109 protein-coding genes and 6 pseudogenes (2 of these 115 cut by a window edge) are annotated in these 110,152 nt (G+C 71.0%); 60 read left to right on the plus strand and 55 right to left on the minus strand.

Annotated features, from left to right (window positions below):
* The 5 genes from LIV37_RS07985 to LIV37_RS08005 form a co-directional block, all read left to right on the plus strand.
* Positions 1 to 83, plus strand: partial view of an ABC transporter ATP-binding protein gene (locus tag LIV37_RS07985; protein ID WP_020866593.1) — the 3' portion only. It extends 736 nt beyond the left edge of the window; the window shows 83 of its 819 coding nt (coding positions 737–819); its start codon lies off the left edge, out of view; it ends in the stop codon at positions 81 to 83.
* Between the two features lie 112 nt (positions 84 to 195).
* Positions 196 to 1,113, plus strand: a complete 918-nt coding sequence (locus tag LIV37_RS07990; RefSeq protein WP_020866594.1) for an LLM class F420-dependent oxidoreductase — start codon at positions 196 to 198, stop codon at positions 1,111 to 1,113.
* Positions 1,114 to 1,164: 51 nt separating this feature from the next.
* Complete coding sequence (locus LIV37_RS07995) at positions 1,165 to 1,590, plus strand: GNAT family N-acetyltransferase (RefSeq protein WP_020866595.1); 426 nt, start codon at positions 1,165 to 1,167, stop codon at positions 1,588 to 1,590.
* Between the two features lie 115 nt (positions 1,591 to 1,705).
* Complete coding sequence (locus LIV37_RS08000; protein ID WP_020866596.1) at positions 1,706 to 3,070, plus strand: hemolysin family protein; 1,365 nt, start codon at positions 1,706 to 1,708, stop codon at positions 3,068 to 3,070.
* Positions 3,067 to 4,071: a hemolysin family protein gene (locus tag LIV37_RS08005; RefSeq protein WP_020866597.1), complete on the plus strand. Its 1,005-nt coding sequence runs from the start codon at positions 3,067 to 3,069 to the stop codon at positions 4,069 to 4,071. The genes LIV37_RS08000 and LIV37_RS08005 overlap by 4 nt, the downstream gene beginning before the upstream one ends.
* Positions 4,072 to 4,095: 24 nt before the next feature.
* Here the strand turns inward: LIV37_RS08005 and LIV37_RS08010 are convergent, their stop codons facing one another.
* Positions 4,096 to 4,350, minus strand: coding sequence for a hypothetical protein (locus LIV37_RS08010; RefSeq protein ID WP_373920599.1), 255 nt, complete (start codon positions 4,348 to 4,350; stop codon positions 4,096 to 4,098).
* Between the two features lie 101 nt (positions 4,351 to 4,451).
* The gene (locus LIV37_RS08015; protein WP_020866599.1) at positions 4,452 to 4,676 is read right to left on the minus strand and encodes a hypothetical protein; all 225 of its coding nucleotides are present in this window, start codon (positions 4,674 to 4,676) and stop codon (positions 4,452 to 4,454) included.
* 66 nt (positions 4,677 to 4,742) lie between these two features.
* Between LIV37_RS08015 and LIV37_RS08020 the strand changes: the two genes are divergently transcribed.
* The 3 genes from LIV37_RS08020 (at position 4,743) to mug (ending at position 7,583) form a co-directional block, all read left to right on the plus strand.
* Positions 4,743 to 5,513, plus strand: coding sequence for an SGNH/GDSL hydrolase family protein (locus LIV37_RS08020; RefSeq protein WP_020866600.1), 771 nt, complete (start codon positions 4,743 to 4,745; stop codon positions 5,511 to 5,513).
* An 85-nt stretch (positions 5,514 to 5,598) separates the two neighbouring features.
* Complete coding sequence (gene purB, locus LIV37_RS08025; RefSeq protein WP_020866601.1) at positions 5,599 to 7,032, plus strand: adenylosuccinate lyase; 1,434 nt, start codon at positions 5,599 to 5,601, stop codon at positions 7,030 to 7,032.
* Between the two features lie 8 nt (positions 7,033 to 7,040).
* Positions 7,041 to 7,583 carry a G/U mismatch-specific DNA glycosylase gene (gene mug, locus LIV37_RS08030; RefSeq protein WP_020866602.1) on the plus strand — a complete coding sequence of 181 codons (543 nt, stop codon included), beginning with the start codon at positions 7,041 to 7,043 and terminating at the stop codon, positions 7,581 to 7,583.
* Here the strand turns inward: mug and LIV37_RS08035 are convergent.
* Positions 7,580 to 8,218, minus strand: a complete 639-nt coding sequence (locus tag LIV37_RS08035) for an L-threonylcarbamoyladenylate synthase (protein ID WP_020866603.1) — start codon at positions 8,216 to 8,218, stop codon at positions 7,580 to 7,582. The genes mug and LIV37_RS08035 overlap by 4 nt on opposite strands.
* A 68-nt stretch (positions 8,219 to 8,286) precedes the next feature.
* The gene (locus LIV37_RS08040) at positions 8,287 to 8,727 is read right to left on the minus strand and encodes a hypothetical protein (protein ID WP_020866604.1); all 441 of its coding nucleotides are present in this window, start codon (positions 8,725 to 8,727) and stop codon (positions 8,287 to 8,289) included.
* A 149-nt stretch (positions 8,728 to 8,876) separates the two neighbouring features.
* Here LIV37_RS08040 and LIV37_RS08045 point away from each other — a divergent pair, with 149 nt between their 5' ends.
* Entirely contained in the window at positions 8,877 to 10,097 is a 1,221-nt protein-coding gene (locus LIV37_RS08045; protein WP_020866605.1) for an ROK family protein, read from the plus strand.
* A 204-nt stretch (positions 10,098 to 10,301) separates the two neighbouring features.
* Here the strand turns inward: LIV37_RS08045 and LIV37_RS08050 are convergent, their stop codons facing one another.
* Positions 10,302 to 11,045: a GntR family transcriptional regulator gene (locus LIV37_RS08050; protein ID WP_020866606.1), complete on the minus strand. Its 744-nt coding sequence runs from the start codon at positions 11,043 to 11,045 to the stop codon at positions 10,302 to 10,304.
* Between the two features lie 200 nt (positions 11,046 to 11,245).
* Between LIV37_RS08050 and LIV37_RS08055 the strand changes: the two genes are divergently transcribed.
* The 5 genes from LIV37_RS08055 to LIV37_RS08075 all read left to right on the plus strand — a co-directional run bounded on the left by LIV37_RS08055 (position 11,246) and on the right by LIV37_RS08075 (position 16,791).
* Positions 11,246 to 11,992 (plus strand): SDR family oxidoreductase, encoded by a 747-nt coding sequence (locus LIV37_RS08055; RefSeq protein ID WP_121826172.1) that lies wholly within the window; start codon positions 11,246 to 11,248, stop codon positions 11,990 to 11,992.
* 171 nt (positions 11,993 to 12,163) lie between these two features.
* Positions 12,164 to 12,994: an alpha/beta fold hydrolase gene (locus LIV37_RS08060; RefSeq protein WP_020866608.1), complete on the plus strand. Its 831-nt coding sequence runs from the start codon at positions 12,164 to 12,166 to the stop codon at positions 12,992 to 12,994.
* 160 nt (positions 12,995 to 13,154) lie between these two features.
* A complete protein-coding gene (locus LIV37_RS08065) occupies positions 13,155 to 14,750 on the plus strand; it encodes an alkaline phosphatase D family protein (RefSeq protein WP_020866609.1) in 1,596 nt (531 codons plus the stop codon).
* A 106-nt stretch (positions 14,751 to 14,856) separates the two neighbouring features.
* On the plus strand, positions 14,857 to 15,390 hold the full coding sequence (locus LIV37_RS08070; RefSeq protein ID WP_020866610.1) for a DUF1990 family protein: 534 nt from the start codon (positions 14,857 to 14,859) through the stop codon (positions 15,388 to 15,390).
* A 123-nt stretch (positions 15,391 to 15,513) separates the two neighbouring features.
* Positions 15,514 to 16,791 carry a GNAT family N-acetyltransferase gene (locus tag LIV37_RS08075; RefSeq protein ID WP_121825704.1) on the plus strand — a complete coding sequence of 426 codons (1,278 nt, stop codon included), beginning with the start codon at positions 15,514 to 15,516 and terminating at the stop codon, positions 16,789 to 16,791.
* A 71-nt stretch (positions 16,792 to 16,862) separates the two neighbouring features.
* Here the strand turns inward: LIV37_RS08075 and LIV37_RS08080 are convergent, their stop codons facing one another.
* Positions 16,863 to 18,083, minus strand: a complete 1,221-nt coding sequence (locus LIV37_RS08080; RefSeq protein WP_121825703.1) for a trans-sulfuration enzyme family protein — start codon at positions 18,081 to 18,083, stop codon at positions 16,863 to 16,865.
* A gap of 59 nt (positions 18,084 to 18,142) precedes the next feature.
* Here LIV37_RS08080 and LIV37_RS08085 point away from each other — a divergent pair, with 59 nt between their 5' ends.
* Both LIV37_RS08085 and LIV37_RS08090 read left to right on the plus strand, forming a co-directional pair.
* Positions 18,143 to 18,637, plus strand: coding sequence for an Lrp/AsnC family transcriptional regulator (locus LIV37_RS08085; protein ID WP_020866614.1), 495 nt, complete (start codon positions 18,143 to 18,145; stop codon positions 18,635 to 18,637).
* 73 nt (positions 18,638 to 18,710) lie between these two features.
* A complete protein-coding gene (locus LIV37_RS08090; protein ID WP_020866615.1) occupies positions 18,711 to 20,393 on the plus strand; it encodes a DUF885 domain-containing protein in 1,683 nt (560 codons plus the stop codon).
* A gap of 214 nt (positions 20,394 to 20,607) precedes the next feature.
* On the opposite strand, the gene LIV37_RS08095 is transcribed toward LIV37_RS08090, so the two are convergent.
* The 3 genes from LIV37_RS08095 to LIV37_RS08105 all read right to left on the minus strand — a co-directional run bounded on the left by LIV37_RS08095 (position 20,608) and on the right by LIV37_RS08105 (position 27,186).
* On the minus strand, positions 20,608 to 23,943 hold the full coding sequence (locus LIV37_RS08095; RefSeq protein WP_121825702.1) for an AAA family ATPase: 3,336 nt from the start codon (positions 23,941 to 23,943) through the stop codon (positions 20,608 to 20,610).
* Positions 23,940 to 25,151 (minus strand): exonuclease SbcCD subunit D, encoded by a 1,212-nt coding sequence (locus tag LIV37_RS08100; RefSeq protein WP_020866616.1) that lies wholly within the window; start codon positions 25,149 to 25,151, stop codon positions 23,940 to 23,942. The genes LIV37_RS08095 and LIV37_RS08100 overlap by 4 nt, the downstream gene beginning before the upstream one ends.
* 172 nt (positions 25,152 to 25,323) lie before the next feature.
* Positions 25,324 to 27,186, minus strand: a complete 1,863-nt coding sequence (locus LIV37_RS08105; protein ID WP_020866617.1) for a SulP family inorganic anion transporter — start codon at positions 27,184 to 27,186, stop codon at positions 25,324 to 25,326.
* 404 nt (positions 27,187 to 27,590) lie between these two features.
* Between LIV37_RS08105 and LIV37_RS08110 the strand changes: the two genes are divergently transcribed.
* Both LIV37_RS08110 and LIV37_RS08115 read left to right on the plus strand, forming a co-directional pair.
* Entirely contained in the window at positions 27,591 to 28,427 is an 837-nt protein-coding gene (locus tag LIV37_RS08110) for a response regulator transcription factor (RefSeq protein ID WP_121825700.1), read from the plus strand.
* The gene (locus tag LIV37_RS08115) at positions 28,424 to 29,938 is read left to right on the plus strand and encodes a sensor histidine kinase (protein WP_020866618.1); all 1,515 of its coding nucleotides are present in this window, start codon (positions 28,424 to 28,426) and stop codon (positions 29,936 to 29,938) included. The genes LIV37_RS08110 and LIV37_RS08115 overlap by 4 nt, the downstream gene beginning before the upstream one ends.
* Positions 29,939 to 29,987: 49 nt before the next feature.
* On the opposite strand, the gene LIV37_RS08120 is transcribed toward LIV37_RS08115, so the two are convergent.
* The 3 genes from LIV37_RS08120 to LIV37_RS08130 form a co-directional block, all read right to left on the minus strand.
* Positions 29,988 to 30,614, minus strand: a complete 627-nt coding sequence (locus tag LIV37_RS08120; RefSeq protein WP_020866619.1) for a YigZ family protein — start codon at positions 30,612 to 30,614, stop codon at positions 29,988 to 29,990.
* Positions 30,615 to 30,753: 139 nt separating this feature from the next.
* Entirely contained in the window at positions 30,754 to 31,239 is a 486-nt protein-coding gene (locus LIV37_RS08125) for a DUF6098 family protein (protein WP_020866620.1), read from the minus strand.
* 130 nt (positions 31,240 to 31,369) lie between these two features.
* The gene (locus tag LIV37_RS08130) at positions 31,370 to 31,702 is read right to left on the minus strand and encodes a hypothetical protein (RefSeq protein ID WP_020866621.1); all 333 of its coding nucleotides are present in this window, start codon (positions 31,700 to 31,702) and stop codon (positions 31,370 to 31,372) included.
* Positions 31,703 to 31,939: 237 nt separating this feature from the next.
* Between LIV37_RS08130 and LIV37_RS51705 the strand changes: the two genes are divergently transcribed.
* Together LIV37_RS51705 and LIV37_RS08140 are read left to right on the plus strand one after the other, a co-directional pair.
* Entirely contained in the window at positions 31,940 to 33,058 is a 1,119-nt protein-coding gene (locus tag LIV37_RS51705) for a sensor histidine kinase (protein WP_309471137.1), read from the plus strand.
* 314 nt (positions 33,059 to 33,372) lie between these two features.
* Complete coding sequence (locus LIV37_RS08140; RefSeq protein WP_020866622.1) at positions 33,373 to 34,056, plus strand: response regulator transcription factor; 684 nt, start codon at positions 33,373 to 33,375, stop codon at positions 34,054 to 34,056.
* 90 nt (positions 34,057 to 34,146) lie between these two features.
* Here LIV37_RS08140 and LIV37_RS52040 read toward each other — a convergent pair.
* The 3 genes and pseudogenes from LIV37_RS52040 to LIV37_RS52045 all read right to left on the minus strand — a co-directional run.
* Positions 34,147 to 34,497, minus strand: a pseudogene (locus LIV37_RS52040) (phosphatase PAP2 family protein); the annotation flags it as partial.
* Positions 34,498 to 34,547: 50 nt separating this feature from the next.
* Positions 34,548 to 34,916 (minus strand): annotated as a pseudogene (locus LIV37_RS08155) (arsenate reductase ArsC); the annotation flags it as partial.
* A 13-nt stretch (positions 34,917 to 34,929) separates the two neighbouring features.
* Entirely contained in the window at positions 34,930 to 35,259 is a 330-nt protein-coding gene (locus tag LIV37_RS52045) for a hypothetical protein (protein WP_338060259.1), read from the minus strand.
* On the opposite strand from LIV37_RS52045, the gene LIV37_RS08160 reads away from it, so the two are divergent.
* Together LIV37_RS08160 and LIV37_RS08165 are read left to right on the plus strand one after the other, a co-directional pair.
* Entirely contained in the window at positions 35,161 to 35,376 is a 216-nt protein-coding gene (locus LIV37_RS08160; protein WP_020866627.1) for a hypothetical protein, read from the plus strand. The genes LIV37_RS52045 and LIV37_RS08160 overlap by 99 nt on opposite strands.
* Positions 35,377 to 35,670: 294 nt before the next feature.
* Positions 35,671 to 36,429 carry a hypothetical protein gene (locus LIV37_RS08165; RefSeq protein WP_148717866.1) on the plus strand — a complete coding sequence of 253 codons (759 nt, stop codon included), beginning with the start codon at positions 35,671 to 35,673 and terminating at the stop codon, positions 36,427 to 36,429.
* Between the two features lie 376 nt (positions 36,430 to 36,805).
* On the opposite strand, the gene LIV37_RS08170 is transcribed toward LIV37_RS08165, so the two are convergent.
* Positions 36,806 to 37,366, minus strand: a complete 561-nt coding sequence (locus LIV37_RS08170) for a TetR/AcrR family transcriptional regulator (protein WP_020866629.1) — start codon at positions 37,364 to 37,366, stop codon at positions 36,806 to 36,808.
* Positions 37,367 to 37,477: 111 nt separating this feature from the next.
* Here LIV37_RS08170 and LIV37_RS08175 point away from each other — a divergent pair, with 111 nt between their 5' ends.
* Entirely contained in the window at positions 37,478 to 38,164 is a 687-nt protein-coding gene (locus tag LIV37_RS08175; protein ID WP_020866630.1) for an SDR family oxidoreductase, read from the plus strand.
* A 394-nt stretch (positions 38,165 to 38,558) separates the two neighbouring features.
* Here LIV37_RS08175 and LIV37_RS08180 read toward each other — a convergent pair whose 3' ends face one another.
* Positions 38,559 to 39,083 carry a DUF5994 family protein gene (locus LIV37_RS08180; RefSeq protein WP_020866631.1) on the minus strand — a complete coding sequence of 175 codons (525 nt, stop codon included), beginning with the start codon at positions 39,081 to 39,083 and terminating at the stop codon, positions 38,559 to 38,561.
* A gap of 263 nt (positions 39,084 to 39,346) precedes the next feature.
* On the opposite strand from LIV37_RS08180, the gene LIV37_RS08185 reads away from it, so the two are divergent.
* From LIV37_RS08185 to LIV37_RS08205, 5 genes are all read left to right on the plus strand, one after another.
* A complete protein-coding gene (locus tag LIV37_RS08185) occupies positions 39,347 to 39,874 on the plus strand; it encodes a DUF5994 family protein (protein WP_020866632.1) in 528 nt (175 codons plus the stop codon).
* Positions 39,875 to 40,145: 271 nt separating this feature from the next.
* Positions 40,146 to 40,403 (plus strand): hypothetical protein, encoded by a 258-nt coding sequence (locus tag LIV37_RS08190; protein ID WP_121826171.1) that lies wholly within the window; start codon positions 40,146 to 40,148, stop codon positions 40,401 to 40,403.
* Between the two features lie 404 nt (positions 40,404 to 40,807).
* Positions 40,808 to 42,052 (plus strand): PP2C family protein-serine/threonine phosphatase, encoded by a 1,245-nt coding sequence (locus tag LIV37_RS08195; RefSeq protein ID WP_020866634.1) that lies wholly within the window; start codon positions 40,808 to 40,810, stop codon positions 42,050 to 42,052.
* Positions 42,053 to 42,169: 117 nt separating this feature from the next.
* Complete coding sequence (locus LIV37_RS08200; protein WP_309471138.1) at positions 42,170 to 43,171, plus strand: integrase core domain-containing protein; 1,002 nt, start codon at positions 42,170 to 42,172, stop codon at positions 43,169 to 43,171.
* Between the two features lie 680 nt (positions 43,172 to 43,851).
* Positions 43,852 to 44,259, plus strand: coding sequence for a CoA-binding protein (locus tag LIV37_RS08205; protein WP_020866635.1), 408 nt, complete (start codon positions 43,852 to 43,854; stop codon positions 44,257 to 44,259).
* Between the two features lie 169 nt (positions 44,260 to 44,428).
* On the opposite strand, the gene LIV37_RS08210 is transcribed toward LIV37_RS08205, so the two are convergent.
* The gene (locus LIV37_RS08210) at positions 44,429 to 44,890 is read right to left on the minus strand and encodes a glycine-rich domain-containing protein (protein ID WP_121825697.1); all 462 of its coding nucleotides are present in this window, start codon (positions 44,888 to 44,890) and stop codon (positions 44,429 to 44,431) included.
* A gap of 411 nt (positions 44,891 to 45,301) precedes the next feature.
* On the minus strand, positions 45,302 to 45,748 hold the full coding sequence (locus tag LIV37_RS08215; protein WP_020866638.1) for a recombinase family protein: 447 nt from the start codon (positions 45,746 to 45,748) through the stop codon (positions 45,302 to 45,304).
* A 142-nt stretch (positions 45,749 to 45,890) separates the two neighbouring features.
* Between LIV37_RS08215 and LIV37_RS08220 the strand changes: the two genes are divergently transcribed.
* Complete coding sequence (locus tag LIV37_RS08220) at positions 45,891 to 47,072, plus strand: helix-turn-helix domain-containing protein (RefSeq protein WP_158634937.1); 1,182 nt, start codon at positions 45,891 to 45,893, stop codon at positions 47,070 to 47,072.
* 515 nt (positions 47,073 to 47,587) lie between these two features.
* Here the strand turns inward: LIV37_RS08220 and LIV37_RS08225 are convergent.
* The 3 genes from LIV37_RS08225 to LIV37_RS08235 all read right to left on the minus strand — a co-directional run bounded on the left by LIV37_RS08225 (position 47,588) and on the right by LIV37_RS08235 (position 49,921).
* Positions 47,588 to 48,112 (minus strand): hypothetical protein, encoded by a 525-nt coding sequence (locus LIV37_RS08225; RefSeq protein ID WP_158634936.1) that lies wholly within the window; start codon positions 48,110 to 48,112, stop codon positions 47,588 to 47,590.
* Positions 48,113 to 48,745: 633 nt separating this feature from the next.
* Positions 48,746 to 49,300: a YbaK/EbsC family protein gene (locus tag LIV37_RS08230; RefSeq protein ID WP_121825695.1), complete on the minus strand. Its 555-nt coding sequence runs from the start codon at positions 49,298 to 49,300 to the stop codon at positions 48,746 to 48,748.
* Positions 49,301 to 49,348: 48 nt separating this feature from the next.
* On the minus strand, positions 49,349 to 49,921 hold the full coding sequence (locus LIV37_RS08235; protein WP_020866643.1) for a helix-turn-helix domain-containing protein: 573 nt from the start codon (positions 49,919 to 49,921) through the stop codon (positions 49,349 to 49,351).
* Positions 49,922 to 50,028: 107 nt separating this feature from the next.
* Here LIV37_RS08235 and LIV37_RS08240 point away from each other — a divergent pair, with 107 nt between their 5' ends.
* The 5 genes from LIV37_RS08240 (at position 50,029) to LIV37_RS08260 (ending at position 54,690) form a co-directional block, all read left to right on the plus strand.
* Complete coding sequence (locus tag LIV37_RS08240) at positions 50,029 to 50,895, plus strand: EamA family transporter (RefSeq protein WP_020866644.1); 867 nt, start codon at positions 50,029 to 50,031, stop codon at positions 50,893 to 50,895.
* Positions 50,896 to 50,961: 66 nt separating this feature from the next.
* Entirely contained in the window at positions 50,962 to 52,167 is a 1,206-nt protein-coding gene (locus LIV37_RS08245; protein WP_020866645.1) for an FUSC family protein, read from the plus strand.
* A gap of 73 nt (positions 52,168 to 52,240) precedes the next feature.
* Positions 52,241 to 53,017, plus strand: coding sequence for a VOC family protein (locus LIV37_RS08250; protein ID WP_020866646.1), 777 nt, complete (start codon positions 52,241 to 52,243; stop codon positions 53,015 to 53,017).
* Between the two features lie 237 nt (positions 53,018 to 53,254).
* Positions 53,255 to 53,809, plus strand: coding sequence for a DUF2243 domain-containing protein (locus LIV37_RS08255; RefSeq protein WP_020866647.1), 555 nt, complete (start codon positions 53,255 to 53,257; stop codon positions 53,807 to 53,809).
* Complete coding sequence (locus tag LIV37_RS08260; RefSeq protein WP_020866648.1) at positions 53,809 to 54,690, plus strand: cytochrome c oxidase assembly protein; 882 nt, start codon at positions 53,809 to 53,811, stop codon at positions 54,688 to 54,690. The genes LIV37_RS08255 and LIV37_RS08260 overlap by 1 nt, the downstream gene beginning before the upstream one ends.
* Positions 54,691 to 54,837: 147 nt before the next feature.
* On the opposite strand, the gene LIV37_RS08265 is transcribed toward LIV37_RS08260, so the two are convergent.
* The 4 genes from LIV37_RS08265 to LIV37_RS08280 form a co-directional block, all read right to left on the minus strand.
* The gene (locus tag LIV37_RS08265; protein ID WP_121826170.1) at positions 54,838 to 55,530 is read right to left on the minus strand and encodes a GAF and ANTAR domain-containing protein; all 693 of its coding nucleotides are present in this window, start codon (positions 55,528 to 55,530) and stop codon (positions 54,838 to 54,840) included.
* A gap of 23 nt (positions 55,531 to 55,553) precedes the next feature.
* A complete protein-coding gene (locus LIV37_RS08270) occupies positions 55,554 to 56,096 on the minus strand; it encodes a gamma carbonic anhydrase family protein (RefSeq protein ID WP_020866650.1) in 543 nt (180 codons plus the stop codon).
* Positions 56,097 to 56,208: 112 nt separating this feature from the next.
* The gene (locus LIV37_RS08275) at positions 56,209 to 56,877 is read right to left on the minus strand and encodes a DedA family protein (protein WP_020866651.1); all 669 of its coding nucleotides are present in this window, start codon (positions 56,875 to 56,877) and stop codon (positions 56,209 to 56,211) included.
* A gap of 193 nt (positions 56,878 to 57,070) precedes the next feature.
* The gene (locus tag LIV37_RS08280; RefSeq protein ID WP_020866652.1) at positions 57,071 to 57,523 is read right to left on the minus strand and encodes a DUF4442 domain-containing protein; all 453 of its coding nucleotides are present in this window, start codon (positions 57,521 to 57,523) and stop codon (positions 57,071 to 57,073) included.
* A 95-nt stretch (positions 57,524 to 57,618) separates the two neighbouring features.
* Here LIV37_RS08280 and LIV37_RS08285 point away from each other — a divergent pair, with 95 nt between their 5' ends.
* On the plus strand, positions 57,619 to 58,725 hold the full coding sequence (locus tag LIV37_RS08285; RefSeq protein WP_020866653.1) for a DUF8017 domain-containing protein: 1,107 nt from the start codon (positions 57,619 to 57,621) through the stop codon (positions 58,723 to 58,725).
* A 74-nt stretch (positions 58,726 to 58,799) separates the two neighbouring features.
* Positions 58,800 to 60,104 carry an MFS transporter gene (locus LIV37_RS08290; RefSeq protein ID WP_020866654.1) on the plus strand — a complete coding sequence of 435 codons (1,305 nt, stop codon included), beginning with the start codon at positions 58,800 to 58,802 and terminating at the stop codon, positions 60,102 to 60,104.
* On the opposite strand, the gene LIV37_RS08295 is transcribed toward LIV37_RS08290, so the two are convergent.
* The 3 genes from LIV37_RS08295 to LIV37_RS08305 form a co-directional block, all read right to left on the minus strand.
* Positions 60,091 to 60,936, minus strand: a complete 846-nt coding sequence (locus LIV37_RS08295; RefSeq protein WP_020866655.1) for a spermidine synthase — start codon at positions 60,934 to 60,936, stop codon at positions 60,091 to 60,093. The genes LIV37_RS08290 and LIV37_RS08295 overlap by 14 nt on opposite strands.
* An 89-nt stretch (positions 60,937 to 61,025) precedes the next feature.
* Positions 61,026 to 62,201, minus strand: a complete 1,176-nt coding sequence (gene tuf / locus LIV37_RS08300) for an elongation factor Tu (protein ID WP_020866656.1) — start codon at positions 62,199 to 62,201, stop codon at positions 61,026 to 61,028.
* 97 nt (positions 62,202 to 62,298) lie between these two features.
* Entirely contained in the window at positions 62,299 to 62,451 is a 153-nt protein-coding gene (locus LIV37_RS08305; protein ID WP_020866657.1) for a hypothetical protein, read from the minus strand.
* 206 nt (positions 62,452 to 62,657) lie between these two features.
* Between LIV37_RS08305 and LIV37_RS08310 the strand changes: the two genes are divergently transcribed.
* A complete protein-coding gene (locus tag LIV37_RS08310; RefSeq protein WP_020866658.1) occupies positions 62,658 to 63,425 on the plus strand; it encodes a TVP38/TMEM64 family protein in 768 nt (255 codons plus the stop codon).
* A 59-nt stretch (positions 63,426 to 63,484) separates the two neighbouring features.
* On the opposite strand, the gene LIV37_RS08315 is transcribed toward LIV37_RS08310, so the two are convergent.
* The gene (locus tag LIV37_RS08315) at positions 63,485 to 65,029 is read right to left on the minus strand and encodes an MFS transporter (protein ID WP_020866659.1); all 1,545 of its coding nucleotides are present in this window, start codon (positions 65,027 to 65,029) and stop codon (positions 63,485 to 63,487) included.
* Between the two features lie 283 nt (positions 65,030 to 65,312).
* Between LIV37_RS08315 and LIV37_RS08320 the strand changes: the two genes are divergently transcribed.
* On the plus strand, positions 65,313 to 66,185 hold the full coding sequence (locus LIV37_RS08320; RefSeq protein WP_020866660.1) for an undecaprenyl-diphosphate phosphatase: 873 nt from the start codon (positions 65,313 to 65,315) through the stop codon (positions 66,183 to 66,185).
* Positions 66,186 to 66,449: 264 nt separating this feature from the next.
* On the opposite strand, the gene LIV37_RS08325 is transcribed toward LIV37_RS08320, so the two are convergent.
* From LIV37_RS08325 to LIV37_RS08360, 8 genes are all read right to left on the minus strand, one after another.
* A complete protein-coding gene (locus LIV37_RS08325) occupies positions 66,450 to 67,112 on the minus strand; it encodes an HAD family hydrolase (RefSeq protein WP_121826168.1) in 663 nt (220 codons plus the stop codon).
* Positions 67,113 to 67,139: 27 nt separating this feature from the next.
* Positions 67,140 to 67,760, minus strand: a complete 621-nt coding sequence (locus tag LIV37_RS08330) for a flavin reductase family protein (protein ID WP_020866662.1) — start codon at positions 67,758 to 67,760, stop codon at positions 67,140 to 67,142.
* A gap of 114 nt (positions 67,761 to 67,874) precedes the next feature.
* Positions 67,875 to 68,096 (minus strand): helix-turn-helix domain-containing protein, encoded by a 222-nt coding sequence (locus LIV37_RS08335; protein WP_020866663.1) that lies wholly within the window; start codon positions 68,094 to 68,096, stop codon positions 67,875 to 67,877.
* Positions 68,096 to 68,587 carry a DUF2975 domain-containing protein gene (locus LIV37_RS08340; RefSeq protein WP_121826167.1) on the minus strand — a complete coding sequence of 164 codons (492 nt, stop codon included), beginning with the start codon at positions 68,585 to 68,587 and terminating at the stop codon, positions 68,096 to 68,098. The genes LIV37_RS08335 and LIV37_RS08340 overlap by 1 nt, the downstream gene beginning before the upstream one ends.
* 308 nt (positions 68,588 to 68,895) lie before the next feature.
* Positions 68,896 to 70,134: an amidohydrolase family protein gene (locus tag LIV37_RS08345; protein WP_020866665.1), complete on the minus strand. Its 1,239-nt coding sequence runs from the start codon at positions 70,132 to 70,134 to the stop codon at positions 68,896 to 68,898.
* 75 nt (positions 70,135 to 70,209) lie between these two features.
* Positions 70,210 to 70,665, minus strand: coding sequence for a cupin domain-containing protein (locus tag LIV37_RS08350; protein WP_121825694.1), 456 nt, complete (start codon positions 70,663 to 70,665; stop codon positions 70,210 to 70,212).
* Positions 70,666 to 70,688: 23 nt separating this feature from the next.
* Positions 70,689 to 71,609, minus strand: a complete 921-nt coding sequence (locus tag LIV37_RS08355; protein ID WP_020866667.1) for an NADP-dependent oxidoreductase — start codon at positions 71,607 to 71,609, stop codon at positions 70,689 to 70,691.
* A gap of 207 nt (positions 71,610 to 71,816) precedes the next feature.
* On the minus strand, positions 71,817 to 72,107 hold the full coding sequence (locus LIV37_RS08360) for a hypothetical protein (protein WP_020866668.1): 291 nt from the start codon (positions 72,105 to 72,107) through the stop codon (positions 71,817 to 71,819).
* Positions 72,108 to 72,591: 484 nt separating this feature from the next.
* Between LIV37_RS08360 and LIV37_RS08365 the strand changes: the two genes are divergently transcribed.
* The 3 genes from LIV37_RS08365 (at position 72,592) to LIV37_RS08375 (ending at position 76,565) form a co-directional block, all read left to right on the plus strand.
* A complete protein-coding gene (locus tag LIV37_RS08365; protein ID WP_020866670.1) occupies positions 72,592 to 73,701 on the plus strand; it encodes a serine hydrolase domain-containing protein in 1,110 nt (369 codons plus the stop codon).
* Between the two features lie 422 nt (positions 73,702 to 74,123).
* Positions 74,124 to 74,618 (plus strand): MarR family winged helix-turn-helix transcriptional regulator, encoded by a 495-nt coding sequence (locus tag LIV37_RS08370; protein WP_121825693.1) that lies wholly within the window; start codon positions 74,124 to 74,126, stop codon positions 74,616 to 74,618.
* Between the two features lie 207 nt (positions 74,619 to 74,825).
* Positions 74,826 to 76,565, plus strand: coding sequence for a chloride channel protein (locus LIV37_RS08375; RefSeq protein WP_202979674.1), 1,740 nt, complete (start codon positions 74,826 to 74,828; stop codon positions 76,563 to 76,565).
* A gap of 46 nt (positions 76,566 to 76,611) precedes the next feature.
* On the opposite strand, the gene LIV37_RS08380 is transcribed toward LIV37_RS08375, so the two are convergent.
* Positions 76,612 to 77,061 (minus strand): nitroreductase family deazaflavin-dependent oxidoreductase, encoded by a 450-nt coding sequence (locus tag LIV37_RS08380; protein WP_020866673.1) that lies wholly within the window; start codon positions 77,059 to 77,061, stop codon positions 76,612 to 76,614.
* Positions 77,062 to 77,401: 340 nt separating this feature from the next.
* Between LIV37_RS08380 and LIV37_RS08385 the strand changes: the two genes are divergently transcribed.
* Positions 77,402 to 78,067: a DUF4142 domain-containing protein gene (locus tag LIV37_RS08385; RefSeq protein WP_121825691.1), complete on the plus strand. Its 666-nt coding sequence runs from the start codon at positions 77,402 to 77,404 to the stop codon at positions 78,065 to 78,067.
* Between the two features lie 90 nt (positions 78,068 to 78,157).
* On the opposite strand, the gene LIV37_RS08390 is transcribed toward LIV37_RS08385, so the two are convergent.
* The 5 genes and pseudogenes from LIV37_RS08390 to LIV37_RS08410 form a co-directional block, all read right to left on the minus strand.
* Positions 78,158 to 79,159, minus strand: coding sequence for a PP2C family protein-serine/threonine phosphatase (locus LIV37_RS08390; RefSeq protein ID WP_121826162.1), 1,002 nt, complete (start codon positions 79,157 to 79,159; stop codon positions 78,158 to 78,160).
* Between the two features lie 188 nt (positions 79,160 to 79,347).
* Entirely contained in the window at positions 79,348 to 80,646 is a 1,299-nt protein-coding gene (locus LIV37_RS08395) for an ArsB/NhaD family transporter (protein ID WP_020866675.1), read from the minus strand.
* Complete coding sequence (locus LIV37_RS08400) at positions 80,639 to 81,109, minus strand: CBS domain-containing protein (protein ID WP_020866676.1); 471 nt, start codon at positions 81,107 to 81,109, stop codon at positions 80,639 to 80,641. Before LIV37_RS08400 ends, LIV37_RS08395 begins: the two co-directional genes overlap by 8 nt.
* Positions 81,096 to 81,542 (minus strand): annotated as a pseudogene (locus tag LIV37_RS08405) (cation:proton antiporter); the annotation flags it as partial. The pseudogene LIV37_RS08405 and the gene LIV37_RS08400, both read right to left, overlap by 14 nt.
* Before the next feature lie 12 nt (positions 81,543 to 81,554).
* On the minus strand, positions 81,555 to 82,151 hold the full coding sequence (locus LIV37_RS08410; RefSeq protein WP_121825690.1) for a TetR/AcrR family transcriptional regulator: 597 nt from the start codon (positions 82,149 to 82,151) through the stop codon (positions 81,555 to 81,557).
* Between the two features lie 102 nt (positions 82,152 to 82,253).
* Here LIV37_RS08410 and budC point away from each other — a divergent pair, with 102 nt between their 5' ends.
* Together budC and LIV37_RS08420 are read left to right on the plus strand one after the other, a co-directional pair.
* The gene (gene budC / locus LIV37_RS08415) at positions 82,254 to 83,021 is read left to right on the plus strand and encodes a meso-2,3-butanediol dehydrogenase (protein WP_020866679.1); all 768 of its coding nucleotides are present in this window, start codon (positions 82,254 to 82,256) and stop codon (positions 83,019 to 83,021) included.
* Between the two features lie 20 nt (positions 83,022 to 83,041).
* Positions 83,042 to 84,007: an alpha/beta hydrolase gene (locus LIV37_RS08420; protein WP_020866680.1), complete on the plus strand. Its 966-nt coding sequence runs from the start codon at positions 83,042 to 83,044 to the stop codon at positions 84,005 to 84,007.
* 98 nt (positions 84,008 to 84,105) lie between these two features.
* Here the strand turns inward: LIV37_RS08420 and LIV37_RS08425 are convergent, their stop codons facing one another.
* Positions 84,106 to 85,611, minus strand: a complete 1,506-nt coding sequence (locus LIV37_RS08425; RefSeq protein WP_020866681.1) for a SulP family inorganic anion transporter — start codon at positions 85,609 to 85,611, stop codon at positions 84,106 to 84,108.
* A gap of 400 nt (positions 85,612 to 86,011) precedes the next feature.
* Here LIV37_RS08425 and LIV37_RS08430 point away from each other — a divergent pair, with 400 nt between their 5' ends.
* Complete coding sequence (locus tag LIV37_RS08430) at positions 86,012 to 86,416, plus strand: MerR family transcriptional regulator (protein ID WP_020866683.1); 405 nt, start codon at positions 86,012 to 86,014, stop codon at positions 86,414 to 86,416.
* Positions 86,417 to 86,553: 137 nt separating this feature from the next.
* Here the strand turns inward: LIV37_RS08430 and LIV37_RS08435 are convergent, their stop codons facing one another.
* Positions 86,554 to 87,849 carry an HAD family hydrolase gene (locus tag LIV37_RS08435; protein ID WP_121825689.1) on the minus strand — a complete coding sequence of 432 codons (1,296 nt, stop codon included), beginning with the start codon at positions 87,847 to 87,849 and terminating at the stop codon, positions 86,554 to 86,556.
* Positions 87,850 to 88,265: 416 nt separating this feature from the next.
* Here LIV37_RS08435 and LIV37_RS08440 point away from each other — a divergent pair, with 416 nt between their 5' ends.
* The 5 genes from LIV37_RS08440 to LIV37_RS08460 all read left to right on the plus strand — a co-directional run bounded on the left by LIV37_RS08440 (position 88,266) and on the right by LIV37_RS08460 (position 92,985).
* Entirely contained in the window at positions 88,266 to 88,730 is a 465-nt protein-coding gene (locus LIV37_RS08440; protein ID WP_020866685.1) for a mycothiol transferase, read from the plus strand.
* Positions 88,727 to 89,950, plus strand: coding sequence for a MalY/PatB family protein (locus LIV37_RS08445; protein WP_020866686.1), 1,224 nt, complete (start codon positions 88,727 to 88,729; stop codon positions 89,948 to 89,950). Before LIV37_RS08440 ends, LIV37_RS08445 begins: the two co-directional genes overlap by 4 nt.
* Positions 89,951 to 90,062: 112 nt before the next feature.
* The gene (locus LIV37_RS08450) at positions 90,063 to 90,476 is read left to right on the plus strand and encodes a RidA family protein (protein ID WP_020866687.1); all 414 of its coding nucleotides are present in this window, start codon (positions 90,063 to 90,065) and stop codon (positions 90,474 to 90,476) included.
* 248 nt (positions 90,477 to 90,724) lie between these two features.
* Positions 90,725 to 92,131: an MFS transporter gene (locus LIV37_RS08455; RefSeq protein ID WP_121825688.1), complete on the plus strand. Its 1,407-nt coding sequence runs from the start codon at positions 90,725 to 90,727 to the stop codon at positions 92,129 to 92,131.
* Between the two features lie 164 nt (positions 92,132 to 92,295).
* Positions 92,296 to 92,985, plus strand: coding sequence for a hypothetical protein (locus LIV37_RS08460; RefSeq protein WP_020866689.1), 690 nt, complete (start codon positions 92,296 to 92,298; stop codon positions 92,983 to 92,985).
* Here LIV37_RS08460 and LIV37_RS08465 read toward each other — a convergent pair.
* The gene (locus LIV37_RS08465; protein ID WP_158634935.1) at positions 92,953 to 93,366 is read right to left on the minus strand and encodes an ATP-binding protein; all 414 of its coding nucleotides are present in this window, start codon (positions 93,364 to 93,366) and stop codon (positions 92,953 to 92,955) included. The two genes, LIV37_RS08460 and LIV37_RS08465, sit on opposite strands and share 33 nt — an antisense overlap.
* Before the next feature lie 349 nt (positions 93,367 to 93,715).
* Here LIV37_RS08465 and LIV37_RS08470 point away from each other — a divergent pair, with 349 nt between their 5' ends.
* From LIV37_RS08470 to LIV37_RS08480, 3 genes and pseudogenes are all read left to right on the plus strand, one after another.
* Complete coding sequence (locus LIV37_RS08470) at positions 93,716 to 94,288, plus strand: CGNR zinc finger domain-containing protein (protein WP_020866691.1); 573 nt, start codon at positions 93,716 to 93,718, stop codon at positions 94,286 to 94,288.
* A 354-nt stretch (positions 94,289 to 94,642) separates the two neighbouring features.
* Positions 94,643 to 95,470 (plus strand): annotated as a pseudogene (locus tag LIV37_RS51710) (AAA family ATPase); the annotation flags it as partial.
* A 208-nt stretch (positions 95,471 to 95,678) separates the two neighbouring features.
* A pseudogene (locus LIV37_RS08480) lies at positions 95,679 to 95,999 on the plus strand (hypothetical protein); the annotation flags it as partial.
* Positions 96,000 to 96,098: 99 nt separating this feature from the next.
* Here LIV37_RS08480 and ilvD read toward each other — a convergent pair.
* Entirely contained in the window at positions 96,099 to 97,754 is a 1,656-nt protein-coding gene (ilvD, locus tag LIV37_RS08485) for a dihydroxy-acid dehydratase (RefSeq protein ID WP_020866693.1), read from the minus strand.
* Between the two features lie 231 nt (positions 97,755 to 97,985).
* Between ilvD and LIV37_RS08490 the strand changes: the two are divergent.
* A pseudogene (locus tag LIV37_RS08490) lies at positions 97,986 to 99,181 on the plus strand (IS110 family RNA-guided transposase).
* A gap of 76 nt (positions 99,182 to 99,257) precedes the next feature.
* Here the strand turns inward: LIV37_RS08490 and LIV37_RS08495 are convergent.
* Positions 99,258 to 100,634, minus strand: coding sequence for an MFS transporter (locus LIV37_RS08495; protein ID WP_158634933.1), 1,377 nt, complete (start codon positions 100,632 to 100,634; stop codon positions 99,258 to 99,260).
* A gap of 266 nt (positions 100,635 to 100,900) precedes the next feature.
* On the opposite strand from LIV37_RS08495, the gene LIV37_RS08500 reads away from it, so the two are divergent.
* Positions 100,901 to 101,551 (plus strand): GntR family transcriptional regulator, encoded by a 651-nt coding sequence (locus LIV37_RS08500; RefSeq protein WP_020866695.1) that lies wholly within the window; start codon positions 100,901 to 100,903, stop codon positions 101,549 to 101,551.
* A gap of 53 nt (positions 101,552 to 101,604) precedes the next feature.
* Here LIV37_RS08500 and LIV37_RS08505 read toward each other — a convergent pair whose 3' ends face one another.
* From LIV37_RS08505 to LIV37_RS08520, 4 genes are all read right to left on the minus strand, one after another.
* A complete protein-coding gene (locus LIV37_RS08505) occupies positions 101,605 to 102,276 on the minus strand; it encodes a DUF5134 domain-containing protein (protein ID WP_020866696.1) in 672 nt (223 codons plus the stop codon).
* On the minus strand, positions 102,273 to 102,425 hold the full coding sequence (locus LIV37_RS08510; RefSeq protein ID WP_020866697.1) for a hypothetical protein: 153 nt from the start codon (positions 102,423 to 102,425) through the stop codon (positions 102,273 to 102,275). The genes LIV37_RS08505 and LIV37_RS08510 overlap by 4 nt, the downstream gene beginning before the upstream one ends.
* A 92-nt stretch (positions 102,426 to 102,517) precedes the next feature.
* Positions 102,518 to 102,733: a heavy-metal-associated domain-containing protein gene (locus LIV37_RS08515; protein ID WP_020866698.1), complete on the minus strand. Its 216-nt coding sequence runs from the start codon at positions 102,731 to 102,733 to the stop codon at positions 102,518 to 102,520.
* A gap of 88 nt (positions 102,734 to 102,821) precedes the next feature.
* Positions 102,822 to 104,303 carry a PepSY-associated TM helix domain-containing protein gene (locus tag LIV37_RS08520; protein ID WP_020866699.1) on the minus strand — a complete coding sequence of 494 codons (1,482 nt, stop codon included), beginning with the start codon at positions 104,301 to 104,303 and terminating at the stop codon, positions 102,822 to 102,824.
* 192 nt (positions 104,304 to 104,495) lie between these two features.
* Here LIV37_RS08520 and LIV37_RS08525 point away from each other — a divergent pair, with 192 nt between their 5' ends.
* A complete protein-coding gene (locus LIV37_RS08525; RefSeq protein WP_121825684.1) occupies positions 104,496 to 105,278 on the plus strand; it encodes a PE-PGRS family protein in 783 nt (260 codons plus the stop codon).
* 297 nt (positions 105,279 to 105,575) lie between these two features.
* On the opposite strand, the gene LIV37_RS08530 is transcribed toward LIV37_RS08525, so the two are convergent.
* On the minus strand, positions 105,576 to 105,806 hold the full coding sequence (locus tag LIV37_RS08530; RefSeq protein WP_121826160.1) for a zf-HC2 domain-containing protein: 231 nt from the start codon (positions 105,804 to 105,806) through the stop codon (positions 105,576 to 105,578).
* Positions 105,807 to 105,855: 49 nt separating this feature from the next.
* Between LIV37_RS08530 and LIV37_RS08535 the strand changes: the two genes are divergently transcribed.
* The 4 genes from LIV37_RS08535 (at position 105,856) to LIV37_RS08550 (ending at position 110,008) form a co-directional block, all read left to right on the plus strand.
* Complete coding sequence (locus LIV37_RS08535; RefSeq protein ID WP_020866702.1) at positions 105,856 to 106,482, plus strand: sigma-70 family RNA polymerase sigma factor; 627 nt, start codon at positions 105,856 to 105,858, stop codon at positions 106,480 to 106,482.
* Between the two features lie 352 nt (positions 106,483 to 106,834).
* A complete protein-coding gene (locus LIV37_RS08540) occupies positions 106,835 to 107,110 on the plus strand; it encodes a hypothetical protein (protein WP_243146380.1) in 276 nt (91 codons plus the stop codon).
* The gene (locus LIV37_RS08545) at positions 107,107 to 109,506 is read left to right on the plus strand and encodes a heavy metal translocating P-type ATPase (RefSeq protein WP_020866703.1); all 2,400 of its coding nucleotides are present in this window, start codon (positions 107,107 to 107,109) and stop codon (positions 109,504 to 109,506) included. The genes LIV37_RS08540 and LIV37_RS08545 overlap by 4 nt, the downstream gene beginning before the upstream one ends.
* A 37-nt stretch (positions 109,507 to 109,543) precedes the next feature.
* Positions 109,544 to 110,008, plus strand: coding sequence for a copper chaperone PCu(A)C (locus LIV37_RS08550; protein ID WP_020866704.1), 465 nt, complete (start codon positions 109,544 to 109,546; stop codon positions 110,006 to 110,008).
* Positions 110,009 to 110,061: 53 nt separating this feature from the next.
* Here LIV37_RS08550 and LIV37_RS08555 read toward each other — a convergent pair whose 3' ends face one another.
* Positions 110,062 to 110,152, minus strand: the final stretch of a protein-coding gene (locus LIV37_RS08555) for an EF-hand domain-containing protein (protein ID WP_020866705.1). The gene runs 128 nt beyond the window's last position; 91 of the gene's 219 nt are visible here — the last part of the coding sequence; the start codon falls outside the window, past its right edge; the stop codon is at positions 110,062 to 110,064.

The raw sequence follows: 110,152 nt of genomic DNA on the forward strand, positions 1-110,152 counted from the left end.
AGGCGGTGCTGGAGCGGATGCACATCTTCGCGGCCGCCGCCGCGCCGCCCGGGGCCGCCCCGGACCCCGATCCGCTGAACTGAGCGCCGGGCCCCGGCCCGGTGCCCGATCGGCGCGGCCGCCTAATGAGGGCGAGCCGCCCCGAACGGAGCCGATCTCGGATACGTTCGCGGTATCCGCGATCAAGGAGGGCTCATGGCAAGGCCGTTCCGTTTCGGAGTCAATCTGCTCACCCTTGAATCGGCCGAGGCATGGCGGGCCAAGTGCCGCCACGCCGAGCAGCTCGGCTATGACGTGCTGCTGGCCCCCGACCACCTCGGCAACCCCGCCCCGTTCCCGGCACTGGCCACCGCCGCCGAGGCGACCGAGCGCCCCCGGCTGGGCACCTTCGTGCTCAACGCCGGCTTCTGGAACCCCGCGCTGCTCGCCCGGGAGGTGGCCACCTGCGACGCGCTCACCGACGGCCGGCTGGAGCTCGGTCTGGGCGCCGGCTATGTCAAGGCCGAGCACGACAGCGCCGGGCTGCCGTTCGGTTCGCCACGGGAGCGGGTCGACCATCTGGTGCACACCGTGGCCGAGTTGGAGCGGCTGCTGACCGATTCCGAGCACCGGCCGCGGTCCACCCAGTCCCCGCGCCCGCCGCTGCTGCTCGGCGGCAACGGCGACCGACTGCTGCGGCTGGCCGCGCGCCACGCGGACATCGCGGCCTTCACCGGCGCAGTGCAGCCCGCTGGCAAGCCCCAGGGCACCCTGCAGCTGATCAGCCCCGAGGCGCTGGAGGGCCGGATCGCCACCTTCCGCCGCTTCGCCGCCGAGGCGGGGAGGACCAAGGGGGCCGATGAGAACGATGACACCATCGAGCTGAACTACCTCATCCAGATGGTCGGCCCCACCGACGACCGGCGCGCCAAGGCGCGCGAGCTGGGCCCGTACGCACCGGACCTCACCGTGGACCAGCTGCTGGCGCACCCGGCGCTGCTGCTGGGCGGCGCCAAGGAGATGGCGGAGCAGCTGCGGGCCCACCGCGAGCGGTTCGGCTTCTCGTACTTCAGCGTGCTGGAGCACAACATGGAGGCGTTCGCGCCAGTGATCGAGGAGCTGCGGGGCAGCTGACCCGGCGGAAATCCGTCGACGCCGCGGTCCGCCCGATGGTGGGATACGGGCATGAACGATCTCCGGATACGGACCGCGGCCCCCGCCGACCTCGACACCGTGCTCACCTTCTGGAAGGAGGCGGCGGAGGGCACCAGCATCAGCGACGACCGGGACGGGGTGGCCCGGCTGCTCGACCGCGACCCGGAGTCGCTGCTGCTGGCCGAGCGGGACGGTGAGCTCGCCGGGACCGTGATCGCCGGTTTCGACGGCTGGCGCTGCCATCTGTACCGGCTGGCCGTCCACCCCGGGCACCGCCGCCGCGGCGTGGCGACGGCCCTCCTGGCGGCGGCCGAGGAGCGGTTCGCGGCCCTGGGCGGACGGCGCGGCGACGCGATGGTGCTCAAGGAGAACGAGCTCGCCCACCACGCGTGGAGCGCGGCGGGCTATGCGCCGCAGCCGCAGTGGAGCCGCTGGGTCAAGCCGCTGCGCCCCTGACCCCGGCGGCCCGCCGCGCCCCGACCCCGGTGGCCGTCCCGGGCGCGGCGCCGCCGTGCGGTGCCTTTTAGCATGGGGGGTGCCTTTCAGCATGGGGACGGACGGAGGTGAACCGATGACCGAAGTCCTCCTCCTGGCCGTGGCGCTCCTCCTGGCGGTGGCCTGTGGCGCCTTCGTCGCGGCGGAGTTCTCGCTGACCACGGTCGAGCGCAGCGAGCTGGAGCTCGCGGCCGGGCGCCGGGAGCGCGGTGCGGCCGGGGCGCTGAAGGCCGTACGGAGCCTCACCTACCAGCTCTCCGGCGCGCAGCTGGGCATCACCGTGACCAACCTGGTCGTCGGCATGCTGGCCGAACCGTCCGTCGCGGCCCTGCTGGCCGGGCCGCTCACCGCGATCGGCGTACCCCAGTCGGCCGTCCCCTCGACCGCGCTGGTGCTCGGCACCTTCCTGTCGACCGTCGTGCTGATGGTCGTCGGCGAGCTGGTGCCCAAGAACTGGGCGATCTCCCGGCCGCTGCCGGTCGCCAAGGCCGTGGCCACCCCGCAGCGCGTCTTCAGCTCCGTCTTCCGCCCGCTGATCAGCCATCTCAACAACACCGCCAACCGCACCGTGCGCCGGATGGGCCTGGAGCCCGCCGAGGAGCTGGCCTCCGCGCGCGGTCCCCAGGAGCTGATCGCCCTCGCCCGGCACTCGGCCAAGGAGGGCGCGCTGGAGAAGGGCACCGCCGAACTGTTCGTCCGCACCCTCAACCTCGCCGGGCTCACCGCGGAGAACGTGATGACCCCGAGGGTGCGGGTGGTGGCGCTGGACGTACGGGCCACCGCCGAGGACGTGGCCAACGCGACCCGGGCCACCGGGCTGTCCCGCTTCCCCGTCTACCGGGGCAGCCTGGACACCGTCGCCGGGCTCGTCCACATCAAGGACGTGCTGGCGGTCCCAGCCGAGGAGCGGCCCCGCCGCCCGGTGTCGGAGGTGATGCGCGACGCGGTGTTCGTCCCGGAGCCGCTCACCGTGGACCGGCTGCTGGACCGGCTCTCGGCCCAGCGCAGCATGGCCGTGGTGATCGACGAGTACGGCGGTACGGCCGGGGTCGTCACCCTGGAGGACATCGTCGAGGAGGTGGTCGGCGAGGTCCGCGACGAGCACGATCCGCATGAGACCGCCCAGCTGATCCCGATGGGCCGGGACCCGGAGGGCCATACGCTGTACGACGCTGACGGCGCGGCCCGCGTCGACCAGCTGGAGCGCATCGGGCTGCGGGTGCCCCCGGGCCCGTACGAGACGCTGGCCGGGCTGATCGCCACCGAGCTGGGCCGGATCCCGGCCGTCGGCGACACCGTCGAGCCGGCGGGCTGGTCGGTGGAGGTGCGGAAGGTGACGAGCCACCGGGCGGCCCGGGTCCGGCTGCGGGCGCCGCTGCGCGGCGCCGGGGGCGACGGGACCGGCGGAGTGCGGGGGGCCGAGGGGGCGACGGGCCGATGACCGTTCTCCAGCTGCTGATCGGCCTGTTGACGCTGGTCCTCAACGCCTTCTTCGTGGGCGCGGAGTTCGCCCTGATCTCGGTGCGCCGCAGCCAGATCGAACCGCATGCCCAGCAGGGCGACCGGCGGGCCCGGGCCGTGCTGTGGGGCCTGGAGCACCTCTCCGCGCTGCTGGCCGCCGCCCAGCTCGGGATCACCCTGTGCACGCTGGTGCTGGGCGCCGTGGCGGAACCGGCCATCGCGCATCTGCTGGAGCCCTTCTTCCATGTGGTGGGTCTGCCGCTGGGTCTGGTGCACCCGATCTCGTTCGTGATCGCGCTGAGCCTGGCCACGTATCTGCACATGCTGTTCGGCGAGATGGTGCCGAAGAACGTGGCGTTGGCCGAGCCGGTGCGCACCGTGCTGGTGCTCGGCCCGCCCCTGGTCGCCCTCGCCCGCGCCCTGCGCCCGGTGATCTTCGGCGTGAACGCCCTGGCGAACGGGGTGCTGAAGCTGTTGCGCGTGGAGCCCAAGGGCGAGGTCTCGGCCACCTTCTCCGACGATGAGCTGGCCCGGATGGTCTCGGACTCGAGCGAGGCCGGGCTGCTGGACGACCGCGCCACCGAGCGGCTGCGGGACGCGCTGGAGCTGAGTCGGCGACGGGTGCGGGACGTGGTGCTGCCCATGCGCCGGGTGGTCAGGGCGCGGCTCGGGGTGACCCCCGATGAGCTGGAACGGCTGTCGGCGCGGACCGGCTTCTCACGGTTCCCGGTGGTGGACGCCTCCGGGCGGATCCTGGGCTATCTGCATGTGAAGGACGCGCTGGACGCACGGCCCCGGGATGTGCCGTTCCGCCCCGATCAGCTGCGCCCGATCCCCCGGGTGCGGTCCCTCACGCCGCTGGACGACGTGCTCACCGCGATGCGCGACAGCCGTACGCATCTCGCGGCGGTCATCGCCGCGGACGGACGGCTGGAGGGGCTGGTGACCATGGAGGACGTGCTGCGCGAACTGGTCGCCTGAGGGCTCCCGTCCGCCCGTGTCCGGTCATTCCTCGGGCTGTCTGGACTCATGGGCGATGATGCACGCCTGCCAGTGGGCCAGCGCCTCCTCCCGGCCGCCGCCGCCCTCCTCGGCCACCGCCACCAGCGCGTGGGCGGCCATCGCGGCGAGCCGCACCGCGACCCGGCACACATCGCGCGTCTCCAGCGGCTCCAGGAGGGCGGCGGCGCCCTCCCCGTCGTCGGCGAGCGCGGCGGCGACGATGGCCATGGTCGTACGGTCGCATTCGAAGGCATCCACGCCGACCAGACTGCCCCGCCGCACGGCGCGCGGAACCCCGGGCGGTCCAACCGGTCCAACCGGTCCAACCGCGGCTCCGGCCGGGGACGGCCGCGCGAGGCTCAGCGGCGGGGGCCGGGACCGGGGCCGGGACGGGTGCCCATCGGGTCGTAGCGGAAGATCACGTACTCGACGCGTCCGATGACCTTGGTGCGGTTCGTCCGCCGGTACAGCTCCGGCGGCCGGAAGATGTTGTCGTCGTAGATGTCCGCGCCGGGCTCCACATTCCAGCTGGCGGTCGTCCCGTTCCGCGCCCCGCCCTCGAAGTAGATGTGGGTCATCGCCATGCGGCTCATCATGCTCGCGCTCGGCGGTCCACGCAGCCCACTCACCCGGATAGAATCGCCCGAGCCATGCAGACGAACATCACCTACAGCAGCTTTGTCGCGGTCGGCGACTCCTTCACCGAGGGCATGTCGGACGCGCTGCCCGACGGCACCTACCGAGGCTGGGCGGATCTGCTCGCCGGGCGGCTCGCGGCCCGCGGCCCCGGGTTCCGCTACGCCAACCTCGCGGTGCGCGGGAAGCTCATCGGGCAGATCGTCGAGGAGCAGACGGGCCCGGCGGCGGCCATGGGCGCCGACCTGGTGACCCTGGTCGGCGGGCTGAACGACGTACTGCGGCCGAAATGCGACGTGGACCAGGTGTGCGGACTGCTGGAGGAGGCCGTCGAACGGCTGGCGCCCAGCTGCAAGCGGCTGGTGCTGATGCGCAGCCCGGGGCGGCGCGGACCGGTGCTGGAGCGGTTCCTGCCCCGGATGGAGCGGCTGTTCGCGTTCATCGACGAACTCGGCGCACGGCATGACGCGACCGTCGTGGACCTGTACGCCTCCGAGACCGTCGGGGACCCCCGGATGTGGCACGAGGACCGGCTGCATCTGAACGCCGAGGGGCACCGGCGGGTCGCCGAGGCCGTATGGCAGGCGCTGGGCCTCGAGCCGGAGGACGACTGGAACGCGCCCCTGCCGCCCGCGGTGCCCGTCGGGTGGCTGGCCCGCCGCACCTCGGATGTGCGGTTCGCCCGCCAGCACCTCGGACCGTGGATCGGCAGGCGGCTGACCGGCCGCTCCTCGGGCGACGGGCGGGCCCCCAAGCGCGCCGAACTGCTGCCGTACGAGGGCTGATCCGTAAGGCCGGCTTCCGTGCCCTGCGGCAGGGTCCCTCGGCCACCGGTCTGGCCTGCGAGGACGGCCAGTAGACTCTGTGCACGTGACTGGTAAGCCGCGCATTCCGAACGTCCTGGCCAACCGCTACGCCTCCACGGAGCTGGCCGTCCTGTGGTCCCCCGAGTACAAGGTGACGCTGGAGCGGCGGCTGTGGCTCGCCGTGCTCCGCGCCCAGAAGGACCTCGGAATCGAGGTGCCGGACGCCGCCCTCGCCGATTACGAGCGGGTCCTGGAGACCGTCGACCTGGCCTCGATCGCCGAGCGCGAGAAGGTCACCCGCCACGATGTGAAGGCCCGCATCGAGGAGTTCAACGCCCTCGCCGGGCATGAGCACGTCCACAAGGGCATGACCTCCCGCGACCTCACCGAGAACGTGGAGCAGCTCCAGATCCGGCTCTCCCTGGAGCTGGTGCGGGACCGTACGGTCGCGGCGCTGGCCCGGCTCGGCAAGCTGGCCGCCGACCACGCCGAGCTGGTGATGGCGGGCCGGTCGCACAATGTCGCGGCGCAGGCCACCACGCTCGGCAAGCGGTTCGCCACCGCGGCGGACGAGCTGCTGGTGGCGTACGAGCGGCTGGAGAACCTGCTGGGCCGCTATCCGCTGCGGGGCATCAAGGGCCCGGTCGGCACCGCGCAGGACATGCTGGACCTGCTCGGCGGCGACGCGGCGAAGCTGGCCGAGCTGGAGCGGCGGATCGCCACCCACCTCGGCTTCGGGCAGGCGTTCACCTCCGTCGGCCAGGTCTATCCGCGCTCGCTGGACTACGACGTCGTCACCGCGCTGGTGCAGCTGGCCGCGGCCCCGTCCTCACTGGCCAAGACCATCCGGCTGATGGCCGGACACGAGCTGGTGACCGAGGGCTTCAAGCCCGGCCAGGTCGGCTCGTCCGCGATGCCGCACAAGATGAACACCCGCTCCTGCGAGCGCGTGAACGGCCTCGCGGTGATCCTGCGCGGCTACGCCTCGATGACCGGCGAGCTGGCGGGCGACCAGTGGAACGAGGGCGATGTCTCCTGCTCGGTGGTGCGCCGGGTCGCGCTGCCGGACGCGTTCTTCGCCTTCGACGGGCTGCTGGAGACCTTCCTGACCGTGCTGGACGAGTTCGGCGCCTTCCCCGCCGTCATCGCCCGTGAGCTGGACCGCTACCTCCCCTTCCTCGCCACCACGAAGGTGCTGATGGGCGCCGTACGGGCCGGGGTGGGCCGCGAGGTCGCCCATGAGGCGATCAAGGAGCACGCGGTGGGCGCGGCGCTGGCGATGCGCGAGCGGGGCGCCGAGCGCAATGAGCTGCTCGACTCGCTCGCCTCCGATGAGCGGATCCCGCTGGACCGGGCCGCGTTGGGCGCGCTGATGGACGACAAGCTCTCCTTCACGGGCGCGGCCGCGGACCAGGTGGGCGCGGTGGTCGCCCGGATCGAGGAGATCGTCAAGGAGCGGCCGGAGGCCGCCGCGTACGCTCCCGGCTCGATCCTCTGACGCGGGCGATGACCCCCGCCGAACTGGAGGCCGCCCGCGACCGCCTCGTCCCCGACGTGGTCGCGGACGGTCTGCGCGTCCTCTTCTGCGGTATCAACCCGGGGCTGATGACGGCCGCCACCGGCCACCACTTCGCCCGCCCCGGTAACCGGTTCTGGCCCGCCCTGCACGCCTCGGGGTTCACCCCGCGACGGCTCGATCCGTCCGAGCAGTCGGAGCTGGTGCGCTATGGGCTGGGCATCACCAATGTGGTGGCGCGCGCCAGCGCCCGGGCCGATGAGCTGAGCGACGAGGAGTACCGGGAGGGCGGCCGGATCCTGGAGGAGAAGGTGCTCCGGCTGCGGCCGCGCTGGCTGGCGGTGGCGGGGGTCACCGCCTACCGGGTGGCGTTCGGCGACAAGAAGGCGAAGATCGGGCCGCAGCCGAGGACCATGGGCGCGACCCGGATCTGGGCCCTGCCGAATCCGAGCGGCCTCAACGCGCACTGGACGCTGCCCGCCATGGCGGAGGAGTACGGCCGGCTGCGCGCCGCCGCCGAGGCCGGCGGCTAGGCGGACGCCGGGCCGGCCTCGAACCGTGCCGTGTCGCCCGCCCCGCGACGTACGATCTCGGCTTCGCCGCCGGACAAGTCGATGACCGTGGTCGGCTCGGTGCCGCAGTCACCCGAGTCCACCACGGCGTCCACCACGTGGTCGAGCCGTTCTTTGATCTCCCAGCCCTGTGTCATCGGCTCGTCCTCACCGGGCAGGAGCAGGGTGCTGGAGAGCAGCGGCTCACCGAGGTCGGCCAGCAAGGCCTGAGTGGCGGTATGGTCAGGAATCCGGACTCCGACCGTCTTTTTCTTCGGGTGCAGCAGCTGCCGCGGCACCTCCTTCGTCGCCGGGAGGATGAAGGTGTAACTGCCGGGCGTCGCTGCCTTGATCAAGCGGAACACGTCTTTGTCTACGTGCACGAACTGGCCCAGCTGCGCGAAGTTCTGGCACACCAGCGTGAAATGGTGACGCTCGTCGAGGTTCCGGATCGACCGGATCCTGCCGATGCCGTCACGATTGCCCAGTCGGCATCCCAATGCGAAGCAGGAGTCCGTCGGGTAGGCGATGAGCGCGCCGGAGCGGATCATGTCAGCCACATTGCTGATGGTGCGCTGCTGTGGGTTCTCGGGGTGCACATCGAAATACTTCGCCATCCACCGAGCCTATGCGATCAGGACACCCCGGCCGTTTCGTGCCCCGGACGCGGCCGAGCCCGACGATGTCATATCGTGCCCTCCTCCCCTATCGCCACCAGCAGCTGGAACGGCAGCTCGCGGTCGCCCTGTCCGATCCCCAGCCCGACCCAGCGGCCGTCGACGCGCCAGACGCGCAGCTCGGGTACGTAACCGCACAGGGTGTCCAGCGGGGGCGGGACCGGCTCGCCCATCGCCGAGCGCTCCAGGGAGTCGGTGAGGTCGAGGATGTCGGGGACGCCCCACCGTAAGGTCAGCACCTGGCCCAGCGCGCCCAGCTCGGCCTCGAACTCCTCCAGCACCTCCTCGACCCGGCTCAGATCCGCGTCCCAGAAGTCCTCGCTGACGCGGAGGCCGGCGACATGGAAGCCGGGGCCGCTCTCCACCCGTCCGTCGGCGGTCCGCTGCGCGGGGAAGTCCCGCACGCACAGCTGATCGATCGTGGTCAGATGGTCCGCCGTACTGGTCATGGGGTCAGTAAACCGTGTAGGTCGGACATCTGGCCGCCCGTCAGGTGAGCCGCGCGACGGCCGAGCGGCCCGAGCAGGCAGGAGGCACTCGCCGCCTCCGCGCCCAGCGGATACGATCCGGCAGATACGCACTGGGAGGGAGGCCGACGTTGGGGCGGCTCACCGGCGGGGATCCGTCTCTGCTGCGACGCATCAACTCCGCCGTGGTCCTGCACGCGCTGCGCGCGGCGACCGCGTCCGACACCGCCACCGGGGGTGGCCAGGACGACGCGGGCGGCTGCGCCGGGAGCGCGAGCCTCACCGATCTGACCCGGGTGACCGGGCTGTCGCGGCCCACCGTCGAGGGGGTGATCGACGGGCTGGCCGACAGCGGTCTGGTGGTCGAGGTGCCCGCCGAGGAGGGCGGCGTACGCCGCCAGGGACGCCCCGCGCGCCGCTTCCGCTTCCGGGCCGAGGCCGGGCATCTGCTGGGCATAGAGATAGGGCCGCACCGGGTGGCCGCGCTCCTGTCGGACCTCGACGGACACGCGCTCGGCTCGATCGTGCGCGAGGTGTCGGAGAAGGCGTCCGCGGACGAGCGGCTGGAGCGGGTGCGCACCACCGTCGCGGATCTGCTGCGGCGCGCCGGGGTGGCCCGGTTCTCGCTGCGCGCGGTCGGGGTGGGCAGCCCCGGCGTCGTCGAGGCCGACGGCACCGTCCATCTGTGCACCGCGCTCCCCGGCTGGACCGGACTGCCCCTGGGCGAGCGGCTGCGGCGGTCCTTCCGCTGTCCGGTGCTGGTGGAGAACGACGCGAACACGGCCGCGGTGGCCGAGCACTGGAAGGGCGCGGCGGCCGGGTCGGACGATGTGGTCTTCGTGCTGGCCGGATTGAGCCCGGGGGCCGGGTCGTTGATCGGCGGGCGGCTGCACCGGGGCTTCGGCGGCGCCGCCGGGGAGATCGGGGCGCTGCATCTGCTGGGCCGGGAGGCCGCCCCTGAAGAGGTGCTCTCCACGACCGGGGAGCCGCTGAACCCGCTGGACGAGGCGCAGGTGGCGCATGTCTTCGCGCTGGCCCGGGACGGCGACGTACGGGCGCGCGCGGCCGTGGACCGCTTCGTCCGCAGGCTGGTGCACGACACGGCGGCCCTGGTGCTGGCGCTGGACCCCGAGGTCGTGGTGGTGGGCGGCTGGGCCGCCGGTCTCGACGGGGTGCTGGCCCCGCTGCGCGATGAGCTGTCGCGCTACTGTCTGCGGCCCCCGCAGGTCGCGCTCTCGCTGCTCGGCGAGGCGGCGGTGACCACGGGGGCGCTGCGGCTGGCCCTGGACCATGTGGAGCAGGAGCTCTTCGCGGTCGACAGCACGGTGACGACCCGCCGCGCGAGCCGCTGACGCGGGAGGCGGGGCGGGGCGGGCATCTCGGGTTTCGGCGTGCGTACGCGGCGGCGAGGCGACACGGGCCGGACCTACGGCATAGGCCGAACCCGCGTCGCGGCCGGGCCCACGACATGGGACGGGCCTACGACACGCGGCGGCGAGGCGACGCGGGCCGGGCCCACGACATGCGCCGGGCCCACGACGCGGGGCGGGCCCGGATCAGCCCGCCAGCAGCTCCTCGCCCGCGTCGCCGAAGGTGAGCCGGCAGGTGTCGGCCCGGTAGGTGGCCACGGCGACGGCCGCGGTGCGGCCCTCGGCCGCATAGCGGGTGGTCACGAGGAGGACGGGGGCACCGGGCAGCCGGTCGAGCTCCTTGGCGTCGTCCGCGCGGGCCGAGCCGAGCTCCACGGTCTGCTCACGGCCCTCCAGCTCCAGCCGGCGCAGCTCGCGCAGCACGGCGCGGGCGCGGGCCAGCCCGCTGGGGGTGTCGATGGCGGCGAGGCCGGGGACCGACTCGGACGGTACGTACAGCAGCTCGGCGGCGAGCGGCTGGCCGTGGCTCATCCGGGTGCGGCGCACCCGGTGGACCGGGGTGTCGGGGTCGATCTCCAGCAGCCGGGCGACCTCGGCGGGCGGGGCGGCCTCGGTGCTGTCGACGGTCTGCCAGGTGTTCTCGCCGGAGGTGTCGGTCCAGCCGTGGGCGTAGTCCCCGACGGCCACGCCGACGCGGGGCGGGGCGACGGTGGTGCCGACGCCGCGGCGGCGCTGCAGCCTGCCCTCCAGCTCGAGCTGCTCGAGGGCCTGTCGGAGGGTGGCGCGGGCGACGCCGAAGCGGGCGGCCAGCTCGCGCTCGTTGGGCAGGATCTCGCCGACCGCGAACTCCGAGTCGAGTGCGTCGCTGAGCACGGTCTTCAGATGCCAGTACTTGGGCTCTGGCACCGATTCCAGCTGCGTGGTCCCCACCCTGTCCCCCTTGATTCCGATGGCCGACGGTCCCGCGCGCCTTCACAGTTATGCGCGCTTCTTTATTAAAGGTTGTTGCAGTATCAATGCGACCATAAGGCGGTGTGCGTACTTGGTCAAGACCAATCCCTGACCGGTTATCGTCGGTGACCGTCGGAGCAGGATGCGTCACGGGGCGGGAGCTGAGCAGGCTGATGGGCATAGACCAGGTCACGTTGGTCACGGGGGGCAGTCGCGGCATCGGCGCGGCGGTGGCGGTGCGGCTCGCGCGCGCCGGGCACGGCGTCGCGATCGGCTACGAGCAGGCCCGGGACGCGGCGGAGCGGTGGGCGGCGGCGGTGCGCGCGGAGGGTGTGCGGTCGATGACCGTCCAGGCCGACACCAGCGACGCGGAGCAGGTCGAGGCGATGTTCGACCGGGTGCGGGAGGAGCTGGGCCCGATCACCGGCCTGGTCAACAACGCCGGGATCACGGGGCCGTTGGGGCGTTTCACCGAGACCTCACCTGAGGTGATGCGGCGCGTCGTGGACGTCAATGTGACCGGGGCCCTGCTGTGTGCCCGGCGCGCGGCGCGCGAGATGTCCACGCGCCACGGCGGGCAGGGCGGCGCCATCGTCAACATCTCCTCGGGCGCGGCGACGACCGGCAGCCCCGGGGAGTATGTGCACTACGCGGCCAGCAAGGCGGCGGTCGACGCGATGACCGTCGGGCTGTCGAAGGAGCTGGCGGCGGAGGGTATCCGGGTCAACTCGGTCCAGCCAGGGATGACGCTGACCGACATCCACGAGCGGATGGGCGACCCCGAGCGGCCGTGGCGCTTCCAGGGGCGGGTGCCGATGGGACGCCCGGGCGAGCCGGAGGAGATCGCGGGCGCGGTGGCGTGGCTGCTGTCGCCGGAGGCGTCGTACACGACGGGGGCGGTGCTGCGGGTCGCGGGCGGGCTGTAACGGCGGCCGCGCTCACTCACGGTCGGCGGCGTGCGGGGTCCGGGCCGTCGGTTACCGGTATCGGCCATTACCGGTATCGGCCATCGGGTCTACCCTCCGGTAACTCTTGCTGACATGCTGTCTCATACGCCGCGTGCGCCTGCTGGAACGCCGATCGTGAGGAGCCACCCGATGCCCGCGTCCCTCTCCTTCTCCGTCGCCACCCCCGGCGGCCCCCGCACCGCCCGGGTCGTCCACGAACGGCGCGGCGCGGGACGGCCGTTGGTGCTGCTGCACGGCATCGGCCACCACTGGCAGGCATGGGAGCCGGTGCTGGACATCCTCGCCGTCGACCGCGATGTGATCGCCGTGGACCTGCCCGGCTTCGGGGCGTCGGACGGGCTGCCCGACGGCATCCCGTACGACCTCGACGGCGTCATACCCGTACTCGGCGCGCTCTTCGAGGGCCTCGGCGTCAAGCGCCCCGACGTGGCCGGGAACTCGCTCGGCGGGCTGATCGCCCTGGAGCTGGGCCGGCTCGGACTCGTACGGTCCGTCACCGCGCTGTCCCCCGCCCGGTTCTGGACCGAGGCCGAGCGCCGCTACGCCTTCGGCGTGCTGGCCGCGATGCGGGCCGGGGCGCGGGCGCTGCCGCCGCCCATGGTGGCGTGGCTGGCCCGCGGCGCCGCCGGACGGGCCGCGCTGACCGGCGCCATCTACGCCCGGCCCGCGCGGCGTTCACCGGACGCCGTCGTCGCCGAGACGCGGGCGATGCGCGAGGCGGTCGGCTTCGGCGCCACGCTGGCCGCCGGAAGCTCCGGGCTGTTCACACACGACATCCCCGATGTCCCGGTCACCATCGCCTGGGGCTCGCGCGACCGGGTGATGCCGCGCCGCCAGGGCGTCCGTGCCAAGCGGGTGATCCCCGGCGCCCGGCTGGTCCGCCTCCCCGGCTGCGGCCACGTGCCCATGAACGACGATCCCGCGCTGGTCGCCCGCGTCATCCTGGACGGCAGCCGCTGACCGCCCCGCCCGACTCCGTACATCACCCTCCGTACCGCACACCGCCGGGGTCTTTACTCCGGGTGGTCGCGCCGTTGTTCACTGGGCGTTCGTAAGAGCGGCATCTTGCACCGATAGCAAACACAGGAGCACAGCGGTTCTACGAGCGACGGAGGGCATCATGGGGCGGGAATCGGGCAGAGGGATCGGACGGCGCACGGTACTGCAGGGATCGGCGGCCGCCTCGGCGGCACTCACGGTGCCCACCGTGGCATCGGCCGCCGCGTCGGCCGCGTCCGGCGGCGCGCCCGCTCAGGCGCTGTCGGGGCGTCCGAGCGCCCAGTGGGGCGTTCAGGTGGGCGATGTGACGACGTCGTCGGGGCTGGTGTGGGTCCGCTCCGACCGTCCGGCCCGGATGATCGTGGAGACGTCCGCGACGGAGTCCTTCGCGCGGGCCAAGCGCTGGCACGGCCCGCTGGTCGGCCCCGGCACCGACTTCACCGGGCGCACCGCGCTGCACGGCCTGCCCGCCGGGAGCCAGGTGCACTACCGGGTGCTGCTGGCCGACCCGGAGGACCCGCGCCGCACCGGTGAACCGGTGCACGGCACGTTCCGCACGGTTCCCGAGCGCCGTAAGGGCGTGCGTTTCGTCTGGTCGGGCGATCTGGCGGGCCAGGGCTGGGGCATCAACCCGGACCACGGCGGCTACCGCGTCTTCGAGGAGATGCGCCGCCGCGAGCCGGACTTCTTCCTGTGCAGCGGCGACAACATCTACGCGGACGGCCCGATGACGGAGAGCGTCAAGCTGCCCGACGGCTCCACCTGGCGCAACCTCATCACCCCGGCGAAGACCAAGGTCGCCGAGACGCTGGACGAGTACCGCGGCAACTTCCGGTACAACCTGCTCGACCCCGCCCTGCGCCGGTTCCACGCCGAGGTGCCGACCATCACCCAGTGGGACGACCACGAGGTGCTCAACAACTGGTACCCGGGCGAGATCCTGGTCGACGACCGCTACACCGAGAAGAACGTCAACGTGCTGGCGGCCCGCGCGCGCCGGGCGTTCGCCGAGTACTTCCCGATCAGCACGCTGCGCCCGGACGCGAGCGGCCGGGTCTACCGGGTCCAGCACCAGGGCCCGCTGCTGGACGTCTTCGTGCTGGACTGCCGTACGTACCGCGACCCCAACTCGCCGAACCGCCAGCCGGAGGACGCCCAGGGCATCCTCGGCGCGGAGCAGCTGGCGTGGCTCAAGCGCGAGCTGTCGCGGTCGCGCGCGGTGTGGAAGGTCATCGCCTGCGACATGCCGCTGGGCCTGGTGGTCCCGGACGGGAACACCGACTTCGAGGCCGTCGCGCAGGGCGACCCGGGCGCCCCGCTCGGCCGTGAGCTCCAGATGGCCGAGCTGCTGCGGCACATCAAGCACCGGAAGATCACCGGCACGGTGTGGCTGACGGCGGACGTCCACTACACCTCGGCGCAGCACTACGACCCGTCGCGGGCGGCGTTCAAGGACTTCGCGCCGTTCTGGGAGTTCGTCTCCGGTCCGCTGAACGCGGGGGCCTTCCCGGCGGTCAAGCTGGACGGCACGTTCGGCCCCGAGCAGCCCTTCGTCAAGGCGCCGACGGTGGCGAACGTCTCGCCCGCCGAGGGCTTCCAGTTCTACGGCGAGGTGGACATCGACGGCGACAGCGCCGAGATGACGGTCCGACTGCGCGAGGACGGCGGCAAGGTGCTGTTCACCAAGGTGCTGCGGCCGGGTCTGGTCGGCCAGTAGCCGCGCTGTGCGGTACGCGGCCCCGTACGGTACGCCGACGGGGCCGCCCGTAAGGCCGCCGCGTTCCCGTGCCGCGCGCCGTAGGGCCGCCGCGTACCGTACGGGCATGGGATCCAGCGACGCCCCCGGCCCGGCCTCCCGGCTCACCTATCCGGAGGTGGGCGCCACCCGGCGGTGGCCGCTGCCGTCCGGCTATCGCCATCTGCGGGTGCGGACCCGTGTCGGCCAGGGGCGGGCCGCGTTCGAGGCGGCCGGTCGGGCGGTCATGGACTGGCGGATGCTCCGCGCGGTGGGGGTGTCGATCCGCGCCGCGGATCCGGTCGCCACCCCGGGGCGGCCGGTCGTGGTGGGCCTGGGGGTCGGGCGGCTGCGGCTGCGCGCGCCGTGCGAGGTGGTGTGGACGGTCGCGGAGGGGCCGCGGACCGGCTTCGCTTACGGCACGCTGCCCGGCCATCCGGAGCGGGGCGAGGAGGCGTTCGTGGTGGAGCTGGAGCCGGATGGCTCGGTGGTACTGACGGTGACGGCGTTCAGCCGTTCGATGTCCTGGTTCGGCCGGGCCGCAGGGCCGCTGGTGCCGCTCTTCCAGCGGGCGTACGCACGGCGGTGCGGCAGAGTACTGCGCAGGTGGGCGGTAGGGTGACGGAACCTCAGACTTCAACCTTTTGATTTCGGACAAAATAAGCTTCTATTACCAGATGCGCCCTTAACCCTTAGGTCACAGTCTGTTCGTGATCACGCAACACCTTTGCGCAAGGGTGTTTGCATGACATTTCGAGCGACCCCCGAGCCCCCTCACCGGCACCGCCCCCGCTGGCGGCACGATCTGGTCGCATGGTGGTCACGGCGCCAGGGCCACGCGCCGCCGGACAGCTCACGCTCGCCCGCGGCCGACGCCCGCCCCGCCCACGCCGCGGGCGCCCCGGAGACCACGGCCCCCGAGGCCACCACGCTGTGGCGGATGCGCACGACCGTACGGGACGAGCCGGGCACCCTCGCCGCGCTGTGCGCGGCACTGGCCGGGCACCGGGTCGACATCCTGGCCCTGCAGACGCATCCGCTGACGGACGGCACGGTGGACGAGTTCCTGCTGCGCGCGCCCGAGGCCCTGCCGTCCGACGGGCTGACCGACGCCGTCGCCGCCGCGGGCGGCAGTGACACCTGGGTCGAGCGGGCCGACACCCACGACCTGGTGGACGCGCCGACCCGGGCGGTGACCCTGGCCACCCGCACCGCCCTGGACGCCGCCGAACTCCCGCTCGCCCTGCGCCAGTTGTTCGGCCGCTGCACCATCCACTCGGTACCCGCCAAGTCCCTCAGCGGGCGGTCGCTGGACAGCACTCCGCCCGCCGAAGGTGTCCTGGAGGAGACCGTGATGCGGCTGCGCGACCCGTCCGGCGGCGCGATCATCATCGAGCGGCCGTATCTGCCGTTCACCCCCACCGAGTTCGCCCGGGCCCGCGCGCTGGTCGAGCTGGACGCCCGGCTCGGCCCGCGGATCCCGCACGACGGCGATGTGCTGACGCTGCCCGAGGGCAACGCCATCACCGTGCGCCGCGCCGACACCGGCGACCTGGCCGCCGCCCGCGAGATGCACGCCCGCTGCTCCTCCACCACGCTCGGACAGCGCTACCACGGGCCGGTCGGCGACGCCGACCGCTACCTCGCCCATCTGCTGAGCCCCCGCTTCGGCCGCACCCTGGCCGCGTACACCGCCTCCGGGCGGCTGGTGGCCCTCGGCCATCTGCTGTGGGACGGGGACGAGACCGAGGTCGCGCTGATCGTCGAGGACGAGTGGCAGCGCCGCGGCGTCGGCGGGGAGCTGCTGCGGCGGCTGGTGGCGATGGCCGCCGAGACCGGCTGCGGATGCGTCTACGCCGTCACCCAGTCGGCCAACACCGGCATGGTCGCCGCGATGCGCGCCCTCGAACTGCCGCTGGACTACCAGATCGAGCAGGGCACGCTGGTGATCAGCGCCCGCCTCGACCCGGCACCGGCACCCGAACCGGCCCTTCCGCTGCCGGTCCCGCCGCACGCGCGCTGAGCCCGGCCGGGGCCGCGTGCCCCGCCCGGCGGGCGTCGCGCCCCGCCGGGCCGCCGGACCCCGGGCCGCCGTCAGAAGGGCCCCAGCGCCCGGTCCAGATCGCGCCAGAGGTCCGTCACGTCCTCGAGCCCGATCGACATCCGCAGCAGCCGGTCGCCGATCCCCGAGGAGCGGCGGTCCCCCTCGGCCACGATCCGGTGGCTGATGGAGGCCGGGTGCTGGATGAGGGTGTCCACACTGCCCAGGCTCACCGCCGGGGTGATCAGCCGCACCCCGCCGATCACCGCGTGCGGATCGCCGTGGGGTTCGAAGGCCACCATCGCCCCGCCGATCCGGGGATAGTGGACGCGGGCCACCCGTGGGTCGCCGGCCAGCCGCCGGGCCAGCTCGGCAGCGGTCGCCGACGCGGCCCGCATCCGTACCGGCAGCGTGGCCAGCCCGCGCAGCAGCAGATACCCGGCGAGCGGATGCAGCACCCCGCCGGTGGCGAACCGCACCTGGCGCAGCACCCGGGCGAACTCCTCGTCGCAGGCGACGACGCCGCCCATCACATCGCCGTGGCCGCCGAGGTACTTGGTGGCGCTGTGCAGGACGAGGCGCGCGCCCCGCTCGGCCGGGCGCTGCAGCACCGGGGTGGCGAAGGTGTTGTCCGCGAGCAGCGGGACCGTGCCGCAGGAGTGGGCGACGGCCCGCAGATCGAGTTCGGCGAGCGTCGGATTGGCCGGGGTCTCCACCATGACCAGCCCGGTGTCGGGGCGGATCGCGTCCGCGATCCCCGCCGGGTCCACCCAGGTGACCTCGGTGCCCAGCAGCCCGGTGTCCAACAGATGGTCGCTGCATCCGTACAGCGGGCGGACCGCCACCACATGCCGCAGCCCTTGGGCCCCGCGCGCCAGCAGACACGCGCTGAGCGCCGCCATGCCACTGGCGAACGCGACCGCGCTCTCGGTGCCCTCCAGCCGGGCCAGGGCGGTCTCGAAGCGGGCCACGGTGGGGTTGTCCAGGCGGGCGTAGACCGGCGGGCCGTCCGGCCGTGCGCCGGTGGCGGCGAACGCGTCGATCCTGGCGGCCTCCTGCCTGCTGTCGTACGAGGGGTACGTCGTCGACAGGTCCAGGGGTACGGCGTGCAGACCCATGGCCGGGAGATCCTCGCGCCCGGCGTGGACGGCCTCGGTGGCGAAGGCGTGCCGTGCGGTGGCGTCGCCGTGCGGGCCCGGTGCGCCCGGCGCGGGCCCCGTGCTCCGTATGGTCCCCGTGCTCCCTGTGCTCTCCGTGCTCTGCCTGATGTCCATGCGTGAAGGGTGAACAACCACCGGACTCTCGCGGTCGATGTCCGTGCTACGTTCGGCCGATGGCCGAAACCGTCGCTTTCGATCCGGTAGATCTTCAGATTCTGCGGCTGCTGCAGAACGACGCCCGGACCACCTACCGCGATCTGGCCGCCCAGGTCGGCGTGGCGCCCTCGACCTGTCTGGACCGGGTGGCCCGGCTGCGCCGCTCCGGGGTGATTCTCGGCCGTGAACTCCGTCTGGACCCCGCCAAGCTGGGGCGCGGTCTCGAGGCCCTGCTCTCGGTGCAGCTGCGGCCCCACCGCCGGGAGCTGGTCGGCCCGTTCGTGGAGCGGATCCGGGCGCTGTCCGAGTCCCGGGCGCTGTTCCACCTGGCCGGGCCGGACGACTATCTGGTGCATGTGGCGGTGGCCGACACCGCCGATCTCCAGCGGCTGGTGCTGGACGAGTTCACCTCGCGCCGTGAGGTGGCCCGGGTCGAGACCCGGCTGATCTTCCAGCAGTGGAGCTGCGGCCCGCTGCTGCCGCCCGCCCGGGACGGCTCGGCGGCCTCGTAGCACACCCCTGTTCCCATGCGTCACACCACCGTGGTGCTGACGCCGCACCCCGGAACGTACGAGGATGGGCCGCATGTCCGATACCAAGAACGCTCCGCTGCCCCGGCAGGTCGCCGACAGCTATGTCGACGCCCTCATCGAACTCGACCCGATCACCGGCACCTACCTGGGCGTTCCCGAGAGCTCCCGGCGTCTGCCGGACTTCTCCCCCGAGGGGGCGAAGGCCATCGCCGACCTGGACCGCACCACCTTGGACCGGCTGGCCGAGGCCGAGGCGCGCCCCGGCGCGGACAGTGACGCCGAACGCCGCTGCGCCCGGCTGCTGCGGGAGCGGCTGACCGCCGAACTCGATGTGCACGAGGCCGATGAGCACCTGCGCGCGGTCAGCAATCTGAGCTCCCCGCTGCACTCGGTGCGCGGCATCTTCACCGTGATGCCCACCGAGACCGAGGAGGACTGGTCGGCGGTCGCGGCCCGGCTGCGCGCCGTACCGGCCGCGCTGGAGGGGTACCGCGCCTCGCTCGCCGAGGGGCTGCGGCGGAACCTGCCGGCCGGGCCCCGCCAGGTGGCCACGGTCCTCGAGCAGCTGACGGAGTGGATCGGCACGGACGGCGGCTGGTTCGCGGACTTCACCGCCGAGGGCCCCGACGCGCTGCGCGGTGAGCTGGACGAGGCGGCCGCGGCGGCCACGGGCGCGCTGGCCGCGCTCCGCGACTGGCTGCACGACACCTACGCCCCGGCCATCGAGGGCGCGCCCGATGTGGTGGGGCGTGAGCGCTACCGCCGCTGGGCCCGGATGTGGAACGGCACGGACCTCGACCTGGACGAGGCGTACGCGTACGGCTGGTCGGAATTCCACCGGATCCACGCCGAGATGCGCACCGAGGCCGAGAAGATCCTGCCCGGGGCCGGCCCGTGGGAGGCGCTGCGCCACCTCGACGCCCACGGCGCCCATATCGAGGGGGTCGAGGAGACCCGGGTGTGGCTGCAGAAGCTGATGGACGAGGCCATCGAGCAGCTGGACGGCACCCATTTCGACCTGGCCGAACGGGTCAAGCGGGTCGAGTCGATGATCGCCCCGCCGGGCAGCGCGGCGGCGCCGTACTACACCCAGCCGTCGGTGGACTTCTCCCGCCCCGGCCGGACCTGGCTGCCCACGATGGGCGAGACCCGCTTCCCCGTCTACGACCTGGTCTCCACCTGGTACCACGAGGGCGTACCCGGCCACCATCTGCAGCTCGCCCAGTGGGCGCACGTCTCCGACCAGCTCTCCCGCTACCAGGCCACGGTCGGCATGGTCAGCGCCAACGCGGAGGGCTGGGCGCTGTACGCGGAGCGGCTCATGGACGAGCTGGGGTATCTGTCGGACCCGGAGCGGCGGCTGGGCTATCTGGACGCGCAGATGATGCGGGCGCTGCGGGTGATCGTGGACATCGGGATGCACCTGGAGCTGGAGATCCCCGCCGATTCGCCCTTCCACCCCGGCGAGCGGTGGACTCCGGAGCTGGCGCGCGAGTTCTTCGGGCTGCACTGCGGCCGTCCGGCGGAGTTCCTCGACAGTGAGCTGGTGCGCTATCTGGGCATGCCGGGCCAGGCCATCGGCTACAAGCTGGGCGAGCGGGCCTGGCTGACGGGGCGGGAGGCGGCCCGTAAGGCGCACGGCGACGCCTTCGACGCCAAGAAGTGGCACATGGCGGCGCTGTCGCAGGGGTCGCTGGGCCTTGATGACCTGGTGGAGGAGCTGTCGGCGCTCTGAGCTCGGTGCACTCCCTGAGCTCGTCCGCTACAGGGTGTACGGCGGACCGCGCGGGGGCCTCGCCCCTGGACCCCGGGGCCTGGGGCCTGGGGCACAGCCCCGGTCCCGGGTCTGGGGCGAAGCCCCCCCACGGCGGAGCCGCATATCGTCAGGTGCCGGGAAGGGGCGGGGAGGGGAACAGCCCGCCGCAGGCGTGCGCGTACCGCCGGACCCCCTAGTGCGCGGCGGCCATCCGATGCCGTACGGCCGAGCCCTGGCGGCCCTTGACGACCTCCAGCTGGGCCGGGATCCGCCGGCGCAGATCGGCGACATGGCTGACGATGCCGACCGTACGGTCGCGTTCGCGCAGCGAGTCCAGTACGTCCATGACCTCGTCCAGCGTCTGCTCGTCGAGGCTGCCGAACCCCTCGTCGATGAAGAGGGTGTCCAGGCGGACCCCGCCCGCCTCGTCGGTGACCACATCGGCCAGGCCCAGGGCGAGGGCGAGCGAGGCGGAGAAGGTCTCGCCGCCGGAGAGGGTGGCGGTGTCGCGTTCGCTGCCCGTCCAGGCGTCGACGACATGCAGTCCGAGACCGGAGCGGCCGCGCCCGCCGGAGCGGGCGTCGGAGTGCACCAGGGTGTAGCGCCCGGAGGACATGTGGCGCAGCCGTACGCTCGCCGCCGCCGCGACCTGCTCCAGGCGGGCCGCCAGCACATACGCCTCCAGCCGCATCCTGCGCTCGTTGTCCGCGGAGGTGCCCGCCGCGAGCGAGGCGAGCCGGGCGATCCGGTCGTGCTCCGCGCGCAGCGGGGCGAGTCGGCGGGCGTCGGCGACCGCCTGGGCGGAGAGCGCGTCGAGCTCCGCGCAGCGGGTGCGGGCCGCGGCGTCGGCTGCTGAGACCTCGCGCAGCGCGCGGGTGGCCGCGTCGGCCGCCGACTGCGCCGTCGCGGGGTCGGCGGGCGGCGCTTGGGCGGCCGCGAGCACCCTGGCGTCGGACAGCTCGGCCGCGACCGCCGCCGACTCCGACTGCAAGGCGTCGAGACGGCGGCGCGCCTCGCGCTGCCGGTCCGGGTGCAGCACGGCCTCGGCGGCCCGCTCCGGGGTCTCGAACCCGGCCCGGTAGGCGGCGTCGGCGAGCCGGGCGTCGGCCTCCTTCAGCCGGTTCGCGGCCGCGTCGGCGGCCCGCGCCGCCTCGGCGGCGTGGGCCAGCAGCCCCGCCTGCCGCTCGAGCCGCGCCGCGCGCCGCGCGACGGTGGCGTCCGCGCCGCGCGCCTGCTCCAGCTCGGCCAGCAGCGCGGCCCGCTCCCGGGCCAGGGCCTCGCGGTGCGAGGTGCGGGCGGCCGCCCGCCGCTCGGCCGCCTGCCGCTGTTCCGTACGGCGGGTGTGCTCGCCCTGGGCCCGGTCCAGGGCCTCGCGGGCGGCGTGCGCGTCGGCCGCCGCGCTTCGGGCCTCGGCGTACGCGGTGCGCAACTCGGCCAGGGCCCGGTCGAGTTCGGCCGCGTCCTCGCCCTCCGCCGTGGCCTCGGCGCCCGCGCGGGCCTCCCGCAGCGCGTTCCGCGCCCGCTCGGCCTCCTCGCGGGCCTCCTCGGCCCGCTGGTGGTCCGCCAGCGCGGCCTCCTCCGCCGTACGGTCCACATGCCCGGCGCCGGGCCGGGCCGGGCTCGGGTGCTCGGTCGCCCCGCACACCGCGCAGGGGTCTCCGGCGCGCAGCCCGGCCGCGAGCTCGGCGGCGATACCGCGCAGCCGGGCCTCTTTGAGGTCGAGCCAGTTCTGCCGCGCGGCGGCGGTCCCTTCCCGCGCCCGCAACAGCTCTTCCCGCGCCTGCTCCTCCTGCCCGGCGAGCCGGTCCCGCCGCCGGGCGGCCGCCAGCCGCCGCTCGGCGGGCTCGATCCGCCCGCCGAGCTGCTCGGCCCGGGTGACAGCCTCCTGCGCCGCCTCGACCCGACGCTGATGCGCCCGGTGGGTCTCCTCCCACCCGGCGAGCCACTCGGTGGCCTCCTCGACCGCCTCGTCGTCGGCGCGAGCCTCCCGTTCGAGCGCGGCGATCTCGCGGACGACGGCCTCCGCACGGGCCTCCCCCCGCCGCGCGGCCCCCAACGCCCCGAGCTCCTCGCGCAGCCGCCGCTCAACCTGTCCCAGCCACTCGGCATCGGCCTCGGCCAGCACCACGGCCACACCCGCGCCCCGCGAACCGGCCCCACGGCCCGGCACGCCGTACGCGGCGTCGGACAACGCACCGCCGCCCTCCCCCACCGCATCCGGGTGCGGCCCGCCCTGGCCGTGTCCGCCACGCTCGACCGTGGCGTCCATCATGATGGCGGCGCCCGTGGGCGGGGTGGTCTCGTCCGGGGACGCGAGACCCTGCGCGGGCAGGGAAGCGACGGGTGAGGTACCCGGGCCGGGAGGTGTGCGTGGGTCGGGGATGTCCGGGATCGGCGCGCGGGTCACGGCCGCCAGGTCGGGCTCGGCGGACAGGCGGGTGCGGGCCTGGCGTTCGGTGGTTTCCGCGGTGTGGTGGTCGCGGGCGGCGGCGGTGCGGAGGTCGAGTGCGGGGACCACCGCGTCGGCGGCGCGGGCGCGTTCCAGCAGTTCGCGCAGGCGGTCGTGGTCGGGCCGTCGCCGTTCGAGGTCGTCCGCCCGGCGGCGGGCCTCGGCGTGGCGGCGCTGGAGTTCCGCTCGTTCGCGGGTCGCGTCGGCGGTCCGCTGGGCACCGTCGTGGGCCGCCTCCGCGGCCCGTACGGCGGACAGCGCGATGTCCTGCCGCTCGCGCGCGCCCGCGCGCGCGATGGCGGCCCACTCCAGGACGGCGTCGGCCAGCCCCGGCTCACCGGGCGTCAGCCCGGGCAGCGGATGCCTGTCCGGCTCCGTGGTGCGGCCCGCCGCCTGCGCCATGCGGTGGGCGAGCGCGAGCAGCCGCTCGTCCCCGGCCGCGACCCGCTTCTCCGCGGCCCGCCGCTGCTCCGCCAGCCGTTCCTCGACGGCGGCGAAGCGGCCGGTGTCGAACAGCTTGCCCAGCAGCTTGCCGCGCGCCAGTTCATCGGCGCGCAGAAAGCGGGCGAAGTCGCCCTGCGGCAACAGCACCACCTGGCAGAACTGCTCCCGGCTCATGCCGAGCAGCTGCGCCAGCTCCTCGCCGATCTCCTGGTGCGAACGGCTGAGGGCCTTCCACTTCCCCGCCCCCGCGCCGGCCGAGGATTCCGGCGGGGCGTACTCGCGGAGCAGGGTCTGCGCCTTCTCGCGCGTCATCCCCGTGCCCCGCTTCTTGGGGCGCGGCTGCTCGGGGCGCCGGGTGATCTCCAGGCGCCGCTCCCCGACGGTGAATTCGAGCACGACCTCGGTCGGGGTCAGCGGCTCGGCGTGGTCGCTGCGCAGCGAGAGGCCGCTCCCCTGGCGGGCGCCGGGCACCTGGCCGTACAGCGCGTAGCAGACCGCGTCCAGGACGGACGTCTTACCGGCGCCGGTCGGCCCGTGCAGCAGGAAGAGTCCGGCCGCGGACAGCTCATCGAAGTCGATCTCCTGGGTGGCGCCGAACGGGCCGAAGGCCGTGACGGCGAGCCGGTGCAGCCTCATCGTGCCGCCTCTCCGGCAGTGGCCCCCACGGTCGCCGTCGTCGCCCCCGCGCCGTTCTCGTGCGCCTCGCTCCGTACCGTCTCCAGCGCGTCGCCGAGCAGCGCGCGCTCCGCCTCGTCCGGGCCGCGGCCGCCCCGCACATGGGCCACGAAGTCCTCGGCGATCTGCCGGTCCGAGCGGCCGCGCAGCCGCTGTGCGTACGAGGCGAGCGGATCCTCGGGGGGCCGCTCGGGGTCGAAGACCAGCGTGAGCACATGGGGGAAGCGCCGCGCCAGCCGGGCCATCGGCTCATGCGGCCGCACCGCGTCGGTCAGTGTGGCCTCGACCCACGCCTCCTCATGGCGCTCGAGGTCCGGATCGGCCAGCAACTCCTCGATCCGGCCACGGATCCGGGCCAGCGGACGCGGCACCGGGCACTCCACCCGTTCGCACGACGGTGCCTCACCCGCCGCCGCCGGCTCGACCACCCACATGGACTTGCGGTGCGCCGCCTCGGAGAAGGAGTACGCGAGCGGGGAGCCCGAGTAGCGGACGCGCTCGGTGATGGTCTGACAGCCGTGCAGATGGCCGAGTGCGGCGTAGTCGACGCCGTCGAAGACCTCGGCGGGTACGGAGGCGACCCCGCCGACCGTGATGTCCCGCTCGCTGTCGCTGACCGCGCCACCGGTGACGAAGGCGTGCGCGAGGACGACGGACCGGGTGCCGGACGGCCGGGTGGCGAGGTCGGCGCGCACCCGGTCCATGGCGGCGCCCAGCACCGCCGTATGACCGGCCGCCGAGGCGCCCAGCTCCTCCCGCACCAGACCCGGTTCGAGATACGGCAGACCGTAGAAGGCCACCTCGCCGTGGTCGTCGGAGAGGACGACGGGCGTGGCGCATCCGGCGGGGTCGGTACGCAGATGGATTCCGGCCCGGTCGATCAGCCCGGCGCCGACGCCCAGACGGCGGGCCGAGTCATGGTTGCCGGAGATCATGACCGTCGGCACCCCGAGGTCCGCGAGCCGGTGCAGGGCGTCGTCGAAGAGCTCGACGGCGGCGAGCGGTGGCACGGCGCGGTCGTAGATGTCACCCGCGACGACCACCGCGTCGATGTGCCGCTCGCGCACGGTGGTGACGAGGTGGTCGATGAACTCCCGCTGCGCGGCAAGGAGGCTGACCCGGTGAAAGGACCGCCCGAGGTGCCAGTCGGAGGTGTGCAGAATTCTCACAAGTATTCTCCGACCTGCACTTCTGTCCTTCCTCCCACCCCAGTGGCCAGCATCACGCCCGCGGCCTGTACGCGGTGCGGGCACCGACCACGTTAGCCGCGGTCGGTGCCCGGTCTCTCACGGACCTCGTATTTCCCGCCCGTGTCGCCCGTGCGGCGGCCCGATTCCCCGCCTAGCCGTGCTGGTCCCTCCACCGCGCGTCCTCGGAGTCCTGGAGACCTTCGAAGGGGCGGGTGTCGAGGTAGTACCACTCCGCGGACGGACCCGGCTGTGACGGGCCGTAGAACGCGTCGTACAGCGCACCGGACGACGACCGCTCATGCGGCTGTGGCGGCGGCCACGACGGGGACACGGGCGAGGGCGAGGCCGCGGACACCGGCGGGGATTCGGGCGAGGACTCGGGGCCGTACTTTCGCTTCGGCTTGGGCTTGGGCCTCGGCCTCAGCCCCGGCCCGGGCCCCGGCCCCGGAAGGTCGGGCAGCAGCAATTCCACCCGTACGGTGCCCGACGCCCGCTTCTGCTCCACGAACTCCTCGATCTGGCTGCGGCAGGCGTGGTCCAGATGGGTCACCCCCATCAGGTCCAGCCGGATCCGCGGCGTCCCCGCCGACCCCACGGCCTCCAGTGCGTCGATCACCTTGGGCAGCCGCAGAAACGTGGCGTTGCCGGTCATGACCAGCTTGGCGGTGTCGCCCTCCACCCGGTGCTCGACGGAGGTCCGCGACATCCGCAGCGCCGCCAGTACGATCCCGGCCGCGAGCCCGACCAGCACCCCCTCCAGCAGCGCGGTGGCGACGATCGTGCCCGTGGTGATGGCCATCACCACGGACTCGCCGCGGTCCTGGCGCCACATCTTCGGGAACTGCTCGGGCGCGAGCAGCTTCCAGCCGCTGTGCACCAGCACACCCGCCAGCACCGAGATCGGGATCAGGGCGAGGACGCTCGGCAGCAGCAGCGCGAAGGCCAGCAGCCACAGGCCGTGCAGGGTGCGGGAGAGCCGGGTCCTGGCCCCGGCCTGCACATTGGCCGAGCTGCGGGCGACGACGGCGGTCATGGGCAGCGCGCCGAGGATGCCGCAGACGGTGTTGCCCGCGCCCTGGGCGATCAGCTCGGTGTTGTAGCGGGTGCGCGGGCCGTCGTGCATCCGGTCCACCGCGGCGGCCGTGAACAGGCTCTCCGCCGAGGCGATGACGGTGAAGGTGACGACGGCGGTGAGCACCGCCGGATCGGCCAGCCCCGCGAACTGCTCCGGCCCGGGCACCTGGACGGCCGACAGCAGATCGCCGACCTGAAGGGTCTTCACCTCCACACCGGGCAGCGCGGCGATCCCGACGCCGATGGCGACGGCGACCAGCGCGGCGGGGACCTTGCTGACCGGCCCCGGCATCTTCTTCCAGACGAAGCTCAGGACGACCGTGGCGATGCCGAGCAGCGCGGCGATGGCCGTCTGCGCGTCCGCGAAGGTGTCGAGGACATGCGCGGGGAAGCCGAGGATATTCTCGACGGCCGTACCGGGGGCCGTGGCATCGGCCAGCGGATAGGACTGGCTGAACATCAGCGGCAGCCCGATCCCGGCGAGCATGCCCTGGACGACAGCGATGGAAATGGCCTGGAACATACGGCCCAGCCGGATCATCCCCAGGCCGATCTGGAGCAGCCCGGACATCAGCACGATGACCCCGAGCATGGCGATGCCATGGGCCTCGACGGTCTCCGCGACAAGTGCGGTGAGCCCGGCGGCGGGCCCGCTGACCTGGAGGGTGCTGCCCCGGGTCATACCGACCACCAACCCGCCGACGACACCGGTGATGATGCCGAGTTCGGCCGGGGTGCCGGAGGCTACGGCGACACCGATGCACAGGGGCAGGGCCACGAGGAAGACGACCAGGGAGGCGGTGATCTCGGTACCGAGGTCGGCCCCCTGGACGGTCCCGCCGAGCTTTCCGCCGGCCTTGGCCTTTCTGCCGGCCTTATGGAGGCCAGGGGCCTCGGCTGTTTCTCTTACGGTTCCAGCGGCGGGCGCATATGCGGGCATCGGCTGCGTCGACCGGGCGTCGCGCGCATCTTCCGGCGGGAACACCTCGTCGATGTCGTACGACGGCGATGAAACCGGCTGAATCCGGCCACGGGCATGTCGTCCGCTCGTCATGAGTACGCCCGGACGTCACCGTCGCTATCGAGATCGAGTTCCTCGCCCGTGTCGCACGGCTGGAATTCGGTAAATTTCCCGTCGGCCAGTTTCCGGTATTCGCATGGAGTCCTCATCATGCCTCCCTGACGGGTGGTTGGACCAGATGCGAATCACCGTAGGGAGGGCCGTACCAGGCGAAGGCTAAACGAACACTAGAGCATGACAAGTTCTTCTCCAATATTCGGTTCCGCGCTCGCAACATTACAAAAACCAGGAAGCCATTCCGGTACTGCGGTACACAGGTCCCCATGACCGTACGAGCGCTGCTCATCGAGGATGACGAGACGATCGCCGAACCCCTCGTCGAGGGACTGGGGCGGTATGGACTGACGGTAGGTCATGTCAGCACGGGGACAGCCGGGCTGGAGGGGCCGTACGGGGACATCGTTCTGCTCGATCTGGGACTGCCGGACATGGACGGCATCGACGTCTGCCGAGGTATCCGGCAGGTGTCCGATGTGCCGATCATCATGCTCACCGCGCGGGGCGAGGAGGCCGACCGGGTCCTGGGGCTGGAGCTGGGCGCGGACGACTACTTGGCGAAGCCGTTCAGCATGCGGGAGCTGATCGCCCGGATCCGCGCGGTGACAAGGCGTTCTCAACGCACCGCCACCGCCACGGGGCCCACCGCTCCGGCCGCCCCCGCCGCCACCGCCACGGGGCCCACCGTGACGGCCGCCCCCGCCGCCGCCCCGGTTCCCGCCGTCACCCCACCGGCCGCCGCGCAGCCGCCGCCCCGGGAGCAGGCGCCGCTGGTCGTGGACCGCCGGACGCGTCAGGTGTGGGTGGGCGGCGTGCCCGTCAGCCTCACTCCCAAGGAGTTCGAGCTGCTGGCCCTGCTCACCGAGGACCCCGGCGCCGTCTACTCGCGCCAGCAGATCCTCGACCGCGTCTGGGACCCCCACTTCCACGGGCCGACCAAGACCCTGGACGTGCACATCGCCACCCTGCGCCGCAAACTGGGCGATCCGGCCTGGATCCAGACCCTGCGCGGGGTCGGCTTCCGTCTCGCCGTCCACTCGGGGGTCCCGTCGGGGGCCCCGTCGGGGGCCCCTTCGGGAATCCCGGAGGCCGCCCGGCCGTGACCCGACGTCTGCTGCTGGGGTATCTGAGCCTCGCCGTACTGACCCTGCTGAGCCTCGGCATACCGCTCGGCTATGTCTACGGCAGAGCCGAGCGGGAGCAGATCATCTCCGCGGCGGAGGACGAGGCCGAGTCGGTGTCCGCGTTCGCCTCGCTGTCCATCATGGCGGGACGGGAGCAGCGCGAGCTGCCGCACCGGGCGCGGCACTGTGCCGAGCGCATCCGGGGCAGGGTGGTCATCGTCGGCGACGACGGCCGGCTGCTGGCGACCTCGCATCGGCTGTCCGCCACGGAGTCCCGGAACCTGGTGTCGCGCCCCGAGATCGCCGCCGCGCTGCGCGGCCGGGACGCGATCGACGTCCGGACCTCCACCATCGGCGGCGTCCGCTATCTCTCGGTCGCCGCACCCGTGGTCCACGGCGACGAGCTGCAGGGCGCGGTGCGGCTCACCGTGCCCACCGACGCGGTGGAGGCCCGGGTCCACCGGATCTGGCTGCTGCTGGCCGTGGGCGGGCTCGCGATCCTCACGGCCGTCGCCGCCGTGGGGCTGGTCTTCGCCCGCTGGGCCAGCCGTCCCATTCTGGAGCTGGAGCGGTTCGCGCACCGCCTGGCCGACGGCCGGTTCACCACGCCCGCGCCCGTGACCTACGGGCCGCCCGAGGTGCGCAGCCTCGCCGCCACCTTCAACCAGACCGCCGCCCGGCTGGAGCATCTGCTGGCCTCCCAGCGCGCGTTCGCCGCCGAGGCGTCCCACCAGCTCAAGACGCCGCTGGCGGCGCTGCGGCTGCGGCTGGACAACCTGGAGGCGGAGATGACGGGGCACGCCCGGGACAGTCTCGGCGCGGCGATAACCGAGACCGACCGGCTGGCCCGGATGGTCGAGGGACTACTGGCGATGGCGCGGCTGGAGGAGAGCGCCGTCACCCCCGAACCGGTCGACCTGGACCGGGTGTGCGCCGAGCGGCTGCTCACCTGGAGCCCGCTCTTCGACCGGCACGAGGCCCAGCTCGCTCTGCTCGGCGACCGGGTCGGCCAGGCGCTCGCGGTGCCCGGAGCCATCGAGCAGATCCTGGACAATCTGCTCTCCAACGCGCTGCGCGCCACGCCCCCGGGCTCCACCGTCACCATGGTGCTGCGCTGTTCGGCCGCCGACCGCCGCCATCTCCCCGCGCGGCCCGCCTGGATCGAGCTGCATGTCATCGACGAGGGTCCCGGCATGACCGCCGATCAGCGGCGCCGCGCCTTCGACCGCTTCTGGCGCGCCCCCGACGCCCCGAAGGGCGGCACCGGTCTGGGTCTGTCGCTGGTGCAGCGGCTCGCCCATGCGAGCGGAGGGGAGGCCATCCTGGCCCGGGCGCCCGGCGGCGGCCTCGACGCCGCGATCCGGCTGCGGCCCGCGCCCCGCGCGACCCAGGGCCGCCCGGCCAGACTCGGCCTGCCCCGGAGAGTCCGGAGCGACCGGAGCACACCGGAGTCCGCTCCGGCCCCGCCCTCGGTGCGCTCACCGGCGTAGGCCCGGGCCGTCCTCACGCGACTTGGTGACGGGTAAGGACGGGCCGTCCCTACGCGTCCTGGTACGCCTCGCCGCCCAGCTCCAGCGCGGCGGTGCCCGCGGTGGTGTCCGCCAGCCACTCGCGGAAGGCGTCCACGTCCGCGTCGGGCAGCCCGAGTTCGATCGTCACGGCCTCGGCGTAGCGCACCTCGCGGACCGCCCGGCCCGTCGCCCGCAGGTCGTTCTCCAGCTTTCCGGCCCGCTGGTGGTCCACGGTGACGGTCACCAGCCGGAACCGCTGCCGGGTGACGGTGCCCAGCGCGTCGAGCGCCTCGCCGACCGCGCCGCCGTAGGCCCGGATCAGACCGCCCGCGCCGAGCTTCACGCCCCCGTAGTAGCGGGTGACGACGGCCACCGCGTACCGGATCTCGCGGCGCAGCAGCATCTGCAGCATCGGCACCCCGGCCGTGCCGCCCGGCTCCCCGTCGTCGCTCGCCTTCTGCACACCGCCGTCCGCGCCGATGACATAGGCGAAGCAGTTGTGGGTGGCGGTGGAGTGCTCCTTCCTGACCCGCTGGATGACGTCCTGCGCCTCCTGCTCGGTCGCGGCGGGCGCGAGCCTGCAGAGGAAGCGCGATCTGTTGATCTCGATCTCGTGCACGCCCTCGCGCGCGACCGTCCGGTACCGCTCCTGCATCAGGCCACCTTATGTCCCGGCTCTCGCGCGGTGGTCACGCGTACGCGACGTAGGTGGCCACGCGCGTGCGGCCGCGGTGGTCACGCGTACGCGACGGCCGCTTGGGCGGAAACCCACGGCGTTGAGGGGACGCGCCCGCTCATCCCTCTCCGCCGCTGCCGCCACGGCCGAACCGGGACGGCCTGCACAAGGGCCCCCACGCGCCCCGCTGGCGTGCCACCACGTCCTCGGCTTCGGCGATCACGCTCTCGGCGATCCAGGCGACCGGCTCCACCTCGCGGACCAGGGGTTCGTTGTCCGGCCCCCGGCCGGTCTCCTCCCCCTTGAGCACCCAGGGGCGGACATCGGCGGAGCCCTGGTCGTCGTCCCGGAGGTGGATGTAGTCGCACAGCCTGCGGGCGACCCAGACGGTCGTGGGCAGGTCCTTCGCCCACTCCTCGAAGACCAGGGGGTTGGCCGACAGGCCCGGCATCTGCGTGCCGGTGAGCCCGTCCCGGCTGACCGCACTGCCTTCCAGGTCCGCCTCGGGCCCTCGGGACCAGCGGACGAAGACCGGAGGCCCCTGCTCGATCAACTCCACGAGCTGGTGCAGAGCGGTGTAGGTGGGGAGTGTCGTGCCTGCCATGATCGCCCTTGAGTACCCGTGGCCGACGCCGCCAATCCACCACCCCTCCCCCGATCACACGGACGCCGCCCGGCCCCGCTGCTCGGCGGGGAGGGCGGCGTCCCGCCAGGGAAGTGCCGCGGCGTCCGGGTCAGCGGCCCAGGGCCTTGGCCAGCTGGTCCTTGGTCATGTTGGAGCGGCCCTCGATACCGCGCTGCTTGGCCTCGTTGTACAGCTGGTCCCGCGTCGGGCCCTTGGGACCCGTCCGGCTGCCGGAGCGCTGGCCGCCGCGCTGCGGCGCGGACTTCGGGTCCCGGGTCGAGGTCTTGCTGGCGGACCTGGACTCGCCCGAGCGCGCGCGCTCCTTGTTGACCGTACGGGCGGCCATTTCCTTCGCCCGGCCGGTGGACGCGCCGCGCTGTTCGGCGCCTTCCTTGATGTGCTCGTACTGCCGTTCACGCTTACGGCTGGATCCTGCGGGCATGGTGTCTTCCTCTCCTTCCGCCCCCTCGGTCGGTCGCGGCCGACAGCTGGTGATCGCCGACCGTATGAGTCGGGTTCCCCCCGTTCGCTCCCCCATAACCAGCATGCGTCTCCTGGGCGTCGACCGGATGCCATGCGGTGTGCGCGATGCGCGGGATTGGTCTTTCGGCAGTGTCCGCCCGTTCCCCGTCTTCGTAAGGTCACCTCTGCGAGTCGGCCGATCACGCGGGTGGGGGACATGACGACACGGACACACACGACCGGATCCGGCGCCCGCCCGTGGGCGTCCTGGGCCGGACACCTGCCCCTGGCGGCCACCATCGCCGCCGCCGGGTTGAGCGTGGTCAGCCTGTGGTGGGTGGTGCCCACGGCGCTGTGCGCGTTCGCGGCGGGATGGCGGCCCGGGCGGACGTGGTCCACGGCGGTGGGGCTGATCGGGGCGGTGGCGGGCGCTGTGGTGGCCGTCGCCGCGGTGCCGTCCTGGATCACCTGGGCCGACCGCTTCGTGGCGGTGGTGGCGGGGGCGGTCGTCCTGCCGTGGTTCGTGGGGCGGTTCTGCCGTCAGTACCGGGAGTTGGTCCGGGCGGGGTGGGAGCGGGCCGCGCGGCTGGAGCGCGAACGGCGGCTGATCGCGGAGCAGGCCCGGCTGCGGGAGCGGGCCCGTATCGCGCAGGACATGCACGATGTGCTCGGCCATGAGCTCAGCCTGATCGCCCTCTCGGCCGGGGCCCTCAAGCTGGCGCCCGGGCTGGCGGACGGCCACCGGGAGGCAGCCCGGGACATCAGGGCCAGGGCGGCGGCCGCCGTGGACCGCCTCGGCGAGGTGATCGGCGTCCTGCGTCAGGAGCCGGACGGGGCGCCGCCGGAGCCGGGGGGCGCGGACGTGGCGGAGCTGGTCGAGCGGGCGTCGGCGTCGGGTCTCGCGGTCCGGCTGCGGAGCGACGGCGAGCCCGGCGAACCGCCGCCGGACGTGGAGCGCGCCGTGCGCCGTGTGGTGCGGGAGGCGCTGACCAACGTGGCCAAACACGCGCCGGGTGCGGAGGCGACCGTCCACGTCCGGCATACGGCGGAGGAGACCGAGGTCCGGGTGGTGAACGGCCCCGCGTCCGCCGCCGCTCCCGTCCGCTCCGGCGGCGAGGGCTTCGGCCTGATCGGCCTGGACGAGCGCGTCGGACTGGCCGGGGGACCTTCGGATACGGCCCGGAGGCGGGCGGTTTCGCCGTCCGCGCCACGTTTCCCCGCACCACCACCCGGCGGCCGGGGGCGCCCCACGCCCCGGACACCCCGGACGAACCGGTGGCGGCTGACCACCGGCGCGCCCGCCGCCGGCTCGGCCGCACCCTGCTCGCGGCCCTGATGGTGCCCCTGGTAGCGGGGGCCCTGCTGATCGGGGTGGTGCGGGTGTGGGACACACTGAGGGCCCGGGAGTCGGTGCTCGCCCCGGACGACTACGCCCGGCTGCGCACCGGACAGGACCGCGACCGGATCGCGCGGTATCTGCCGGACCGACCACCGGCCGACGGCCGCCGAACCGAGGGGGACGGACATCGTCTGCGAGTACTACGCGATGACGGCCGACCCCTTCGACGACCGCTCCGGGGATGTCTACCGGCTGTGCTTCCGCCACGGCACCCTGGTGTCCGCCGACGCCTTCACCGGAAAGGGCGTCCGATGATCCGGGTCCTGATCGCCGACGACGAGCCGATGATCCGCGCGGGGATCCGGGCCGTGCTCGCCACCGATCCGGACATCGCCGTGGTCGCCGAGGCGGGCGACGGCCACCGGGCGGTGGAGCTGGTGCACCGCCACCGGCCCCGGGTGGCGGTGCTGGACATCCGGATGCCCGACACCGGCGGTATCGAGGCCGCCCGCGAGATCCACCGGACGGCCCCGGCCACCGGTGTCATCATGCTGACCACCTTCGGCGAGGACGACTACATCCTCCAGGCGCTGGGCGGCGGCGCCATGGGCTTCCTCATCAAGTCCGGTGAACCGGAGGAGCTGATCGCGGGGGTGCGCGCGGTGGCCGACGGCGCGGCCTATCTGTCACCGAAGGTCGCGGCCCGCGTCGTGGCGCATCTGGCGTCCGGTGGCGCGGGGGTCATGGCCGACCGCCGCACCGCCGCCCGCGCCCGGGTCGACGCCCTGACCGCCCGGGAGGGGGAGGTGCTGGCCCTGCTCGGCGGCGGGCTGTCCAACGGTCGGATCGCCCGTCGGCTGCATGTCGTCGAGGGGACGGTCAAGGCCCATGTGAGCTCGATCCTGGCCCGGCTGGGCGTGGAGAACCGGGCGGCCGCCGCCGTGGTCGCCCACGAGGCCGGAATCCTTCCGCCCCGCGCGCCCGAACAGCGCTGACGCCGCCCGTACGGCCGGAGCGCCCGCCACGACCAGCGTCGCCGCCACCACGGCGGCGCCCAGCAGCGCACCGGCGGCCACATCGTGCGGATAGTGCACCCCCACCGCCACCCGCAGCAGCGCCGCCAACCCCGCCAACGGCAGCGCCACGGCGGCGAGACGGGGTCTGAGCAGCGTCAGCCCGACCGCGATCCCGGTGGCGAGGGTGGCGTGGTTGCTCGGAAACGACCAGTCCCCCGGCTCGGGACACTCCGCCACCGCCACGACTCCCCGTACCGCGCGGCACGGCCGCTCCTCGTCCACCACCAGCTTCACCGCCTCGCTCGCCGCGTAGCCGGCCACGGTGCCGATCCCGGTGAGCACGACCCCGGCCACGCCGGAGGCGTCCCCGCGCCGGAAGGCCGCCCACCCCGTCCACAGCAGCAGCAACCCCAGCGCCACCAGCGTGCCCTCGGTGGCCAACTCCAGCAGCGGCCCGGCCCACGAGGGCGCCTGATCTCGTCACGGATGGGGCGGACGGACTCCACACCCTTACCGGCGGGGTCTTCCAAGGCCCAGTCGAGATACTTCTTGCCGGAGAAGATCGGGCAGGCGTCGCCGCAGCCCATCGTGATGACGTAGTCGGACGCCTGGACGGCCTCGGTGGTCAGGACCTTTGGCTTCTGGCTGGAGATGTCGATGCCGACTTCCTTCATCGCCTCGACCGCGGCTGGGTTGACCTGGTCGGCCGGGAGAGAGCCGGCGGAGCGGACCTCCACGCGGTCGCCCGCGAGGTGAGCAAGGAATCCGGCCGCCATCTGCGAGCGCCCGGCGTTGTGGACGCACACGAACAGCACGGACGCGGCAGGGGTGGAGGACATCAGTTCATCCTTCTCAGGTTGGCAGGCAGGTGATGCGGACGGGGAAAGGGTTCAGGTACCCGGGAGGGTGGCGAACAGGTCGGAGATGTGAGCGTCGATCTCGTCGCGGATGGCCCGGACCGCAGCACTTGGAGCGCCGTCTGGGTCTGCGACGGGCCAGTCCAGGTAGCGGCGGCCAGGCACGACCGGGGCGCGTCCGGCGTTGTGGCTGCACACGAACAGCACCCTCGGCAGCCCGGCATCCATGCTCGCGCCGCTCGGTCGCCAGGCGCTCGGCGAGCACGACCAGGTGGGTGTGGACCCGGGCGGTGGCGGCGAGCTGGATGGAGGAGTCGGCGAGCAGGTGCCGCACGGTCTCGGCCGAGAAGCGCGCGGGTTCGCGGACTCCTGGGCCCGCTGGTGTATGAACCCGCACGCCGAGTCGCAGTTTGTACCCAACGCCGTGCAGATTCAGATGTAGAGACGCGGTGGGAGGCGTCGGCCTGATCGCGTCTAGCGCGCGGGCGCCAGCCAACATCCGCTGGTTGATCGGGGCCTCGGCCAGCCCGCAGGAAGAGGCGGTCCGGACGGGTACCGCATTCTCCCGCCACCCGAGCGGTCAAGTGGACGCGTCAACCTTGCGAGAGAACCCACCTCATTCAGGCGCAATACACACAAGGATGATCACAGTGTGTAAGCGTTCGTGTTTTTCTGTGGCGGTCTCCTTGTGCTGCCCGGCGCCGCCGGAGCGGTGGGGAGGGGCGAGAGGAGCACAGTGGATCGTTTGATGGTAGGCCGGGCGTGGAAGTCGGTCGGGCTGGCTCTTGCCGGTGCGTGTGCCCTGTCGGTATCGGTGGCGACGCCCGCACCTGCGGTGGCCCCCGGGGTAGCCGCAGCATCGAGCGGCTATCTGAACCTGCACCAGTGCGTGTACGGCAACGGAAGCATGCTCTACACGAACTTGCTGCCCAACACCCCAAACACGCCGTTCAACACCGGTACCAAGGTCTCCAAGGATGACGAGTCGGCGGTGACCTGCGGCCCGGGGGCCGGCGGCTGGACACTCGGCTCCGTGAACTCCGCCGCGTACAACGGCGACCGGTTCGGCAGCGGCCGCAAGTACCTCAACCTGCACCAGTGCGTGTACAGCAACGGCTCCACCCACTACACGAATCTGCTGCCCAACACGAAGAACGAAACGTTCAACACCGGCACCAGCATCTCCACCGCCAAAGACATGGCCCTGGAATGCGGCCGGCCCAGCGGCTGGCCACTCAACTCCGTAAACTCCGCGCTCTACACCGCGGACTTGACGGGGGCCAGCGGCAGGTACCTGAACCTGCACCAGTGCGTCTACAACAGCGGCACCAGTCTCTACACGAACCTGCTGCCCAATACCGCGAACACGCCGTTCAACACCGGTACCAACGTCTCGAACACCGCCGACAGGACCGTGGTCTGCGCACCGGGCAGCAGCGGCTGGCGACTGGACACCGCAAACACGGCCGTCTACGTCATCGACCTGCTGGCGTAGCAGACTGATCACCGTTCATCCGTGAGCGAGCAGCGGTCCGACCCGGCACACCACCGGGCGGGCCGCTGGTACCTCGCCTTCACGCTGCCACTCGCGTCACCGTGGGAGCTTCGCGGTGCGTTCGGGGTACACGGCGGTGATGTACCGCAGACGGAAGCGCCGCGGCACTCGATGCCGGCTCGCGTCCCAGGTGGCGGTCAAGACGGGGTGAGCTCGTACTTACATCGCCCGCCGCGTCCCCAACTCCGCAAGAGCCCCTGGGCGCATGGGCCCCCAGGGGGCAATGGCGAGCCCTCACCGTCGGCCAAGCATGCGACCTTGCACCCGGACAGGCCGGTGTTCCCCTGCGGCGTGCCGCCCGCGACCGGATCCCTGGTCAGCTGGTTGTTGTCAAGGCTGCGTGCGCGGCGGTGAGGATCTGCTCGGAGAGCGGGGAGTCCTTGGTGGCTCGGGCCAGGACGAGTGCACCGAGCATCGTGCACAGCCGGGTGATGCCGTCCTGGTCCTCGGTGGCGAGCCACTCGGCGAACTCACCCACTCCCTCGGTGTAGACGCGGCGGGCCTCGCGATCTCCCGGTTCGCGCGCCATGTCGGCGGCGAGCGCGGCGGCGGGACACCCATCTGCCGCGCTGTCGCGGTGCTCAACGGAGAGGTAGGTGTCGATCAGCTCCTGCTGGGCGGCGTCGCGCTGCCCGCCGTGCTGCTTGAGGCCGCCATCGCGGAGCCGGGTGAGTCCGTCGAACGCGTGGGCGGTGGCTTCGTCGATGAGTGCCTCTTTGGAGGCGAACTGCTTGTAGAAGCCGCCGTGGGTCAGGCCGGCGGCCTTCATGAGGTCGGTGACGCTGACGTGGGTTCCCTGTTCCCGGAACAGCCGGGAGGCGGTTTCCACGACCCGCCTGCGGTTCTCCTCCGCTTGCGCCTGCGATACGCGGCCCATCAGCCACCTCCCGATTGGATGCCGGTTGACATCTATCCTAGGTGAGGTTTTAGATTGTGGTCATAATCTAATTGGTATGGGCCGCTCGGCCCCGCACCGCTGGGAGCACGTATGGAACTGAAGAACGCTGTCGCCGTGGTCACCGGCGCCAACCGAGGACTGGGCCGCCACCTGGCCGCACAGCTCGTGGAGCGCGGCGCGAAGGTGTACGCGGCGGCCCGCCGCCCGGAGACGGTGGACCTGCCGGGTGTGACTCCGCTGCGGCTGGACGTGACGGACGAGGAATCGATCCGGGCCGCGGCCCGCACCGCATCCGACGCGACACTGCTGGTGAACAACGCGGGAATCTCCACCGCCACGCCACTGATCGCGGGCGGCCCGGACGCGGTGCGCCTGGAGATGGAGACGAACTTCTTCGGTCCGCTCGCCGTGACACGGGCTTTCACCCCCGTCATCGAGGGCAACGGCGGCGGCGCCGTGCTCAACGTCCTGTCCGTGCTGTCCTGGCTGCACCCCGCCGGCCTCGGGTCCTACGCCGCGACCAAGGCCGCGGCATGGGCGCTGACCGACGCCACCCGGGAGGAGCTGGCCCCCCGCGGCATCACCGTCTCCGGGCTGCACGTCGGATGGATGGACACCGACATGGCCGCCGGGGTTCCCGCCGATCAGAAGGCCGACCTCGCCGAGGTCGCCGCGCAGGCCCTGCACGGCATCGAGACGGGTCTGCCCGAGATCCTCGCCGATGAGACCACCCGGTACGTCAAGCAGACCCTGGCCGCTTCGCCAAGTGCGGCCTGAGGCGCTCCCCGACTCCCCTGTCGATTCTTGAGCATGGACACCTGATGCGTTACGCGAACTTCGGACACCGGACGGGACTGCGCGTGGCCGGGCACCGAGAACGGGAAGCCAGGCAGTCAGCTTCCGGACACAGCCTGGTACGTCTCCCCCTTCTGTGCGGGCAGGGCGAGACTGGCCGTTGGGGTCGTGATGCTTGCCAGTGGGGTGGCGATGCCTGCCAGTGCTTCGCGAAGGCCGCTGGTCGGCAACAAGTCGGCTCCCTGGTGACCGGCTTGGAAGCCATGCGCTTTGCGGGGCCCGCGGGCGCGCTGGGGCCGTGGGTCGGACCTTCGTCTATTCGACTGGGTGGGAGGATTCGGAGTACACCGCGCTGTCGTCCCTGGACCCGAACACGTCAGGACGCGCCGCGTTCCGGGCCTGTCTGCGGGCCTTCCTCGGCGATCGGGCGGGCCCGGCCGCTGCCGGTGTCGATGAGGATCTGCTCGGCCGGTGCGAGGTTGTCGACGCGGACGGCCCGGGCCATCGCGGTGCGTGCCGCGTCGGGCGTCGCGTGCGGGGGGACCACCAACAGGGAGAAGAGGTCTCGATCGCCTCGGGTGATGAGGATGGTGCCGTCGCCCACAGGGAACGAGTCGATATGCACGATGCGGTCGTCGATGATCAGTCGTGTCGGCAGTTCTTCCCAGGCGTCGGCGTCCAGGCCGACGCGCGTGACGGGTCCGAGGTGCTCGGTCAGGGCGGTGATCAGGGCGGGAAGTTCGGCGCCTATGTCGCGGGAACGCGGCCACCACGCACCGTCGAGAATGCCCTCGCGGGTATGTGTCGTCGCCAACCGCAGCAGGGCTGTGCCGGGTTTCACGGCATGGTGGATCGCGTCTGGCAGAAGTTTCACTTCACGCGGGGTGTCGGCGTCGGACATGGTCTGCTCGCCCTCTTACGAGGTTCGGTGGCCCGCCGGTTTCACCGTACTCCGAGAGCCCACGCCCAGGCCCATCGGTGCCCTGCGGACCCGGACCCGGCTCTGAAGAAGTGGCTGATCATACGGGGGCTCAGCGGGGCAACGCCCCGGAGTACAGTGAAAACACCGGGAGCACTTCGCACACCGGCCTCCACGCGGGTGTCGTTTTCGGCGAGCAACAACACCGGGACGCTGCAAAGCGCGCCCGGGGACAGGTCCGCGGCATGAGCGTGACCATCGACCGTACGACCACCCATGAGCGCGTGCCCCCGCCACCGGCCCGCCTGTCCCTAACTCCGGTCGGCCCGGTTCCAGGTCTTCTGGACGGTGCGTGGTGGCCCCGCTCCCGCGATCTCCTCCGTGAGCTGCCCGCCCTGGCCGATGTGCTGGACGCGCGCTGGGGCCGGATCACTCGGGTCTCCGTGAACCCGGCCCAGTGGCCCGTGATCCCGCGCAAGGTGCCTGCGGCCGGGCACACGATGGACGTCGGCTGGTTCACCGACGAGCAGGACCCGCACAAGCTGATTCTGCTCTCCTACACCGCGGGCCGCTGGGACCTTCTGGTGATCCCACCGGAGACGGGTGCGGCAGCCGCCTCCCGGCTGATGGCCGCCGCTGCGACACCCGGCAGCCTCCTCACCGCCAGCAGGCTGATGGCGGACGAGACCGCCGCCCGTGATGCCCGGGAAGATTTCAGCCAGGAGGAGCGGTGGGAGACCGATGGCGGTCCTGCTCCGCTTCAAGGGAGGTGAGGAAGTGGAGACCGTCATCACCGTGTCCGTGATCATCTTCATGATCATGGTCGGAGTGCTGCTGATCCATCTGCTCAATGGACGGCACAACGAGCGGATCGCAGCATTTCACTACAGCGATGCCCTGGCGGGAGTCGGCCAGCGGAGCCGGAAGGGCCGGCAGTCGGCAAGCCCGCCGGATCGCCCGTCGCCCCCTCTCCTGACCGGGGCCGGTGGGCGCGCAGCGAGGCCCCACACTCACCGCCACGTCTTCCTGATGAACGAGGCCACCATGCAGCCACCGGAATCACCCTCGGCAGGGCGCGCCGAGGTGCGTATTGTCGCCGCGTCCCCCGAGGCCGCCCGCCAGGTCGCAGCGGTACTCCGTCGTTGCTTCGCCGCCACCGAACAGCGCAGCTACCCCGCTGGCGCCGAAGGCGGAACCCGCCTCCATCTCACTGTAGACACCACGCACACGGCAGGACCGGCGCGGTCCTGGCTGGCAGCAAGTCGGTCCTCCGGGCACCCCGCGCAGACGGACGAAGTCTGAAGGGATGCCCCTCAGCGAGGTGCGGGCAGGGCACCGCGACGCGTGTCCGCGTCGGCGGAAGAACTCCTGAGCCCCGAAAAGTCCCTTATGCCGGAAAGCGCGCCAGGCTTAGCATGGTGAGTGGGCCGGTTCACTCTCACGTGCAACCGACCCGAAAGGGCGGCTCCGGTGTTTCTGCGCCGGAGCCGTTGTACCGACGCATCGGCGCGAACGGCCGGGAGCAGAGCATGATCGGCAGCGTCGCCGGTCGCGCCACCGGCGCCCTGGAAGCGATCTCACGGCGATCTTCAGAGTGTGTCGCGGGAGTCCCGGGGAGCTCCCGATACCGGGGTGGAGGGGCAGCGGGACCAAAGTGCGGCGGGCGTGTCGCTGCGCGAGGGTGGTTATGGCGAAAAGAGGTGGCCATGGCCGAGGGTGAACAGAGCTTCCGGATTGTCGCCGTGGACCGGTCGGAAGGATTCGGTGAACGGCTGCTGGGCATCCTGCTGGACCGGGCTCACGAGATGCCGCCCCAGCTGATCGCCCCGCTGGTCGCGGAGGAAGTGAGCAGGATCGGGGGGCGTGACGTCTCGATCCTCCTACAGGACTACGACCAGCTGATACTGGCACCGCTGCCGGGCAGAGGACTCGTTATCGGAGAGCCCGAGTGGATCGACGAATCGCAGGCCGGCAGGGCTTTCCTCAGCGCGACAACGGTGGAACACCCACAGGCCAGCGGAATCCGGATGTTCCTGCCGCTGCTGGACGGCAGCGATGAGGTGGGAGTGCTGGCCGTCACCCTGAACAGCGTCGATGATGACGACCGGCGGCTGCTGCGGCGCCTCGCGGGCCTGGTCGCCGACATGCTGGTCACCAAGAACAGCTATACCGACCAGTTCTTCCAGGCCCGGCGCCGCCAGCCGATGAGCCTGGCCGCGGAAATCCAGTGGTCGCTGCTGCCCCCGCTGACCATGATCACACCGCAGGTCGCGGTGGCCGGAATCCTCGAACCGGCCTATGACGTCGCGGGGGACAGTTTCGACTACGCCCTCAATGACGACATCCTGCACACGGCCGTCATCGACGCCATGGGCCATGGGCTGGACGCCGCCGTACTGGCGACCGTCGCCGTCGGCGCCTATCGCCATGCCAGGCGCGCCGACGTCGGGCTCGATGAGCTGTACATGTTCATGGACAGGGCCATCGACGAGCAGTTCGGGCCCGACCACTTCGTCACGGCACAGATGATGCGCCTGAACATCCGAACCGGCCACCTGCAATGGGTCAACGCCGGCCACCCGGCACCCCTGCTGATCCGCGAGCACCGCGTCATTCAGACCTTGGAGAGCCCGGGTACCCTGCCCGTCGGATTCGGAGGCGCCATCCCGCAGATCAGCGAGCAGGCCCTGTCCTCCGGCGACCGGATCCTCTCCTTCACCGACGGTCTCGTCGAGGAGCACCGCGCCGGCGAAGAACAGTTCGGCGAGGAGCGACTGCTCGGCTTCGTCGACCGCGCGGGGTGCGAGGGAGAAAGTGTGCAGGAAATGGTACGCGGCCTCTCCCATGCCCTGCTGCGGGAACGCGGCGGGGTCACCACGGACGACGCGACTCTCTTCCTGGTCGAGTGGTGCGGGGGCACCGCCGACGGCCTCGCCACGGCAGAAGCGTGACCAGCCCACCGGAAGCCGATTCAGCCACCGCCGACTTGCATCTGCAAGGCTGGTCTCGGGCCGGGTGGGCTTGCGGGCGATGCAGTCCGGTGAACCGACGCCAACGCGGAGTTGCTCGTGCTGCGGCACGAGAACGCGGTGCTACGCCGCCAGATCAGCGGCCGGGTCCGGCATGAGCCCTTTGATCGGTTCTGGCTGGCTGCGCTGTTGGGGCTGATACCCCGCCACCGGTGGCGTGAAGTCTTCCCGGTCACGCCCAGCATCCTGCTGGCCTGGCATCGCAGGTTCATCGCGGCGAAATGGGACTACAGCGTGCGACGCGCTCGGACCGGGCGACCACCGACCAGGGCGGCGCTCAGGGAGCTGATTCTGCGGCTCGCCCGGGAAAACGCAGGGTGGGGCCACAGACGGGTCCAGGGCGAGTTAATCGGCCTCGGGAATCCAATCGCCGCATCCACCGTATGGGAGATCCTGAACGCTGCGGGTATCGATCCGGCCCCTCGCCGCGCCGGCCCAACCTGGCGCGAGTTCCTCACGAACCAAGCCGAGGGCATCATCTCTGCAGAATTCTTTCATCTTGACACCGTGGTCGGACGCAGACTCTACGCGCTGGCCTTCCTCGAACACGGCACCCGGCGCCTCCACATCTCAGGCGTCACGGCACATCCCTCCCGGGACTGGGCCGTGCAGCAGGCCCGGAACGTAGCCGCCGACTTGGACACACGTATGGAATCCCTGCGGTTCCTGCTCCGTGACCGCGATGGCAAGTACGGCCAGTCCTTCGACGCCGTCTTCGAGGCCGACGGCATAGACGTGATCAAGAGCGCGCCACGAGCGCCGAGGATGAACGCCCACTGTGAACGGGTTATCGGCAGCATCCGGCACGAGGCCCTCGACCACATCCTGATCACGAACGAGTCACACGCCCGACATGTCCTTGCCGCCTACCAACGGCACTACAACACACACCGTCCTCATCGAAGCCGAGGCGGCTACCTCCTGACGCCCACCAACAGCCCACCACCCCGCACGACCGCGACGCACGCGGACTCCTGCGTACACGCGTCCTCGGCGGCGTCATCAACGAGTACCGCTATGCCGCCTGATCAGCAGCGATGACTTTTCGAGCCCGACAAGCACGCCAGACGGCGCACCCTCGCCGGTGCCCTCGCCCAGGGCAACCAACACCGGCCACGCCGACCCCTCAGACAACGGTCACCGATCCCACTAAAAATCCCTGAACCGATGTCGGTCAGCGACTACACAGCAGTCTCCCGGCGTAATCGGCTCGGTGAGCTCACCCACGAATACGAGCAGGTCGCGTACTGCGACATAGTTTCCGGCACCCACGCGGCCCCACGTCTCAGGCTCAGCGGCTTTCAGCAGGCCTTGACCGGCACGAGATTAAAGATCAGAAAGTCCCACCGGACATGGCCAGAGCTGACCGCAGTTGGGCAAGTTCCCGCTGCTTGAACAGCGACGTCTCCCCTTCCGTGTCACTGGCAGTCGGGGGCGCCCTCCCGGACAGAGTGGAACGATGGTCCCGTGAGTTGTGGCCGCTTGGAGAGGCGTTATTCACCCAATTGCATATGAGGGCATCGAAGCCCCCGACGTCACCCTCGGTGGGCCTTCCAGCCCAGCCCGGGGGGCTCAGGGTTCTGCCCAGGCAGATGCACTCCCTCGACGCCGGAGCGATCCGGCCACGGCGTTTTCTTCGATCACCCCGGCGCTTGGGAATCCCTGGAATGTGGTGCCCGTTGTGGCAAACAGGTTGTTTGTCGTACCCACAGGAGGCACGCGTGTACAGCGACCCGGCGACGGTCCGCAAGATCCTCACAGAGCTGGGAGACACATGGGCGGTAGTCGGCCTATCTTCCAACCAGCAGCGCGCGGCCTACGGGGTCGCTGGGATTCTCCAGCGTTACGGCAAACGGGTCATACCCGTACACCCCAAAGCCGAGTCGGTGCACGGCGAGCAGGGATTCCCGACGCTCTCTGCAATTCCATTCGAAGTCGATGTCGTGGACGTGTTCGTCAACAGCGACCTGGCGGGCCCGGTCGCCGACGAGGCCGTCGCCATCGGCGCCAAGGCCGTCTGGTTCCAGCTCGGCGTCATCGACCCGGAAGCGTACGACCGCACCCGCGCCGCCGGGCTCGCCATGCTCATGGACCGCTGCCCGGCCATCGAGCTCCCCCTGCTGGGGTGACCTGCGACGACGCGCCTTGGATGCATGGGTTTCCGCGGCCCACGGCAGGCGGGAAACGCCCCGACCGGCGCCGCGGGGGCGCACGGACGGGGCCGCTGTTGGGTTGTACTAGCTCCTCTTGCCCCGAGCCTGGTCGCGCGCTCAATCAGGGACGGGCAGACGAGGTTCATCACTCCGTGGGACCGGGGTCCGGAGGCATCGGCATGATCGCGCACTCCTCGGTGTGCTGGCACTTGGCCGCCACGACGACCGGATCCGAACCGGGAGGGCCCCACAGCTCGGAGTCGACGTCGAAGCCCAGTTCCGCGGTCCGCGTCTTCGTGCGCTCCAGGATCTCGGCGTCGTAGTTCCGCGGGTTGTACCCGGGCGTGTGGTGGACGTACCCGCCCCGCCTCGTGCACAGGCTGGAGTACAGATACGTGTGCAGGATGAGCGCGTGCCACCCTTCGTCGACGATCCGCGACGGGGTCGGGTTCTTCCCGGCAGAGCACGAAGCGGCGATCACGAACTTCGTCGCCTCATCGACGATCCGGCCGGCCATGGTCTCGTCCATGTCCGGGTTGTTGTCCATGACGGTCTTGACCACGCCTGCCCGATCCTCGTCGGGCAGCAGAGCTGTACCTTGACTCATGCGCGTACCTCTTCTCTGTGAGTGGTGCGTTGCCCTCGTCCCGGTCACTGGCCTCCAACCACCCGGCCGGGACGAGGCTTCACGTGCTTACGGCCCCCGCCCCCCATCCCGACACACGTCACGGAGATTCGGAGCGGGGACCACGGTCCGGGAGGAGCCGACCAGAGCGCTCCCGGACCGCTTCCTCGGCGACCATGATCACATCGGAGAGGGCTAACCGAAGCAGCTTGATCGCGGCCTGCGCGTCTTCGAGTGACGTCGACGGGTCCGCCAGATATCGCGACGACGCCCTGATCGCTGCGCGCCCTCGGTCCTCGAATGTCAAGGCGGCCTTTTCGCGAGGTGTCACGGCCGCGATGCGCGTGGTTGCGTCCCGCCGCGACAGGTAATCGTCCCTGCTGGGGTACCACGTCACGCCGTCTCCCCGTCGTGACGGACCAGCGTCGTACCCGGCCCGAGCTGTTCCCCACCGGCATGAAGCCTGCGCATAGCCACGTCGCGCGGTGTACTCGGTACCGCCTCGTCGTCGACGGCCACACACGCTCCCCCAACGTGACTGACTGTCTGCCGTAACGTATTGCGAGCCGCGTCGTCGAAGGCGATCCGGTGCCAGTTGGCGACGAGACAGACGATTCGCTTCCCCCGACCTTCGTGCTCCATCGCGGCGATCATGCCGTTCCAGAAAGTCCGCCGGAGGGCAACAGCGTTGGATCCGCGGTCTACCCACTGTCCCGCGACTGTCCACCCCCGATCGCAGGCGTACTGACGACAGGTAAGGATCCGCTCATCCGCTGAATCCTTCTCGGTCACCTCGCGGTCGTAGATGAATACGAGGGTCTTCGACTCGTCGTTGGTCATCGAGGCTCCCGGTCACTGGTTTCCCTGTGTGACCAGATAACTACGAGTGAGTCATGATCAGTTGGCACAAAACATGCACAACGGCGCGTCAGAGCCCTTCAGAGGTAGGGACGCAGGCGAAACGGCATGCGACAGTTGGTCCATGCACAGCGCACCCTCAGCGGGCGAGAACATCGCGGTTTTACGTAAGGTCCGCGGGCTGAGCCAGACGGCTCTCTCCCGCCAAATGGGGATCACGCTCTCGTACCTGAGCAAAATCGAGACTGGACTTCGTCCAGCGACTCCGCCGATCGTGGCAGCAGCGGCAGGTCCCCTGAAGGTCACGACGGCCCGCATCTACGGAGATCCGTTCGCCGATCCGTCGAAGCAGACGGAATTGATGGATCAGCTACGAACGGTCGTCCGTCGACACACGCTGCCGCGCGAAGACGTGCCGCCTACCGACGAACTGGCCGCCTCGCTCGAGCGCGCCGCTCAGCTCCGCGCCAACACTGACTACCTGAGGCTGCTCCAGCTCCTCCCCAAGCTGCTCGGCCAGGTCACCGCAACGGCCATGGAGAGCGACGGGGATGCTGTTGCGTGGGGGCACGTGGCCGACGTTTACAGCTGTGCATACGCCTGCGCTCACCGTTTCCGTCAGCCGGACCTGGCCGACATGATCGTGAGCCGTCAGCAGTGGGCGGCCCAGCAGACGTGGAACCCTGAGGCCGTGGCTGCCGCGGCGTGGAATGAGGCGGGGACGTATCAGTCAGCCGGCGAGTACTCCGACGGGCTGGCTATCATTGAACGCGCCATCGTCCAGTACGAAAGGATGCCGGGCGACGACCTGGACCGCGTCGTCCACCTTGGCTCGCTCCACCTCCGCGGCATCGTCCTGGCCTCCCGCCACGAGGACGCGAACGCCACCGCGGACCACGTCCGCCGGGCCAAGGCGCTGGCCGAGCGGATCAGCGGGCCCGATGTCCTCCAGCACCACCTCACCTTTGGGCAGGGCAACACCGCGCTGTACGAGTTGGCAGCCCAGATCGAGCTGAACCACCCTGACAAGGCCGCGGAAGTGGCGGCCCCGCTGCTGAAGAATCCTCCCGCGGGGCTGAAGCCGTCGCGCGTCGGCCGGCTGGCCATCGACGCGGCTCGTGCGCGTCTCGCGACGAGGGATCTCGTTGGCGCAGAGGATGCGCTGAAGTACGCCTTCCACGTCGCCCCTCAGATGGCGGAGATCCATCCCATGGCGCGGGAGGTGCTGCGCGTGCTGTGGACGCTCCACCAGCGCAGCCGCCCGGATCTACTGGCCATGGCGAAGCGGTCTGGACTGGCGTCCTGATCAACGTAAAACAGCCCCCGCCGGATGATCCCGACGGGGGCTGATGCGTGTGGTCCACGGCCCCCGTGCTGGCGATTGGTCAGACAGGGACGTTCGGCACCGGCAAGGTGGACGAGTACAGCGAGAACTACAAGGTGACGTCGAAGATGCAAGTCACTGCCGTCAGCGCGAAGTACGTAGCCCCGGCCGAAATCGACACGACGAACGAGCCGGAGAACGGGCAGTACGTCGTCCTTACGCTCACACTGAAGAATGTCGGCACGGCACCTGCGGACTTCTCCACCTGCGGGCTGCTCAAGTGGGAGGACGATCAAACGGCCGCGCAGGACGCGACGACATTGGAAGGCGTCGGCGACGGTCCGGATCTCGACACAACGCACAAGCCGGGGCAGTCCGTCACGGGGAAGCGACGACGAGCGGCGTGCTCTGCCCGGCGCGGGTTATGCGGGGCAACGCCCCTCGCGAGATGCGGTCTGCGGGTCGGTGGTTTCGTCGCCGACCGCGATCCGCTCCCGCTAGGCTCTGCCGCGATCACAAGCGTGGGCATCGGGGGATGGACTTTGACGACGGCGGATCCGCACCACATCGGCCCGTTCGAAGCCATGGAGCGGCTGTTCGCGCAGTGGCTGCCGCCGTGGCGGCTGGCGGTGGTCGGCGGCGAGGCTCCGCCGTCCTACGAGGAAGAGTGGGACACCGCGCCCTCCGTGGCGCAGGTGTCGGAGTACGGGGCATTCCCGTCGGCGTTCGCCGGTCCCGGCGGGCGGCGCCATCCGGTGTCCGTCGAGCGGTTCGACATCGAGGACCCGGACGAGACGTCCGACGGCCCGCTGCACGCCTCGTGGGGCCTGCCGGACACCGGTGCGGAGCAGGCGTTCGCGTTGCTCATCGAGGCGCTGGAGTCGGGCCCCGGCAGCCTGGACCGGCGGGGCCGGGCGCTCGCCGGGTATCTGGCCGGTTCCCTGGCGGCGGACGGTACGGACCTGCTGCGGATCGCGGTGGCCGCCGAGCCGGGCGGCCCCGCGCTGGACGACGAGCTTCAACTGCTGGTGCGCTCCGACGACGGGACGACGCGGCTGGCGCTGGCCCCCGCCCCGGTGGCCGCCCCCGCCGGCGACGCCACGCCGACGTACCGGATCGCCTGCGCCACGACGCTGCTCAGCGAGTTCCTCCGAATCAACAACACCGACGCGGTGACCTTCGAGGTGGCCTTCGGAACCCATGGCCTCGAGCTGGACGTCGCCGACCCCGACGCCGTCTTCCGCGCCGGCTGGGCCGGAGACGGGCACTGGCTTATCGCGGAGGAGGGCGACGACGAAACCGATGATGTCCTCTGGGCGTTGGACGTCGCTTCCCGCGAGGCCGCGCTGATCGAATCCGAGCTGAACATGGTCACGGCGGCCCGGGCGTCGACCCTGGTCTGGGAGTTCGACTCCACGACGCCCGAGATCCCCGGCGACGAGCTCGTCTCCTGGCTCGCCCGCGACCTCCTCGGGACCGTCGTCACCGAGATCACCGGGGCCCCCGGGGTCCCACCCGTTCTCGCCTACGCGAAGAACTTCCCCCTCGCATCGGCCCTGGACGGCGAGGGGGATTCCTGCCTCCTCCTGGTCGGGCCGCATCGCACCGCCCTCATCCACATCAGCAGCCAGGACCCCGCCGAGGACCACCCGGCGTCAGGCGCCCAGACCCTCCAGGACCACCGCGCCCGGGAGGCCGGCGAGCAGCTTGCCCGGCACGATGAGCTTGCCGCGTCGGCTGCCGCTGCCGATGAGGGCGTACGGGATGTCGGCCACGGCCGCGTCCACCAGGAGCGGCCAGCCGGCGGGCAGCCCGATCGGGGTGATGCCGCCGAATTCCATGCCGCTCTCGCCCGTCGCCGTGTCCATCGGGGCGAACGACGCCTTGCGGGCGCCGAGGTGGCGGCGCACCACGCCGTTGACGTCCGCGCGGGTGTGGGCCAGGACCAGGCAGGCGGCCAGGGTGGTCTCGCCGCCCCGCTTGCCCGCGACCACCACGCAGTTGGCGGACTGCTCCAGCAGCCAGGAGCCGTAGTTCTCGACGAGCACGGCGGTGTCGGCCTTGTCCGGGTCCGTGTCCACGAAGAGCACCTGCTCCACCGGCTCCGAGCCGCGCCAGGTGCGCAGCGCCTCGGCGACGGGAGCAGTCAGCAGGTCCAGGCACTCGACGGCGGGACGGACCTCGTCGAAGGCATCCATCGGCGTACTCATGCCGCCAAACTAGCAGTCGGAGCAGGGCACGAGGCCGGGCCGGCGGCCTCAGCGCGCGGGCGGCACCGACACCGCCATGGTCATCTCCACCGGCGCCGTACCGTCGTTGCGGTAGGTGTGCGGGGTGTTCGCCTCGAACGCCACGGAGGTGCCGACCGGGGCGGTGTGGGTCTCGCCGCCGATCACCAGGGTGAGCTCGCCGACCGTCACATGGATCAGCTCGACCGTGCCGGACGGATGCGGATCGGAGCTGCTCTCGTCGCCGGGCATCAGCCGCCATTGCCACATCTCCAGCGGGCCGTCCGCCTCGGTGCCGACGAGCAGCGCGGTGTAGCTGCCCGCCTCGGTGGACCACATCCGCACCGCCTGGTCGGGCGGGACGAAGGTCACCCGGGGCCCCTGCTCGTAGTCGAGCAGTGTGGTGATGCTCACGCCGAGCGCGTCGGCGAGCTTGACGGTGGTGCCCACGCTCGGATTCGTACGGGCCTGCTCAATCTGGATGATCATGCCCCGGCTGACCCCGGCGCGTGCCGCCAGGGCGTCGAGGGTGAAGCCGCGTTCATTGCGCCACCGTTTGAGGTTGCGGGCGAGCGACTGCGTGAGCTGGTCGAGGTCCGTCACGTTCCGGTCCGTCCATCCGTCCAAAATAGTGAATGACATAGTCGAGTATAGTGAACTACTGTGGGCTGTACTCCCACGTCCACCACACTGTACGGCGAGGTTTCACCATGTCCGCACTCTTCGCTCTTGCCACCAGCCTGCTCTGGGGGCTGGCCGACTTCGGCGGAGGGCTGCTCACCCGGCGCACACCCGCGCTCACCGTGGTCGTCGTCTCCCAGATCATCGCGGTCACCGTCCTCGGCGCCATCGTGGTCGCCACCGGCGGATGGTCCGAGGCGGGCCCGCAGCTGTGGTTCGCCGCGGCGGCCGGTGTGGTCGGCCCGGCCGCGATGCTGTGCTTCTACCGGGCCCTCGCGCTCGGCCCGATGGGCGTCGTCTCCCCGCTCGGCGCGCTCGGCGGGGTCATCGTGCCGCTCGGCGTCGCGCTGGTGCTCGGCGAACGGCCCGGGCTGCTCCAGGTCTCGGGCGTCGTGGTGGCGGTCGCGGGTGTGGTCCTGGCGAGCGGTCCGCAGACCGGCGGGGCGCCCGTCCAGCGGCAGACGCTGCTGCTCACGCTGGTGGCCGCGCTGGGCTTCGGCTCGGTGATGGCGCTGATCGCCGAGGCGTCCAACACGCTGACCGGGCTGTTCCTCGCGCTGTTCGTGCAGCGGGTGTGCAATGTGGCGGTCGGCGGCGGCGCGCTGCTGGTCTCCGTCCGGCGCGGCAACCCCGGGCTGCCCGAGGGCGGGATGGGCGTGGTGCGGGCGTCGCTGCCCGCGCTCGCCTTCGTGGGCCTGGCCGACGTGGCCGCGAACGGTACGTACAACCTCGCCGCGCACCACGGCCCGGTCACCGTCGCCGCGGTGCTCGCCTCCCTCTACCCCGTGGTGACCGCCCTCGCCGCCCGCGGGCTGCTCGGCGAGCGGCTGCGGGTGGTCCAGGCCACGGGCGCCGGACTCGCCCTGGTGGGCACGCTGCTGCTGGCCACCGGCTGAGCGGCCCGCGGCCCGGCCCCCGCCCGGCCATGCATAAGCCGACGTGCTCCAGGAACCCACTACGCCATGGGGCAGACGAACGAGAAGCTTTATGTGGTGCGGGCCGAGGCCCGGGGGATCGTGGACGCCGCGGCGCGGGCGTGGCAGGGGCCGGGGCGCGAGCGGGACCTGCTCGTGCAGTCGCTGAAGGCGGCCGGGGCGGCCACGCTCGCCTGGGCGGTCTCGGGGTGGTGGCTGAAGGACCCGGTGGCGCTGATGGCGCCGTGGGTGGCGGTGGTCCTGGTCCAGGCCACCGTCTACCGCTCGCTGTTCAAGGGGTTGCAGCAGCTGGTGGCCATCGCCGTGGGCACGCTGCTGGCGGCGGGGGCCGAGGCCCTGACGGGGAACATCCTGATCTCGGTGGCCCTGGTCCTGCCCGTGGTGATGCTGCTCAGCAACTGGCCCCGCCTGGGCGACCAGGGCATCTACGGCCCCACCACCGCCCTGTTCACCCTCACCTCGGCCCCGGTGTCCAGCCTCACGGTCTCCCACCGGCTGCTGCAGGCCCTGCTCGGCGCCGCGATCGGCATCGCGGTCAACGCGCTGATCCTGCCGCCGGTCCATCTGCGGAACGTCCGGGAGAACCTCAGCAGTCTGGCGCTCGGGACCCAGGAGACACTGGCGAGCATCGCCCAGGCGCTGGCCGAGGGGGACTGGTCCGAGGACACGCCCACCGACTGGCGACGGCTGTCCGACCAGCTCCGGCAGCGGCAGGAGAGCCTGCGCTCCGCCCGGCTGTGGAGCCATGAGAGCCTCCGGCTCAATCCCAGGCTGCCGTGGAAGTCGCGCGGGCAACTGCCGCCGACGCTTCCCCCCGAGAGCGAGGACCAGCGGTGGAGCGCGATCGTCGCCGAGGTGGGCGCGGTCGTCAGCACGATGGTCGACGTCGCCGACGAGAACCGCACCATTCCCACCCCCGACCAGCAGCCGCTGTGCGACTACGGCCGCCTCCTCGCCGATCTGGCGGCGGCCTGCGCGGCCCGGGCCGAAATGATCTGTGACCCCGCCGCCCCCAATGGCCCGCGCGGCGGACTCCACGATGCGCGCGGCCGACTCGACGAGGCGCTGGAGGCCGTGGAACGGCACCACGGCGCCCTGCACAAACAGCTCACCGACGAGCGCTACGTCTCCTCCGGCACCACCGCCGTCCTGGGCACCCTGCTGATCCAGGCCCAGAACATCTGGCACGACATCGCCCCGGACACCTGGCCCCGCGCCACCGCCGGGGCATAGCGCCCGGCCGACGGGGTACATCGGTGCAGTCCCCCGCGGTGGTGTCGGGGCGGAGTTATGAGGAGTGGTGCCCATGCAGCCGATCGGCCAGGTACGGCCGGGATTCCCCTGCTGGGTGAGTCTCGCCGCCCCCAGTCTCCAGGCGGCGCAGGAGTTCTACACCGCGGTGCTCGGGTGGACCTGGCGCCCCACCGGGCTGGGCGAGGAGTTCCGTACCGCGCTGTTCGGCGGAGCGCCGGTGGCCGGGGTCGGGGCGCTCGCGAACAGCCTCAGGGGCGCGGTCGCCTGGACGCCGTTCTTCGCCGTGGCGGACGCGGACGCCACGGCGGCACGCATCCGTGAGCGGGGCGGCACCGTCGGCGTCGGCCCGCTCCCGTTCGGCACCGGCCGCCGCGCCGGGCTGGCCACCGACCCCGACGGCGCCGTCTTCGGCTTCTGGACGGGGGAGGCGCTGCCCGGCTGGCCTTCGGGTCCGGAGCAGGGCGCCCCGGCCTGGCTGGAGCTGCGGACCCGTGACGCGTTCGCGGCCGCCCTCTTCTACGGCGAGGTCTTCGGCTGGGCGTCACCGGAGGGCAACTGCTCCGTGGAGTACGAGAACGACGAGGTGATCGTGCGCGAGGCGGGCCGCAAGCTGGCGGTGGTCCACGGCGGCGCCGTCGAGCAGGCCCCCGACCCCCGGGTCCGGCCGCGCTGGTACGTCCACTTCCGCGTCCCCGATGTGACGGCCGCCGTGGCGGCGGCCCGCGCCGCCGGTGGCACGGTCGCCCTCCCGCCGGACGCCTCCCCCACGGGCCGTCAGGCGATCCTGTGCGACCCCGACGGCGGGCTGTTCACCGTCACCGCGGCCTGAGCGGACGCCCCGACGGGCGCCTCAGACGAACGAACGCCTTGACGGACAGCCCTGACGGACAGCCCCGTCGGACGGCTCTGACGGACGGCCCCGTCGGACAGCCCTGACGGACGGCCCGCCCCGGCTCGGCGAGATGGCGTAAAGACGACAGGGCCAGGTGAGGAAGCCGGTCCGGCCGGGAAGCCGTGGAGGCGGAGAGCGCGGGGGACCACGCAGTCGTCAGGACGGAGAGCGGTCATGGCCACCACCGCGGAGGAAGCCCGGGCCGGTCTGCCCGCGTCACGCGTCATCCGGCTGCCGGGCATCGTGCTGGGGGTGGGGCTCGGCGGATTCCTCGACGGGATCCTGCTGCACCAGCTGCTCCAGTGGCACCACATGCTCAGCGGCACCAACCACGACCGCATCGGCGTGCGCTACTACAACCCGCACACCGTCTCCGGTCTGCGGATGAACACCGTGTGGGACGGCATCTTCCACGCCGTGTGCTGGATCTCGGTACTGCTGGGTCTGGCCATCCTCTACGCCCGGGTCACCCACGACCGGCGCCGGGTGTGGGGCTCCCGCGTCCTGTGGGGCTGGATGCTGGTCGGCTGGGGCCTGTTCAACCTCGTCGAGGGCATGCTGGACCACCAGATCCTCGGCATCCACCATGTCCACGGCGGCCCGGAGCAGCCGTGGTGGGACGCCGGCTTCCTCGTCCTGGGCGCCCTTCTGGTGGCCGGCGGCTATCTGCTGCAGCGCGGCGGGGCCCCCTCCGGCCCCGCGGCACCCCGCGCCACCGGGCGCGTGTGATGGGTGGCGGCGCGGCGCATCCCGGCCATGGGCACGGCGGGGATGGCGGCCCCCTGGACGTATGGCTGCCGGCCCTCGCCCTGGTGGGGTGTGCCGCCGCCTACGCGCTGGCGGTCCGCCGCGCCCGTCGCCGTCACCCCGCCCGGCGTCGGCCGCCCCTCGCGCGGTCGCTGAGCTTCGCGGCGGGGCTCGTCCTGGTGGCCGTGGCGCTGCTGCCGCCGCTCGCGCCGTTCGCCCATGAGGACTTCCGCGGCCATATGGCCCAGCATCTGCTGCTCGGGATGTACGCGCCCCTGGCACTGGTGCTCGCGGCCCCGGTCACCCTGCTGCTGCGCGCCCTGCCGCCGGACCACGGCCGACGGCTGACCGCCGTGCTCCGCTCCCGCCCCGCGCGGCTGCTCGCCCACCCCGTGACCGCCCTGCTGCTGACGACCGGCGGGCTGGTGCTCCTGTACTTCACCCCCGTCTACGACGCCACCATGGGCCACCCTGGGCGGCACTGGCTGACGCACGCCCATTTCCTGCTCTCGGGCTGGCTGTTCGCGTATGTCATCGCCGGTCCCGACCCGGCCCCCGCCCGGCCGGGGGTGCCGGCCCGGCTGGTGGTCCTCGGTGTCGCCATCGCCGCCCACGCCGTCATCGCCCAGTTGATGTACGGAGGCTTCTGGGTCGAGGTCCACGCCCCGATCGCCGAGGTCCGGGGCGGCGCGGAGATCATGTACTACGGCGGCGACCTCGCCGAGCTCCTCCTGGCCGCGGCCCTGGTCACCACCTGGCGGCCCGTGCGGACGCCCCGGAACCCGCACGGGCCACCGGTACGTCCGGTGCGGCGGCCGAGGGAGGGGATCCGCGCCGCGCGGGCCCTGCCGAAATCCAGGTGACGGCGGGGTTACCTCTGGGGGCCACGGGGTACCTGGGCGTCACGCCATCGCAGCGACCCCCGGGGGACCACGGTGGCCAGGCCCTTCCGGTCCAGACCGCGGGCCGGAAGAGCCGCTTCGGCTGATGCGTCGGCTCGGGCCGACGCTTCAGTCGTCGATTCCGCCGCTCTCGCAGATCTGCCGGGCGATGTCCCGCAGCTTGACGTTGCGCTCCTGGGACACCCGGCGGATCAGTGCGAAGGCGTCGTCCTCGGTGATCTTCAGGCGTTCCATGAGGATGCCCATGGCCTCCCCGATGGTGTGCCGGGTCTGGAGTGCCTGCTGGAGCTGATCGGCGGTGCGGGCGCTGGAGAAGGCGACCGCGGCATGCGAGGCGAGCAGCCAGCCGGCCGTCTCGCTGGCCTTGGTGAAGGCGGCGGGGCGCCGTGAGTAGAGGTTCAGGGCGCCGAGGTTCTCCTCCTCGGTGTAGAGCAGGAACCCCATCATGCTGCCGATGCCGAGTTCGCGGCCCTCCCTGACGAAATCCGGCCAGCTCTCCTCGGGCACGGTGAAGTCCTTGATCCGGAACACCCGCTCGCCGTTCAGCCGACGGGCGGCGTCGAAGCAGGGCCCCTCGCGGAGCCGCTCCTGCAGCCGGTCCGACCGCACCACCAGCCCATCGGTGGGGGCGAGGGACTCCACTCGGCTGCCGTGGAGCACCAGGATGCCGGCCGCGTCACAGCCCTCCACTATGTCCACCGAGCACGCGCTGATCCGCTCCAGCGTGGCCTCGACGGAGTCCTGCGCCAGCAGGTCCCGCGCCATGGTGGCCATGCGCTCGGCGAAGGCTTCCCAGTCCATGACCACCATCCGATCACATCGGGCTACTCGCCGCCTCTGAGCGCTTCCCGGTACTGCTTCGCCCGCTCCGCGTACACCTGGGCGTTCAGCTTGATGCCTGCTCGCTCCTCGTCGGTGAGGGGGCGCTTCACCCTCGCCGGCACCCCCGCCACCAGCGACCCGGGCGGTATCTCCATGCCCTGCGGCACCAGGGCCTGGGCCGCGACCAGCGACCCCGCACCGATCCGGGCGCCGTTGAGGACCGTGGCCCCCATGCCGATCAGGACGTCGTCCTCGACCGTACAGCCGTGCACGACCGCGTTGTGCCCGACCGAGACCCGCTCGCCGATGGAGACCGGGAATCCGGGGTCGACATGCACCGTGCAGTTGTCCTGAATGTTGCTGTCCGCGCCGAGGACGATGGGACCGCCGTCGCCCCGCAGCACCGCCTGGTACCAGACGCTGGATCCCGCCGCCAGCACGACATCGCCGATCACCACCGACGTGGGGGCCACGAACGTGTCGGGGTCGATCCGCGGCTCCTTCCCGTCGATGCCGAAGATCAAGGCGCGCACCGTCTCTCCCACCTGGTCGTTCCCTTCGCGTTCCGCACCCCGGCCGGTAGCTCCGGCGGAGCCGTCCAGCCGGTCCAGCCAGTCCAGCCGGTTCGACCGGGACCGCCGATCCGGCCGATCCGCCCTAGTCCCCGGCCGGGACCGGCTCCGGCTCTGCGGGCTCGGCGTCGGCCGTCGTGACCGCCGCGGCCTTGGCCTTCTTGGAGCGCCACTTCATGACCAGCATCGAGCCGAGGCCGAAGAGCAGGGCCAGTACGAGCCCGAGCCAGGAGAAGCGCTTCAGCCAGTCCTCGGCGACCTTGCCCAGGGAGTAGATGACCGCGGTGGTACCACCGGCCCAGACGATGCCGCCGAGGACATTGGCGATGAGGAACTTCCAGTACGGCATGCGCAGCACGCCCGCGAGCGGCCCGGCGAAGATGCGCAGCAGCGCGATGAACCGGCCGACGAAGACCGCCCACATGCCCCACTTCTGGAAGGAGCGCTCGGCGGTGGCCACGTGGTCGGCGCTGAAGTGTTTGGGGAACTTGCGGCCCAGCCAGGCGAGCAGCGGCTGTCCGCCCTTGCGGCCGATGAGATAGCCGATGGAGTCGCCGATCACCGCACCCGCTACGGCGCACGTCCCCAGGATGTAGGGGTTGATGTGGTCCTGGGAGGCCGCCAGCAGCGTCGCGCTGACGAGGACGATCTCGCCGGGGAGCGGGATTCCCAGGCTCTCCAGGCCGATGACGATACCCACGAGCAGATACACGCTGACCGCGGGCACGGTCTCGAGCCATTCCTCGATATGCAACGCCGGTTCCTCCCCATGTGGCGACCGCTTCCCGGCGTGCGCCGGACAGGACGCGGCGCACGCCGGGAAGCCTACTCAATCGGCGCGCGGTCGCCATCATCCCCAAGTCGTGCTCCCGCTCGCGTCGGCTCCGGCGAAGGGAGGACGCGCTCAGGGACGGAGAGCTCGGGCTCAGGGGTGGGGAGGGTCGCGCTCAGGACTGGGGGCGCAGGGTCCACACGATGGACATCTCGCCCGTAACCGCACCGTCCTCGCGTGTGATCGCGACGTTCACCGGGAATTCGGGCCGCGCCCCCGCGTCCAGCTCGGCGACCACCTCGGCGGCGGGCCGGCCGAGGGTGGCGGTCGCGGTGACGGGCCCCTTGGCGAGCTTCTTGTAGCCGATCTCGGCGCGCACGGCCAGCGGTACGGCACGGCCGAGCTGATCGCCGAACGCCGCCAGCACGATGGCGCCGCTCGCGGACTCCGCCAGGGTGAACATCGCGCCCGCGTGGGGGCCGCCGACGTGGTTGTGGAAGTCGGACTGGTCGGGCAGGCACAGCACCGCGCGCTCGGGCGACGCCTCACGGAACTCCAGGTTCAGGGTGCGCACCATGGGCACCGTGGCGGCGAGCATCTCACCGACGGAGGGCAGGGTTTCTGACATGACCCGGAAGTTACCACTCAGTAGAAAGCGGGGAAAGGGCCAGTTCAAGGGGCAGCCGTAGCAGCTGTCGTCGGCCCCCTCTATCGTTACTGGCCATGTGGCCAGGACAGCAGCCGCCCGGGGGCGAGCAGAACAACCCGCACGACCAGAACCCCTATCAGCAACCGGGGTACCAGCAGCCGGGATACAACCAGCCCAACCCGTATCAGCAGCCGGGATACCAACAGCCGAATCCCTATCAGCAGCCGCCCCAGCAGCAGCCGGGGCAGTCCGGCCAGCCGGGGCAGCAGCAGCCCGGTTACGGCCCGCCACAGGGTCCGCCCGGCCAGCAGTGGGGCGCTCCGTCCAGCCCGCCCGGCGCACCGCAGCCGCCGCGCGACAACAAGAAGCGCACGACCACCATCGCCATCGTCGCGGCCATCGCGGTCGTCGCGGCCGCGGCCATCACCGGTGTGCTGGTCCTGGGCAAGGACGACAGCGACGGCGGTGACGAGTCGAAGGGGAAGGACAAGACGTCGGCCTCCACGTCGGCCCCGGCCTCCGAGGAACCGACCGAGGACCCGGGCGGCGGCGGTGCGGACAACCCGCGCGCCGGCGGTGACACCACCGACGTCAAGGCGGTCATACCCGGCTGGAAGCCGGTGGTCAGCCCCAAGCGGCACAACGCCTTCGACGTCCCCCCGGACTGGACGATCGAATCGCCGGGCCTGAGCACCGGGTTCGAGGACGACAAGGGCAAGCCGCTCGTGGTCATGTCCGCTCCGGCGAGGTACAAGAAGGACTACTGCTCGGTCAAGGACAAGGACGGCTACGTCGACAAGAGCCACGCCGCCGGGGCGGGCTCGAAGGGCGCCCAGGGCGCCAAGAGCGAGGCGTCGGCCGCCAAGATCGAGGCCGAGAACTGGGTCTTCGCCGCCTTCGACCAGAAGCAGACCGGGACCCGCAAGGTCACCGACGCCAAGAAGTTCAAGAGCGCCCACGGCCTCAAGGGCTACACCGCGTCGGCCACCGTCACCGGGGTGAAGAAGACCGACAAGTGCACCACCGACGGCAAGTCGGTCACCGTGACCTACACGGACACCAACGGCGACTTCGCCACCTGGGTCCTGTACTCGGTCAAGGGCACCAAGGAAGAGGTCCCGGACTCCACCATCAAGAAGATCATGAGCTCGCTGCGGCCGGTGAAGTCGGAGGTCTCCTGACCTTCTGACCGCTCCGATCACGGCGGCCGGAATTCGGTTGGACGCCGGGGCCCGCCCCCAGGGATAGTCCGGATGTGACGACTCCTCCGGCCCCGCGCCTCCGGCCGCGCCGCCCCCCGTGGGCCGGCCGCAACTACACACTGCTGACCACCGCCGCCGTGGTGACGGGCCTCGGGAACGCCGGAGCCCTCATCGCGGCGGCGTTCGCGGTGCTGGAGGCGGGCGGGGACGGCGGCGACGTCGGGCTCGTGGCGGCGGCCCGCACCCTTCCGCTGGTCGTCTTCCTGCTGATCGGCGGCGCGGTGGCGGACCGACTGCCCCGCCACCGGGTGATGGTGGCGGCCAACAGCCTCAACTGCCTCTCGCAGGCGGCCTTCGCCGTGCTCGTCCTGTCCGGCGAGGCGCGGCTGTGGCAGATGGCCGTGCTGTCCGCGCTCGGCGGCACCGGGCAGGCGTTCTTCGCCCCCGCCGCCGAGGGCATGCTGCTCTCCAGCGTCAACGGCGAACAGGCCGCCGGCGCCTTCGCGCTGTTCCGGATGGGCATGAACGGTGCGCAGATCGGCGGGGCCGCGCTCGGCGGCGCGCTGGTCGCGGTGGTCGGCCCCGGCTGGGTGCTGGCGGTCGACGCCGCCGCGTTCGCGGCCGCGGGCGCCCTCCGCTCGCTTCTCGATGTCAGCGCCGTCGCCCGGCGGGAGCCCGGCGGCGGCATGCTGGGGGATCTGCGCGAAGGTTGGCGCGAATTCGTCGGCCGGCCCTGGCTGTGGTCGATCGTCGTCCAGTTCTCCGTCGTCAACGCGGTGGTGGGAGCGGCGGAGGCGGTGTTCGGCCCGCTGGTGGCCGAGGACCATCTGGGCGGGGCGCGCCCCTGGGGGCTCGCGCTCGCGGCGTTCGGCGCGGGCACCGTCCTGGGCGGTCTGCTGATGGTGCGCTGGCGGCCGCGCCGGATGCTGCTCGCGGGCTCCCTGTGCGTACTGCCGCTCGCGCTGCCGTCGGCCGCGCTCGCCGTCCCGGTGCCGATCGCGCCGCTGGCCGTGGTGATGTTCCTGGTCGGGGTGTCGGTCGAGGTGTTCGGGGTGTCCTGGATGACCGCGCTGCACCAGGAGATCCCCGAGGACAAGCTGTCGCGGGTCTCGGCGTACGACTGGTTCGGCTCGGTCGCCATGGTGCCGCTCGCCATGGCGCTCGCGGGCCCGGCCGAGGAGGCGTTCGGCCGGTCGGCCTCGCTGTGGGGGTGCTCCGCGCTGATCCTGGCGCTGACGCTGGCGGTGCTGACGGTCCCGGACGTACGGCGGCTGCGCCGGAGCGAGACCAAGCCCGTCGCCGAGGGCGGACCGGCCGCCGCCGCGGACCCCGCCCCGGAGCCGGTCAGCCCACGCTGAACGCCCCGTCCGGCGGTTCGGGCGAGGGCGTGGCGTCCTCGTCCCGCACCGGCGCCGCGCCGCCCATGAACCGCTCCAGCGCGGCGCCGTACTCGACCCTGGCCGGGAAGGCGTCGGCCGCGGTGCGGCGGGCCAGTACGGCGACCGGCGGTTCGGACTGGGAGGCCACCAGCACGGCGTTGCCGAACCGGCGGCCGCGCAGCACCGACGGCTCCGCGATCAGCGCGAGGTGCGCGAACGCGGTGCGGTAGGTGGCCAGTTGGGAGCGGAGGAAGGTGAACGGCGCCCCGTCGGCCAGATTCGCCACGTACCACCCGCCCGGCCGCAGCGCCCGGGCCGCGACGCGGGCGTACTCGACGGAGGTCAGATGCGCGGGCACCCGCGAACCGCCGAAGACGTCGGCCACGATGACGTCGGCCGACCCCCCGGGCGCGGCCTCCAGCGCGGTCCGGGCGTCCTCCGGCCGTACCGTGATGCCCGCCCCGGACGGCAGCGGAAGGTGCTCTGCGACCAGCTCCAGCACCCCCCGGTCGGCCTCGATCACCACCTGCCGGGAGCCGGGGCGGGTGGCGGCCAGATAGCGAGGCAGCGTCAGCGCCCCACCGCCCAGATGCAGTACGTCGAGCGGGGCGCCGGAATCGGCGGCCGCGTCCAGGACATGGGCGATCCGCCGCGCGTACTCGAATTCGAGATGGCCCGGATCGTCCAGGTCGACATACGACTGCGGGGCGCCGTCCACCGTGAGCAGCCAGGCGCGCGGGCGGTCCAGGTCCGGCATCAGCTTGGCGGTGCCGCCGTCCACGGCACGGCTCACGGGTATCGGCTCGTTCACCCCCTCATTGTGCCGTCGCACGCATGCCGTGGCCTCCGCTCGCCCGCCACCCCCGCACGGGGGAGGCGGACGAGCGGGGCCGGTGATGGCTACGGCAGCACGGTGGTCACCGTGCCCGCGCCCACCGTGCGACCGCCCTCGCGGATCGCGAAGCCGAGGCCCGGCTCCAGCGGTACGGCACGGCCGAGCTCGACCGTCATGGTGACCGTGTCACCGGGGCGCGCCACCGCGGCGGCCCCGAGGTCCACGGCGCCGACCACATCGGCCGTACGGAGGTAGAACTGCGGGCGGTAGCCGGTGGACACCGGGGTCCGCCGGCCGCCCTCGGCCGCCGACAGCACGTACACCCGCGCGGTGAAGCGCCGCCGCGGCACGAGGCTGCCGGGCGCGGCCACCACATGGCCGCGGCGCACCGCGTCCCGCGCCACTCCGCGCAGCAGCAGCGCCACGTTGTCGCCCGCCTCGGCCGACTCCATGGACTTGCCGAAGGTCTCCACCCCGGTGACCACCGTGGCCACATCGGTGCCGGGCACCTCGACGCGGTCGCCGACCCGTACCGTGCCGCGCTCGATGGCACCGGTGACCACCGTGCCGCGTCCGGTGATGGTCAGCACGTTCTCCACCGGTAGCAGGAAGGGCGCCCCGGTGTGGCGAACCGGCGTCGGTACGTAGATGTCCACGGCGTCCAGCAGCGCCTCGATCGACCCGGTCCAGCGCGGGTCGCCCGCCAGCGCCCGCAGCCCGGAGACCCGTACGACGGGCGTGGTGTCACCGGGGTAGCCGTGCGCGGACAGCAGCTCGCGCACCTCGAGCTCGACGAGGTCGGTGAGCTCGGGGTCGCCCGCGTCGGCCTTGTTGAGGGCCACCACGATGTGGTCGACGCCGACCTGGCGGGCCAGCAGCACATGCTCGGCGGTCTGCGGCATCACGCCGTCGAGCGCGGAGACCACGAGGATCGCCCCGTCGATCTGGGCGGCGCCGGTCACCATGTTCTTGATGAAGTCGGCGTGGCCGGGCATGTCGACATGCGCGTAGTGCCGGGTGTCGGTCTCGTACTCGACATGCGCGATGTTGATGGTGATGCCGCGTGCGGCCTCCTCCGGCGCCCGGTCGATACGGTCCGCCGGCACATAGACGCCGCCGGTGCCGCGCTCGCTCAGCACCTTGGTGATGGCGGCGGTCAGCGTGGTCTTGCCGTGGTCGACATGGCCCATGGTGCCGATGTTCAGATGCGGCTTGGTGCGCACATACGTCTGCTTGGACATGCGACGGTCTCTCCTCGTCAGCGGGGGTGGGAAGCGCGGACCCCAGAACCTCGCCGACCCTCCCCCTGGGGGATCCGTCGGAGTTGTCCGAGGAGGGTCAGCTTCGGGCGCCGTCGAGGCAGGCGGCGGGAACGGCTGCGGGCGGGTCCGTGGTGAAGGCGGCGACCGCGGCCGGAGCGAGAGAGGGGACGGCAGCCTTCGGCGCGTCCGCGACCGCGGACGTCGGCGTGAGGAAGGCGAGCCGGAACATGCTGTGATCTTCGCGCACTGTTCGGTCCGCGTCGAATGGTTTTCGGTGCGTTTCGGTACGTGCGGGGTGGATGGGGCGGGTGGTTCGGAACCTCTCTCGGCCTCTCTCGTCAGGGTTCGGAACCTCTGTCGACGGTCTGCCGACAATCGGACGACAACCCGACGACATCACAGCGTCCGCCGGGCCCGGTCGGCTACGCTCCAGCGATGCTCGATGTCGCCCCGCCGCCCGCGAAACCGGCCACCCGCCGCGCCCGCGCCGTGCTCCTTTCGCCGTGGTCGCGGCTGGGGTTGCTCGCCGCGCTGCTCACGGGTTCCGCGATCGCGGTCTGGCTGTGGCAGCCGCAGCGGCTGCTCACCCACGGCTGGCCGGAGTTGACGGGCGGTACGGCCGTGATGCTCTTCACGGCCGCGTACGGGGTGGGCACCGCCGCGCTGGTCCCCCGGCCGCTGCTGAACCTGGCGGCCGGTGCGCTCTTCGGCATCCCGGCCGGGCTGGCCACGGCCATCGGCGGCACGGTGATCGGCGCCGGGATCGCCTTCGGCCTCGGACGGCTGCTGGGGCAGGACGCGCTGCGGCCGTTGCTGCGGGGGCGCTGGCTCACGGCGGCGGACCGGCAGTTGAGCCACCACGGGTTCCGGTCGATGCTGGCGATCCGGCTGTTCCCCGGCGTGCCGTTCGCCGCCGCCAACTACTGCGCGGCCGTCTCCCGGATGGGCTGGCCGTCGTTCCTGCTGGCCACGGGGCTGGGCAGCGTGCCGAACACCGCCGCGTACGTGGTGGCGGGCAGCCGAGCCACCACCCCCACCTCGCCCGTCTTCCTCCTCGCGCTGGCCTTCATCACGGTGCCCGCCGTCGCGGGGGCGCTGGTGGCCTGGCGCAAACGCGGCCGTATCCGGCCCGTAAGGCCCGTGCGGCCCGTACGGCCCACGGAGGACACGGCGGCGGACGAGGAGATGGCACCGCGGGCCTGACGGGCGGACCAGCGGGGCTGACGGGGGCCGGGGCCGGTCAGCCGTCGGCCGGGAGCCGGTCAGCCGCTCGTCGGCCCGGTGGCTGAGGCCGATGTGGCCGCGGCGCGGGCGGACAACGGCTCGGCGATGTCCTCCAGCGGACGCCGCTCCGCCGGAATCGCGAGGAAGACGGCGACCAGCCCGGCGGCGACCATGAGCGACGCCCCGATGGAGAAGGCCAGCGCGGTGTCGGCGATGACTCCGCTCGCCGTCAGATCCGAGAAGATCAGCGGACCGCTGATGCCCCCGGCCGCCGTGCCGATGGCGTAGAAGAAGGCGATGGCCAGGGCGCGCGTCTCCATCGGGAAGACCTCGCTGACGGTCAGATACGCCGAGCTGGCTCCGGCCGAGGCGAAGAAGAGGACCACGCACCAGCAGGCGGTCATCGTGGTCGCGTTGAGCCAGCCGTTGCCGAACATCCAGGCCGTGATGAACAGCAGCACACCGGAGAGGACGTACGTCCCCGAGATCATCGGCCGTCGGCCGACCGTGTCGAAGAGCCTGCTCAGCAGCAATGGCCCGAGGAAGTTGCCGAAGGCGATGACCGCGAAGTAGTAGCCGGTGTTTCCGCTGGGCACGTTGAAGAACTTCACCAGGATCGAGCCGAAGCCGAAGGTGATGGCGTTGTAGAGGAACGCCTGCCCGATGAAGAGGGCCAGCCCCAGGAACGCGCGCCGGGGGTACGCCCGGAAGAGCGTCCGCGCGATCTCGATGAAGCCGGTGCTCTTCCGCGTGCGGATGGTGATGGCCTTGTCCGGCTCGGGGAGGCGCCGCCCGGTCTCGTCCTCGATCCGCCGTTCGGCCGCCGCGACCAGTTCCTCGGCGCCCTCCGCCCGGCCGTGGATGAACATCCAGCGCGGGCTTTCGGGGACGTTCCGCCGGACCAGCAGGATGACCAGGCCGAGGACGACGCCGAGGGCGAAGGTGAGCCGCCAGCCGACGTTCAGCGCGAAGAAGTCCGTGTTCAGCATCAGCACGGAGAGCAGCGAACCGCCCATCGCGCCGAGCCAGAAGCTCCCGTTGATGACCAGGTCGACGCGGCCCCGGTACTTGCTGGGGATCAGCTCGTCGATCGCGGAGTTGATGGCCGCGTACTCCCCGCCGATGCCGAAGCCGGTGAGGAAGCGGAACAGGAAGAACCACCAGGCGGAGAAGGAGATGGCGGTGAGCGCGGTGGCGGCCAGATAGACCCCGAGCGTGATGAGGAAGAGCTTCTTGCGGCCGTAGCGGTCGGTGAGCCAGCCGAAGACCAGCGCCCCGGTGCAGGCCCCGGCCACATAGAGGGCCGCCGCCATCCCGGTGACCTGCGCGTCGGTGATGGGCAGCCCGCTGCCGGGCTCGGAGAGACGGCTGGCGATATTGCCGACGACGGTCACCTCGAGACCGTCCAGGATCCATACGGTGCCGAGGCCGATCACGATCATCCAGTGCCAGCGTGACCAGGGCAGCCGGTCCAGCCGCGCCGGGACCTCGGTGGTGATCGTCCCACCCGGCCCGTTCCCGGCGCCGCCCCCGGTCCCGTCCCGTCGGCCACCCTGTCCTCCGTCGCGCCCGATCGCGGTCATACGGTTCGGCTCCTCGGCTGTCCAGGCTGTCCACGGCTGTCCTCACCAGGCGCCCGCGGCCGGGCGGCCGAGCCCCGAGTACCCAAGGTCAAAGCGCTGAACCGATGGTCTGACCAGGCCCTTGATGGGCCGCGCAGCCGGGGACGCTACGCTGCCCCCACAACCGGCCGTTGATCCTCGACGGTCGGCTTCCCACTGACCGCCCCGCCTGAATCGGTCATGCCTGGACATCTGAGACCAGGGACCGAGCAGCGCACGATCAGCCTTGGATAGCGAAGACTCAATGTCGTGGTTTGAATCATTCATCCTCGGGCTGGTCCAGGGGTTGACTGAGTTTCTTCCGATCTCCTCCAGCGCCCATCTGCGGCTCACGGCCGCGTTCGCCGGCTGGAACGACCCTGGGCCCGCCTTCACCGCGATCACCCAGATCGGTACGGAGCTCGCGGTGCTCATCTACTTCCGCAAGGACATCGTCAAGATCGTGTCGTCCTGGTTCCGCTCGCTCTTCAGCAAGGAGTGGCGCGGCAACCACGACGCCCAGATGGGCTGGCTGGTGATCGTCGGCTCGCTGCCCATCGGCGTGCTCGGCCTCACCCTCCAGGACGCGATCGAGGGTCCGTTCCGCGATCTGCGGCTCATAGCCACGACCCTCGTGGTCATGGGGGTCGTGCTGGGCTTCGCGGACCGGCGTGCGGCCCGCGATGAGACGGGCGGCCGGCATCGCGTCGCCAACCAGCGCAAGACGCTCCAGGAACTGAGCATCCGGGACGGGCTCATATTCGGGGTCTGCCAGGCGATGGCGCTGGTGCCGGGCGTCTCCCGGTCGGGCGCCACGATCAGCGGCGGACTGCTGATGGGCTACACCCGCGAGGCCGCGGCCCGCTACTCCTTCCTGCTCGCGGTCCCGGCGGTGCTGGCCTCGGGCGCCTTCGAGCTGAAGGACGCCTCCGAGGGCCATACGGAGTGGGGCCCGACGATCTTCGCGACGGTCATCGCCTTCGTTGTCGGCTACGTGGTGATCGCATGGTTCATGAAATTTATTTCGAGTAAGAGCTTTATGCCGTTTGTGATCTACCGGATCCTGCTGGGCATCGCGCTCTTCGCGCTCATCGGCTTCGGTGTGCTGAGCGCGCACGCGGCCGAGTCGGCAGGCTGACGCACCTCTCGGCCGTCCGCGCAGACATCCGCTCGGCCATCCGCCGGACAGGCAGGGAGATGGGCCGCCGGCCGAGGAGGGAGGAGTCCGGCGGCCCCTTCGCTCAGGTCTGGCGCCCCCTGAGCGGCATGGGACGAGTCAAGCCCCATGCCGGGCAGCGGGGAAGGGTGTGCGGTAGATATATGCAAGCACTCGCATCACACCGGGTGTGAATTCCTCACCCAGCGCACACCCCTGCCCTGAGCTGCGGCCTTACGGGAACGCTTATGGGAACGATGGCCCCGACGGTCCGGTGACGATCCCCACCAGCTCACTCAACGAGTCGATCCGCCAGTCCGCCATGGCCGCGTCGACCGTATCGGCCCACAGATACGCCCACGGCCCCCGGCGGATATGCGCGGCCCGCAGCCCGGCGGCCTTCGCCGGGCGGATGTCGAAGGCCGGGTAGTCACCCACGTACACCGTGTCGCCCGGCGCGGCGCCGCCGAGCTCCAGCACCCGCCGGAAGAACTCCGGATCGGGCTTGACGACCCCCCATCCACTGGACGTGGCCACGGCGTCGACCGGCAGCTCCATTCCCCGCAGCAGCTCCCCCATCCGCAGCGACTGGTTCCCGGCCAGGACCACCCGCAGCCCGGACTCCCGCAGCGCGCCGAGCGCGGACCGCACATCCGGGTACAGATCGGACTCGTCCAGCCACTCCCCCCGCCCCGCCGCCTCCCGCGCCCGGCGCTCGGCGTCGATGTCCACGCCGTCCGGCCGCAGCAGCCGGATGGCGTCCGCGTCGTCCCGCCCCTGCGCCACGACGGCTCCCACCAGCGCGGACAGAGTGTGCCGGGGCACCCCGAGCCAGTCGGCCCAGGAGCCCCAGTAGCGGTCCTCACGGACGAGGGTCGAGCCGATGTCGAACACCACGCTCTCGATCACCACGACCCCTTCCTACGGCCGTGCGCCTCACGTCTTCTCCGGCCCCCGGCCCTCCCAGTCCGCGTAACGGATCCGGGCGAGATCCAGCACCTCACCGACCGTGCCCCATTCGTTCCTCCCCAGCCGGGACAGCGGCCGCAACCTGGTGACCTCGGCATGCCCGTCGACCATCACCTCGTCGTCGATCACCGCATGCACCACCCGCCCGAAGACCACCGTCGAGTTCCCGAGCCCCATCGTGCTGTGCACCACACACTCCAACGCCACCGGCGACCCCGCCACCCGAGGCGGCTTCACCCGCAGGCTCGCCTCCTGCTCCACCCCCACCGCCTCGAACTCGCTCACCCCGTGCGGAAAGTCCGTCGCGGTCGCGTTGACCTGCTCGAACAACCCCTCGGGAGCGAGGTTCACCACGAACTCCCCGGTGTCCTCGACATTCCGCAGCGAATCCTTACGCCCCACGGAAGTGAACTGCACGACGGGCGGAGCCACGGCCGCGACGGTGAAGAACGAATGCGGGGCGAGGTTCGCGGCACCGTCCTGGCCGACGGTCGAAACCCAAGCGATCGGCCGGGGCACGACGACCGAGGTCAGCAGCTTGTAGAAGGGGGTGGAGCCCATGGTCTCGGGATCGAAGTCGATACGCATGCGCCCCAGTATCCGCTGGCCGCGCCGAGCATGACGGCCAGAGCGTGCCGTACACCGCGGGTCTTCCACCCGGATCACAGGGCGCCGAGAACTCCATGATCTTGGAAGGGCACGTCATTCGCCCGCGGCGTCCTCGGCCTCCCAGCGCAGCAGGTCACCCGGCTGGCACTTGAGCACCTCGCAGAGAGCGGCGAGCGTCGTGAAGCGCACCGCCTTGGCGCGGCCGTTCTTGAGTACCGCCAGGTTGGCGGGCGTGATCCCTACGCGGTCCGCGAGTTCGCCCACGGTCATCTTCCGCCTGGCCAGCATCACGTCGATGTCGACGGCGATCGGCATCAGATCACCTCGTCCAACTCGGCCTGCATCTGCGACGCTTCGACGTCGCGCGCGACGGCCTGGCCGAGCAGCATCCGCAGCACGAGCACGATGAGCGCGACCCCCAGGATGGCCACGCCAACCCCGCCCATGATGACGGTGACGCCCGGATCGTCCCGCTGACCCGGCGCGTTGAGGGCCGTGACGGTGAACCACAGGAGGGCAGCCGCCACGATCGCGCCGATCACGGCGTCCACGTACCGGAAGGCGGCGTGGGAGAACACGGTTCCGTGTCGCACCATCGCCACCAGCCGCCATACGCAGACCAGGGCGACCTGGGCCGACACCATGCCCAGGATGGTGATCACGCGCAGCGCCGTGAGCGGGAGCGACCCGTCCTCCTGGTCATTCCCGCTGACCAGTGTCCACACCATCAATGCCTGCACGAACACGGTGCCGGCAAGCACCACCACGAGTACGGCGCGCAGCGCACGCACGGTCAGCTTTCCCATGACTGATCCTCCCATCGAATTGCGATAGGAATCTATCGAAAGTCGATAGGTTGAGCAAGGGCTGTCGAACGGGTCGTAGTGCCCGGCGAAGATCGAGGGCGCGCCGTGGCGGGCGACGAAGGAGTCGCCGACCGCCTGCTGGATCGCCGACCACAGCACACGGAGGTCGACGCCGTGCCGCATCCCCAGCGCGAAGCCCTCACCGATGGCGGCGGAGACGCCCAACTCGGCGTGATGGCCCTGGACGAGGGCCGCCCCCTGCGTGTCCGCGCGGCGTGCGCAAGGGCGCCGGCCTCGGCGGAGTCCGATCAGGCCGCCGAACTCGCGGTCCGGCTGACCGACCTCCCGGAACTCGAACTCCAGCCGGCCGGCGCGCGCGGGAACTCGGCGTTGCCGACGCTGATGACGGACCGGACCCGCTGCAGGGCTTCAAGATCCCGGAGCGGGTCACCGTCGACAAGGAGGAGGTCGGCTCGGAACCCCGGGGCGACACGCCCTGTCACGCCGCCGAGCCCGAGCGCCTCGGCGGCCCGGCGGGTGGCCATGGCGAGGACGACGCTGTTCGGGATACCCAGGTGCGCGTAGAAGGTCAGCGCGCCGGGCAACCCGTCGAAGCCGGTTCGCTGGACCCCGGCATCCGTGCCGATGATCACGTTCGCTCCGGCCTCGGCCATCTGCCTCACCTGGTCGAACATGAGGCCCGCGCGCTCCTCTCCGAAGACCTTGGGGAGCATCCGCCAATGCGGACTCACGGTCACACTGACCGCGATGTTCCGATCGACGATGCGCTGGAGCACGTCATGGCGGAGGTCGAATCCGGTCTCGGTCATCCAGGTGCAGTGCTCGAGGGTGTCGACCCCGGCGGCGACGGCTTCGGTGATGGCCTCCGCTCCGTGGGCGTGCGCGGCGACCGGCAGCCCGGCGGAGTGCGCCTCATCGACCAGGGCATGTAGTTCCTCGCGGGAGAACTGGCTCTGCCAACTGCGCGGGCCGTCCTTGGTGAGCCCTCCCCCGCTGGTCATGACCTTGATGACGGCGGCACCGGCGGCGGCATTACGCCGGACGAGGTCACGGATCTCGGTCTCGCCGGCGACCTCTCCCCCAAGGAAGTAGCAGTGACCTCCCGGCGGGGTCGCCGGAGCGCCGGCCGCGAGGATGCGCGGGCCGGACACACTGCCCGCCTCGATCTCCCGGGCGACGCGGAACGCGAGTCCGTTGCGATCCCCCAGGTCACGTGCCGTCGTCACACCAGTGCGCAGCAGCCGCTCGGCACGCTGCCGCATCAGGCCGAGCAGTTCCTCGTCGGTGGCCTGGAGGACGGCGACGGGGTCAGGGCTCCCGTCAAAGATCAAGTGCACATGGGCGTCAATGAGGCCGGGCATGACCGTGCCGGAGAAGGAGATGTGCTCGGCATCCGGTGGTGCCTGCCGAACAACCTCTTCCCTGAGTCCTACGGCAATGATCGTCTCGCCATCCGTGAGGACGGCGCCGTCCTCCAGGTAAGTGTCCGAATCCGTCAGGACCCGATCCGCGGTGATGAGCATCATTCGATTCTCCTCGATCAGGAGAACCGCGAGTGGGAGGAACCGATCGCCTCCGGGACGGCGACCTCGGCAGCCGGACTACGACCTCGGGTCGTCAACTTTGAGTTTGTCTCCGGTGTTGGAGACGTAGACGACCAGGAGCTTGGCCCGTTCGGTCCGGCTGGTGTTCTGGGTCAGGACGTGGTGGGCGCCAGGCCGCTCGACCCAGTTCCCGCCCTGGCGGTAGGTGCGCACGGGCTCGCCGGCGAGCTTGCTGCGCACGGTGCCTTCGAGGACGTAGGCGTAGACGAACGCCTTGCCGTGCCGGTGCGGCACCGCGCGTGCGTTGGGTGGGAAGTCGACGACCATCGAGGTGAACGTCTTGCCCTTCACATTCGGGAGGGCCCGCTGGAGCAGGGGCTTGACGGTTTCGGTGGGGTGCTTCGATGTCACGGCGCCGGTGGGCGTCTTGGCGTGGGCGGCCTGGTCCGAGGCGGTGCAGGCCGTGGCCGCGCTCAGCGTGGCGACGGCCAGCAGGCCACTGGTGATCCGCATTCCGGTCACGATGGGTCTCCTGTTCAGTCTTCCGCGACGCGGATGATCGTCTTGCCCGGGGTACGGGTTTCGGGGGCGAATGCGGCGGGTGCCTCGGTGAGTGGCCGTACGGTGCCGACGACGGGCTTGAGCCGGCCGTCCCTCACTCGTGTGGCGAGGTCGGTGAGCCGGGCGCGGTCGGGTTCGACGACGAAGAAGACGGCCCGCCCGTCCTTGGGCCGTACCTTGGGCGGCATGACGATGGAGACCAACGTGCCGCCGGCCCGGACCAGGGTCGCCGAGCGGTCGAGGATGTCTCCGCCGATCACGTCGAACACGACGTCGGCCTCGCCGACGTCCTCCAGCTTCTCGGTCTGCGGGTCCAGGAAGGTGTCGACACCCAGCGCGAGCGCCCTGTCCCGGTCGGCGGACCGGCCGGTGCCGATGACGCGGGCGCCGGCCTCGCGGGCGAGCTGTACCGCGATCGAGCCGACGCCGCCCACCGCGCCGTGGATCAGGACGGTCTGGCCCGTGGCGAGGCGGCCGTGGTCGAACAGGCCCTGCCAGGCGGTCAGCCCGGAGATCGGCAGTGCGGCGGCCAAGGTGTGGTCGACGTCCGCCGGCAGCGGCGCGAGATTGCGGGCCTCCACCGCGGCGTACTCGGCGAGCGAGCCATTGCGGGTCCAGTCGGCCAGACCGAACACCCGCTGGCCGACGCTGAAGCCGGTGGTGCCGAACCCCAGCTCTTCGACCACACCCGACAGCTCGTGCCCGGGCACGCTCGGCGTCCGGTCGTGGCCCGAGCGATCGGTCCATGTGCCCGGCCAGTCCAGCTCTCCGGGCGTGAGACTCGCGGCGTGTACCCGCACGACGACGTCGTTCTGGGCCGCTTCGGGATAGGGCATGTCCGTCAGGGACAGCCCGGCGAGACCGGCGTCACGGTCCCGGACAACGATGGCTTGCATAAAGATCCTTAACTAGGGAGGGGTGCACGAGCGCGCAGCCCTTTCGCGCAGGGCTCGGCGCGGGTCATCGGCGGAGGAACGCGGCAGGTGGACGTATGCCGTCCGCGTGATCGATCCGTTCTGCCCGCGAGCGTTTCTTCGTCTGTCCCGATTTGATCGATTCGGTTCTCGTCAGGGAGACGAGGCAGCCCCTCGGGGCGAGACTGTTCAGACGTGAGAAAGCTTGTCCGGGGCGATGACCCTGGGGTACGCGGCTATCAGACCGTCGGTGATCTGCGGCGTGCCCACGGAGTGGACACGGCCCTCCCGGTGGAACACCGGGAGCATCGCCGAACTGGCGGACTCGTCGACGAGGTCCGGTTCGGATGCGTCCGGCCCCGTCGGCAGCGGTTCCGGCAGCCGGTGGGCCGCACCGAAGACCGCGGGCCGATCAGCCTCCCAGTCGGCTCCGAGCATGTCCTCCCGCTCGGACAACCCCGGCGCGTGCCCGTCACCCATGCAGACGCAACCTCCTCCAGATCGCGGACCCAGAGTAGCCATCCGAACTCGTGATCCTGCGCAGACAGCTCCGTGGAAGCGCGCCGGCCCGAATAAGCGGGTAGTGGGTTTCTATGCGGCAAACGGCCTGCCGGTGCGCGTGCGGACCGATGAGTTTCTCGGCGAGTTCCGGTCATCATCGAGACGGCGCGTGACACCTACCGGAGGGCATGATGGGTCGGCTTGGCGGCACTGCTTCACCCGTGCCGGTTGACGCCGTTGTCGGCGGCTTGGAGTCTGGACGGCGCATGCTTTGCCACGGGTGGTCAGGAGCGCGAGGCGGGAAACCTCGAGCACAATCCCCGCGCTGTGTGCTCACGACCGGCACGAGTGCCTTGACCGGTGTGGACGTCGTCATCGCTGGCGACATCAGGCTGTATCGGGTCGCGCCGACCGTCGGATTCGCTTTCGGCAAGCTGCCGACGTCCAGCCAGACTCGCTACACGTGGCCGAGCCGGTGACGACGATGCCCTCACTCCGGCAAAAGATCCAAGGCGTCCTCGACGAATGCGTTGATTCCGGAGCCGAGAGCGGGCTGCAGGTTGCCGTCTACCACCACGGTGCCCTTGTTGCCGACGCCGTCGCCGGTGTCGCCGATGGCCGGACCGGACGCAGGGTGACCCCGGAGACCCCGTTCTTCAGCTTCTCCGCCGGCAAGGTCATGACGTCACTGATCGCTCACCTGCTCGTCAGGACCGGTGCCGTCGGATACGACACACCAGTGGCCGACCTGTGGCCGGAGTTCGCTGCCCACGGCAAGGCGACTGCCACTCTTCGGCACGTGCTGACACACTCGGTCGGCGTGCCGGCGATGCCTCGTGGCATCGGCCCGGCCGACCTGACTGACTGGTCGCGAGTCTGCGCCGCGATCGCCGACGCCGAACCGCGGTGGCGGCCCGGGACCGAGACGGGATACCACTCGTTCACCTACGGCTTCCTCGTCGGCGAAGTCGCACGCCGGGCCACCGGCAAACCGATGCGGCAGCTCCTGCACGAATGGATCACCGTGCCCCTTGGCCTCGACGGTGACCTGTACTTCGGTGTGCCCCGAACCGACCTGGCCCGCCTGGCACGACTCGAAGACGGCGCACCGCGCCCGGTCGCCCCACCTGACGGCGATGCCATCCTCGCGCCCTGGGAACTGCGGCCGACCGCGGCCATGGGCAACAGCCACGAGATCCTGCAAGCGGACATCCCGTCGGTCGGCACCTTCACCGCGCGGGGAATCGCTGCCATGAATGCCGCGGTCCTCGACGGTCGGCTCATCGATTCACCCCGGCTCGGGGAGTTGACAGCGGTGGCCTTCGAGGGCACCGACCAGGTCTTCGGCAACCATGCGCGGCTGGCCCTGGGCTATCCGCTCGGCCGCATCGGTACGCGGCCGGACGAGGCACCGGCCACGTTCGGCTGGGTCGGTGGTGGCGGCAGCTACGTCTATGCCGACACCGCCACCGGCACCTCCTTCGCCATGACCAAGACCCGACTCACCCCCCACTTCAACACCGCACAGCGACTCGCGGACATGACCACAGCCGAGATCAACCCACGCGCCTGAAGAGAAGACGGTGCCCGTCCCCGCCTGGCCTTCCCCACCGCGAGCGGACGCGCCCAGTTCTTCGCCCGCCCGCACCAGTCGGCGGCCGAACTCCCCGACGGCGACTACCCGTTCACCCTCGACACCGGCCGCCTCCGACACCAGTCCGCCAGCCCAGGGCTTCGAAGACCTGATCAACGACAGCGACCGGCACATGACCCGAATGATGTGCGTGATGGCGCCCGACGCCATGGCCGGGCGCTCCGGCATCGCCCAGCCGGCGCAGCTGTTCCGTCCGGTCGGCTACGCCCTGACGGGCCACTCGCCCGGTAGCGCCACGTCCCACGCCCTCGCCAAGCCCGAGCCGCGATCAACGGGATTTCGCAGCGTCCCTGGAGGCGGCCGGTGCCCCGTTCGGCGCGTCGGGAGGGTAGAAAGGGCGTATGCCGCGTCGCTCTTCTCCAGCTTCCGAGTCCGATGCCGAGGCGATGGTCTCCGCCCTGCTCACCGCGTCCCGTCTGCTGGTCGCCGTCTCCGCCCGGTCGCTGGCCGCGGTGGAGGAATCCCTGACGCTGCCGCAGTTCCGGATGCTCGTCGTCCTCGACGGCCGGGGGCCGCTGAGTCTGTCCGGGCTGGCAGCGGAGTTGGAGGTGCAGCCGTCGACGGCGATGCGCATGATCGATCGTCTGGTCACGGCGGGGATGGTCGCGCGCGGCGTTTCCGCGGAGGATCGGCGCACCAGTGTGATCTCGCTCACCAAGGACGGCCGACGGATCGTGCGCGAGGCCACGGATCGGCGCCGACAGGAGATCGCGCGCATCGTCGAGGCCATGCCGCCGGGTCAGCGTCGTCATCTGATCGATGCGCTACAGGCGTTCACGGAAGCGGGCGGCGAGCCCGCGGTGCCGAACGGCGTGCACGCACACGCCAACTGGTGACCACCTACGCCGGCTCCGGGAGGTACGGGCGGCACGTTCCCCGTCCACGCTTCCTCCCCGCCCCGGCCATACCGTCTGTACGTTCCACCTATTATTTTGCATAATGCAAAGATGAACGGTGAAACGATCGGTCTCCGGCGAGCTCCTTCTCGCGCGCCGGTGCGGGCCCGATTGCTGGGCGGAGTGCGGCAGGGGCAGGGGAGTGTGATAGCGCTCGCGCTGCTGGTGGGGTGCGGTGCCGGACTGGGAGCGATCGCCTTCCGGTGGCTGATCCAGACCTTCACCCGGCTGCTGTCGGGTCACACCGACTACTCCGCCGCCGGGCACGCCGCCCATCCGGGGCTGCCGTGGCTCGGCCCGTGGTTCGTGGTACTGGCGCCGGTGGCCGGCGGGCTGCTGTACGGGCCGCTGGTGCAGCGCTTCGCCAGGGAGGCGCGCGGACACGGTGTCCCGGAGGTGATGTACGCCGTCGCTCACCGTGGGGGCCGGATCGCCCCGCAGGTCGCGGTGGTCAAAGCACTGGCGTCGGCACTGTGCATGGGGTCGGGCGGCTCGGTTGGCAGGGAGGGGCCGATCGTGCAGATCGGCTCGGCGCTGGGCTCGACCGTCGGGGGTGTGCTGCGGGTGCCGGAGGACCGCAGACGGCTGCTGGTCGCCTGTGGCGCGGCGGGCGGTATCGCGGCCACCTTCAACGCCCCGCTGGCCGGGGTGTTCTTCGCCATGGAGCTGATCCTGCGGGACTTCGCCGTGGAGTCCTTCGGCGCCGTCGTCCTCTCCAGCGTCACGGCGAGTGTCATCGGCCGGGCAGTGCTGGGCGACGAGGCGTTCCTGACCCTGCCCGCCTTCCATGTCGGCCATCCCGGGCAGTACGTGCTGTTCGCGCTGCTCGGCGTGGTAGCGGGCGCGGTCGGTGTGGCGTTCACCCGGGTGTTGTATCTGATCGAGGACGCCTGCGACTGGGCCTGGCGCGGACCGGAGTGGCTGCGCCCGGCGGCCGGCGGACTGCTGCTGGGCGGGCTGCTGCTCGCGCTGCCCCAGATGTACGGGGTGGGCTATCCGGTGCTGGAGAACGCCATCGACGGCGAGTACACCGTCGGCCTGCTGCTGCTCCTGCTGGTCGGCAAGATCGTCGCGACCAGTCTGACCATCGGCATCGGCGGCTCGGGCGGGGTGTTCGCACCGAGCCTCTTCCTCGGCGCGATGGCCGGGACCGCGTTCGGTGCCACCGTTCACCAGCTCCTGCCCGGCACGGCGGGAGCGGTGGGCGCCTACGGACTGGTCGGCATGGGGGCGGTGTTCGCGGGCTCGGCCCGCGCCCCCATCACCGCGGTGATCGTGCTGTTCGAGCTGACCGGGCAGTACTCCATCATCCTGCCGATGATGCTCGCCATCGTCCTGGCCACCCTGACCAGCCGACTGCTGTCACGCGACACCATCTACACCCTCAAACTGCGCCGCCGCGGCATCGAGCTGGACACCGCGCGCCTGACCCCTTCACTGACCGGCGCGACCGTGCGCGAGGTGATGGCGGAACCGCCCACCCCGCTGCCCGGCACGCTGCCGCTGGAGGACGCCGCCGACGTGATCGCCCGCTCCGGCCACGGGATCCTGCCCGTCACCGGCCGGAACGGCCGGTACGCGGGTGTGGTCACCGCACGCGCCGTCGCCGAAGCGCTCACCGAGCCCGATCCCGCCCTCGACGCGCACGCCACCCCACGCCTCGTCGCCGACCTGGCCGAACGCCCCCCGACGGTGACCACCGGCACGCCACTGAGCGGGGCCTTGCACACCCTGGTCACCGCCGATGCCACCGGGCTACCCGTACTGGAGACGGAGCACGACGAACCCGTCGGCTGGCTCACCCACCAGACCGTACTCAACGCCCTCCACACTCCCACGCCACCACCACAGCGCGCTCCCGATGCCGCTCATCGGTGCTCGGGATAGCCAGCCGCGCCCCAGCCCGTCTCCCACTCGGCACCGCGTCCCCTCTTCACCGGCTTACGGGCCCCTGGTCGGGCAGGACCCGGACGAAGGGAATGTGGTCACGCCCGATGCGGTGGTAGTCCTCCGCGCTGCCGTCGGTCTTCAGGCCGCACATCCGCATCAGCCCACGGGCCAGGCGCGGATGCCGCAGGGCGTAAACGGCCATCAGGCGTCCGGACTCCTCCGGGCCCAGCGGCCGCGCCACCGCCGCCATCCTGCGCCGCCCGACCTGGATCGTGACTCGCGGAGTGTGCTGGATGTTGCGGTACCACTGCGCGCCCGGACCGAAACCGGAGGCGAGGTGGTACGCGCCGGTCCGCGGGTCCCGGCCCGTCACTTCCAGAACCACCTGCCGCGACAGCCCACTCGTGCGGCCGGTATGGGTGAGCAGCAGCATCCGACCGCCCAGCAACCACCCCAGATGCCACCGGTAGAGCGGAATCGGCGCACGGAACACCGCCCTCCGCAGCCTACTTCGACCATGCAAACGTTGCATGGGCTCAAGATACTCATCGGGCGTCATCCCGGGGAAGGACATCACGTGAGGGTGCTCAGACCGAACCGCACGGACTGTTCGAAGGCGGTGCCTCAAAAGCACCCCTGATTGCCGGTGGCACCGTGCGCTACGAGGTCAACTGGCAGCGGGACTGTAGCGGATCGGGGGGACTCCCGCCATCGGTTCCGCACCCTTAATCAAAGTGCAAATTTTGCAGTGTCTAAATGCCTAGCGTTCTGCGTGCCACGACGCTCGCGTCCGTCTCCCAGCGGGCGGGCGCACTCCCGTTCCAGGAGGCACCATGACCGCTCACGCCCGGTCAGTACCCGGCCGCTCACGCAATCTCACCATCGCGGGCGTCCTGCTCGTCGCTCTGGCCGTCATCGCCGGAGCCATCGTCTGGGCCACCCGAGGCGATGCGAACGCCACCGAGAACTCCTCGGCGAGCTTCCCCAGCGCCAAACCGGCCGCCCCCGGTGACGTCGTCACCACGGCCGGCCCGGTGAGCAAGCTGGACATGGAGTTCCTGGTGAAGGTGCGGCAGGCCAACCTGTGGGAGGCCCCGGCCGGCCGGCTCGCCCAGACCCATGCCACCAGCGAGGCCGTCAAACGTGCCGGGATGCACGTCATGGACGGACACTCCAAGCTGGATGAGTTCGTCCGCAACACCGCCGAGGCACTGAACGTCTCCATCCCGGACGAGGCCAGCACCGAGCAACAGGGCTTCGTCCGCACCCTGGAGAACGCCCAGGGCGCCGACTTCGACAAGAAGTTCGCCAACATCCTCCGCGGCACCCACGGCAAGATCTTCGTCACCATCGCCCAGGTCCGCGCCAGCACCAAGAACTCCGTGATGCGCCGGTTCGCCTCCGAGGTCAACCTCACCGTCCTGGACCACCAGAACGTCCTCGACGACTCCGGCCTGATCGACGAGGCCACCTACGACGACATCGCCTCCACCTTCTGACACCCGCACCCATGGCAGGGCGGACGGCAGGTGCGCGCCGGGCGGGCAGAGAGGTCTCATCTGCCCGCCCCGCACCGCCCCGGTCCTTGGTCAGCCGTCGCGATGGCGGAGCAGCAGCATCGCGGCGTCGTCCTGTAACGGGCCCTCCACATGCTCCATCAGGTCCTGCCGCACGGCGGTCAGCGCCGCCTCCGGGTCTGGGTCCGCGAGCCCGCCCACCCGCTGCTCCAGCGGATAGAAGTCCCCAAAGGGGTCACGGGCTTCGGTCACCCCGTCGGTGTAGAAGAGCACCTGGTCACCCGATGCGAAGGACACCTGGTACGGCTTCGGGCCCGGTGCTCCGTGCGCGCCGAGTCCCAGCGGCAGCGCCCGCTCCGGCGGCGCCAAGTACCGGGCCTCCCCAGTCGCTCCCACCATCAGCGGTGCCGGATGGCCGAAGTTGAGCAGGGTGCAATCGGTGCCGTCCCCCACCTCGGCCAGCACGGCCGTGACGAACTTCTCCCGGGTCAGATGCCGCTCCAGGGCCCGTTCCAGCCGTTCACCGACGGCCTTGAGGTCCGGCTCGTCGTACGCCGCCTCCCGGAAGGCGCCCACGACCACGGCCGCGGTCTCCACCGCCTCCAGCCCCTTGCCCTGCACATCACCCACGATCACGCGCACTCCCTGCGGTGAGGTCACCACTTCGTACAGGTCCCCTCCAATGCGGGCCTCGGCCACAGCGGAGGTGTACGAGACCGCCACTCGCAACCGTCCCGCGCCCCGCGGCACCGGCCGCAGCAGCACTCGCTGCGCCACCTCCGCGATCGACCGGACGCTTGCCAGCTCCGCCTCCCGCCGCTGCCGCCGCACGGCCGCCGCGAGCCCTGCGGCCGTGACGCCCGCCACCGAGAGCAGCGCGGTGAAACCACGGCGGGTGCCGAACAGGCCGTCGAACGCGCTGAGTCCGAGGCACAGGACAACGGCGACCACACCGATGGCGGCCGTGCGCCACCATCCACCCGTGAGCCCGGCGAAGGCCGGCCCCAGTGACACCAGGGGCAGCAGGCCCACCCCGGGGCCGGAGAGGAGGTCCAGCACGGCCACGAGCGCCATCACCCCGAAGGGCAGAACGGACAGGAGCAGGGAGTCCTTCGGATGATTCTCCTCAGCCAATGAACACTCCCGAGGGCGTCGCGTGGAGGCTGTGCCGCTGCCATCAGCGCGCGGCACAGGCCAGGACAGATCTCTTGAGACTAAGCAATGGGAGTGGAAACACGGGTCACATCCCGGACACGACGTGATCAACTCAGAGCGAAGTACCGCAGCCACAGGTATCCGGCGCACAGTGTCACCGTCACGGCGGTGACGACCAGGCCGTACCGGGTGAACTGCCAGAAGGAGATGGGCTGGCGGTTGCGTTCGGCGATACCGAGGACCACGACGTTGGCCGAGGCGCCGATGGCCGTGGCGTTGCCGCCCAGGTCGGCGCCCAGTGCGAGGGCCCACCACAGCACATGGACACCGTCGCCGCCGAAGCCATGGGCCAGGTCGGCGGTGATGGGAGCCATGGTGGCGACGTACGGAATGTTGTCGACGACCCCCGACAGCACCGCCGAGCCGAACAGCAGCAGCATCACGGCCCCGAGTTCGCTGCCGCCGGTGGCATCCGCCAGGGCGCGGGAGACCTCCCCGATGACCCCGGTCTCGATGAGCGATCCGACCATGATGAACAGCCCGGCGAAGAACGCCAGGGTCGGCCACTCCACCTCGCTCAGCGCCTGACCCGTCTCCACCTTGGAGACGGCGATGAGCAGCCCGGCGCCGAGCAACGCCACCACGCTCGGCGCGTAGTGCAGCACCGGATGCGCCACGAACCCGACGACGACCAGGGCCAGTACCCCCAGGCCCTGGTACAGCAGCCGGTGGTCCCGGATGGCTTCCCGCTCCTCCAGCGCCATCACCTCGGCGGCACGCTCCTCGTCGTAGACCAGCGCCTTGCGGAACATCACCCGGCACAGCACCACCAGAACGGCGGTCAGGACCACGGCGATCGGGGCGAGATGGACGAGGAAGTCGTTGAAGGTCAGCCCGCCCCGGCTGGCGATGATGATGTTCGGCGGATCGCCGACGAGCGTCGCGGTGCCGCCGATGTTGGACGCCATCACCTCCGCGATCAGAAACGGGGCTGCGGGCAGCGCAAGGCGTTCGCACACCAGCAGGGTGACGGGGGCGACCAGCAGGACCGTGGTGACGTTGTCCAGCAGCGCCGAGGCGGAGGCGGTGATGACTATGAGCATGGTCATCACGCGGAATGGCTTGCCGCGGGCCCGTTTGACCGCCCAGATCGCCAGATACTCGAAGAGACCCGTCTGCCGCAGGACCCCGACGATCGCCATCATCCCCAGCAGCAGGAAGACGACGTTCCAGTCGATTCCGGAGCGTTCGTCGAAGAAGGCGGCCTTGTCGTCGGTGGCGCCGATGGCGAGCATGGCCGCCGCCCCGGCCAGGGCGGCGGCCGTGCGGTGGACGCGCTCGCTGATGATCGCCACGTAGGCGACGACGAAGACGGCGATCGCCGCCCAGCTGTGCCAGTTACTCATGGGGCTCCGCATGTCCGAGGAGTCGATGGAGGAGCTGCGAGGCGGTGATCACCCCGAGCAGATTGAGGCCCGCCTTGTCCCGGTCGGCCACCGCCACCAGCGGGCTGCGCGCCCGCGCCATCAGCGCGGCCACCTCCAAGGCGGTGTCGTCGGGCGCGGCGATCGGCGGCCGGGCCGCCTTGTCGGACAGCAGGTCACCCACCGGGCGGCCGCGCAGTGCCGCACACAGCCGGTCGGCGTGTTTCTCGTCGATGACCGCCGCCAGCGCGGGGTCCTCGATCACATAGGCCGGGACCAGTGCCTTGATCACCTGGGAGGCGGGCAGGATCGCCTTCGGCTCGCCGTCGCGGTCCAGGACCAGCAGCCCCGGCAGTTGGTGCTCGGCCATGAAGCCGGCCGCCTCCAGCGCGTCGTCGTCGACGCGGACCGACTCGTACTCCACGGCCAGATCACGTGCGCGCATCGCCATCTTCCTCCACTCGGGGCGCCGCCCGGGCCACTCCGGCGGTCTGCTTCTCCCTGCCCACATGGTGGCCGTTCTCGTCATCGTCGTCCGGGATGCCGGCGAGGTCCTCGACGTCGAAGAGGCGGGCGACGGGCACGTCCGTGCTGCTGTGCGCGGCGATGGAGAACGCGATGCACACCGCGATCACGGTGTACGCCTCCTCACTCCGCGGGATGCCGAACTCCAGCACCAGCGGCCCGTACACGACGGAGGCGAAGCCCTTCGGCCCGAACCAGGCCGCCGCCGGCTTCTCCCGCCGCGCGAAACGGGTACCGATCAGCGAGATCAGCAGCGACGCCGGGCGGACGACCACGATGGCCGGCGCCACGGCCACGTACCCGCCAACCGACAGATCCCCGAACAACCGGGGGGGCAGCAGCGCGCCGAACACCCCGCCCCGGGGTCACACGATGGCGCGGCGGTCGGGTCCCGGCTGTTTGAGAGCGGCGGTGGCGAGGCGCAGTTCGCGAAAGGCCTGGTCGAGCTGGTCGTGGAGGGGGATGGAAGGTTCCTCCATCCAGCGGTGGGTGGCGACTGCGAATGTGTCCATGGCGACCTGGGCGCACAGGGGCGCGGTCCGGGCGGCGACGCCGCGGGCTTGCAGGGCGTCGGTCAGTGCGTTCACCAGGAGGGCTCGCTTGGCCAGGGAGCGTTCCTGGAGGGCGGGGGTCTCGGCGATGAGTCGGACACCGGGCTCGGTGAACGGGCGGTTGCGTTCGAACAGAGGCACCGTCTCATGGAAGGCGGCGCGCAGGGTGGGCAGCGGTTTCATGCCGTGCGGGACAGCGGCGACGGCCTTGACGAGCAGGTCACGCAGTTCGGTTTCTCCGTCGAAGAGCATCTCGCGTTTGTCGGCGAAGTGGCGGTAGAAGGTGCGCTCGGTCACACCGGCGCGAGAGGCGATGGCTTCGACCGGCGTCTGGTCGAAGCCATGTTCGGTGAACAGTTCCAGTGCGGCCTGCTGAAGCCGCCGACGCACCGCTTCCCCACTTCTTGGCATGAATCGACCCTACCACTTTGCGTCAGTCCATGACGTAAGTTAGCGTCACACACTGACGCTAAAAACGTCAGTCTATGACGCTAAGAATAAGAGGCATCTCGCATGGAACAGCGATTCGGCGGAAAGACGGTGATCGTCACCGGTGCCAGCTCCGGGATCGGAGTCGGCATCGCCAGGCGGTTCGCCCTAGAGGGAGCGAACGTGGTCCTCGCGGCGCGGCGCAAGGACCGGCTGGACACGCTCGCGGCCGAGCTCGGGACGGAGCGAACCCTCGCGGTGGCCACCGATGTCACCAGCCGGGATGCGGTGCAGGCCATGATCGGCGCCGCCGTGGACCGGTTCGGGGGCTTGGACGTGCTGGTGTCCAACGCCGGTCTGGGCCTGGGCAAGGACTTCGAGAAGACGACCCTTGACGACTGGCGGCTCGTCATGAGCACCGATGTCGACAGCTGCTTCTTCGGCGCACAGGCGGCGCTGCCGCACCTGAAGCAGAGCCGCGGCAGCATCGTGCAGATCGCCTCGGCGTCCGGGCTGGGAGGCGACCGGATGCTCACCGCCTACAACGCGGCCAAGGGCGCGGTTGTGAACTTCACCCGCGGACTCGCCTTCGACCTCGGCCGGTTGGGCATCCGGGTGAACGCCGTCGCCCCCTCCCTGACCCTCGGGGCGGAACACGCCGATCACCCCGACGCCGGGAGCCTGATCGAGCGGTTCGACCAGCGCCGGGCTCTGACCGGTTACAGCACTCCGGCCGACATCGCCGGTGCGGTCGCCTTCCTCTCTTCCGACGATGCCCGCTTCATCACCGGAACCATTCTGCCCGTCGACGGCGGCATCACCGCCGGCAGCGGCCAGCCTCCCCTGTTCTGATCCCGGAAAGGAACACGGCGATGGCCTACGACATCGACCCCGAACTCGCCGCGGCACTGGACGCCATACCCAAGGGCCCCAACGGCGCCATGCTGGACTTCTCCGACATCCCCGCCTTCCGCGCGCAGACGGAGGCGGCCGGAGCCCAACTCCCAGTCCTCGCCCCGGACCCGCGAGTCAAGATCGAGACGCTCAGCGTCCCGCGCGAGGACGCAACCGTGCTCGACGTAGTGATGTTCCACCCCGGCAGCATCGACCAGCCCCGCCCATCCCTTCTCTATTTCCACGCCGGAGGGCAGGTCCTCGGCAGCGCCCACGACTCGGCCTCCCACTCGTACGCCGCGACCATGGCCCTGCGACTCGACATCGTGCTGGCCGTGGTCGACTACCGGCTCGCGCCCGAAACCCGGGCCCCGGGAGCGGCCGAGGACGGCTACCTCGCCTTCACCTACCTCACCGAGCACGCCTCCGAGCACGGGATCGACCCGGACAGGATCGGGCTCGCCGGGGCGAGTGGCGGCGGGGCGCCCGCCACAGCCACCGCGCTCATGGTCCGCGACCGCGGCGACCGCCGACCGCGGCTGCTGTCGCTGAACTACCCGATGCTCGACGACCGCAATGAGACCCCGTCCAGCCACGAGATCGTCGACCTCGGCATCTACGACCGCCGGGAGAACGAGTACGCCTGGGCAGCCGTGCTGGGCGACCGCACAGGCGCCGCCGATGTCCACCCGTACAGCTCGCCCGGCCGTGCCACGGACGTGGCCGGCTTGCCGGACACCTTCATCGCCGTGGCACAGTACGACGTCTTCCGTGACGAGAACATCGACTTCGCGCAGCGGCTGATCGCCGCCGGCGTGCCCGTCGATCTGCACCTCTACGCCCACGCCTTCCACGCCTGGGACATGTTCGCCCCGAACTCGGCCCTGGCCACGACCTTCGAACGGACCTGGCACGACTACCTACGCCGCCACCTCCACGGCTAGAGAACCCGGCGCCGAGGAGGAACTGGCCTCCTCCGCCCCAGCGGGCCGAGGCGGCTCCGGGTACGGTGCCGCCTGATCCCGCGCCGGCATGTCTGGACTCAATGGCCGACGGTGAGTTCGCCGCTGAGCTTGCCGTGGAGGTGGGCGCTGGGTTCGTTCAGGCCGGTGATCTGGACGGTCTTTCCGCGCTGCGCGTACTTGGTCTCGATGGCGTCGAGGGCGGCGACGGAGGAGGCGTCCCAGACGTGCGCGGCGGACAGGTCGATGACGACCGTCTTCGGATCGGTGGCGTAGTCGAACTGGCCGACGAGGTCGTTGGAGGAGGCGAAGAACAGCTCCCCCGTGACCCGGTAGACCACGGTGGCGTGGTCGGGGTCGGTGACCGCGGTGACCTCGGCGAGGCGGGCGACCCGCTTGGCGAAGACGACCATGGCGGTGATCGAGCCCACGACGACACCGATGGCCAGGTTGTGGGTGGCCACGACGACCGCGACGGTGATCGCCATGACGGCGATCTCCCCGGCGGGCATCCGCTTGAGCGTCTTCGGGGCGATGGAGTGCCAGTCGAAGGTCGTGAACGACACCATGACCATCACGGCGACCAGAGCGGCCATGGGGATGTCGGAGACGACCGGACCGAAGACGATGCACAGCAACATCAGGAACGTGCCGGCCAGGAACGTCGACAGGCGGGTGCGGGCGCCGGAGACCTTCACGTTGATCATCGTCTGGCCGATCATCGCGCAGCCGCCCATGCCACCGAAGAAGCCGGTGACGACGTTGGCGATGCCCTGACCGATGGACTCGCGGGTCTTGTTGGAGCGGGTGTCGGTGATGTCGTCGACCAGCTTGGCCGTCATCAGCGACTCCATCAGGCCGACCAGCGCCATCGCGAAGGCGTACGGCGCGATGGTGGTCAGCGTGTCCAAGGTGAAGGGCACGTCGGGCAGGCCGGGAACCGGCAGGGAGGACGGCAGTTCGCCCCTGTCGCCGACGGTGGGCACCGCGATCCCGGCCGCGACCGTGACGACGGTGAGGATCACGATCGACACCAGCGGCGCCGGGACCACGGTGGTGACCTTCGGGAAGAACACCATCAACACCAGACCGGCCGCGATCAGCGGGTAGACGGCCCAGGGCACATCGGACATCTCGGGGACCTGAGCCATGAAGATCAGGATGGCGAGGGCATTGACGAAGCCGACCATCACCGAGCGGGGGACGAACCGCATCAGCTTCGCCACGCCCAGGGCGCCCAGCGCGATCTGGAAGACACCGGCGAGGATCACCGTGGCGACCAGATAGCCCAGGCCGTGTTCACGGTTCATCGGCGCGGTCACCAGCGCGACGGCGCCCGTCGCGGCGGAGATCATCGCCCGGCGTCCGCCGACGATCGCGATGGTGACGGCCATGGTGAAGGACGCGAACAGGCCGATGGCCGGGTCCACCCCGGCGATGACCGAAAACGAAATGGCCTCGGGAATCAGCGCCAGCGCGACGACCAGACCGCCAAGGACCTCGGTGCGCCAGACCTTCGGATCGGTCAGCCAATCGGGCTTCAGGCCGCGCAGACGCGCGGCCGAGGAGACAGCGGGACCATACAAGGGAGGAGGAACCTCGTGCTCGGGCACGCCCCTTGGCCGGGGACGTGCGGGAACGGCGTGGAGGGGCCGGGTCGGCACCCTGCGGACGGCCGCGCGGAACGCGGACCGGTACTGGAAGGCGGGACGGAGCGGAAGCACGGATGCGGCCGGACTTCACGCCCAGGAGTGGAGGGTCACGGCGGGCAGACCGCGGCGTCGGGCGTCACCGGCTCGCGCATGCGGTTCTCCTGCAAGAATCAGATCTTCGCCGGGGGCATCATCGGCCCCGGCACGGCAACGGCAGAGCAGCGCCAGGCCGCCTCACTGCCGAGAACTCTACCCTAACGTTAGGGTAGAGGTCGGCCGAGGCTGCGAGCGGACGCGGCTCGCCGCGAACGAGAAGGGCCAGAGGATCACGGGCGTGGACGGCAAGCACATGCAGATCGGCGAAGTCGCCGCGCGGACCGAGCTGTCCCTGCGCACCATCCGCCACTACGACGAGACCGGCCTTGTGGTCCCCTCCGCCCGTTCCCAGGGCGGCTTCCGCCTCTACACCGAGACCGATGTCGCCCGCCTGATGGTCATCCGCCGCATGAAACCGCTCGGCTTCACCCTGGACCAGATGCGCGACTTGCTGGAGGCCACCGACCGCCTCGACACCGGTGCCGAGATGCCGACCGGCGAGCGGGAGAATCTGCTGGACCGCGTACGCGGCTTCGAGGAGTCCGCGCGGCAGCGGGTGGCGGACCTGCGGACCCAACTGGCGCGGGCGGAGGAATTCGCCGCTACTCTGGGCGAGCGCCTCACCTCGGCGCAGCGTCACTGACGACGTTGGGTCAGCACGTCCCATCGAGATCGAAGGACGGCGCGTGGTGGATCCGCACGCTCCAACCTGGGAACAGCGCCCGGTTGAAGGTTCAATTTCGCACCTAGCGCCGGGCCCAGGGAACGCGTGGCAACCCCTCAGCTCCCGTGGACCGAGTCCTCCTTGTCCGGGATGACGCTGCCGTCCTGTCGCCGCACCGGACCCAGCGTGCCGTCGGAGTTGGTGTATCCAGTGGTGGAACAGGGGTAGGCGGCCTCCTTGCGCGGCAGCGGATCGATGAACATGGGGTTGATCAGCCAGGCACCGTCCGCGTTGTCGTAGGCCCGGCACATGATCTCGTTCTTGTTCCGGTTGAGGACCAGGCCCGCGCCGGTGGCGTCGCCGACCATGGTCACATCGGTGTCGGCATCACCCGCGCCAATCACCAGGCGCCCCTCAGGAGGCTGCTGTTTCCAGGCAGCAGGGCCGGTGACACCGAACACCTTCTCGTTGAGCCAGCAGCGCTTGCCCTCGATGTACGGCATGACCTTGCCCTTGCTGTCGGGTTCACCACCGCACCCTTCCTGGGTGTAGGTGATCCGCCCCCGACGGTCGAGCAGGTTGCGGATGGCGAGAGTGTGCTGGCGGTCGACGCCGACGCCACTCGCCCAGGCGTTGGTGACCGGAGTGCTGCCCGCGGAATCCACCCACACCTCGAAGCCCGCCTTCTTCAGGACCCGGATCAGGTCCTTGATCTGCGGGTTGTAGCGAGCGTAGGCGTGCAGGGTGTGGCTGCCGACCCGCTGCGTGGCGCCGACGGGCGCAGCCAGCGCCTCGGCCCGGGACTTCCGCGCGTAGGAGGTGACCTCGGCCTCGGTGTGGCCCGCGAACAGCTGGGGCACCCAGGCGTATTGGGGAAGAGTCCGGCGGCTGTTCCACTCTCCCGCGAATGCCTTGTGGCCGTTCATCAGGGTGGCCTCACTGCGGATGGAGAAAATCTCGTCCGTGCAGGCGGTGTTGGCGGAAGTCGGCAGTGGCGCACCGGCGGGCACATCCGTGCCACATGCTTTGGTCAGTGCCCGGTCGGCTTCCTCGGTCAGCCAGGGACTGGTGTCGGACCAGCGTGCCGGTCGCAAGACCTTGTCGTGCTTGAGAGCCCAGGCGATGGCGAGGTCGGTGATGTCGTTCTTGGTGACGGTGTTGTCCCAGTCGAAGGCGGCGACTGGCCGCTTGTCATGACGCATATGCGGGTTGCCGCATGTTCCGTGCTCGTCGATCACTCGCTGAAGCCGCTCCCTGTTGTCGCCGTACCACGCGAGCGACGAAGAGAGGCGGGGGCAGTGGGGCCGTCCGGCGGCGGTCCCCGCCGCGTATGTCGTGCCCGCTGGAATCAAGGACGTCAGTAAGGCGACCGATGCCAGCCCGAGGACGGCGCCCAGGGAAGCAGTACGCATGCGGTGACTCTCCTTCGCATCGAGAACGGTGAGGACAACACGTTCGTACGACGGACTGCGGGACGTCTCGTACCGTACGCGCAGCGATCATCCGGGTACACCTTTGAGCGGCGGGCCACCGTGGCGGCCGCGAGCGCCACCATCCCGGCGCCCTGAAGCCCCACGAACTCGGTCACCGCCACGTCGCGGCACACCCCACACCTGGCCCTGGGCACCGGTCCATGAGGTGTCGCGTCTCGCGGGCGTCACCTGTTTGACGGGTTACGCAGCTCCGGATTAGCCTGCGATCGTCACCAGCCGCCCGCCGAGGGCCGTGTCGCCCGGACAGCCCGTTCACCCACGTCCTCGCTCAGCCGTGGCCCATCGCCATGGCCTGATCGCGTCATGGCCCTGACCAGCACTCCCACGAGGAACCCATGGAACTGAACGAGTACCTGTACTTCCTGCGCCGCGCGTTCGACGGCATGATCAGCGCACTGGAGGAACTGGGCGACGAGCTCGCCAATACCGCGCTTCCGCCGACCGGGGCGAACAGCCCGTTCGCGATCGCCTATCACTGCACGGGCGTGGCCGATTACTGGATCGGGCACGTCATCGCCGACAGGTCCGTGGACCGGGACCGGGCCTCGGAGTTCACCGCCGTCGGGACGGTCACCGACCTCAAGAGTGCTGTGGACCCGCTGTTCGGCCGTCTGCGCGACGACCTGTGCGGAGTCGACCCGCAGGCGGCGCCCCGCAACGTACCGCCCGTCTCCTTCGAAGGCCCCGACCGCCCGCTGACCTGCGCCGGTGTTCAGCTGCACGTACTGGAGGAACTCGCCCAGCACCACGGGCAGGTACAGATCACCCGGGACGTCCTCCTGAACGGCACGGCACGATGACTCATCCGGCCCCCGCCCCGGGAGCCCCCGCCCCCGACCATCGCCACGTCCCCGGCTTCGACGACCTCGACCGGGACTGGCTGCGCAACCGCGCCGGGGTGAAGTGGCACCGCGTGGATCAAACGGTCCTGCCCGCCTGGGTGGCCGACATGGACTACCCGATCCCCCGGGCCGTCGCCGAGGCTCTCCACGAGGCCGTCACTTACGGAGATCTGGGATATCCCGACTGGCCCGACGGCAGCCCGCTGCGCCGGCTCTTCGCCGAGCGCATGACGTGCCGTTACGGCTGGGAGGCCGCGCCATCCCGTGTCCGCGAACAAACAGACCTCATACAGTGCCTGCAGCTCCTGCTCCACCTGGCCACCTCCCCGGGGGATGCCGTCGCGGTCCAGACGCCGAACTACCCTCCGTTCCTGGCCACGCTGAGGACAATGCGGCGTCCCGCCGTTCCGGTGCCCATGATCCAGACCGACCAGGGCTGGCGCATGGACTTCGCCGCGCTGGCCGACGGCGTGGCCCGCCACGGCTGCAAGGTGCTCCTGCTGGTGAACCCGCACAACCCCACCGGCCGCGTCATGACCCGGGACGAGCTCGAGGAGATCGCCGCCGTCGCCCGACGGCACGACTTGCTGGTCATCAGCGACGAGATCCACTCCGAGCTGAGCCACGCCCCCCACCAGCACATCCCCTTCGCGTCCCTGTCGCCCGACGCCGCCGCACGGACGGTGACCATCACCTCCGCTACCAAGGCGTTCAACCTTGCCGGGCTGCGCTGCACCGTCACCCACTACGGCCCCGACCGGCTGCTGGCCACCCGCGACGCCCAGCCACCGGACCTGTACGGAACCGTCTCCACCCTCGGCGTCATCGGCACCCGAGCGGCCTGGCGGCACGGAGATCCCTGGCAGAAGGAACTTCTGACCGTCCTGGACCGCAACCGCCATCGTGTCCACGACGTACTACGCGACCGGGTGCCGGCGCTGCGCCACTGGCTTCCCGAAGCCACCTACCTCGCCTGGCTCGACGTCCGTGGGCTACGGCTCACGGAAGATCCGGTCCAGTACGTGCTCCGCCAGGGCAAGGTCCTCCTCGACGGCGGGGAACCCTTCGGTCCGGAGTCCGGCGGGTATCTGCGGCTCAACTTCGCCACCTCGGCGCGGGTGCTGGACGAGGTTCTCGACGGGGTCAGCACCGCGCTGGCCCCCCTCCAGGAGCGCTGAGGACGCGACGCGCAAGCACCCACGTGTATCAGCCCCGTGCCGTCGGCGCCCCTCAGCGGGCCGGCGCACCCCACGACATGTCTCCCGACCCGGACGAAAGAAGGAAATCCCTGTGAGCGATCAACAAACGAAGACGGCCATCGTCCCCACCACCCACTCGGGCGCGGCAGGCCCGTACTCACCCGGCAGCCGAAAGGGCGACATCCTGCAGACCGCGGGTCAGCTGGGGCTGCCGCCCGGCGCCCCCCATCTCCGCTCGGCCGATCAGTACCCGAACCTGGCCACCCAGGTGCTTCAGGCGCTCGACAACGTCACCGCGGTGCTCGCCGAGGCCGGGTCCGGCTGGGCAGACGTGATCATGGTCCGGGCGCATCTCACCGACACCGCCCACTTCCGGGAGTTCAACACCCTGTACTCCGAGTACCTCGCCACCGAGCAGGGCCCCCTCCCGTCCCGCACGACTGTGTACGTGGGCCTGCCGGCCGGATGTCTCGTGGAGATCGACGCCCTGGCCGTCCTGGGGTGACACCTCCTGTGCCACGGGCCGTGCCGCCGCAGGCCGGCCCGTGGCGATGAGGCCGCCGCTGTGACGCCGCCAGCTCCGCGGCCCCCGTCCATAACAGCAGCGCAACCCTGAAGCAGTAATTCCGTCACCGTATTGACAGGTGTCGACATCGACGGCATGTTACTCCCATCGTCACCCCATAGAGCGGTGACACTCATCGTGAATGCCTCTTCACGCGCCTCGATGCCCGTCGTCCCCAGGGGAACCCCATGACCCACACCGCATCCACTCCCCCTCCCGGCGGCCGAGTGCCGCGTCCGGCGACGGAAACGTCCGGCGCCGGCCAGCTCGCGGCCAGACTCGAGCGACTGCCGTGGTCCGGCTATCAGCGAAAGCTGCTGCTGGTCGTGGCCACGGCCTGGCTATTCGATTCCATCGACCTCGCGTCGCTCACCTTCATGCTGTCGCCGATCAGCACCGAATTCTCGCTCGACCACGCGCAGGCCGGCCTCGTGGGCAGCACGAGCTTCCTGGGCATGCTCGTCGGAGCGGTGGTGGCCGGCGCACTGGCGGACCGAGTGGGCCGCCGACGAGTCTTCCAGTGGAGCATCGTCGTCTGGGGCGTCGCCGGCATCGCCCTGGCCCTGTCGTGGGACTTCTCCAGCCTGTTGGCATTCCGGTTCCTGCTGGGCCTGGGCATGGGGGCCGAATTCCCCGTCGCCGCGGCACTGATGGCCGAGTTCCTGCCCGCCGAACGGCGCGGACGCGGTGCGGCGATCCTGGAAGGGGCATGGCCGGTCGGCTTCGTCCTGGCGGGCACACTGGCGTACTTCATCGTTGAGCCACTCGGCTGGCGCGCGATGTTCGTCATCGAGGCGTGTCTGGCCCTCTGGGCCCTGGTGATCCGGCGGTTCATCCCCGAGTCGCCCCGCTGGCTGGCCACTCACGGCCGGTACGCCGAAGCGGAGCAGATCATCACGGAGATCGAGAAAACCGTCGAAGCCACCACCGGCAAGCCCCTGCCGGAACCGGCGGGCCCCGTCATCACCACCGCGTCCGGCCCGGAACGCGGCGGAATCCGCGATCTGCTCTCCCCCTCGTACCGACGGCGCACGCTGTCCCTGTGGGCCGTCTGGTTCTGTATTCTCCTCGGCTACTACGGACTGACGACCTGGCTCGGCGGCCTCCTCACCGAACGCGGCCTCGACGTCATTCACAGCATTCAATACGTCCTGCTCATGGCCCTGTGGGGCATCCCCGGCTTCCTGTCCGCGGCCTATCTGGTCGAACGCGTCGGACGGAAGTTCTGCCTGGCGGGATACACCGTGGCCTCGGCAGTGGCCGCTTATGCCTATGGCCAGGCGGGCGACCGGACCGAGCTGATACTGACCGGCTCGATCCTCCAGTTCTTCTTCTTCGGAATGTGGTCCGCGCTCTACGCCTACACCCCGGAACTGTTCCCCACCCGCAGCCGGGGCATCGGGATGGGAACCGCGACGGCCGCCGGCCGACTCGGCGCGGTACTCGGCCCGACTCTCGTTCCCATCATCCTGAACGTGGCCGGAGCCACCGCTGTCTTCACCGTCAGCGCGGCCCTCTTCCTCATCGCCGCGTCGGTGGTCGTGGCGCTTCTGCCCGAAACCAAGCACACCGTCCTGGAAGACATCTCCGGATAGGGACGCCGGATCCGAAGACCGACGTGACGCCGCCCCTGCGAGCACGGCACAGCCACCTTGCTCGCGGGGGTCCGGCGCTCGTCTGTGCTGACAATCGACGACATCGGAGGGTGAGCACTGTGGGGCGTTGGTGGCGCTGGCGGAGAGTGGCTTTCAAGGGAAGGGTGACCCAGGCCGAGTTCGCCCAGTTCGCCTCGCGGGAGGGATGGTGGTACTCGGGCTCACAGGAGCACGAGTGGTTCGGCTCCGCTCACACGTGGGACACGGTGGAAGGTCTCGTCGTACGGTTCTACACCGGTGGTCCGGTGCCCGTGCCGTTCGCCGAGGTGAGCGCGGACGAGCCGGAGATGTGTCAGCGTGCGATGGCCGACGCGGAGGCCGCCGCCGTCCGGGCCTTCCCCTGCTTCTCGGTCGCGGATTGCCTCGACCTGGCGCGGGGCTCAAGCGGTGGGGCGACGGTCCGGGCGCTGAACGGCCTGGCCGCCGTGGTACCCGACCGCTACTCCCGCGCGGTGGGAGAAGTCGTGATTCCGGCGCTCTTCGCACCCGAAGCAATGGTCCGGTCGGCAGCACTGCGGGTCGTCAGGATGGCGGCGTGGCCCGAGTTCGTACGACCGCTCGCCGCCGCGGCACTGACCGAACCCGACGAGGAGGCCGCCTGCCTCGCGCGCGACATCGTGGCCGGCCTGTCCGGGGCGGACGTCCTGACCTTCCTCGTGCGGCCGTCGGCCGACAAGGAGCCGACGACCGACACCGGCCATCGATCGGACGACGACGCGCAGCGGACCGCCGGCCAGGGACGGCGGTCGCGGAAGCCCGGCTCAGCCCAAGAGATCTTCGTCTGGACACCCTGAGTTCCAGCCCGATACGCGAAGGCCGACGCGGACCGTGTGGGAGTCGGCCGTCTCGCGGCACTCGATCCATTCGGTCAGGTGCTCGACGATGGACAGCCCCCGTCCGTGCTCGTCTCCGCACTCGTCGGATCGGCCCGTCGCGGACGGTGGGCGGGCGGCTGGCGCGCCCCAGTCAATGACTTCGAGACTCAGCCGTCGGGCGTCCAGACGCAGGGAGACGCACATGCTGGCCCTTCCGTGCACGGCCGCATTACCGACGAGCTCGCTCACCACGAGGACCGCGGAGTGCAGGTCGTCGTCGTCCACGCCCCACAGGTCGAGCTGGACGCCGACGAACCGACGCGCCTCCGGAACCCGGCAGGGCTCGGCGGGCAGGGTCATCGCCGCCTGCTGGGGTTCCCCGCGGAGCTGACCCCGACCATCGGACACGTGGGGTGACGACTGCGTCACGCCGGGGACTGAAAGAACAAACATGGGAAATCCGATTCGGAACGGAGCCGAACTCCAGGGACTTTCGACAGCTCAGCCGGATCGATCGACAACCTCTACGTCACCAGCTTGTGTAGTTACTTCTGGTTGCCACCCTTCCTCCCGATTTGTAACCTGTCAATAGGGTGACGAAGGCGAAGCGGGTTGAAGGGGAAGAAACCAGAGACTGAACCTGTTTGCGGGGTGACCTCGCCTGCGGCCCGCTATCGACACGGGAGGCGTCACCTGTCAATATGGACGTGTGGATGAGTTCGTCTTTGTGAGTGGTCGGCTGTGCCTCGATCTGGCGGGCACCAAGCTGTGGCGTCGGAGTCTTCACACGGAGCTGCTGAACTCCCCGGATGACATGCGGCGCTGGGTCCGCCAGGCGGGGCTCCTGGATGATCCGGGCCCAGTGGACGCCCGCGCGTTCGAGCGGCTGCGCCGTCTGCGTGAGGCGGTCTACACGCTCGCCACTTCCTGGCCTCCGGGCGACCACCCGGATGCCGATGTCGGTGAAGTCCTCGCGGAAGTGAACGAAGCGGCCCGGCTGCCGCTGCCGAAGCATCAGCTCGAGGTGTCGGGTCGGCTGACCCGGACGGGCGGTGTGGACGAGGTACTCGGTGCGGTGGCCCGCGACGCGGTGGACCTGCTGAGCTCGGCCCATTTCGCGCGGATGAGAGAGTGCGCCAACCCGGACTGCACGCGTCTCTTCATCGATCTGTCCCACTCCGGCGCCCGACGGTGGTGCGGGATGGCCGAGTGCGGGAACAGGCACAAGGCCGCCAGCTACCGGAAGCGGAAGAAGCAAACTGCGGTCGAAGCCGCCGCCTGAGGACAGGTCCTCACCGGCGAGGACCTGGCGGCGTTCATGACGGCCTTTGCGATCACCTGGGGAGCGCGTACCGCGTGGCCCCCACCCGGAGGGTGCTGCCGTCCAGTCCGTCGACCGCAGCGCACCGGTGGGGGACAGCCAGGCGGCACACAGCGCCGGACAGACGGCGCGCACCGCGCGGATCGCGCGTTCACGCCATCCGCGGGCGCTCTCGCGGCATTGGCACGTTCATGTAATATTTGCGCGCCTACGCTTACCACACAATAGGGTGACGATCCGCGACCATCCATCTGCCATATCGGCCTGCCACAACAGCCTGTCGAGCGTCAGTAACCCGCGTTTAGACCGCCTGGAATGTGTGATTCACCAGCCCATCTCGCCCGATCAGAGCGGGAGAGCAGTCCGCAGCGCACGGCATTCGTCACCTCATTGACTAGTGACACATTCGTACGGCAGTCTTGGGCAGACGACGAAGACAGGCCACACAGGCCGATTCAAGGCGACAAGCCGTGTGGTGACCGGCAGGGAAGGTCATCTGGCCTCTCCGCCCCCGCACTCCCCGCCGCAGCCGCCACCCCCGTCGGCTGCGGCGGGGCCAGTCGTCAGCGGATCCGCAGGGTTGACCGACCGGGGCCACCGGGACCGGACCCCGACAACGTTGCGTGGTGCGAGAGAAGAGGTAGAACGGTGATCAGACGCCGCGCATCCTTCGCAGACACAGAACTCACCGGGCGACGACGTGAGTTGCACACCCTCCGCGTGCTCCTCGACGGGATGAGTGACAAACGAGGAGGGGCGCTGGTCGTGCGTGGGGAGTTGGGCATCGGCAAGACTGCCCTCCTTCAGGGAGTGCGGCCCTCACCGGACACGCTCGTCCTCGCCATATCCGGCGTGGAGCCCGAGAAGGAACTGGACTTCGCCGCCCTCCACCGGCTCTGCGCCCCCGTATTGCCCGGTGTCAACCGGCTGCCCGCACCTCAGCGTCATGCCCTGGAGGCGACGTTCGGCACCGGAACGGAGGGGCACCCGGATCGCCTCCTGGTGGGACTCGCTGCCCTCGGTCTATTGTCGGAAGCGGCCGCGGAACGCCCCCTGTTGTGCGTCATCGACGACGCACAGTGGTTGGATCAGGCAACAGCGCACACTCTCGCCTTTGTCGCGCGCAGAGTTCACAACGAGCCAATCGTCCTCGTGTTCGCGGTGCGCGAGCCGAACGACCGCTCCGAGCTCACCGGCCTCCCGGAACTCCGTCTGGAGGGACTGGCGGAAGAGGACGCGCGCAAGCTCCTGTCAGTGCGGTTCCCTTCGCCCTTCGACGGCCCGGTCCGCGACTGCGTCGTCTCCGAAGCTCAGGGCAATCCCCTGGCTTTGCCGGAACTGTCACGCACCGCTGATGTCGCCGGCGGATTCACCTCTCCTGGAACGGGTGCGCGCCCGTCTCCCCTGGAAGCCGACCTGCGAAAGCAGCTCGCCGGACTTCCCCGGAACACGCGTATTCGCGATCGCTCATCGGTTGCGGACGGCTTACACCGCTGACCGGGTCGCGGTCCTGGAGAAGGGGCGTATCAGCGAACTGGGCACTCATGACGAGCTCTTGGCCCGCGACGGTGGATACGCCTCACTGTGGCGTACCTGGCACGGCTGCTTGCCACCGCACGACGTGCCACGCGGCGGAGATCTGGCGGTTCCCCGGCCATGGGGTGAGCGGTGAGTTCCGGCCGGGGTTCGGCGGCGCGGCGAGACGCCGGCGGGCCTGCGCCGGAGTGCTGGAGCAGGCCCACCGGGCGGTTGGTCCGGTCGGGGGTTGGGGTCAGCGGGGCATGACCGCTCCTTGGTTGGCGGGGGCGACGTGCTGGGCGTAGAAGGCGAGGTAGCCGCGGGTGACGTTCGGGGCGGGGGCGACCCGGCTGGTGCGGCGGCGGGCGAGTTCGGCCTCGTCGACGGCGAGGTCGAGTCGGCGGGCGTTGAGGTTGATGGAGATGGTGTCGCCGTCCCGCACCAGGCCGATGGGGCCGCCGCTGGCGGCTTCGGGGCCGACGTAGCCGATCGCGGGACCGTGGGAGGCGCCGGAGAAGCGGCCGTCGGTGATCAGGGCGACGGTCTCCGACAGGCCCATGCCGACGACGGCGGAGGTGGCGCCGAGCATCTCGCGCATGCCGGGGCCACCCTTGGGTCCTTCGTTGCGGATGATGATCGCCGTACCGGGTTCGATCTCGCCGGCCAGGGTGGCGGTGATCGCGTCCTCCTCGTTCTCGAAGACGCGGGCGGTGCCCTCGAATTCCCACATCGCCGGGGTGACGCCGGAGGCCTTCACGACCGCGCCCTCGGGGGCGAGGCTGCCGCTGAGGATGTAGATCGCGCCTTCGGGAGCCTTCGGCTCGGCACGGGTGGCGAGCAGCTCGGGGTTGGTGTTCTCGGCCGCGGCGGCGATCTCGCCGGTGGTCCTGCCCGAGACCGTGATGGTGTCGCCGTGGATGAGGTCGCCGAGTTCCTTGAGGACGGCCGGCACACCGCCGGCCTCGCCCAGCTCGGTCACCCCCCAGGGACCCGAGGGTGCGAGCTTGGCCAGGGTGGGGGTTTCCCGGCCGATCTTGTCGATAAAGCCGAAGTCGAGTTCGACACCGGCTTCTTTGGCCATCGCGATGAAGTGCAGTACGAGGTTGGTCGAGCCGGACACCGACAGCGCGACGCGCAGGGCGTTCTCGAACGCGGCCGGGGTGAGGATGTCGCTGGGCCGGACGTTCTCCCGGAACAGGTCCACGATGCGCATACCGGTGTACTTGGCCGCGCGGATCTGCTTGTTGGTCCCGCCGGCGAGCGTGCCGGAACCGGGCAGTGACAGCCCGAGGGCCTCGGTGTAGATGCCCGCCGTGTTGCCGCTGGTGAGGGTGTCGCCGGCGCCGGGGCCGGGGAACAGCTCGTCCTCCCAGTTCTTCAGCGTCTCCTGGCTGATGGCGCCGCGAACCGCCTCGCCGACCCCGTCGTAGACGGTCTCGAGGAACAGGTGCTTGCCGCGGTACTCGCCGTACTTGGTGGGGCCGCAATAGAGCAGGATGGTCGGCAGATTGAGCCGGGCCGCCGCCATGACCATGCCCGGAGTGGGCTTGTCGCCACCGGTGAGCAGGACGAGGGCGTCGACGCCGTGGCCTTCGGCCATCAGCTCGACGGAGTCGGCGACGATGTCCCGGCTGGGCAGAACGTAGCGCATGCTGCGTGCGGCGAACGCTTCGCTGTCGGTGACGTGAAAGGTGTTGAACTCGATCGGTGTGCCGCCGTTCATCCGCACCCCCGCCTTGACCGCCTCGGCGAGAGTACGCAGGTGGGCGTTCTCTGGTGAGAAGTCCTGGTAGGTGTTGGCGATCATGATGAGCGGGCGGTCCAGCTCCTCATCGGTGAAGCCGGCTCCCTTGATCCAGGCACGCTGGAGCGAACGCTGGATGCCCTGGAACTGGTCCTTGCTGCGCATGTGTGTCCTACCTTTCAAGGGTGGTTGCTCTGGTCATTCGTAAGATCGGAGGGCCCAGGGGTTCTGGGTATGGCTGGCATGTGGGCGCCGTTGGCAAGGCTCAAAGGACTTGGCCGCCCGGGACCCCGCGACGACTCGACCGCCAATTGGGAGACGCGACTCGATCGCTGCTGTAGGACAACGTCGGCGAGGTCGTCTGCGGGTGACATGTGAGACGGCGAGCTGGCGGAGGTGGCCGTGCCCGAGATCTGGGCCGGAGTGGACATCGGCAAGGAACACCACCACTGCGTGGTGATCAACGCGGACGGCGAACGGCTGCTGTCGCGCCGGGTCCTGAACGATGAGACCGAGTTGCTTCACCTCATCGGCGATGTCCTGGCGATATCCGCGGACGTGCTGTGGGCCGTCGATCTCAACCACGGCGGAGCTGCCCTGCTGATCTGCCTGCTCCTCAGCCACGATCAGCCGATGGCCTATCTGACCGGCCTGGCAGTCCACCGTGCCTCGGCCACCTACAAGGGCGAAGGCAAGACGGACGCGAAGGACGCCTTTGTCATCGCCGACCAGGCCCGCGTTCGCCGGGACCTCGGGCTGCTGAGGCCCGGTGACGAGATCGCTGTCGACCTGCGCACGCTGACCAACCGGCGCCTTGACGTGGTCTTCGACCGCACCCGGCAGATCAACCGGCTCCGCGCCCAACTGCTGGAGATCTTCCCCGCGTTGGAGCGGTCGCTGGACCTGGTCAATAAAGGCCCGGTGATGCTGCTGACCGGCTACCAGACCCCGGCCGCGATCCGCCGCGCCGGCGTCCAGCGGATCGAGACCTGGCTGAAGAACCGCAAGGTCCGCGGTGCCGCGGCGCTGGCGAAGACGGTTGTGGAGGCCGCCCGGGCCCAGATGACCGCACTGCCCGGCGAGAAGCTGGCGGCCGCCATGGTGGTCCGCCTCGCGAAGGGGGTGATGGCCCTTGATGAGGAGATCGTCGAGCTTGACGCCCTGATCGAGGCCACGTTTCGCGAGCATCCGCACGCCGAGGTGATCCGTAGCCTGCCCGGTATGGGCCCCAAGCTCGGCGCCGAATTCATCGCCGCGACCGGCGGTGACATGGACGCCTTCGGCAGCGCCGACCGCCTGGCCGGCTTCGCCGGCCTTGCCCCAGGCCCCGTGACTCCGGCCGCGTCAGCGGCAACCTGCGCCGCCCCCGGCGCTACCACCGCGGACTGCTGCGGTCGATGTACCTCTCGGCGATGGTCAGCATCACGACATGCCCCGCGTCCAAGGCGTACTACCAGCGGAAGAGAAGCGAGGGTAAGGGCCACAAGCAGGCCCTGCTCGCGCTCGCCCGCCGCAGGCTCAACGTCCTGTGGGCGATGATCCGTGACGGACAGTGCTACCAAGGTTCACCTCCCGTCACGACTGCGGCTTGACATCACGATTGGGAAGTCCTTTCGGTGGTGCGGGACGGTGAACGGTGGTGGTGGGTGGTGGTGGACGCCCGGTGGTTCAGACCTCGGTCCGCGAGGCCCGCGCCACCGGTGTGGCCGGTTCGCCGGACGAGGCCCTGTGTGTCGCGCGGTGCAGCGCGAGTGTTCCGCCGGCGGCGAGTAGCAAGAACACGCCGAGGAGGATGTAGCCGACCGAATAGGTGCCGGTGGCGTCCTTGAGGACGCCGGTCAGGGAGGGTGCGATGATCCCGGACAGGTTGCCGACGGAGTTGATGACGGCAACGCCGACCGCGGCCGCGGTGCCCACGAGATAGCGGGACGGGAGCTGCCAGAACACCGGGATGCTGGAGTAGATGGCGGCGGCGGTGACCGACACCAGCACCATGCCGATGAAGAAGTTCGAGAAGAACGGGGACGCCGCGATGGCTGCCGCGCCGATGAGGGTGGGAATCACGATGTGCCACGTGCGTTCCTGCGCGCGATCGGAGCGGCGGCCCCAGAAGATCATGCAACAGACACCCACCGCGCTGGGAATCGCACTGATCAGGCCGATCTGCATCAGCGACAGATGGGTGCCGAACTGATCGCCGAAGGACCGCACCATCTGCGGCAGGAAGAACCCGAGCGCGTACTCGCCGAACTCCAGGCCGAGATAGATCAGGGCCATGTAGAGCACCGCCGGCCGCAGCAGCGTCCGCATGATCGAATGCTGATTGCGATGGGCGGCGGAGACCTCGCCGGTCTCGGATTCGAGCTCGGCCACCAGCCAGGCCCGCTCGGGTTCGGTGAGGAACGTGGCCTGAGCGGGCCTGTCTACCAGCCAGAACAGGCACGCGATCCCGCCGAGCACGGAGGGAACGGCCTCGATGACGAACATCGCCTGCCAGCCGCGCAGGCCCGCCACTCCGTGCAAGACGGTCATCAGCCAGGTCGACAGCGGCGAGCCGATGAGACCGGCGAGCGGCACCGCCATGAAGAAGGTCGCGGTCGCCTGGGCCCGCTTCTCCCGGGGAAACCACCGGGTCAGATACAAAATCATCGCCGGGAAGAAGCCCGCCTCGGCGACCCCCATGAGGAAGCGCAACACGTAGAAGCTGACGGGCCCCCGCACCAATGACATGCAGCCGGCGACGACCCCCCAAGTGATCATGATCCGCGCGATCCACAGCCGGGGCCCGAACCTGGTCAGAGCGATGTTGCTGGGCACCTCGAAGATGAAGTACGCGACGAAGAAGACCCCTGCCCCGATCCCGTAGGCGCCGTCGGAAATGCCGACGTCGGCGTTCATCTCCAGCGAGGCGAAGCTGATGTTGACGCGGTCGAGGTAGCAGACGAAGTAGGCGAAGAGCAGGAACGGCAGGATCCGCCACATCACCTTGCGCATCGCGGTGCGCCGGACAAGCTCCCCCGTCGTGCCTGGTGGTGCTGGATTCATGGACGTCAACTCCTTCACGGCCCGCCTCATCGCGGACGTCTGAACCGGCCCCCTTCAGTGCGGCGAAAGTACCCAGAGAACGTCAGATCGTCAAACGATCTGACTGACGGTATTCTCGGGATACGGCCCCGCGGGCGCCACCAGGGGGATGAGCCGCTTCACCCGCCCCCAGGCACGCCGAGCGGTGGCATGTCGAGGAAGGACGAGGAGGTCCGGGCAGGATGGCTGGTGCGAAGAGGGGCCGTGCGACGCTTGCGACGCACCCCATGGCGGTGCCGTCACGGCCGGACATGATCGCCGCACGCCTGCGACAGGCACTGGCCGACGGTGAGATCACCGAAGGGGAGCAGCTCGTCGAGCCCGATCTTGTCGCCTCGTTCGGCGCCTCACGGCCCACGGTGCGCGAGGCGCTGCAGCGGCTGGTGCAGGAGGGACTGGTCACGGCCATCCCGCACCGCGGTGTGTTCGTCACCACGTTCTCGCCGGAGGATCTCGCCGACATCTACGACGCGCGCCGCGCGATCGAGACCTCGGCCGCGTTGCGGCTGGCCGAGACCCAGGATCCGGCGGTGCTGGCAAGCCTCCGCGAGCAGCACCGCGCCATGACGGCCGCGGTCACGGCGGACGACCCGGCCGAACTGACCGCGGCGGACATGCGGTTCCACGAGATGCTGGTGGCCTGCCTGCGCAATCAGCGCCTCGAGCGCACCAGCAGGACGCTACTGGTCGAAACGCGGATGTGTCTGGCCCGGCTCGAGGGGCACTACTCGATGCCGCAAGAGGCCGTCGACGAGCACGCCGACATCGTCGGCGCGATCGAGTCGGCGGACATCGCAGCGGTGATCAAGGCCGTGGGCGACCACATGACCAACGCCGCGGAACTGCTGGACCGCCTCCACGCCCGGCGCGCTTCCTGACTCACAAGTCGATCCACACCCCTGCGGGGCGCGTTCTCGTCCGTGACGGTCCTTCACAGGAGCAGTACGAACGTGACCGCCATCCCCAGTGCCATCGCGCCGTGGCAGCCGAGATCGAACGCGTCGCGCCCGGCCGGCGGCGAGGGGTGTCGCGGGCCCGTGGCGACGGCGCGCTGGGCGGCGTCGAAGCCTCGCGCCAGCCACCACAGGGCGAGCACGAGGAGCACTCCGGCCAGCAGCCCGGCGGCCAGTCTCGGGCCGGTTCCGGTGAGGGTCATGGTCGCGGTGCCGGAGCCGGCGGACATGTCCATCCCCGGCATGTCCGCCATGTCGTGGGAGCCACCGTGTCCCGGCATCGAGGCGGAGGAGACCATCGCGGCGGCCATCCAGGCCATCGCGCCCATCATGACCGTATGCGGGAGGGCGTCCGACAAGGCGCGGGCGCGGGAGAGGGGGGCGGGGCGGGCCAGGGCCACCCCTGCGTACCACCCCGCGGCCAGGGTGAACAGGATGATCTGTGGCCGGGCGGGAACGTCCATGCCCCAGGGCCAGACCATCGCCACCATGGCGAGGGCCATCACCGCGTGCAGCAGATGGGCCACTCTCCCGGAGGCGCCCGGCCCGCCGTCGGCCCGTCCGGGGGTGGCGGCACGCCACAGCGCGGAGAGGGCGGGCACGGCGAACAGTACGGTCAGGACCCAGCGCAGCCCCGTCGCGGCGATCACCGGGCCACCGCCCGACGACGGCGCCGGATGGCGCGGACGGCGCGGACGGCCAAGTCGCCGGAGGCGGAGGCCGCCGTATCGTTCTCGAAGGTGTCCGGCGGGGTCCCCCCTTTCTCGGGCGCGGTCGGGGCGGTCTGCCTGTCGGGCATCGCTGAACCTTCTCTCGCGTGGCGCGGGGCCCTGGTCAACGGTCTGCCAGCGTCGGACAGCCCGTTACCGCAGCGGGCACGGGGTTTCCGGGTCAGGCGGTGGCGAGACCCGCGACCTCGTATCCGGCCTCGGTGATGGCGGCACGCACCCGCTCGTCATCAACCGTGGTGCCGCGCACCGTGACCTCGTTCGCCGGAAGGTCGACGCTGACCTCGCTCACCCCGGACACCTGGGAGACCTCCTCCGTGATGCCGACGACGCAGTGTCCGCAGCTCATGCCGGTGACGGTGTAACGAATCTCGTCCATGGTTCATCGCTCCTGGGGTTCGGGGGGGGGACGGGGCGGTTGATTGCTTTCGACAGGGAATACGCGTGTATGGGCGGAGATGTTCACCTCAGCCGTCGACCGGCTGAGCCCGCTTCTCGCGCCACTGGGTCAGGCGGCCGAGCGCGATGTCGATGACCAGGAAGGCGGCCAGCGGAATACCCAGAAGCGGCAGGTAGTAGCCGAGCACCCCGATGACGACGACCAGCAGGGCCAGGGCGTACGGCGGCGCCTGCCGCCAGGCACCGCGCGGGATGGGGCGCCCGAAGGCCCCGGCGCGGCCGCGCTGCCACCACATCCGGTAGCCCCATACGATCAGGAAGATCAGCGCGAGGGCCAGCGCGGCCAGTGCGATCTGGTTGGGGAGCCCGAACAGGCTCCCCATGTGGGCATCGATGCCCCAGCGGGACAGCTTGGCCAGCAGCGGATAGTCGGCGAACCGCACCACGTCGGTGACCTGGCCGGTCGCCGGGTCGACGGCGGCCGCGTCCTGCTTCTCGGGCCAACTGCGCTGAATCTGGCTGACGGTGTACGCGGCGCCGGAGCCGGTGGGCGGGACGATCTCCACCGGGTTGTCCAGTCCCTTGGCACGGGCCGCCTTGAGGACGGCGTCGATGCCGACGTCGGCGGACGCGCCGCCGCGTCCGCCCGATCCGCCCATGTCCATGCCCTCCATGGAGCCGTGCCCGGCGTGTTCACCGCCGACGGCGGAGCTGACGGCCGGAGTGGCCTGGCCGAGCGCGGCACGGAGGTCGGTGACGTTCGCACCCGCGTATGTGGACCAGGTCAGCCCGGTCGCGGAGAGGAAGAACAGCCCCAGCGCCGCCCAGACCCCGACCGAGCCATGGAAGGACATCGCCCTCCTGCGGCCCGTGGCGCTCCGGTCGGGCAGTGCGATCGCGCGCAGCTTCCGCTTCGCCGTGGCCTTGCGGCGGCGGGCGATCCACAGCACCAGCCCACCGCCCGTGATCACCCACAGCCAGCTCGCGGCGAGTTCGCTGTAGAGACGGCCGGTGTCGCCCAGGTGCAGGTTGCGGTGCAGGTCGTCGATCCAGGTACGCAGCGGCAGCGCGCCGCTGGTGCCGTATTGCTCCAGCGCGCCGCGCACCTTTCCGGTGTACGGGTCGACGAAGACGGCCAGCGTGCGCTCCGCGTCAATGCCCTTGACTCCCGAGAGCAGCACGCGCGTCGTCGCTCCCGCCTCCGGCGAGGGACGTACCGCGCTGATATCGCCTTCGGGGTGGGCCTCGCGGGCGGCGGCGATCTGCCGCGAGAGGGGGAGTTCGCTCTCGCCGACCGGGACACGCAGCTCATGGTCGTAGACGATTTTCTCCGCCTGGACGGAGCCCGCGTAGAGAAGTCCGGTCACGGCGGCGACGAGCAGGAAGGGCGCGACGAGGACTCCCGCGCAGAAATGCAGTCGCAGTACCAGCGGACGCAGGGCCGACCAGCCCGGGCGGCCGCCGCCGGGGGCGAGGGGGGCTTCGGTCTTCGGCGTGTCCGACGATCGCGTTCCATCATCGGGACCGGCGGCGACGGGTTCGACGGACATGGGAACTCTCCTGGGTCGGGGGCCGTACCGGTCGGCCGGAGCCGTACCGGACCAGTAGTCGGACCTTCGGAGGAGGAAGTTCCGGAGACATGAAGTGACGTGCGCCACAGAGCGTGGGCGCTCTGACGGGGCCCTGACGGACGCCGTCGCGTACCGCACCCGGCCGTCCGGCGCTCCTGCCTCACTGAGACGATGAGCGGCGTCATGGATGCGGGGCAGATGCTCAGAACGGTGCGAGCCGCGGTGTTCGCGGTGGTCTGCGTGCTGCTCGCGGCACTGGGGCATGTGGTGATGTCGGGTGGCGCGGTGCCCTTGCCGGCTCTGCTGTGCGCCTTGGCGGTGACGGTCGCCGGCGCGTGGTTCTTCGCGGACCGTGAGCGTGGCCCGGTCGCGGTTGGGCTGCTCACCGTGGGCACACAGGCGGTGCTGCACACCGCGTTCTCGTTCGGTCAGGCCCTGGACGGCGGCGGCGGATCCCGGCCGTCGGCGTCCCGGCGATGGGCCGACGCCCTGCTGTGCGGACCGAGGGGTGCGTCGCTCTCCGCAAGCGACGCCGCGCGGATGGTCCGGGATGCCGGGCTGAGCGGACCGCCCCACCACGACGCGGCCTCCGCCCTGGCGGAGCACGGCCACCACGGCGGCCGGATGACGGTCGACCATATGGCCGCGATGTCGCCCCCGATGGCGCACGACGGTATGCACGGGACCATGACCGGCATGGTCGCCGCGCACCTTCTGGTGGCCGTCCTGAGCGCGTGGTGGCTGTGGGGCGGTGAGCGGGCGGCCTTCCGGCTGGCGCGCGCGGCGGCCATCCGGCTGTTCGCACCCTTGATCGTCGTCTTCGGTGTGGCGATTCCCGAGGCGCTGCCGTCCACGGGAGCGGTACGGGAGAAACCGCGTCGCACCGTACAGGAGCTGCTGCTCGCCCACACCATCTCTCTGCGGGGTCCTCCGCCGGGGCCCGCTGTCCGCTGACAGCTGGTCCATTTCCGCCAGGGCGCGCCCGGGTGCGACATCGTGTCGGCCGGGTCGCCGCGCTCTGGTCCCTCATTGTGCGTTGTGCCGGTGCCGTGCGACACGGCGGCCGGATCATGCGAAGGACTCCCGATGATGATTCCTGTCCGGATGCCGAGGCCATCCGTTCCCGATCCCGATTTCCTCACTGAGGGGCGTGCGCGGCCGCGGCGACGCCCCGGGGCACCTGATCGCCGCGGTGAAGCGGCGGCCGGTCCGCTCAACCGCCGCGCCGCCGGTGCCACACCGGCCCGGGTGTCAGAACGTCCGCCGTGGCCGCCTCGGCGCTTCTCCGCCCTGGGTGGGAGTGGTGTCGGCCTCCCGCAGTCGCGCGACGTGTTCGGTGAGGTGCCGGGCCCGCGCCTCCCACTGTCGGCAGGCGGCACACGCGTCGAGGTGGGCTGCCAACCGCCCCGCCGTGACGCCCGGGGGCAGTCCCTCCCCGTCAAGACGGGCGGAGACGGCCGTTCGGATCCGCGAGCACAGCATGCCGCCATCCTGCCCGACGTGAACGATGGCCGACGCGGGGAGGGGCGGCATGCGTGACGACGCCGCTGTGACCTCATGGGCGCTCGCGGCCCGTGACGGTGACCCGGCCGCGGTGGAGGAGTTCGTCCGCGCCACCCGTCCGGACGTCCGCCGCTACGTGGCGCACCTCAGTGGTGATCCGCAAGCGGTGGACGACCTGGTGCAGGACGCCTATCTGCGCGCTCTGCGCAGCCTCCCCCGCTTCGAGGGACGGTCGTCGGCCCGTACCTGGCTGCTCGTGATCGCGCGCAGAGTGGTGGCGGATCGGATCCGTTGGCTGACGACCCGGCCCAGGATCTCCGGAACCGATGACTGGCAGGCGGCCGCGGAACGGAACCAGCCGCGCGATGTGCCGGGCTTCGAGGAGAGCGTCGCTCTCCGCGAGCTGCTCGCGGCGCTGCCCGGGCCCCGGCGGGAGGCGTTCGTGCTCACCCAGTTGCTGGGACTGACCTACCCGGAGGCCGCCATCGTCGCGCGGTGCCCGGTCGGCACGATCCGCTCCCGCGTGGCCAGGGCCCGGGAAACCCTGATCACGCAACTCACCTCCGAGGAGCCACAACCGGTCGATCCGGAACCGGCGGCGGCGGGCCGGACCGACGCCCCCCGTTCACCTGCCGTGGTCACAGCGGTGGCCTGACGCCCCGTCGGCAACGGACTCCCCCGGGTGCGGTGGAGGCGGCGCGACCGCTCGCCCTCCCCCGCACCCGGTCTCTTCGTCCGGCGCCTTTGCCCGGCCCCTTTGCCCGGCCATGAGGCCGGGTACGCCCCTCGCCGCTGCCAAATGGGCTTCACCGCTCTCCCCGATGCCGGGGCAGAAACCTCTCACCACACAATGGTCGGCTGATGGCCCCGGACGGTTCCCGGCCGGCACGGTTTCTCTCTTTGTGTGACAGAGCCTTCGCATGGTGAGCGGCCGACCGCCCCGGCACGTAAGGGTGAGCGGACCCCAGTCGTTCCCGGAAGAGCCAGAGCACAGGGGAGTGCCGAAAATGCCGTTGCCCGATACCGCCTCGCCGCCGCGACCGGCGCCCGTCGGAGCGGAGCCGCGCGGCGCCCGGCTCCGTCGCGCACTGCCGCCACCCGCCCTGACCGGGTTTCTCGTACTCCTGGTGGTGTTGATGGCCACCTCGTATGCCGTGGGGAGGGCCGCCGGTCCGGTGGCCCCCGGCATTCACCGCAACGTCCCACAGGACGGCGGGGCCGGCGGCATGGATACGCACGGCATGGGGCCGCTGGGCCACGGCGTCTGGAAGGGGGCGCGATGAGCGAGCGGCCGGACACCGAGGCCGGTCGGACCGCCCCGTCCGGCGGGGCCGCGCACACCACCGACCTGCTGATCGGCGGGATGACGTGTGCGGCCTGCGTGAACCGGGTGGAGAAGAAGCTGGCCCGTGTGGAGGGCGTGTCCGCCACCGTGAACCTGGCCACCGGTACGGCACGGGTCTCGCACCCGGCCACCGTGGACGTGGACGAGCTGATCGGCACCGTCGAGCGGGCCGGTTACACGGCAGAACTCCCGACGCCTCCACCCGGAACCACGGACGACGACCCGTCCTCTTCCGCCGGGGACGAGCCCAAGAGGCAGGATCACGACCAGGCCGGTGACCTCGAACGGCTGATCCTCACCGCGGTGCTCGCGGTGCCCGTGATCATGATCTCGATGGTTCCCTCCTGGCAGTTCGACCGCTGGCAGCAGGTGTGCTTCACGCTCGCCACACCGGTCGCGACCTGGGGCGCATGGCCCTTCCACCGGCGGGCCCTGCGCGGCCTGCGGCACGCCGCGGCCACCATGGACACCCTGGTGTCCCTCGGCGTCCTCGCCTCCTTCGCCTGGTCGGCGTACGCGCTGTTCTGGGGCGGCGCTGGCCGGACCGGCATGCGCATGCCGTTCAGCCTGCTGCCCTCGGCCGACGACGGAGTCCCCCATATCTACCTGGAGGCGGCGGTCGCCGTACCGCTGTTCGTGCTCCTCGGGCGCCACCTGGAGGCGCGGGCCCGGCATCACAGCGGCTCGGCGTTACGGGCGCTGGCCGAACTCGGCGCCAAGGAGGTGGAGTTGCGGGAGCGGGGCGGCAATCGCCGCGTCCCGGTGGCCGAACTCACCACGGGACAGGAGTTCGTGGTCCGCCCCGGCGAGAAGGTCGCCACGGACGGTGTGGTCGTCGAGGGCGGATCCGCGCTGGACCTCTCGCTGGTCACCGGCGAGAGCGTGCCGGTCGAGGTGACCCCCGGCACCGCCGTCGTCGGCGGTGCCGTCAACTACGGCGGGCTGCTCGTCGTGCGCGCCACGGCCGTCGGCGCCGACACCCAACTCGCCCGCATCACCCGGCTGGTGACCGAGGCACAGGCGGGCAAGGCCAGGATCCAGCGGCTCGCCGACGCGGTGGCGGGGGTCTTCGTGCCGGTGATCGTGGCGATCGCGGGCACCGTGCTGAGCTTCTGGCTGGGCGCCGGTGCCTCGGGAGAGGCGGCCGTCACCACGGCGGTGGCCGTGCTCGTCGTCGCGTGCCCCTGCGCGCTGGGGCTGGCCACGCCGACCGCGTTCCTGGTGGCCAGCGGACGGGGGGCGCAGCTCGGCGTCCTGGTCCGCGGACCGGAGGCGCTGGAGCGGCTGCGCCGCGTGGACACCGTGGTCTTCGACAAGACCGGCACCCTCACCACCGGCCGTATGTCCCTGGCCGACGTGGCGGTGGCGGAGGGCGGGCCGGGGCCAAAGGAAGTGCTCCGGCTGGCCGCGGCCGTGGAACAGGGCTCCGAACACCCCATCGGCCGGGCGGTGGTGGCGGCGGCCCGCCGTGAGGAGGATGGTGACACGCGGCTGCCGGAGGTGACGGACTTCCGGGCTGTCGCGGGTGAGGGCGTATCCGGCCAAGTGGCGGGCCACCAGGTGCGAGTACGCCGCCCCTGGCCGTCGGAGCCCCTGCCGGACGCGCTGCGCCGGGCGCGCCAGGCCGCCGAAGACGCCGCGCACACCGTCGTGATCGTGGAGGTCGACGATCGTCCCACCGGGCTGCTCGCCGTCGGTGACACCCTGCGGCCCACCAGTCGCGAGGCGGTGTGCGAAGTGCGCGCACTGGGCATCGAACCGGTGCTGGTGACCGGCGACGGAGCCGCTCCCGCCCATGCGATGGCGGAGCAGGCGGGCATCGATGCGGTCCACGCCTCGGTGGCCCCGGAGGAGAAGGAGCGGATCGTCACCGCGCTGCGTGCCGAGGGCCGGTGCGTCGCGGTGATCGGCGACGGGGTCAACGACGCCGCCGCGCTGGCCTCCGCCGACCTGGGCATGGCCATGGGCGGCGGCACCGACGCGGCGATCGGCGCGGCCGACATCACCCTCGTACGGGACGACATGCTGGCCGTGGTCGACGCCATCCGGCTCACCCGGCGCACACTGGGCACCATCCGCGCCAACCTCGTCTGGGCCTTCGGCTACAACGTGGTCACCGTTCCGCTGGCCGCGACCGGCTGGCTCAACCCCATGGTCGCGGCCGCGGCCATGTCCGCGAGCTCCGTACTCGTCGTCGCGAACAGTCTGCGGCTGCGGTCCCGCACCCCCGGCAGGCCACAGACCGGCACACCGCCCGCCCCTCTCTCCTCACACAGCCCCGCGGCCGCCGAGCACGGCCACCCGGGAAGGAAGTCCGATGTCCTCAGCAACTGATGACCGCCCCGCACCACGACGGCGCCTGAGGGAGGCCATGGCGCGGGGAGCGCGGGCGACGCTGATACCGGTGGGCGGCTGCGCACTGGCGCTGGCCCTGCTCACGGGCTACACGGCCACCGGGGCGGCGGGAGAGCCCGCGCCGGAGATCAGGGTCAGCGGCGGCCGTATCGTCCAGTCCAACGGGCAGACGGCCGCCGCGTACTTCGAGATCCGCAATGTCGGGGACAGGGATGACACTTTGGTCTTCGCCGACTCCCCGGAGCTGGGAGTCTCCATGCTGCGCGAACGCGACAGGAAACGGCCGGGTACGGCGCGACGAGCGAAAACAGTGACCATAGCCGCGCACAGCACACTGCGGATGTCACGGGGAGGCGTCCATGTCGCCCTCCTCGACCCCCCGCCGCTGAAGCCGGGCCAGAGGATCTCTTTCAACCTGTGGTTCACCGACCGCGGCCGGGTGGGGGCCGAGGCGGTGCGATCACATCTCACCGAACGCTGAGATCACAGCCCGCCCGCCATCGCCGAGCCGTTCAGGGAGCGGACCCGGCGGTGTCAGCCATTCATGGCCGCCCAGAACTCCTCGAAGGACATCTGGCGATCGCCGTTGGTGTCGAGCGAGTCGATCAGCTCCTGGGCCTGCGCT

The sequence above is a fragment of the Streptomyces rapamycinicus NRRL 5491 genome (assembly GCF_024298965.1).
Classification (GTDB): domain Bacteria; phylum Actinomycetota; class Actinomycetes; order Streptomycetales; family Streptomycetaceae; genus Streptomyces; species Streptomyces rapamycinicus.

What these genes read in the sequence shown, in the direction of transcription:
- LIV37_RS08210 (WP_121825697.1), bottom strand. Translation starts at nt 44,890, where the DNA reads ATGAGTCAAGGTACAGCTCTGCTGCCCGACGAGGATCGGGCAGGCGTG.
- budC (WP_020866679.1), top strand. Translation starts at nt 82,254, where the DNA reads ATGGAACAGCGATTCGGCGGAAAGACGGTGATCGTCACCGGTGCCAGC.
- mug (WP_020866602.1), top strand. Translation starts at nt 7,041, where the DNA reads ATGACCCCCGCCGAACTGGAGGCCGCCCGCGACCGCCTCGTCCCCGAC.
- LIV37_RS08345 (WP_020866665.1), bottom strand. Translation starts at nt 70,134, where the DNA reads ATGATGCTCATCACCGCGGATCGGGTCCTGACGGATTCGGACACTTAC.
- LIV37_RS08455 (WP_121825688.1), top strand. Translation starts at nt 90,725, where the DNA reads ATGACCCACACCGCATCCACTCCCCCTCCCGGCGGCCGAGTGCCGCGT.
- LIV37_RS08220 (WP_158634937.1), top strand. Translation starts at nt 45,891, where the DNA reads ATGCACAGCGCACCCTCAGCGGGCGAGAACATCGCGGTTTTACGTAAG.
- LIV37_RS07995 (WP_020866595.1), top strand. Translation starts at nt 1,165, where the DNA reads ATGAACGATCTCCGGATACGGACCGCGGCCCCCGCCGACCTCGACACC.
- LIV37_RS08035 (WP_020866603.1), bottom strand. Translation starts at nt 8,218, where the DNA reads ATGGCGAAGTATTTCGATGTGCACCCCGAGAACCCACAGCAGCGCACC.
- LIV37_RS08110 (WP_121825700.1), top strand. Translation starts at nt 27,591, where the DNA reads ATGACCGTACGAGCGCTGCTCATCGAGGATGACGAGACGATCGCCGAA.
- LIV37_RS08250 (WP_020866646.1), top strand. Translation starts at nt 52,241, where the DNA reads ATGCAGCCGATCGGCCAGGTACGGCCGGGATTCCCCTGCTGGGTGAGT.
- LIV37_RS08180 (WP_020866631.1), bottom strand. Translation starts at nt 39,083, where the DNA reads ATGTCCGACGCCGACACCCCGCGTGAAGTGAAACTTCTGCCAGACGCG.
- LIV37_RS08335 (WP_020866663.1), bottom strand. Translation starts at nt 68,096, where the DNA reads ATGCCGATCGCCGTCGACATCGACGTGATGCTGGCCAGGCGGAAGATG.
- LIV37_RS08500 (WP_020866695.1), top strand. Translation starts at nt 100,901, where the DNA reads ATGGCGGTGCCGTCACGGCCGGACATGATCGCCGCACGCCTGCGACAG.
- LIV37_RS08550 (WP_020866704.1), top strand. Translation starts at nt 109,544, where the DNA reads ATGGCGCGGGGAGCGCGGGCGACGCTGATACCGGTGGGCGGCTGCGCA.
- LIV37_RS08170 (WP_020866629.1), bottom strand. Translation starts at nt 37,366, where the DNA reads ATGGGCCGCGTATCGCAGGCGCAAGCGGAGGAGAACCGCAGGCGGGTC.
- LIV37_RS08185 (WP_020866632.1), top strand. Translation starts at nt 39,347, where the DNA reads ATGAGCGTGACCATCGACCGTACGACCACCCATGAGCGCGTGCCCCCG.
- LIV37_RS08435 (WP_121825689.1), bottom strand. Translation starts at nt 87,849, where the DNA reads ATGCGTACTGCTTCCCTGGGCGCCGTCCTCGGGCTGGCATCGGTCGCC.
- LIV37_RS51705 (WP_309471137.1), top strand. Translation starts at nt 31,940, where the DNA reads ATGACGACACGGACACACACGACCGGATCCGGCGCCCGCCCGTGGGCG.
- LIV37_RS08310 (WP_020866658.1), top strand. Translation starts at nt 62,658, where the DNA reads ATGCTCGATGTCGCCCCGCCGCCCGCGAAACCGGCCACCCGCCGCGCC.
- LIV37_RS08075 (WP_121825704.1), top strand. Translation starts at nt 15,514, where the DNA reads ATGACATTTCGAGCGACCCCCGAGCCCCCTCACCGGCACCGCCCCCGC.
- LIV37_RS08245 (WP_020866645.1), top strand. Translation starts at nt 50,962, where the DNA reads ATGGGGCAGACGAACGAGAAGCTTTATGTGGTGCGGGCCGAGGCCCGG.
- LIV37_RS08515 (WP_020866698.1), bottom strand. Translation starts at nt 102,733, where the DNA reads ATGGACGAGATTCGTTACACCGTCACCGGCATGAGCTGCGGACACTGC.
- LIV37_RS08105 (WP_020866617.1), bottom strand. Translation starts at nt 27,186, where the DNA reads ATGCCCGCATATGCGCCCGCCGCTGGAACCGTAAGAGAAACAGCCGAG.
- LIV37_RS08340 (WP_121826167.1), bottom strand. Translation starts at nt 68,587, where the DNA reads ATGGGAAAGCTGACCGTGCGTGCGCTGCGCGCCGTACTCGTGGTGGTG.
- LIV37_RS08120 (WP_020866619.1), bottom strand. Translation starts at nt 30,614, where the DNA reads ATGCAGGAGCGGTACCGGACGGTCGCGCGCGAGGGCGTGCACGAGATC.
- LIV37_RS08280 (WP_020866652.1), bottom strand. Translation starts at nt 57,523, where the DNA reads ATGTCAGAAACCCTGCCCTCCGTCGGTGAGATGCTCGCCGCCACGGTG.
- LIV37_RS08255 (WP_020866647.1), top strand. Translation starts at nt 53,255, where the DNA reads ATGGCCACCACCGCGGAGGAAGCCCGGGCCGGTCTGCCCGCGTCACGC.
- LIV37_RS08095 (WP_121825702.1), bottom strand. Translation starts at nt 23,943, where the DNA reads ATGAGGCTGCACCGGCTCGCCGTCACGGCCTTCGGCCCGTTCGGCGCC.
- ilvD (WP_020866693.1), bottom strand. Translation starts at nt 97,754, where the DNA reads ATGCGCAGCAAGGACCAGTTCCAGGGCATCCAGCGTTCGCTCCAGCGT.
- LIV37_RS08530 (WP_121826160.1), bottom strand. Translation starts at nt 105,806, where the DNA reads ATGCTGTGCTCGCGGATCCGAACGGCCGTCTCCGCCCGTCTTGACGGG.
- LIV37_RS08510 (WP_020866697.1), bottom strand. Translation starts at nt 102,425, where the DNA reads ATGCCCGACAGGCAGACCGCCCCGACCGCGCCCGAGAAAGGGGGGACC.
- LIV37_RS08065 (WP_020866609.1), top strand. Translation starts at nt 13,155, where the DNA reads ATGGGGCGGGAATCGGGCAGAGGGATCGGACGGCGCACGGTACTGCAG.
- LIV37_RS08395 (WP_020866675.1), bottom strand. Translation starts at nt 80,646, where the DNA reads ATGAGTAACTGGCACAGCTGGGCGGCGATCGCCGTCTTCGTCGTCGCC.
- LIV37_RS08440 (WP_020866685.1), top strand. Translation starts at nt 88,266, where the DNA reads ATGGAACTGAACGAGTACCTGTACTTCCTGCGCCGCGCGTTCGACGGC.
- LIV37_RS08330 (WP_020866662.1), bottom strand. Translation starts at nt 67,760, where the DNA reads ATGCGTATCGACTTCGATCCCGAGACCATGGGCTCCACCCCCTTCTAC.
- LIV37_RS08390 (WP_121826162.1), bottom strand. Translation starts at nt 79,159, where the DNA reads ATGGCGCTCGTGGCCGTGCTGGACCTCCTCTCCGGCCCCGGGGTGGGC.
- LIV37_RS08130 (WP_020866621.1), bottom strand. Translation starts at nt 31,702, where the DNA reads ATGCCCGCAGGATCCAGCCGTAAGCGTGAACGGCAGTACGAGCACATC.
- LIV37_RS08195 (WP_020866634.1), top strand. Translation starts at nt 40,808, where the DNA reads ATGGCCGAGGGTGAACAGAGCTTCCGGATTGTCGCCGTGGACCGGTCG.
- LIV37_RS08445 (WP_020866686.1), top strand. Translation starts at nt 88,727, where the DNA reads ATGACTCATCCGGCCCCCGCCCCGGGAGCCCCCGCCCCCGACCATCGC.
- LIV37_RS08070 (WP_020866610.1), top strand. Translation starts at nt 14,857, where the DNA reads ATGGGATCCAGCGACGCCCCCGGCCCGGCCTCCCGGCTCACCTATCCG.
- LIV37_RS08315 (WP_020866659.1), bottom strand. Translation starts at nt 65,029, where the DNA reads ATGACCGCGATCGGGCGCGACGGAGGACAGGGTGGCCGACGGGACGGG.
- LIV37_RS08410 (WP_121825690.1), bottom strand. Translation starts at nt 82,151, where the DNA reads ATGCCAAGAAGTGGGGAAGCGGTGCGTCGGCGGCTTCAGCAGGCCGCA.
- LIV37_RS08350 (WP_121825694.1), bottom strand. Translation starts at nt 70,665, where the DNA reads ATGCGGATCACCAGTGGCCTGCTGGCCGTCGCCACGCTGAGCGCGGCC.
- LIV37_RS08085 (WP_020866614.1), top strand. Translation starts at nt 18,143, where the DNA reads ATGGCCGAAACCGTCGCTTTCGATCCGGTAGATCTTCAGATTCTGCGG.
- LIV37_RS08080 (WP_121825703.1), bottom strand. Translation starts at nt 18,083, where the DNA reads ATGGACATCAGGCAGAGCACGGAGAGCACAGGGAGCACGGGGACCATA.
- LIV37_RS08305 (WP_020866657.1), bottom strand. Translation starts at nt 62,451, where the DNA reads ATGTTCCGGCTCGCCTTCCTCACGCCGACGTCCGCGGTCGCGGACGCG.
- LIV37_RS08160 (WP_020866627.1), top strand. Translation starts at nt 35,161, where the DNA reads ATGCTCGCGCCGCTCGGTCGCCAGGCGCTCGGCGAGCACGACCAGGTG.
- LIV37_RS08540 (WP_243146380.1), top strand. Translation starts at nt 106,835, where the DNA reads ATGCCGTTGCCCGATACCGCCTCGCCGCCGCGACCGGCGCCCGTCGGA.
- LIV37_RS08015 (WP_020866599.1), bottom strand. Translation starts at nt 4,676, where the DNA reads ATGGCGATGACCCACATCTACTTCGAGGGCGGGGCGCGGAACGGGACG.
- LIV37_RS08040 (WP_020866604.1), bottom strand. Translation starts at nt 8,727, where the DNA reads ATGACCAGTACGGCGGACCATCTGACCACGATCGATCAGCTGTGCGTG.
- LIV37_RS08370 (WP_121825693.1), top strand. Translation starts at nt 74,124, where the DNA reads ATGCCGCGTCGCTCTTCTCCAGCTTCCGAGTCCGATGCCGAGGCGATG.
- LIV37_RS08000 (WP_020866596.1), top strand. Translation starts at nt 1,706, where the DNA reads ATGACCGAAGTCCTCCTCCTGGCCGTGGCGCTCCTCCTGGCGGTGGCC.
- LIV37_RS08125 (WP_020866620.1), bottom strand. Translation starts at nt 31,239, where the DNA reads ATGGCAGGCACGACACTCCCCACCTACACCGCTCTGCACCAGCTCGTG.
- LIV37_RS08090 (WP_020866615.1), top strand. Translation starts at nt 18,711, where the DNA reads ATGTCCGATACCAAGAACGCTCCGCTGCCCCGGCAGGTCGCCGACAGC.
- tuf (WP_020866656.1), bottom strand. Translation starts at nt 62,201, where the DNA reads ATGTCCAAGCAGACGTATGTGCGCACCAAGCCGCATCTGAACATCGGC.
- LIV37_RS08020 (WP_020866600.1), top strand. Translation starts at nt 4,743, where the DNA reads ATGCAGACGAACATCACCTACAGCAGCTTTGTCGCGGTCGGCGACTCC.
- LIV37_RS08285 (WP_020866653.1), top strand. Translation starts at nt 57,619, where the DNA reads ATGTGGCCAGGACAGCAGCCGCCCGGGGGCGAGCAGAACAACCCGCAC.
- LIV37_RS08190 (WP_121826171.1), top strand. Translation starts at nt 40,146, where the DNA reads ATGCAGCCACCGGAATCACCCTCGGCAGGGCGCGCCGAGGTGCGTATT.
- LIV37_RS08355 (WP_020866667.1), bottom strand. Translation starts at nt 71,609, where the DNA reads ATGCAAGCCATCGTTGTCCGGGACCGTGACGCCGGTCTCGCCGGGCTG.
- LIV37_RS08005 (WP_020866597.1), top strand. Translation starts at nt 3,067, where the DNA reads ATGACCGTTCTCCAGCTGCTGATCGGCCTGTTGACGCTGGTCCTCAAC.
- LIV37_RS08535 (WP_020866702.1), top strand. Translation starts at nt 105,856, where the DNA reads ATGCGTGACGACGCCGCTGTGACCTCATGGGCGCTCGCGGCCCGTGAC.
- LIV37_RS07990 (WP_020866594.1), top strand. Translation starts at nt 196, where the DNA reads ATGGCAAGGCCGTTCCGTTTCGGAGTCAATCTGCTCACCCTTGAATCG.
- LIV37_RS08465 (WP_158634935.1), bottom strand. Translation starts at nt 93,366, where the DNA reads ATGACCCTGCCCGCCGAGCCCTGCCGGGTTCCGGAGGCGCGTCGGTTC.
- LIV37_RS08545 (WP_020866703.1), top strand. Translation starts at nt 107,107, where the DNA reads ATGAGCGAGCGGCCGGACACCGAGGCCGGTCGGACCGCCCCGTCCGGC.
- LIV37_RS08265 (WP_121826170.1), bottom strand. Translation starts at nt 55,530, where the DNA reads ATGGACTGGGAAGCCTTCGCCGAGCGCATGGCCACCATGGCGCGGGAC.
- LIV37_RS08175 (WP_020866630.1), top strand. Translation starts at nt 37,478, where the DNA reads ATGGAACTGAAGAACGCTGTCGCCGTGGTCACCGGCGCCAACCGAGGA.
- LIV37_RS08240 (WP_020866644.1), top strand. Translation starts at nt 50,029, where the DNA reads ATGTCCGCACTCTTCGCTCTTGCCACCAGCCTGCTCTGGGGGCTGGCC.
- LIV37_RS08495 (WP_158634933.1), bottom strand. Translation starts at nt 100,634, where the DNA reads ATGAATCCAGCACCACCAGGCACGACGGGGGAGCTTGTCCGGCGCACC.
- LIV37_RS08215 (WP_020866638.1), bottom strand. Translation starts at nt 45,748, where the DNA reads ATGACCAACGACGAGTCGAAGACCCTCGTATTCATCTACGACCGCGAG.
- LIV37_RS08420 (WP_020866680.1), top strand. Translation starts at nt 83,042, where the DNA reads ATGGCCTACGACATCGACCCCGAACTCGCCGCGGCACTGGACGCCATA.
- LIV37_RS08320 (WP_020866660.1), top strand. Translation starts at nt 65,313, where the DNA reads ATGTCGTGGTTTGAATCATTCATCCTCGGGCTGGTCCAGGGGTTGACT.
- LIV37_RS08400 (WP_020866676.1), bottom strand. Translation starts at nt 81,109, where the DNA reads ATGCGCGCACGTGATCTGGCCGTGGAGTACGAGTCGGTCCGCGTCGAC.
- LIV37_RS08520 (WP_020866699.1), bottom strand. Translation starts at nt 104,303, where the DNA reads ATGTCCGTCGAACCCGTCGCCGCCGGTCCCGATGATGGAACGCGATCG.
- LIV37_RS08360 (WP_020866668.1), bottom strand. Translation starts at nt 72,107, where the DNA reads ATGGGTGACGGGCACGCGCCGGGGTTGTCCGAGCGGGAGGACATGCTC.
- LIV37_RS08230 (WP_121825695.1), bottom strand. Translation starts at nt 49,300, where the DNA reads ATGAGTACGCCGATGGATGCCTTCGACGAGGTCCGTCCCGCCGTCGAG.
- LIV37_RS08140 (WP_020866622.1), top strand. Translation starts at nt 33,373, where the DNA reads ATGATCCGGGTCCTGATCGCCGACGACGAGCCGATGATCCGCGCGGGG.
- LIV37_RS08525 (WP_121825684.1), top strand. Translation starts at nt 104,496, where the DNA reads ATGAGCGGCGTCATGGATGCGGGGCAGATGCTCAGAACGGTGCGAGCC.
- LIV37_RS08060 (WP_020866608.1), top strand. Translation starts at nt 12,164, where the DNA reads ATGCCCGCGTCCCTCTCCTTCTCCGTCGCCACCCCCGGCGGCCCCCGC.
- LIV37_RS08385 (WP_121825691.1), top strand. Translation starts at nt 77,402, where the DNA reads ATGACCGCTCACGCCCGGTCAGTACCCGGCCGCTCACGCAATCTCACC.
- LIV37_RS08260 (WP_020866648.1), top strand. Translation starts at nt 53,809, where the DNA reads ATGGGTGGCGGCGCGGCGCATCCCGGCCATGGGCACGGCGGGGATGGC.